This is a genomic window from Lysobacter ciconiae (assembly GCF_015209725.1).
Taxonomy (GTDB): domain Bacteria; phylum Pseudomonadota; class Gammaproteobacteria; order Xanthomonadales; family Xanthomonadaceae; genus Novilysobacter; species Novilysobacter ciconiae.
Genome location: NZ_CP063656.1, coordinates 57,672 through 171,722 on the forward strand (window position 1 = coordinate 57,672; position 114,051 = coordinate 171,722).

100 protein-coding genes and 3 pseudogenes (2 of these 103 running past the window's edge) are annotated in these 114,051 nt (G+C 68.4%); 63 read left to right on the forward strand and 40 right to left on the reverse strand.

From position 1 onward, the window contains the following. Both INQ41_RS00270 and INQ41_RS00275 read right to left on the reverse strand, forming a co-directional pair. Positions 1-605 carry the 5' portion of an N-acetylmuramoyl-L-alanine amidase gene (locus tag INQ41_RS00270; RefSeq protein ID WP_193985223.1) on the reverse strand. 1,363 nt of this gene lie to the left of the window's left edge, so only the first 605 of its 1,968 coding nucleotides appear in the window; it begins with the start codon at positions 603-605; its stop codon lies off the left edge, out of view. Between the two features lie 212 nt (positions 606-817). After that, the gene (locus INQ41_RS00275) at positions 818-1,444 is read right to left on the reverse strand and encodes a hypothetical protein (protein ID WP_193985225.1); all 627 of its coding nucleotides are present in this window, start codon (positions 1,442-1,444) and stop codon (positions 818-820) included. Between the two features lie 146 nt (positions 1,445-1,590). Between INQ41_RS00275 and INQ41_RS00280 the strand changes: the two genes are divergently transcribed. The 6 genes and pseudogenes from INQ41_RS00280 to INQ41_RS00305 all read left to right on the forward strand — a co-directional run bounded on the left by INQ41_RS00280 (position 1,591) and on the right by INQ41_RS00305 (position 7,781). Beyond that, entirely contained in the window at positions 1,591-2,826 is a 1,236-nt protein-coding gene (locus INQ41_RS00280; protein WP_193985227.1) for an MFS transporter, read from the forward strand. Positions 2,827-2,924: 98 nt separating this feature from the next. After that, positions 2,925-3,536 carry a DUF938 domain-containing protein gene (locus INQ41_RS00285; RefSeq protein ID WP_193985229.1) on the forward strand — a complete coding sequence of 204 codons (612 nt, stop codon included), beginning with the start codon at positions 2,925-2,927 and terminating at the stop codon, positions 3,534-3,536. After that, positions 3,533-4,627 carry a L,D-transpeptidase gene (locus INQ41_RS00290; protein ID WP_193985231.1) on the forward strand — a complete coding sequence of 365 codons (1,095 nt, stop codon included), beginning with the start codon at positions 3,533-3,535 and terminating at the stop codon, positions 4,625-4,627. The genes INQ41_RS00285 and INQ41_RS00290 overlap by 4 nt, the downstream gene beginning before the upstream one ends. A gap of 66 nt (positions 4,628-4,693) precedes the next feature. Continuing rightward, positions 4,694-5,482, forward strand: a pseudogene (locus INQ41_RS00295) (murein L,D-transpeptidase catalytic domain family protein); the annotation flags it as partial. 165 nt (positions 5,483-5,647) lie between these two features. Then, positions 5,648-6,181 (forward strand): riboflavin biosynthesis protein RibA, encoded by a 534-nt coding sequence (locus INQ41_RS00300; protein WP_193985235.1) that lies wholly within the window; start codon positions 5,648-5,650, stop codon positions 6,179-6,181. Positions 6,182-6,212: 31 nt separating this feature from the next. Beyond that, positions 6,213-7,781, forward strand: a complete 1,569-nt coding sequence (locus INQ41_RS00305) for a BCCT family transporter (protein WP_193985237.1) — start codon at positions 6,213-6,215, stop codon at positions 7,779-7,781. 92 nt (positions 7,782-7,873) lie between these two features. Here the strand turns inward: INQ41_RS00305 and INQ41_RS00310 are convergent, their stop codons facing one another. The 4 genes from INQ41_RS00310 to INQ41_RS00325 all read right to left on the reverse strand — a co-directional run bounded on the left by INQ41_RS00310 (position 7,874) and on the right by INQ41_RS00325 (position 17,220). Next, positions 7,874-8,539 carry an ankyrin repeat domain-containing protein gene (locus tag INQ41_RS00310; RefSeq protein ID WP_193985239.1) on the reverse strand — a complete coding sequence of 222 codons (666 nt, stop codon included), beginning with the start codon at positions 8,537-8,539 and terminating at the stop codon, positions 7,874-7,876. A gap of 102 nt (positions 8,540-8,641) precedes the next feature. Then, positions 8,642-10,432, reverse strand: a complete 1,791-nt coding sequence (locus INQ41_RS00315; RefSeq protein ID WP_193985240.1) for an Mbeg1-like protein — start codon at positions 10,430-10,432, stop codon at positions 8,642-8,644. 13 nt (positions 10,433-10,445) lie between these two features. Beyond that, entirely contained in the window at positions 10,446-13,325 is a 2,880-nt protein-coding gene (locus tag INQ41_RS00320; RefSeq protein ID WP_193985242.1) for a bifunctional diguanylate cyclase/phosphodiesterase, read from the reverse strand. 211 nt (positions 13,326-13,536) lie between these two features. Further along, positions 13,537-17,220: an indolepyruvate ferredoxin oxidoreductase family protein gene (locus tag INQ41_RS00325; protein WP_193985244.1), complete on the reverse strand. Its 3,684-nt coding sequence runs from the start codon at positions 17,218-17,220 to the stop codon at positions 13,537-13,539. A 220-nt stretch (positions 17,221-17,440) separates the two neighbouring features. On the opposite strand from INQ41_RS00325, the gene INQ41_RS00330 reads away from it, so the two are divergent. The 13 genes from INQ41_RS00330 to INQ41_RS00390 all read left to right on the forward strand — a co-directional run bounded on the left by INQ41_RS00330 (position 17,441) and on the right by INQ41_RS00390 (position 29,240). Further along, the gene (locus tag INQ41_RS00330) at positions 17,441-18,100 is read left to right on the forward strand and encodes a tetratricopeptide repeat protein (RefSeq protein WP_228076635.1); all 660 of its coding nucleotides are present in this window, start codon (positions 17,441-17,443) and stop codon (positions 18,098-18,100) included. 37 nt (positions 18,101-18,137) lie between these two features. Beyond that, a complete protein-coding gene (locus tag INQ41_RS00335) occupies positions 18,138-19,358 on the forward strand; it encodes a hypothetical protein (protein WP_193985245.1) in 1,221 nt (406 codons plus the stop codon). Between the two features lie 95 nt (positions 19,359-19,453). Beyond that, positions 19,454-20,083, forward strand: coding sequence for a ParA family protein (locus INQ41_RS00340; RefSeq protein WP_193985247.1), 630 nt, complete (start codon positions 19,454-19,456; stop codon positions 20,081-20,083). Positions 20,084-20,095: 12 nt separating this feature from the next. Next, positions 20,096-20,572 (forward strand): SixA phosphatase family protein, encoded by a 477-nt coding sequence (locus INQ41_RS00345; RefSeq protein WP_193985249.1) that lies wholly within the window; start codon positions 20,096-20,098, stop codon positions 20,570-20,572. Between the two features lie 38 nt (positions 20,573-20,610). After that, complete coding sequence (locus INQ41_RS00350; RefSeq protein ID WP_228076636.1) at positions 20,611-21,255, forward strand: YceI family protein; 645 nt, start codon at positions 20,611-20,613, stop codon at positions 21,253-21,255. After that, the gene (locus INQ41_RS00355) at positions 21,252-23,216 is read left to right on the forward strand and encodes a phospholipase D family protein (RefSeq protein ID WP_193985253.1); all 1,965 of its coding nucleotides are present in this window, start codon (positions 21,252-21,254) and stop codon (positions 23,214-23,216) included. The genes INQ41_RS00350 and INQ41_RS00355 overlap by 4 nt, the downstream gene beginning before the upstream one ends. A gap of 138 nt (positions 23,217-23,354) precedes the next feature. After that, entirely contained in the window at positions 23,355-23,600 is a 246-nt protein-coding gene (locus INQ41_RS00360; protein WP_193985255.1) for a hypothetical protein, read from the forward strand. A gap of 117 nt (positions 23,601-23,717) precedes the next feature. Further along, on the forward strand, positions 23,718-23,903 hold the full coding sequence (locus INQ41_RS00365) for a hypothetical protein (RefSeq protein WP_193985257.1): 186 nt from the start codon (positions 23,718-23,720) through the stop codon (positions 23,901-23,903). Positions 23,904-24,016: 113 nt separating this feature from the next. Next, on the forward strand, positions 24,017-24,502 hold the full coding sequence (locus INQ41_RS00370) for a hotdog fold thioesterase (protein ID WP_407074238.1): 486 nt from the start codon (positions 24,017-24,019) through the stop codon (positions 24,500-24,502). Positions 24,503-24,644: 142 nt separating this feature from the next. Then, complete coding sequence (locus tag INQ41_RS00375; protein ID WP_193985259.1) at positions 24,645-25,448, forward strand: lysophospholipid acyltransferase family protein; 804 nt, start codon at positions 24,645-24,647, stop codon at positions 25,446-25,448. A 13-nt stretch (positions 25,449-25,461) separates the two neighbouring features. Further along, complete coding sequence (locus INQ41_RS00380; protein WP_193987113.1) at positions 25,462-26,460, forward strand: YheT family hydrolase; 999 nt, start codon at positions 25,462-25,464, stop codon at positions 26,458-26,460. A gap of 21 nt (positions 26,461-26,481) precedes the next feature. Further along, positions 26,482-28,551, forward strand: a complete 2,070-nt coding sequence (locus INQ41_RS00385; protein WP_193985260.1) for a tetratricopeptide repeat protein — start codon at positions 26,482-26,484, stop codon at positions 28,549-28,551. A gap of 68 nt (positions 28,552-28,619) precedes the next feature. Further along, on the forward strand, positions 28,620-29,240 hold the full coding sequence (locus tag INQ41_RS00390; protein WP_193985262.1) for a YbhB/YbcL family Raf kinase inhibitor-like protein: 621 nt from the start codon (positions 28,620-28,622) through the stop codon (positions 29,238-29,240). A gap of 9 nt (positions 29,241-29,249) precedes the next feature. Here INQ41_RS00390 and INQ41_RS00395 read toward each other — a convergent pair whose 3' ends face one another. Further along, positions 29,250-30,053, reverse strand: coding sequence for an undecaprenyl-diphosphate phosphatase (locus INQ41_RS00395; RefSeq protein ID WP_193985264.1), 804 nt, complete (start codon positions 30,051-30,053; stop codon positions 29,250-29,252). Between the two features lie 176 nt (positions 30,054-30,229). Between INQ41_RS00395 and glnA the strand changes: the two genes are divergently transcribed. Next, on the forward strand, positions 30,230-31,639 hold the full coding sequence (gene glnA / locus INQ41_RS00400; protein ID WP_193985266.1) for a type I glutamate--ammonia ligase: 1,410 nt from the start codon (positions 30,230-30,232) through the stop codon (positions 31,637-31,639). Positions 31,640-31,735: 96 nt separating this feature from the next. Here glnA and INQ41_RS00405 read toward each other — a convergent pair whose 3' ends face one another. From INQ41_RS00405 to INQ41_RS00415, 3 genes are all read right to left on the reverse strand, one after another. After that, positions 31,736-33,496: a LysM peptidoglycan-binding domain-containing protein gene (locus tag INQ41_RS00405; RefSeq protein ID WP_193985268.1), complete on the reverse strand. Its 1,761-nt coding sequence runs from the start codon at positions 33,494-33,496 to the stop codon at positions 31,736-31,738. Positions 33,497-33,631: 135 nt separating this feature from the next. Continuing rightward, entirely contained in the window at positions 33,632-34,492 is an 861-nt protein-coding gene (pdxK, locus tag INQ41_RS00410; RefSeq protein ID WP_228076637.1) for a pyridoxine/pyridoxal/pyridoxamine kinase, read from the reverse strand. Further along, the gene (locus INQ41_RS00415; protein ID WP_193985270.1) at positions 34,489-35,274 is read right to left on the reverse strand and encodes a YggS family pyridoxal phosphate-dependent enzyme; all 786 of its coding nucleotides are present in this window, start codon (positions 35,272-35,274) and stop codon (positions 34,489-34,491) included. The genes pdxK and INQ41_RS00415 overlap by 4 nt, the downstream gene beginning before the upstream one ends. Positions 35,275-35,482: 208 nt before the next feature. On the opposite strand from INQ41_RS00415, the gene INQ41_RS00420 reads away from it, so the two are divergent. Further along, positions 35,483-36,067, forward strand: coding sequence for a superoxide dismutase family protein (locus INQ41_RS00420; protein ID WP_193985272.1), 585 nt, complete (start codon positions 35,483-35,485; stop codon positions 36,065-36,067). 38 nt (positions 36,068-36,105) lie between these two features. Then, a complete protein-coding gene (locus INQ41_RS00425) occupies positions 36,106-36,591 on the forward strand; it encodes a GNAT family N-acetyltransferase (protein ID WP_193985274.1) in 486 nt (161 codons plus the stop codon). Here INQ41_RS00425 and INQ41_RS00430 read toward each other — a convergent pair whose 3' ends face one another. Next, positions 36,592-37,524, reverse strand: a complete 933-nt coding sequence (locus INQ41_RS00430) for a hypothetical protein (protein ID WP_193985276.1) — start codon at positions 37,522-37,524, stop codon at positions 36,592-36,594. It abuts the gene before it with no gap. Between the two features lie 178 nt (positions 37,525-37,702). Here INQ41_RS00430 and INQ41_RS00435 point away from each other — a divergent pair, with 178 nt between their 5' ends. Further along, on the forward strand, positions 37,703-38,980 hold the full coding sequence (locus INQ41_RS00435) for an acetyl-CoA C-acetyltransferase (protein ID WP_193985278.1): 1,278 nt from the start codon (positions 37,703-37,705) through the stop codon (positions 38,978-38,980). 108 nt (positions 38,981-39,088) lie between these two features. Here the strand turns inward: INQ41_RS00435 and INQ41_RS00440 are convergent, their stop codons facing one another. From INQ41_RS00440 to INQ41_RS00450, 3 genes are read right to left on the reverse strand one after another with little or no spacing between them, the layout of a single operon-like run. Then, the gene (locus tag INQ41_RS00440) at positions 39,089-40,354 is read right to left on the reverse strand and encodes a heme biosynthesis protein HemY (protein ID WP_193985279.1); all 1,266 of its coding nucleotides are present in this window, start codon (positions 40,352-40,354) and stop codon (positions 39,089-39,091) included. Then, the gene (locus INQ41_RS00445) at positions 40,351-41,337 is read right to left on the reverse strand and encodes a uroporphyrinogen-III C-methyltransferase (RefSeq protein WP_193987115.1); all 987 of its coding nucleotides are present in this window, start codon (positions 41,335-41,337) and stop codon (positions 40,351-40,353) included. Before INQ41_RS00445 ends, INQ41_RS00440 begins: the two co-directional genes overlap by 4 nt. Positions 41,338-41,394: 57 nt before the next feature. Next, complete coding sequence (locus INQ41_RS00450; RefSeq protein WP_193985281.1) at positions 41,395-42,156, reverse strand: uroporphyrinogen-III synthase; 762 nt, start codon at positions 42,154-42,156, stop codon at positions 41,395-41,397. Positions 42,157-42,255: 99 nt separating this feature from the next. Between INQ41_RS00450 and INQ41_RS00455 the strand changes: the two genes are divergently transcribed. The 5 genes from INQ41_RS00455 (at position 42,256) to INQ41_RS00475 (ending at position 45,440) form a co-directional block, all read left to right on the forward strand. After that, positions 42,256-42,723, forward strand: a complete 468-nt coding sequence (locus INQ41_RS00455; protein ID WP_228076638.1) for a YiiD C-terminal domain-containing protein — start codon at positions 42,256-42,258, stop codon at positions 42,721-42,723. A 52-nt stretch (positions 42,724-42,775) separates the two neighbouring features. Then, positions 42,776-43,234 (forward strand): hypothetical protein, encoded by a 459-nt coding sequence (locus INQ41_RS00460; RefSeq protein WP_228076639.1) that lies wholly within the window; start codon positions 42,776-42,778, stop codon positions 43,232-43,234. A gap of 66 nt (positions 43,235-43,300) precedes the next feature. Then, a complete protein-coding gene (locus INQ41_RS00465; RefSeq protein WP_193985285.1) occupies positions 43,301-43,741 on the forward strand; it encodes a rhodanese-like domain-containing protein in 441 nt (146 codons plus the stop codon). 123 nt (positions 43,742-43,864) lie between these two features. After that, positions 43,865-44,392 (forward strand): protein-export chaperone SecB, encoded by a 528-nt coding sequence (gene secB, locus INQ41_RS00470; RefSeq protein ID WP_193985287.1) that lies wholly within the window; start codon positions 43,865-43,867, stop codon positions 44,390-44,392. Between the two features lie 10 nt (positions 44,393-44,402). After that, complete coding sequence (locus INQ41_RS00475; RefSeq protein ID WP_193985289.1) at positions 44,403-45,440, forward strand: NAD(P)H-dependent glycerol-3-phosphate dehydrogenase; 1,038 nt, start codon at positions 44,403-44,405, stop codon at positions 45,438-45,440. A gap of 86 nt (positions 45,441-45,526) precedes the next feature. Here INQ41_RS00475 and INQ41_RS00480 read toward each other — a convergent pair whose 3' ends face one another. Continuing rightward, on the reverse strand, positions 45,527-46,105 hold the full coding sequence (locus tag INQ41_RS00480; RefSeq protein ID WP_193985291.1) for an OmpO family porin: 579 nt from the start codon (positions 46,103-46,105) through the stop codon (positions 45,527-45,529). Between the two features lie 256 nt (positions 46,106-46,361). Between INQ41_RS00480 and INQ41_RS00485 the strand changes: the two genes are divergently transcribed. Together INQ41_RS00485 and pgl are read left to right on the forward strand one after the other, a co-directional pair. Continuing rightward, complete coding sequence (locus INQ41_RS00485) at positions 46,362-47,312, forward strand: PLP-dependent cysteine synthase family protein (protein WP_193985293.1); 951 nt, start codon at positions 46,362-46,364, stop codon at positions 47,310-47,312. 53 nt (positions 47,313-47,365) lie between these two features. Then, positions 47,366-48,064: a 6-phosphogluconolactonase gene (gene pgl / locus INQ41_RS00490; RefSeq protein WP_193985294.1), complete on the forward strand. Its 699-nt coding sequence runs from the start codon at positions 47,366-47,368 to the stop codon at positions 48,062-48,064. A gap of 56 nt (positions 48,065-48,120) precedes the next feature. Here pgl and INQ41_RS00495 read toward each other — a convergent pair whose 3' ends face one another. Next, positions 48,121-48,618 carry a tRNA (cytidine(34)-2'-O)-methyltransferase gene (locus tag INQ41_RS00495; protein WP_193985296.1) on the reverse strand — a complete coding sequence of 166 codons (498 nt, stop codon included), beginning with the start codon at positions 48,616-48,618 and terminating at the stop codon, positions 48,121-48,123. Positions 48,619-48,934: 316 nt separating this feature from the next. Here INQ41_RS00495 and INQ41_RS00500 point away from each other — a divergent pair, with 316 nt between their 5' ends. The 3 genes and pseudogenes from INQ41_RS00500 to INQ41_RS00510 all read left to right on the forward strand — a co-directional run bounded on the left by INQ41_RS00500 (position 48,935) and on the right by INQ41_RS00510 (position 53,441). Further along, the gene (locus INQ41_RS00500) at positions 48,935-51,757 is read left to right on the forward strand and encodes a M16 family metallopeptidase (RefSeq protein ID WP_228076827.1); all 2,823 of its coding nucleotides are present in this window, start codon (positions 48,935-48,937) and stop codon (positions 51,755-51,757) included. A 179-nt stretch (positions 51,758-51,936) separates the two neighbouring features. Further along, positions 51,937-52,260, forward strand: a pseudogene (locus tag INQ41_RS00505) (DUF4156 domain-containing protein); the annotation flags it as partial. Between the two features lie 164 nt (positions 52,261-52,424). After that, complete coding sequence (locus INQ41_RS00510) at positions 52,425-53,441, forward strand: 3-oxoacyl-ACP synthase III (protein WP_193985300.1); 1,017 nt, start codon at positions 52,425-52,427, stop codon at positions 53,439-53,441. Positions 53,442-53,486: 45 nt separating this feature from the next. Here INQ41_RS00510 and INQ41_RS00515 read toward each other — a convergent pair whose 3' ends face one another. After that, positions 53,487-54,323 (reverse strand): hypothetical protein, encoded by an 837-nt coding sequence (locus tag INQ41_RS00515; RefSeq protein WP_193985302.1) that lies wholly within the window; start codon positions 54,321-54,323, stop codon positions 53,487-53,489. Positions 54,324-54,470: 147 nt separating this feature from the next. Between INQ41_RS00515 and INQ41_RS00520 the strand changes: the two genes are divergently transcribed. The 6 genes from INQ41_RS00520 to INQ41_RS00545 all read left to right on the forward strand — a co-directional run bounded on the left by INQ41_RS00520 (position 54,471) and on the right by INQ41_RS00545 (position 63,281). Beyond that, entirely contained in the window at positions 54,471-55,352 is an 882-nt protein-coding gene (locus INQ41_RS00520; RefSeq protein WP_228076640.1) for a M15 family metallopeptidase, read from the forward strand. A 209-nt stretch (positions 55,353-55,561) separates the two neighbouring features. Then, a complete protein-coding gene (locus INQ41_RS00525) occupies positions 55,562-57,058 on the forward strand; it encodes a hypothetical protein (protein ID WP_193985304.1) in 1,497 nt (498 codons plus the stop codon). Between the two features lie 17 nt (positions 57,059-57,075). Then, complete coding sequence (tssM, locus tag INQ41_RS00530; RefSeq protein ID WP_193985305.1) at positions 57,076-60,861, forward strand: type VI secretion system membrane subunit TssM; 3,786 nt, start codon at positions 57,076-57,078, stop codon at positions 60,859-60,861. Beyond that, positions 60,861-61,862 carry a type VI secretion system-associated protein TagF gene (tagF, locus tag INQ41_RS00535; RefSeq protein ID WP_228076641.1) on the forward strand — a complete coding sequence of 334 codons (1,002 nt, stop codon included), beginning with the start codon at positions 60,861-60,863 and terminating at the stop codon, positions 61,860-61,862. Before tssM ends, tagF begins: the two co-directional genes overlap by 1 nt. A 1-nt stretch (position 61,863) precedes the next feature. Further along, a complete protein-coding gene (locus tag INQ41_RS00540) occupies positions 61,864-62,679 on the forward strand; it encodes an OmpA family protein (RefSeq protein WP_193985307.1) in 816 nt (271 codons plus the stop codon). Positions 62,680-62,735: 56 nt separating this feature from the next. After that, a complete protein-coding gene (locus INQ41_RS00545; protein ID WP_193985308.1) occupies positions 62,736-63,281 on the forward strand; it encodes a gamma carbonic anhydrase family protein in 546 nt (181 codons plus the stop codon). Here the strand turns inward: INQ41_RS00545 and INQ41_RS00550 are convergent. The 5 genes from INQ41_RS00550 to INQ41_RS00570 all read right to left on the reverse strand — a co-directional run bounded on the left by INQ41_RS00550 (position 63,278) and on the right by INQ41_RS00570 (position 66,844). Then, positions 63,278-63,448, reverse strand: a complete 171-nt coding sequence (locus INQ41_RS00550) for a hypothetical protein (protein WP_193985311.1) — start codon at positions 63,446-63,448, stop codon at positions 63,278-63,280. The genes INQ41_RS00545 and INQ41_RS00550 overlap by 4 nt on opposite strands. A gap of 15 nt (positions 63,449-63,463) precedes the next feature. Beyond that, entirely contained in the window at positions 63,464-64,312 is an 849-nt protein-coding gene (aroE, locus tag INQ41_RS00555; RefSeq protein ID WP_193985313.1) for a shikimate dehydrogenase, read from the reverse strand. A 119-nt stretch (positions 64,313-64,431) separates the two neighbouring features. Next, positions 64,432-65,427, reverse strand: coding sequence for a porphobilinogen synthase (gene hemB, locus INQ41_RS00560; protein WP_193985314.1), 996 nt, complete (start codon positions 65,425-65,427; stop codon positions 64,432-64,434). A 96-nt stretch (positions 65,428-65,523) separates the two neighbouring features. Next, complete coding sequence (locus INQ41_RS00565) at positions 65,524-65,772, reverse strand: hypothetical protein (RefSeq protein ID WP_193985316.1); 249 nt, start codon at positions 65,770-65,772, stop codon at positions 65,524-65,526. Positions 65,773-65,845: 73 nt separating this feature from the next. Then, positions 65,846-66,844, reverse strand: a complete 999-nt coding sequence (locus INQ41_RS00570; RefSeq protein WP_343224927.1) for a chorismate transformation enzyme, FkbO/Hyg5 family — start codon at positions 66,842-66,844, stop codon at positions 65,846-65,848. Positions 66,845-66,984: 140 nt separating this feature from the next. Here INQ41_RS00570 and INQ41_RS00575 point away from each other — a divergent pair, with 140 nt between their 5' ends. The 9 genes from INQ41_RS00575 to INQ41_RS00615 all read left to right on the forward strand — a co-directional run bounded on the left by INQ41_RS00575 (position 66,985) and on the right by INQ41_RS00615 (position 74,167). Continuing rightward, positions 66,985-67,254: a phosphopantetheine-binding protein gene (locus INQ41_RS00575; RefSeq protein WP_193985318.1), complete on the forward strand. Its 270-nt coding sequence runs from the start codon at positions 66,985-66,987 to the stop codon at positions 67,252-67,254. A gap of 21 nt (positions 67,255-67,275) precedes the next feature. Beyond that, positions 67,276-67,968, forward strand: coding sequence for a COG4648 family protein (locus INQ41_RS00580; protein WP_193985320.1), 693 nt, complete (start codon positions 67,276-67,278; stop codon positions 67,966-67,968). 68 nt (positions 67,969-68,036) lie between these two features. Then, a complete protein-coding gene (locus INQ41_RS00585) occupies positions 68,037-68,342 on the forward strand; it encodes a hypothetical protein (RefSeq protein ID WP_193987121.1) in 306 nt (101 codons plus the stop codon). Continuing rightward, positions 68,339-69,337 (forward strand): LpxL/LpxP family acyltransferase, encoded by a 999-nt coding sequence (locus INQ41_RS00590; protein ID WP_193985322.1) that lies wholly within the window; start codon positions 68,339-68,341, stop codon positions 69,335-69,337. The genes INQ41_RS00585 and INQ41_RS00590 overlap by 4 nt, the downstream gene beginning before the upstream one ends. Continuing rightward, positions 69,237-69,932 (forward strand): LolA-related protein, encoded by a 696-nt coding sequence (locus INQ41_RS00595; RefSeq protein ID WP_228076642.1) that lies wholly within the window; start codon positions 69,237-69,239, stop codon positions 69,930-69,932. Before INQ41_RS00590 ends, INQ41_RS00595 begins: the two co-directional genes overlap by 101 nt. Then, complete coding sequence (locus INQ41_RS00600; protein WP_193985323.1) at positions 69,929-72,325, forward strand: MMPL family transporter; 2,397 nt, start codon at positions 69,929-69,931, stop codon at positions 72,323-72,325. The genes INQ41_RS00595 and INQ41_RS00600 overlap by 4 nt, the downstream gene beginning before the upstream one ends. Continuing rightward, a complete protein-coding gene (locus INQ41_RS00605; RefSeq protein WP_193985325.1) occupies positions 72,322-72,783 on the forward strand; it encodes a phosphotransferase in 462 nt (153 codons plus the stop codon). Before INQ41_RS00600 ends, INQ41_RS00605 begins: the two co-directional genes overlap by 4 nt. Positions 72,784-72,849: 66 nt before the next feature. After that, positions 72,850-73,584 carry a 3-oxoacyl-ACP reductase FabG gene (fabG, locus tag INQ41_RS00610; RefSeq protein WP_193985327.1) on the forward strand — a complete coding sequence of 245 codons (735 nt, stop codon included), beginning with the start codon at positions 72,850-72,852 and terminating at the stop codon, positions 73,582-73,584. Positions 73,585-73,681: 97 nt separating this feature from the next. Further along, the gene (locus INQ41_RS00615) at positions 73,682-74,167 is read left to right on the forward strand and encodes a hypothetical protein (RefSeq protein ID WP_193985329.1); all 486 of its coding nucleotides are present in this window, start codon (positions 73,682-73,684) and stop codon (positions 74,165-74,167) included. On the opposite strand, the gene INQ41_RS00620 is transcribed toward INQ41_RS00615, so the two are convergent. From INQ41_RS00620 to INQ41_RS00635, 4 genes are read right to left on the reverse strand one after another with little or no spacing between them, the layout of a single operon-like run. Then, entirely contained in the window at positions 74,164-75,855 is a 1,692-nt protein-coding gene (locus INQ41_RS00620) for an NAD(P)/FAD-dependent oxidoreductase (protein WP_193985331.1), read from the reverse strand. The two genes, INQ41_RS00615 and INQ41_RS00620, sit on opposite strands and share 4 nt — an antisense overlap. Before the next feature lie 4 nt (positions 75,856-75,859). Further along, the gene (locus tag INQ41_RS00625; protein WP_228076643.1) at positions 75,860-76,705 is read right to left on the reverse strand and encodes a glycosyltransferase family 2 protein; all 846 of its coding nucleotides are present in this window, start codon (positions 76,703-76,705) and stop codon (positions 75,860-75,862) included. Beyond that, positions 76,698-77,531: a beta-ketoacyl synthase chain length factor gene (locus INQ41_RS00630; protein ID WP_228076644.1), complete on the reverse strand. Its 834-nt coding sequence runs from the start codon at positions 77,529-77,531 to the stop codon at positions 76,698-76,700. The genes INQ41_RS00625 and INQ41_RS00630 overlap by 8 nt, the downstream gene beginning before the upstream one ends. Continuing rightward, positions 77,528-78,739 (reverse strand): beta-ketoacyl-[acyl-carrier-protein] synthase family protein, encoded by a 1,212-nt coding sequence (locus INQ41_RS00635; protein ID WP_193985332.1) that lies wholly within the window; start codon positions 78,737-78,739, stop codon positions 77,528-77,530. The genes INQ41_RS00630 and INQ41_RS00635 overlap by 4 nt, the downstream gene beginning before the upstream one ends. Before the next feature lie 242 nt (positions 78,740-78,981). Here INQ41_RS00635 and cls point away from each other — a divergent pair, with 242 nt between their 5' ends. Then, positions 78,982-80,421: a cardiolipin synthase gene (cls, locus tag INQ41_RS00640; protein WP_193985334.1), complete on the forward strand. Its 1,440-nt coding sequence runs from the start codon at positions 78,982-78,984 to the stop codon at positions 80,419-80,421. Positions 80,422-80,442: 21 nt separating this feature from the next. Here cls and INQ41_RS00645 read toward each other — a convergent pair whose 3' ends face one another. From INQ41_RS00645 to INQ41_RS00675, 7 genes are all read right to left on the reverse strand, one after another. Beyond that, positions 80,443-80,997, reverse strand: coding sequence for a GFA family protein (locus INQ41_RS00645; RefSeq protein WP_193985336.1), 555 nt, complete (start codon positions 80,995-80,997; stop codon positions 80,443-80,445). Further along, entirely contained in the window at positions 80,990-81,436 is a 447-nt protein-coding gene (locus INQ41_RS00650) for a DUF1810 domain-containing protein (RefSeq protein WP_193985338.1), read from the reverse strand. Before INQ41_RS00650 ends, INQ41_RS00645 begins: the two co-directional genes overlap by 8 nt. A 79-nt stretch (positions 81,437-81,515) precedes the next feature. Further along, positions 81,516-81,752, reverse strand: a complete 237-nt coding sequence (locus tag INQ41_RS00655; RefSeq protein WP_193985340.1) for a hypothetical protein — start codon at positions 81,750-81,752, stop codon at positions 81,516-81,518. A gap of 102 nt (positions 81,753-81,854) precedes the next feature. Beyond that, positions 81,855-82,835 (reverse strand): caspase family protein, encoded by a 981-nt coding sequence (locus INQ41_RS00660; protein WP_228076645.1) that lies wholly within the window; start codon positions 82,833-82,835, stop codon positions 81,855-81,857. After that, positions 82,832-83,203, reverse strand: coding sequence for a TIR domain-containing protein (locus INQ41_RS00665; RefSeq protein ID WP_193985342.1), 372 nt, complete (start codon positions 83,201-83,203; stop codon positions 82,832-82,834). Before INQ41_RS00665 ends, INQ41_RS00660 begins: the two co-directional genes overlap by 4 nt. Positions 83,204-84,114: 911 nt before the next feature. After that, positions 84,115-84,498 carry a hypothetical protein gene (locus INQ41_RS00670; RefSeq protein ID WP_193985344.1) on the reverse strand — a complete coding sequence of 128 codons (384 nt, stop codon included), beginning with the start codon at positions 84,496-84,498 and terminating at the stop codon, positions 84,115-84,117. 132 nt (positions 84,499-84,630) lie between these two features. After that, positions 84,631-85,221, reverse strand: a complete 591-nt coding sequence (locus INQ41_RS00675) for a hypothetical protein (protein ID WP_193985346.1) — start codon at positions 85,219-85,221, stop codon at positions 84,631-84,633. 202 nt (positions 85,222-85,423) lie between these two features. Between INQ41_RS00675 and INQ41_RS00680 the strand changes: the two genes are divergently transcribed. Together INQ41_RS00680 and INQ41_RS13400 are read left to right on the forward strand one after the other, a co-directional pair. Then, entirely contained in the window at positions 85,424-86,515 is a 1,092-nt protein-coding gene (locus tag INQ41_RS00680) for an IS110 family RNA-guided transposase (RefSeq protein WP_193985347.1), read from the forward strand. A gap of 527 nt (positions 86,516-87,042) precedes the next feature. Beyond that, positions 87,043-87,168, forward strand: a pseudogene (locus INQ41_RS13400) (IS30 family transposase); the annotation flags it as partial. A gap of 58 nt (positions 87,169-87,226) precedes the next feature. Here the strand turns inward: INQ41_RS13400 and INQ41_RS13405 are convergent. Continuing rightward, positions 87,227-87,583 (reverse strand): HNH endonuclease, encoded by a 357-nt coding sequence (locus tag INQ41_RS13405; protein WP_407074283.1) that lies wholly within the window; start codon positions 87,581-87,583, stop codon positions 87,227-87,229. Between the two features lie 1,175 nt (positions 87,584-88,758). Here INQ41_RS13405 and INQ41_RS00690 point away from each other — a divergent pair. From INQ41_RS00690 to alkB, 8 genes are all read left to right on the forward strand, one after another. Next, complete coding sequence (locus tag INQ41_RS00690; protein WP_193985351.1) at positions 88,759-91,125, forward strand: S9 family peptidase; 2,367 nt, start codon at positions 88,759-88,761, stop codon at positions 91,123-91,125. Between the two features lie 100 nt (positions 91,126-91,225). After that, complete coding sequence (locus INQ41_RS00695; RefSeq protein WP_407074239.1) at positions 91,226-92,695, forward strand: SulP family inorganic anion transporter; 1,470 nt, start codon at positions 91,226-91,228, stop codon at positions 92,693-92,695. 27 nt (positions 92,696-92,722) lie between these two features. Continuing rightward, the gene (locus INQ41_RS00700; protein ID WP_193985352.1) at positions 92,723-93,595 is read left to right on the forward strand and encodes a universal stress protein; all 873 of its coding nucleotides are present in this window, start codon (positions 92,723-92,725) and stop codon (positions 93,593-93,595) included. Positions 93,596-93,668: 73 nt separating this feature from the next. Beyond that, positions 93,669-95,435 (forward strand): GAF domain-containing protein, encoded by a 1,767-nt coding sequence (locus INQ41_RS00705; protein WP_193985354.1) that lies wholly within the window; start codon positions 93,669-93,671, stop codon positions 95,433-95,435. Between the two features lie 9 nt (positions 95,436-95,444). After that, the gene (gene uvrD, locus INQ41_RS00710) at positions 95,445-97,649 is read left to right on the forward strand and encodes a DNA helicase II (protein ID WP_193985356.1); all 2,205 of its coding nucleotides are present in this window, start codon (positions 95,445-95,447) and stop codon (positions 97,647-97,649) included. After that, complete coding sequence (locus INQ41_RS00715) at positions 97,646-102,292, forward strand: CHASE domain-containing hybrid sensor histidine kinase/response regulator (protein WP_193985358.1); 4,647 nt, start codon at positions 97,646-97,648, stop codon at positions 102,290-102,292. Before uvrD ends, INQ41_RS00715 begins: the two co-directional genes overlap by 4 nt. Further along, positions 102,289-103,257 carry a diguanylate cyclase gene (locus INQ41_RS00720; RefSeq protein ID WP_193985360.1) on the forward strand — a complete coding sequence of 323 codons (969 nt, stop codon included), beginning with the start codon at positions 102,289-102,291 and terminating at the stop codon, positions 103,255-103,257. The genes INQ41_RS00715 and INQ41_RS00720 overlap by 4 nt, the downstream gene beginning before the upstream one ends. A 16-nt stretch (positions 103,258-103,273) precedes the next feature. Continuing rightward, a complete protein-coding gene (alkB, locus tag INQ41_RS00725) occupies positions 103,274-103,942 on the forward strand; it encodes a DNA oxidative demethylase AlkB (protein ID WP_193985362.1) in 669 nt (222 codons plus the stop codon). Here alkB and INQ41_RS00730 read toward each other — a convergent pair. Together INQ41_RS00730 and INQ41_RS00735 are read right to left on the reverse strand one after the other, a co-directional pair. Continuing rightward, entirely contained in the window at positions 103,939-104,370 is a 432-nt protein-coding gene (locus tag INQ41_RS00730) for a GNAT family N-acetyltransferase (protein WP_193985364.1), read from the reverse strand. The two genes, alkB and INQ41_RS00730, sit on opposite strands and share 4 nt — an antisense overlap. Positions 104,371-104,377: 7 nt before the next feature. After that, complete coding sequence (locus INQ41_RS00735; protein ID WP_193985366.1) at positions 104,378-104,680, reverse strand: DUF2782 domain-containing protein; 303 nt, start codon at positions 104,678-104,680, stop codon at positions 104,378-104,380. Between the two features lie 154 nt (positions 104,681-104,834). Between INQ41_RS00735 and polA the strand changes: the two genes are divergently transcribed. After that, positions 104,835-107,636: a DNA polymerase I gene (gene polA / locus INQ41_RS00740; protein WP_193985368.1), complete on the forward strand. Its 2,802-nt coding sequence runs from the start codon at positions 104,835-104,837 to the stop codon at positions 107,634-107,636. Positions 107,637-108,032: 396 nt separating this feature from the next. On the opposite strand, the gene hemF is transcribed toward polA, so the two are convergent. From hemF to tssJ, 4 genes are all read right to left on the reverse strand, one after another. Continuing rightward, positions 108,033-108,974, reverse strand: a complete 942-nt coding sequence (hemF, locus tag INQ41_RS00745; protein WP_193985369.1) for an oxygen-dependent coproporphyrinogen oxidase — start codon at positions 108,972-108,974, stop codon at positions 108,033-108,035. Positions 108,975-109,014: 40 nt separating this feature from the next. Continuing rightward, the gene (icmH, locus tag INQ41_RS00750) at positions 109,015-109,803 is read right to left on the reverse strand and encodes a type IVB secretion system protein IcmH/DotU (RefSeq protein ID WP_193985371.1); all 789 of its coding nucleotides are present in this window, start codon (positions 109,801-109,803) and stop codon (positions 109,015-109,017) included. A 43-nt stretch (positions 109,804-109,846) separates the two neighbouring features. After that, entirely contained in the window at positions 109,847-111,184 is a 1,338-nt protein-coding gene (gene tssK, locus INQ41_RS00755; protein WP_343224945.1) for a type VI secretion system baseplate subunit TssK, read from the reverse strand. 99 nt (positions 111,185-111,283) lie between these two features. Beyond that, positions 111,284-111,886 (reverse strand): type VI secretion system lipoprotein TssJ, encoded by a 603-nt coding sequence (gene tssJ, locus INQ41_RS00760; protein WP_228076646.1) that lies wholly within the window; start codon positions 111,884-111,886, stop codon positions 111,284-111,286. Positions 111,887-112,186: 300 nt separating this feature from the next. On the opposite strand from tssJ, the gene INQ41_RS00765 reads away from it, so the two are divergent. The 3 genes in view from INQ41_RS00765 to tssC are tightly spaced (at most 40 nt apart) and all read left to right on the forward strand, a layout consistent with a single transcriptional unit that may run on beyond the window. Further along, positions 112,187-112,807 carry a tetratricopeptide repeat protein gene (locus INQ41_RS00765; protein ID WP_193985381.1) on the forward strand — a complete coding sequence of 207 codons (621 nt, stop codon included), beginning with the start codon at positions 112,187-112,189 and terminating at the stop codon, positions 112,805-112,807. A gap of 40 nt (positions 112,808-112,847) precedes the next feature. Next, complete coding sequence (gene tssB, locus INQ41_RS00770; RefSeq protein ID WP_193985389.1) at positions 112,848-113,357, forward strand: type VI secretion system contractile sheath small subunit; 510 nt, start codon at positions 112,848-112,850, stop codon at positions 113,355-113,357. A gap of 4 nt (positions 113,358-113,361) precedes the next feature. Then, positions 113,362-114,051, forward strand: the beginning of a protein-coding gene (gene tssC / locus INQ41_RS00775; protein ID WP_193985391.1) for a type VI secretion system contractile sheath large subunit. Its footprint extends 801 nt past the window's final position; the window shows 690 of its 1,491 coding nt (coding positions 1-690); its start codon is at positions 113,362-113,364; its stop codon lies off the right edge, out of view.

A 114,051-nucleotide genomic window follows, 5' to 3' on the forward strand; every position in this document is an offset into this window, starting at 1 on the left:
TCGCCGACGGCGCTGGCACGCGCGGCTTCCACCGGCGATGCCGAGAAGCCGGCGTAGCGCATCAGGGCAGGGCGGATCGCTTCGGGCGATGGCGTATTGCCGCCGCGCTTGAGCGGCGAGCGCGAGTCAGCTCCGGGATGATCCTTGCGGATCTCCGCATCCAGCAGCGCGGCGGCCGCCAGTACGTTGGTGCGCGCGTCGGTGCGGACCAGGGCCGGCGAGACGCCGAGCAGCTGCGCGCCAGCGGTCACCTGGTCGGCGAAGCCCTGGCCCGCGTACAGGCCCATCACGCCGTAGGCGGCGGGCATGTGGTGGTGCGCTTCGGTCTGGGATTGATTGGCGTCGGGCTGGATGTTCAGCCAGCGGCTCTGCACGTAGGCGATCGACTCCAGGGTGCCCACCGGCACCGCCGGATACCGTGCATAGGCTTCCTTGAAGTAACGCTGAAAGGCCTGGCGCTGCGGTCGGAGCGCGGCTTCCTCGGCGTTCAACTGTTCGACCAGCGCAGCTTCCTCGGGCAGCGTGGCCGACTCGCCGGCGAACGCGGTCGAGGCAAGCAGGCCGCTGATCGCGACCGAAAGCAGAATTCGTGAATATCCCCTCATGATTCCCTGAGCTCCGTATGGTGTGCGTCCCCTGCCACGGCGTTATCGCGCGGGTCGCTAAGCCTGCGTTCAGCGATTTTCCGATTCGGGCAGTGCGTCGCGTTCAGGAGCGGGAAATCCGCTGAAACGCTAGGGCAAACCCTCGATTCGACCCCGGAACTTTGCCGCATCGCACCCATACTTCGCGCGGACGAAACGTATGGGAGCGCGTTTCAGGCCCGTGCCATCGAGTGCTGTTCGGCGCCCGGCAGGACTCCGGCAGGCAGCTCGCCGATGCGTCGAGTGCGCAACTGCGACGCACTGGCCACGCCGATTCCGCGCCGCCCGTGGGCGATGTACAGCGTCACGTGAGGTGGCGGCAGCGGCAACTGTCGACCCAGCAGGCGGCCGAGCGCCTGATGGAACGGACGCATCGCCGGCAACTGGATCAGCTCGATGATCGATTGGCGCGGAGCCACGACGGGAACCGGGCCCGCAGCCGGAGCGGGATCGGGGTCGGAATCGGGAGCGGGGTCGGATTCGGGATCTGGATCTGGATGAGCCCGGTCGTGGCCGCCCATGGTCACCGGCGGCGGCCGGATGCCCAGGACGATGAACCGTCCCGTACGTTGAAACTTCCAATCCTGCGCGGCCACCGCGCGGGCAATCCGCTTTGCCAGGAACTCCGTTGCCAACGCGGCGTGGAGCTCGTGCCCGAGTCGCGAACCGATCAGGGTGATGTGCAGTTCCTGTTTGGGCGCGTAGACGGTGCCATCGATCTCGATCGGGTGCTCCGGGGTCGGCCACACCCTGCAATCGATCGGCAGCACGAGCGTGTGGGCAGGCCGGTGCAGGTCCATGTCCAGATCATGCACCAGCCGTCGCAGGAGCGGGTGGCGCTTCCCGCGCCCCGTGCCCCGCAAACGCGCGTGCCGCAGCGCTGTTTGGCTGCCGTCAAGGCGGTCCGCGCTGCTGCGGCGCACAATAGACGGTTGTTTTCGGCTGGATGCACCGCGTGGCTTCTTCGATACCCCCGCCTCCCGATCGACCGCAAGGCCAGAGTCGCTACGCGGTGATCCTGTTTGCGCTGGCCCTGGGCGGCTTTGCGATCGGTACCAGCGAGTTCGCGATGATGGGGCTGATGCCCAACCTGGTGCAGGCCTTCGCCGTCAACGAACCGCAGGTGGGCCACATGATCAGTGCCTACGCGCTGGGCGTCGTGGTGGGCGCGCCGGTGCTGGCCATCCTCGGCGCGCGCCTGCCGCGGCGCACCCTGCTGCTGGCCCTGATGGCGTTCTATGCACTGGGCAATCTGGCGACCGCGCTGGCGCCCAGTTACGCCACGATGCTGGCGTTCCGCTTCATTGCCGGACTGCCGCACGGCGCCTATTTCGGCGTCGCCATGCTGGTGGCGGCCGACCTGGCAGGCCCCGAGCGCCGCGGCACCGCGGTCAGCCAGGTCATGTTGGGTCTGTCGATCGCGATCCTGGTGGGCAATCCGCTGGCCACGTGGATGGGCCAGGCGTTCAGCTGGCGCTACACCTTTGCCATGGTCGCGGCGGTGGCCGTGGTTACCGCGCTGATGATCGGCCGCCACCTGGCGTCGGTGCCGGCCGATCCGGAACAGTCGCCGCTGCGCGAACTGCGCGCGTTCAACACCTCGCAGGTATGGCTGACCCTGCTGATCGGCGCGATCGGGTTCGCCGGCATGTTCTGCGTCTTCAGCTACCTCACGGCCACCCTGACCCACGTCACCGGGCTCGGCGAGGGCTGGATTCCGATCGCGCTGGCCGTGTTCGGCGCCGGGTCGGTGGTCGGCAATCTGGCCGGCGGCTGGCTGGTGGACCGCATGCAGTTCCGCGCCACGGCGGTCATCCTGATCTGGTCCGCACTCGTGCTCGCGGTCTTCCCGCTCGCCGCGCATTCGTTGTGGACCATCCTGCCTGCGGTGCTGGCGATCGGGACCATGGGCGCGCTGGGTCCTGCGCTGCAGACCCGCCTGATGGACGTGGCCGGCGAGGCGCAGACCCTGGCCGCGGCGTCCAACCACGCCGCCTTCAACGCCGCCAACGCGCTGGGGCCGTGGCTGGGCGGACTGGCGATCACCGCCGGGCTCGGCTGGACGTCCACCGGCTACGTCGGCGCGGCGACGGCCGTGGCGGGCCTGCTGATCTACCTCTATGCGCGCCGGGGCGACCACCGCAGCGGCGAGGTGATGCTGGCGGAGCGGACGCCGCAGTGACCGCCGCGTCAGTGGATCCTTGCGGTCCGGCCCCGGGCGATGCGACGCGCCGGGATCGTCCATCATGGGCGGATTCCCACCGGTAGCCGATCGCAGCCATGTCCGACAAGCCCTTCTCGCCCGCCTCCGAGCGCAATCGTGACGCCATCCTGGCGGTGCTGCGTTCGGCGTTTGCGCACCGGCAGCGCGTCCTGGAGATCGGCAGCGGCACCGGCCAGCACGCGGTCCATTTCGCGGCCGCGCTGCCCGGGCTGAGCTGGCAGTGCACCGACCGTCCCGAGCACCTGCCCGGCATCCGCCAGTGGCTGGCGGAGGCGGCGCTGGCCAACACGCCGCCACCGCGCGCGCTGGATGTGGATGACGCGGTCTGGGACGTGGCCGGCGATGCGCGCGCGTTTGACGCGGCCTTCAGCGCCAACACCCTGCACATCATGGGCTGGGAGCAGGTCCTGGCGTTCTTTACCGGGCTCGATCGGGTGCTGGCGCCGGCCGCAACGCTGGTGGTGTACGGACCGTTCAATTACGCCGGGACTTTCACCAGCGACAGCAACCGCGAGTTCGATGGCTGGCTGAAGGCGCGCGACCCGGCATCAGGCATCCGCGATTTCGAGGCGGTCGACGCGCTGGCCGACGCGATCGGCATGCGCCTGGTGGAGGATGTGGCGATGCCGGCCAACAATCGCTGCATCGTGTGGGAGCGCGGACAATGACGCGCTCGCTGCGGATGCGAGGACGGATGGCCGCGCTCGCGCTCGGTTGCGCCGTCAGCGGTGGTGTCCTGGCGCAGGAGCCGATCCCCACAGACGCTGGTGCCGCCACGCCCCTGCCGACCTCGACCGTGCGGCTGGAGGCGGGCGAGTACCTGTGGATGCCGGAAATGGCGCCCGCCGGACCGGTGGTGCTGGTCATCAGCCTGCCCGAGCAGTTGCTGCACGTGTACCGCAATGGCGTGCGCATCGGCGTGTCCACCGTGAGCACCGGCAAGGCCGGCCACGAGACGCCCACCGGGGTGTTCTCGATCCTGCAAAAGCGCAAGGAGCACTATTCCAACCTCTACAACAACGCGCCCATGCCCTACATGCAGCGACTGACCTGGGACGGGATCGCGCTGCACGCCGGCAACCTGCCCGGCTACCCGGCCTCCCACGGCTGCGTGCGCATGCCGTTCGAGTTCTCGCAAAAGCTCTACGGCGTCACGGCCAACGGCATGACGGTGGTGGTGGCCAATGAATCCTCGCACTCGCCGTCCGTGTCCTACCCGGGCTGGTTCGCGCCGGTGGATCCGGTCAGCGGCGCCGATGCGCGCGGGCATCGGGTCGAGTTCGGTGACATCGGGCCGGGCGAGTACAGCTGGAATCCCGAGCGCGCGCCCCACGGGGCACTGACCCTGGTATTGAGCCTGGCCGACCAGCAGCTGGTGACGATGCGCAACGGCGTGGAAATCGGTCGCGCCAGCGTGACCACGCGCAGTGCGCAGCTGCCGGGCACCCACGTGTACGTGCTGCTGGAAGGCGAGGGCAGCGATACCGACGTCGCGGCCGCTACGCGTCCGGCGTTGCGCTGGTTGCAGGTGGCGAGCATCGGCGGCGGTGATTCGGCCGACGCCGCCGCGATCGAGGCGGCCCTCGGCCATGGCGGGGTGCAGCTTCCTCCGGGGTTTGCCGACGCCGTCCAGCCGGTGCTGCAGCCCGGGTCCACCGTCGTGGTCACCAGCGAGTCGATCCGCGGCACCGCGCCCGCCGACCTGACCGTGCTGCGTGCCGACGAGGATCCGGCCGCCCCGCCGCCCGACGGAGACTGAATTCGCCGGCAGGGTCATCACCCGCTGTTCAGGCGCGACCGGCTCCCGGCCCGTATCCTGCCAGCCATGCCACGCCTGCCCGCCTCCCTGCTTCTGACCTGCGCCGCTGCCATCGCCGTGTGCTCGGCCGGCTCGCGCCCCGTCGTCGCGGGTCCAGCGGCGGCCTACACACCGCCCTCCGTCCAGAGCCCCCTGGCCGAGTCGGCGCTTGACCGGTGGATTGCTGAACCGGAGGCGGCAGAAGAGTCGTCTGCGGCATCAATCCTGCTCACCAGCCTGCGTGCGGCCGCACCGGAGATCGATCCGGGCGTGTTGGCGCTCGCCCTGGAAGCGCGCGCCTGCGCACTCAACAGCGGGGCGGCCGGCGGCACCCGCCTGGCGGTGATCGACTACTCGCTGCCGTCCACGCGCAAGCGCATGTGGGTGTTCGACCTCCAGCAGCCCGGCCTGCTTTACGCCGAACACGTGGCCCACGGGCAGGGCAGCGGCGAAAACCTGTCCAACCGCTTCAGCAACGTGGACGGCAGCCACCAGACCAGCCTCGGCCTGTTCCGCACCGCGGAGACCTACGTCGGCGGCAACGGCTACTCCCTGCGCATGGACGGCCTGGAGCCGGGCGTGAACGACAATGCCCGCGACCGCCTGATCGTGATCCATGGCGCCCCGTACGTGAACCCGGACCAGGCACAGCGCCAGGGCCGGCTGGGGCGCAGCTACGGTTGCCCGGCGCTGCGGCCGCAGGTCGCGCGCGAGATCATCGACACCATCAAGAACGAGCAGCTGGTGTTCGCCTACTACCCCGATGATCCGTGGCTGACGGGTTCGCGCTTCTTTGGCTGTGGCGGCCGCACGGCCGGCCAGATCCTCGCCGATGCGCGCGGGCAGGCGGCAACCGGCGACGCATTGGCCAGCGCGGATCGCCCGGCGCGAGAGTCGGGCGCCACGCTCTAGGGCCGGGTTCACCGCCCTTCGACCGGCCTGTGGCCACCATGGACGCATTGAAGTTCATGGAGTGGCGCGATGAAGACCGATGGCCCCGTATTTGGTGAAAGCTCCCTGAGCAAGCTGGCGGCCGTCTTCGACACGCGCGAGCGCGCCGATGTCGTGGCCGCCCGGTTGCGCCAGCAGTTCAATCTGGGCGCCGCGCAACTCCAGGTGATCTCGCCCGAGGACCCGCATCCGGGCCGCAAGATGGAGCCTGAGAGCCGCGGCATCCGCCAGACCGCGATCAAGGCGCACATCACCTTCGCCATCCTGGGCGTCGTCGCCGGGCTGGTGATCTTCCTGATCCTGCGCGGCATGCAGATCGCCGCGGTGACGAGTTCACCGCTGGCCGTCGCCGGGGTGCTGGTGTTCTTCGGTGCGGTGTTCGGCCTGTTTGCCGGCGGCCTGATCACCCTGCGGCCGGACCAGGACCACGTGGTGCTCAAGGTGCGCGAGGCACTGGACAACGGCCGCTTTGTGATCGTCGCCAATCCGGTCGACCGCGAGCAGCGCACCCGCCTGGCCGAAGCGCTGCGGGGCGAATCCAGCGACGTCGCCGGCAGCCTGTGAGACAGTCCCGGTCTCTTCGGGAGTCGTTCTGATGGTGTTCCGGATATCGGTCGTGCTGCTGGCCCTGCTGTCGCTGGCCGGGGTGTTCATGCCTGAGGCGTTCGGCGAGGTCAGCGCCCGGGCCCAGGCGCTTACCCTGTCCGGCGCGGGCTGGATGTACCTGGTGATCGTGTTCGTGGCGCTGATCTTCCTGCTGTACCTGGCGGTCAGCCCGATGGGAGCGTTGCGCATCGGCGGGGACGACGCGGAGCCTGAATTCAGCCGAAGCTCGTGGTTCGCCATGCTGTTCTCCGCCGGCATGGGCATCGGGCTGGTCTTCTTCGGTGCCGCCGAGCCGCTGTCGCACTTCCAGCGGCCGCCCGAAGGCATCGAGCCGCAGAGTCTCGAAGCCGCGCGCGCGTCGCTGCGCTACGTCTTCTTCCACTGGGGCCTGCATCCGTGGGCGATCTACGCCCTGATGGGCCTGGCGATGGCGTGGTTCCAGTTCAACCGCAAGTCGCGGGGCCTGATCAGTGACCTGCTGGAACCCCTGATCGGCGAGCGCCACTCCCACGGGGCGGTCGGCAAGGCCATCGACGTGCTGGCGGTGGTGGCCACCGCGATCGGCGTGGCGACCACGCTGGGCTTCGGCGCCATGCAGATCAGCGCCGGCCTCAGCCACGTGACCACCGTGCCGGCCGGTTTCGCCACCCAGGCGGTGATCATCGCAGTGGCGTTCGTCTTGTACATGGCATCCAGCGCGACCGGCCTGTCGCGCGGCATCAAGTGGCTTTCCAACTTCAACATGGCGGTGGCGGCGCTGTTGCTGGCCCTGGTCATCGTGCTCGGGCCGACCGCGTTCATTTTTGAATCGCTCACCACCACCTTGGGCGCCTACCTCAACCAGCTGCCGGCGATGAGCCTGCACATGACGCCGTTTTCCCAGCGCGCCTGGGTCGGTGACTGGACCATCTTCTACTGGGCCTGGTGGATCGCCTGGGCGCCGTTCGTGGGGGCGTTCTTTGCGAAGATCTCCTACGGCCGCACGGTGCGCGAGTTCGTGTTCGGCGTGGTCTGCGGGCCGGCGCTGGTGAGCTTCGTCTGGTTCGCCGCATTCGGCGCGACCGTGCTCTACCAGCAGATGTTCCAGGGCGCCGACCAGCTGGCCGCGCTCAGCCTGGGGATCGAGCACGTGCTGTTCGCGATGGCCGACCTGCTGCCGCTGTCCTCGGTGATCTCGTGGGTGGCGATCGTGTTGCTGCTGAGCTTCTTCGTCACCTCGGCCGACTCCGCAACGTTGGTGCTGGCCAGCATGTCCAGCGAGTCCGCCGGCGATCCGCCGCTGGCAAAGAAGGTGGTCTGGGGCGTCCTGCAGTCGCTCATTGCTGTCGCGCTGCTGGCGGCAGGCGGGCTGGAAGCGCTGCAGTCGGTGATCATCGTCGCCGCGCTGCCGTTCGCCGTGCTGCTGGTGGCGATCATGGTCTCGTTGAACCGCACCCTGGGCGAGGAGAAGCGGCTGCGCGAGCGCCACGACCGCGAGGTCCGCCACGCCGAAGTGCGGTGGCTGCAAAAGGAGCGCGAGCGTGCGGAGAAACTCGAGCCTGGCGCGGGCGACCTGTGACAGCGTGAGCCGGGAGTGAGCCGTGAGCCACTGGCCGGGAGCCCTTGGCCTGGAGCCCCTGCCCGGGAGCCGGCGCCGCCGGGTCCGGCCGCTCAGTAATCGGAAGAGACGTTGGCTTCCAGCGGCACCTGGTGGGCCTTCAGCCAGGCCACGACCTCCCGCCGTTCGGCGACTGCACGCTCGTTGAGCGCGTTGCGCGGCGGGTAGGAGAAGTAATACGCCTGGAAGCTCGCACCGCCCGAGTTGGTCGCCGTCGGGTCCGCGCCCGCCTCCAGCAGCATCAGGATCGCCGCGCCGGCGTTGGTGCGGGCGGCAACGTGCAGGGGACGGTCGCCGTTGTGGTCGCCCAGGTCGGGATCGGCGCCCGCCTCCAGCAGGATGCGGACATTGTCCAGCTGCAGGCCGCGCAGGGCGCGGGACAGCGGCGTCGATCCGGTGGCGGCATTGCGCACGTTCGGATCACCCCCATGGGCAAGCACGGCTTTGAGGAACGCCGGATCGGCCAGGAACGCGGCGGCATGGACCGGTGTTTCGCCGCCGCCGCCGGGCTGGTTGGGGTCGGCGCCACCGTCGAGCAGCGCCTGGGTCGCGGCGAGGTTCTCCGCCCCGATTGCCGCTACCAGCAACGTCGCCCCGTCCACCCCGGGTGTATTGGGGTCGACGCTGGCGAGCTGGCGCTTGATCTCGGCGCTGTCACCGCTGGCAACCGCCTGGGCAAGCGGCTCGAGGCTGGAACTGGCGAAGGCATCGTTGCTCATGGACTGTGGATCACATCCGGTAGCGGAAAGGAGGAACGCGGCAAAAAGGGCGCCGGTGAGGCGCCCCCTGACAAGCGGGTCTATTGGCGATCCTGCACGCATTTACCAGTTCCAGGGCATGACCCGCGAGTTGGAGACGGCCTCGCCGATCGCGCGGCCGGTGTTGGTCACACCATCCTTGATCGCAGTGGCGCCTTCAACCACTTTGTTGCCGGTCCACTTTGCCCCCTCAACGACCTTCTCGCCGGTCCACCTGGCGGCATCGACCGTCTTGCCCGCCACCCAAGTAGTGCCCTGGATCGCTTTTTCGCCGGTCCACTGGATGCCTTCGAGCGCCTTGCCTCCCGCCCAGACGGCGCCGTCGACGGTGTTTTGCAGGGCCGCGCCATTGGCAGCGGCGATCTGCTCAATCCCGTCGCCGACCTTGTCGGCAGTGAACTGGGCCGTCTTGCCGCCAATCGAGATCGCGCCGGCCAACACGTCGCCCACCGGGCCGGCGACGCGCTCATCCACGCGCGCCGCAACGCTTTCCGCGGTGTGGTGGATGGTATCGCCGACCGAGTCGATCACCCCGTCAACCACATGCCCGGCGATCTTCACCGATCCCTGCAGGTGGTTGCCGTCGGCCATGTCGGACTTGAGCACGCCGTTGACTTCATCGGCGACCTCGTGGGTGTTGCGGGCGAAATCATCGCGCAGGCCCTCGGGCACCATGTCGTGGAGGGATTTGCCGAAATCCGAGGGGTTCTGGTAGCCGGCCTGCCACGGTTCACGCGCGATCATCGTGTCGGTGAGCAGGTTGGGGCTGTGGCTGAGCGCGTTGTAGGCCAGTTGGCCGACGCCGCTGATGACCGGGATGCCGCTGTTGCGCATCGCCTCCACCAGGCCATTGGCTCCCGCCTGCCCGAGCAGCGGCAGGTCGAACTCGTGTTTGGCCGCGCGCCCGGTCAGGGTGTGCTGGTCGATGCCCTTGGGCTCGACGACGATCCTGGTGCCAAGCGCGTCGGGCGCCGCCAGCGACAGCGGACCGGACTCCTGCACCCGCGTCAGCAGGTCGGTTTTCATCGAGTAGGCGCGGATCTGGCCACCCTCGGCGATGTCGCGCGCCTGCTGCGGGCTGGCCATGCCCAGACGGTCCAAGGTGTTGGGGTGGATGCCGGAGGCGTCGAAGGTGACCGCCGGGATGCCGGTGGCCAGCGAGGCCACCGAGGCCAGGCCGCCGCCCTGCGAATGGCCGGTGATGGCGAGGTTGGTCGCAGCGCCCGCCTCTCCGTCGCCGAACACGCGCGCAAACTCGATCGCGCTGTCGGCCGCCAGGCCGGTGAACTTGTCCGCCGCACCGGTCTCAAAGCCCAGGCCCTGCTGGAAGTTGTCGCCCCAATCGGCGGCGCCCTCGGCGGTGCCGCGATAGGCGAGCACGAAGTTGCCTTCACCGTCGGTGTAGACCTCGGCCTTGAACTGGTTGGCGGTGGTCTGCTCGACGCCGCCGAGGAACTCCTGGCGCCAGGTGGCCGGGTCGTCGATGCCGCGCGATTCCAGCATCGCGTCGCTGACCGCGCTCCAGCCATCGGGCGGCGCGCCGCGCGTCCCGTAGACCGAGGTCGCCAGCTGCGACATCGTCACGTCAAAGGGTTGCGCCCGGGTGCCGCTGGTGGCGTCCTTCAGCGTGCTGCCGGCGGGCAAAGCATAGGGACTCGGAGTTGACGGCGGGGCCTGCGGTGCCAGTCGTGCCGGCGCCAGCGACGCCAGCTGCGGGTGGTAGCTCGGTTCGCGCAGGCCACCGGGTCCCTGTGACAGCGGCGAAAACGGTGCTGGCCGCTGCAGGTTCTGCAACGGTGCCAACATCTGCAAGCGGTTGGTGAGTCCGCTGAGTCCACCCTGGCCGATCAACATGTCCCGCCTCCTTCTAGGCGCCTGTCCCGACCATAGAGGCAGTGCCGGGCGCGGCGGTAGCTGGGGCGGACCCTAGAGGCGCGAAGGAGGCCGGGCGCCCGAACAGGTAGCCCTGACCGAATCCGCAGCTGAGGTCGAGCAGCAGCTTCCGCTGCTCGGGACTTTCGATGCCCTCGGCGACCACCGTCATGTCCAGGGCCCGCGCGAGCGAGATGACCGCTGAAACGACCGCCGCGCAGTTGCCCGGCTCGCCCAGGGAGGCAAGGAAGGTGCGGTCGATCTTGATCATCCGCAGCGGGAAGGCATGCAGGTAGCTGAGCGAGGAATAGCCGGTGCCAAAATCGTCCAGAGCGATGCCGACGCCCTCGTCGCGGAGCTGGCCCAGCACCGAACGCACGCGCTCGGAATCGTCCAGCAACGAGCCTTCGGTCACCTCGATGACCAGTCGGCTCGGGGCAAGGCCGGTGCGCGCGAGCAGGTCGAGCAGGCGCCGTGCAAAGTCCTCGCGTTGCAGGTGGCGCGGCATCACGTTGATCGTCAGGTAGGTGTCGTCGTGGATGGTGGCGACGTGGGCCATGCTGCGCTTGAAGATGCGCCAGTCGATGGTCTCCATCAGGCCGCTGTCCTCGGCGACCTGCTGGAAGTCGCCTGGACACAGCACCCCGCGCTGCGGATGGTTCCAGCGCATCAGGGCCTCGCGCCCGACGATGGTGGCATCGTCCAGGCGCACGATGGGTTGCAGGTAGGGCTCCAGCTCGTCGCGTTCGATCGCCTGGCGCAGCTCGGCTTCCAGCGCCAGCAGGTCCACCGAATAGCCGTGCATCGACTGGTCGTACATCTGCCAACGGCAGCGCCCGAGGGCCTTGGCGCGGTACAGCGCGATATCCGCGTCGCGCAGGAGTTCGTCCGCATGCGTGTACCGGCCATCGCCGATGACGATGCCGATGCTCGCCGAGGGCTCCAGCATGCGGCCGCTGATCGGCATCGGCGCGGTGATCACCTCCAGGATCCGCTCGGCGATCGTCGCCGCCGGTGCGCGCGCGCCGTCGCGGTCACGGCCGACCTGCTCGAGCAGGACGACGAACTCGTCCCCGGCCAGTCTTGCCACCAGGTCGGGTTTTCGCACGCAGGACTGGAGGCGGCGGGCGATCTCGCGCAGGAACGCGTCGCCCGCCAGGTGCCCGAGGTTGTCGTTGATCAGCTTGAAGCGGTCGACGTCCAGATACAGCAACGCGCAGAACGAGCCCGGTTCGGCACGCCGGCGGGCCAGCACGGCGTCGACGCGTTCATGCAGTTGGCCGCGGTTGGGAAGCCCGGTCAGGGCATCGTGCATGACCTCGTGCTCGAGCCGTTGCTGCACCAGCTCGCGCTCGCGGATCTGGCTGCGCAGCTCCAGCGTGCGCTCCGCCACCCGCTCCTCCAGCTGCGCGAAGGCTTTCTGGCGGAACTGGGCATTGCGCCGGCGCAGCAGGCTGTTGGCGATCTGGGAGGCGACAAAGACAAGCAGCTCCTGGTCCGCTGACGTGTAGTGCACGTGGCAGTCATAACTCTGCACGGTGACCAGCCCGACCACCTCGTCGCCCGAGAAAAGCGGTACCCCCAGCCAGCACTCCGACGGTTTTCCCTGGCCGGGCCGGTCGATGACCTCGCCCTGGCGGATCAGGTCCAGCGCCTCATCGTGGGTGACCAGCAGCGCGCGCCGGGTCCGCAGCACGTATTCGCTGAGCCCGCGCGCCAGCGGCCGGTGCATCGGCAGGTCGTCGTGGTGGCGGTCGACCAGATAGGGAAACTCCAGACGCGTCCGATCGTCCGACAGCAGGGCGATGAAGAAGTTGTCGGCGTTGAGCAGCTGGCGCACCACGTCATGGATGCCGGCAAAGAAGGCGTGTTCGTCGGTGTCCTCGTTCGCCAGCTGGGCGATCTGGAACATCGCGCTCTGCAGCCGCTCGGCGCGCTGGCGCTCGGCGATCTCCAGCTGAAGGTCGCAGTTGACCTGGGCCAGCTCCTGGGTGCGCAGCTTGACGCTGCGTTCGAGCAATTCGCTGCTTCCCTTGCGCTCAACGGCGGTAAGGATGTGGCTGGCAACGAACTCCAGCAGGTCCTCGTCGGTCTCGCTGAACTCCACGCCGGGCTCGTAGCTCTGCACGACGATGGCGCCGTGGACCGCGCCGTCCCTCAGCATGGGCACGCCGAGCCAGTCCGAACTGTAGGTCCCCACCAGGCGCAGCGGGCCATCGACCTGCGTGCGGATGTATTCGCGGCTGCCTCGCAGCGGCCGACCGTCGCGCAGGACGTACCAGGTGGCGGAATGCTTCAGGTCCTCGCGGGGCAGCTCCTCAAACAGCGGCGAATCCTCGACGTCCACGAAGTACAGCATACGGATGGTGTCGTGGGTCGGATCGAGCAGGGCGATGAAGAAATTTTCCGCATACATCAGCGTGCCGACGATGTCGTGGATGCCGCGCAGGACTTCCGACATGTCCCGATCCGAGCCCGACAGCTGCGAGATCGCGAACAGGGCGCGCTGCATCTTCTCGGAGTTCTGCAGCTTGACCACCTCCTGCTCCAGTTCAGCCAGGCGGCGCAGGCGCTGGAGAAGCGGGTCCGCGGTCGCGACGCCCGGCGCCAGGGCAGTGGCAATCGCGGCGGGATGGCTTCCGTCGGCGGCGGTGACCGCGAGCACGGCGTTGCTGGCGGGCAGATCCAGTGACGCAGTCCTGTCGCTGTCGCCGCCGCCCTCGATCTCTGCGTCGCGCTCCCAGATCACCCTGGAGTCGTCGATCCCGGGCAGCGCTGCCGCGACGGTTTCAATGGCGCAGACGAGCTGGTCCACCGTCCGCGCTTCCAGCAGGGTTTCCCGCCAGGCCGCAAATGCGCCGTCGATGGCGTTCATGGCGGCCCGCCGTCGAGTAACCCGCCGTTGGCCAACCTGCCGTTGACCGACAGGGAGCGGACTTGACGCAAGCCCGCGCCGTCGCCGGCTGCGAATCGGAAAGCTTGCCTGCGGCGTTCAGTGGATCGGTAGGGCATGGGGCGCTCCAGCGGGCCAGACATTCCAGCCTGACCCCGCTATCGGCCGCCCCGCGCCAAGCTTTAACGCGAACTCATGCCACCTGCACCAGTCGCAGCGGGTTGGACCACTCCTGCAACAGCTCCGCCTCGCGCGCCTTGGCCTTGGCCAGATGCGCTTCCTTGACGTGGCCGTAGCCGCGGATCTGCTCGGGGATGGACGCGATCTCGGCCGCCAGGGCGACGTTGCCACGGTCCAGCCGGGGCAGGAGGGCATCGATGGTCTGGAAGTAGTCGACGATCAGCTGGCGCTCGCCGCGGCGCTCGGCGGTGTAGCCGAAGATGTCCAGCCTGCCGCCGCGCAGGGTGCGCAGCTTGGCCAGCCACTTGAACGCGGTGAACATCCTCGGGCCGAACTCGCGCTTGATCAGCTGGCCGTTGTCGTCGCGCTTGGCGAACAGCGGCGGAGCGAGGTGGAACTTGATTTTGTAGTCGCCGTCGAACTGCTGCTCAACTTGGCGCAGGAACTCGCCGCTGGTATACAGCCGAGCGACTTCGTATTCGTCCTTGTAGGCCATCAGCTTGAACGCATAGCGGGCGACCGCCTCGGTCAGGTCGGTGCTGCCGCCCGCCTTGCCGGCCTCCGCGTCGCGTACCCGGTTGACCAGGCTGGCGTAGTGGCGCGCGTAGTCCGCGTCCTGGTACTCGGTGAGGAACTGCACCCGGCGGCCGATCAGTTCGTCCAGCGAGCGTGACAGGCGCGAGTCGTCCATCGGCAGGAACGCGACCTTGTCACCCGGTTGGCTCTGCGGGACATGGCGGAGTTCGTCTTCCTTGCGGCCGGCCAGCGGCGCCGAGGGGCTCGCAAACTCGCTGCCTTCCCAGTCGCCGGCGCCGAGCATCGGCAGGTCGCGCGGAGTGGCTTCCGCCGCGGTCGGCTGGTTGCGCACCAGTCCGGCGGCATCGGCCACCGCGTTGGGGTCAATCACCGCCAGCCGGCCCCAGGCGAAGGCGGTCTTGTTCATCTCGATCGCCGCGCCGTTGAGCTCGACCGCGCGCATGATCGCGTCCAGCGAGATCGGCACCAGCCCGCGCTGCCACGCATAACCCAGCAGGAACAGGTTGCTGCCGATCGCGTTGCCCAGCAGGGCGGTGGCGATCTGGGTGGCGTCGACCACGAACGGCTTCTCGCCGCCCAGCGCGGTCTGCACCGCACTGATGATGTCGGCCGCGGGAAACTGGATGTCCGGGCGGGTGGTGAAGCTGCCCGGCATCGCCTCGTAGCTGTTGAGCACGACCTGGCTGCGGCCGCCGCGGATCTTCGACAGCGCCCAGTAGTCGTTGACCACGACCATGTCGCAGCCCAGCACCAGGTCGGCCTCGCCGGCGGCGATGCGCACCGCGTGGATTTCGGCCGGGCTGTTGGCGATGCGGATGTGGCTGGTGACTGCGCCGCCCTTCTGCGCCAGTCCGGTCTGGTCGAGCACGCTGGAACCCTTGCCCTCCAGATGCCCGGCCATGCCCAGCAGCGCACCGATGGTGACCACGCCGGTGCCGCCGACGCCGGTGATCAGGATGTTCCACGGCCGCTCCAGCGTCGGCAGTACCGGCATCGGCAGGTTGGCCAGGCGGTCAAGTGCGTTGCTGGCGGACTTCTTCTTCAGTCCGCCGCCCTCGATGATGACAAAGCTGGGGCAGAAGCCGGTGGTGCAGCTGTAGTCCTTGTTGCAGTTGGACTGGTCGATCTCGCGCTTGCGCCCGAATTCGGTTTCCTTGGGCAACACCGACACGCAGAACGATTTCTTGCCGCAGTCGCCGCAGCCCTCGCAGACCAGCGAGTTGACCATGACGCGTTTGGCCGGATCGACGATCCTGCCGCGCTTGCGGCGCCGACGCTTTTCGGTCGCGCAGGTCTGGTCGTAGATCAGCACCGAGGTGCCCTTCACGCCGCGCAGGCGCTTCTGCACCGCGTCCAGTTCGGCGCGGTCGAAGAACTCGACATCATTCGGGAACAGGTCGCGGCGCCGCCATTTGCCGATGTCATCGGAGACCACCACGATCGCGTGCACGCCTTCGCTGCGCACCTGGTGGGCGATCTGCGGCACGCTGAGCTGGCCGTCTACCGGCTGGCCGCCGGTCATTGCCACCGCGTCGTTGTAGAGGATCTTGTAGGTGATGTTGACCCCGGCCGCCACCGCCTGGCGGATCGCCAGCGTGCCGGAGTGGAAATAGGTGCCGTCGCCGAGGTTCTGGAACACGTGCCCGGTATCGGTGAACGCGGCCTGCCCGGCCCAGGTGACGCCTTCGCCGCCCATGTGCGTGTAGGTGTCGGTGCTGCGGTTCATCCAGGTCACCATGTAGTGGCAACCGATGCCGCCCAGCGCGCGCGAGCCTTGCGGCACCGCGGTGGAGAGGTTGTGCGGACAGCCGGAGCAGTAATGCGGCACGCGCGGGAACTGCGCCCGCGGCAGCGCCAGTTCGGCTTCCTTCTCGGCCATCCAGCGCATGACGTCGCGCATTCGCTCGTTGTCATGGAACTTCTGGATGCGCCGGCCGATCACGCCGGCGATCGTCGCCGGCGTCAGCTCGCCGGTGCTGGGCAGGATCCAGTGGCCCTGCTCGTCGTACTTGCCGACGATGGAGGGACGCGTGGCGCCGCCCCAGTTGTACATCGCCTCCTTCATCTGGCTCTCGATGAAGGCGTGCTTCTCCTCGACCACCACGATGTCGGCCAGGCCATCGGCGAAGCGCTGCAGGCCGACCGGCTCCAGCGGCCAGGTCATGCCGACCTTGTACACGCGGATGCCCAGATCCTGACACGCGCGCTCGTCCAAACCGAGGTATTCCAGCGCGGTCAGCACGTCCAGATAGGACTTGCCGGTGGTGATGATGCCCAGCCGCGGGTTGGGTGAATCGATCACGATGCGGTCGATCGCGTTGGCCCGGGCGAAGGCCTGCGCCGCCTTGACCGCGTAGCGGTGCAGGCGCATCTCCTGGTCCAGCGGCGGATCCGGCCAGCGGATATTGAGGCCGCCGGCCGGCATCTCGAAGTCGTCCGGGGTGACGATCTGCAGCGCCAGCGGATTGACGTCCACGGACGCGGAGGACTCCACCGTTTCGGCGATCGTCTTGAAGCCGACCCAGCGCCCGGTGTAGCGCGACATCGCCCAGCCGATCGCGCCCATGTCGAGGATGTCCTGCACCCCGGCCGGGTTGAGGATCGGCATCATCGCGCTGGTGAACTCGCCCTCCGAACCGTGCGGAAGCGTCGAGCTGCGGCAGGCGTGGTCGTCGGCGGCCAGCGCCAGCACGCCACCCAGCGGGCTGGTGCCGGCGGCATTGGCGTGCTTGAGCACATCGCCGCTGCGGTCCACGCCCGGCCCCTTGGCGTACCACATGCCGAACACGCCATCGACCTTGGCGCCTTCAAACAGGTTGGTCTGCTGGGTGCCCCAGACCATCGTCGCGCCGAGGTCCTCGTTGAGGCCCGGGATGAACTTCACCCCCGCCTTGGCCAGGTGCTGCTTCGCCCGCCACAGCTCCAGGTCGAAACCGCCCAGCGGCGAGCCGCGGTAGCCGGAAACAAAGCCGGCGGTGTTGAGGCCGGCAGCCTGGTCGCGCAGGCGCTGCATCAGCGGCAGCCGCACCAGCGCCTGCACGCCGGACAGGTAGATCCGGCCGGTCTCGCGGCTGTACTTGTGGTCCAGGCCGTAGTCGGGATCGGCGAGCGTGGCGCTGTGGGCCGAAGCCGGCGAGGAGAGCTGGGCGGTGCTGGTCATGCGGGGCTCCGACGCGGCGGCGGCCGCGCGATGGCTGCGGGGGTCGGGGTCGGATCGGGAAACGCTGCTGATGCACGGATCGGGTCCGGCGGAACCGGCGCGCGCGTCGTCGGCACAGCCGCGGGAGTCTAGCAGCCAATGCCTTTGTGCCGCGGCCGCACGGCTTTGTCCCGCGGTCTGCACGCGCTACCATGAGCGCGCAATCCAGGGGGGAATGTGCATGTTCAATTTCAAGCGGCCGCTCAGCGGCCGGGTTCTGGCTGCGACGCTGGCAGGTTGTCTGCTGGTGACCGGCGCAGCAGCGGCACAAAGCCGGCTGGTGCCTGCATCCGAGTTCTATTTCGCGGAAGAAGCGCGCACGACGCGTCCGGTGGTCGCCATCCAGGGCGAGGGCGATGCGTTGACCGAAGCACTGCTCAAGGCGGTCGCGCGCAAGCCGCGTGCCCAGGCCGAGACGGCCCAGCTGGCCCATGTGGCCATGACCGGCGGCCGGCCCGAGCTGGGCATCGAGCTGTACGACCGCGCGCTGCGCAACCTGGGCACGACCGACATCCTGTACCGGCCGGTCCTGTGGAACTACGGCTGGGACCTGCTGCGCAACGGCGACGCCGAAGCCGCGCTGGCGCGCTGGGAGACGCTGATGAGGGCGCGCAACGTCACCGCCGACTGGATGCCGCCCACGTTCGCGCTGGCTTTGTGGCAACTGGACCGCAAGGACGAGGCGGTGGAGTGGTATGCGGCCGCCGTGCGCACCCATCCGGACCGCTGGACCTATCCCGACCGTTTCGACGAGCTGCTGCCCGACTGGCTACCCGCCGAGCGTGAGGCGCTCGCGAAGGTGCAGCAGGCATGGCAGGCTGATCCACCGCAATGGCGCTGATCCGCGGCTGAGCACAAGCCACGACCGGAGCAACGGAATGCTGCAAAAACGACTGCTTGAGCGAACGCTTGCTGTAGCCCTGCTGTCGGCGCTGTCGCTCGCCGGCTCCGCGACTGCGACGGGGCAGGCTCCCGCGATCGATCGCGCCGCCGCCGCCGCCGAAGCCTGCATGGCGCTCGGTGACGACGCTCGCATCGCGCAATGCCTGCAGCAGGTGGCGCCACGTTCGCCGGAGCAGCAACGCGCGGATGCCGTGCTCGACGATCCCGCCACGCAGGCGGCGATGGAAGCCTGGAGCCGCGCTTACGAGCCGGCGATGGCGGCGCACGCGCAGGCTCTGGCGCAGCGCGGCGATGTGCGCAGCCTGCTGGGCGCGATGATGATCATGCCGGTGCAGGACGCAGCGGCCGGCGATGCCCCCGGCGTGTTGGGGTTGCAGGCGCGCGGCTGGTTCGCGCGCGCCCGCCAGCTCGGTCCCACCGATCCGGTGGTCGCCTGGGTGGAGGTCACCGATTGCCACGTGCTGGGCTGCGATCGCGACGCCGCGATCGCGCGGCTGCTGCAGGTGGACGGCGACAACGCCGCGGCGCACCTGTGGGCGAACGGCGTGGCGATGGAGTCCGGCGATCCGCGCGCGGCCCGCGAGGATCTGCATGCGGCCGCTGTCGCCCCGCGCTACCAACCGCACAGCGGCCCATTGCTCAGCCTTTTGCTGGACGCGCGCGCCGGAGCGCCCGTGCCGGCGATGGACGCGCGTACGTCCGCCGGCATGCAGGCCGCCACCGGTACCGGAACCGCGGCCGACTGGATGGCCATGCAGGCACTCGGGCAATGGGCCGCCATCGCCCTGGCACCGATGCAGGGCGTGAGCCGTTTCTGCGCGCCGGGCTCGGCGCAACTGGCGCGCGACCCCGGCCTGCGCGCCGACTGCAAGGCGGTGCTGTCCCGTCTGGCCGCGGATGATTCCACCCTCCCTTACGCCGAGATGGCAACTCGGCTGCTGATCGGACTGGACCCCGGGCTGACCGGCCAGTGGACACCAAGGCTGCGCCAGCTGGCCTGGTGGCGGGAGCAATCGCTGCCCTTGTTGGCGGATCTGGGCGGGGTCGCGCATCGCGGCGGGACACCGGGCGCGGGCGAGTATGCCCGCTGGGTCGCCAGCGATGGCGAGTTGGGCGCCATGGCCAGACTGTTGTCCCACGCCGGCATTGCGACGGCGCCGCCGACGGAGTGGCAGCTGCCGCGGCAACCACGTTGACCGCACGTCCCGTCCCACTTCGTGGGTGACGCGCGCTCCCGGTGTTGTACGCTGCAGCCTGACGCGCAGCGCAGCCTGCAAACCCGGGAGATGCGATGAAGACGGTGCTGGTGGCCACATCCAAGGGTGGGGCAGGCAAGACCACGATCGCCACCCACCTGGCCGCGAATGCCGCGCTGCAGGGTCACCGCACCGCGCTGGTGGACGCGGACCCGCAACGCTCGTCCCACGGCTGGGCGCAGCGCCGCGCGGCGCTCGACTCCGCAGTGCTGCCGGTGGATGGCACCAACCGCTGGAAATGGCAGCGCGGCGTGCCCTCCGATACCGAGCGGCTGATCATCGACGCCCCGGCCGGGGCCATGGCCGACGAGCTGCAGAGCTTCCTCGACGTCGCCGACGCGGTGGTCGTGCCGATCCAGCCATCATTGCTGGACATCGAGGCCAGCGTGCCGTTCCTGGATTCGCTGGCCCGCCATCCGCGCGTGCGCGGCGGCGAGTTGAAGGTGGGCCTGGTGGCCAACCGTCTTCGCCCGTGGACCAGCACCTCGCGCGAAACCCTGGCCATGCTCGAGCGCTGGCCGTATCCGGTCGTCGCCCGGTTGCGCGACAGCCAGGCCTATGTGGTCCTGGCCGGCCTGGGCAAAAGCCTGTTTGACTACCATTCCGCGAACGTCCGCGACCACCAGTCCGATTGGCAGCCGTTGCTGAAATGGCTGGCCAAATGAGGAGACTCCGCCATGCGTGAACTGATCCTGCTGCGCCATGCCCACGCCGAACACGCCACCGCCGGCCAGGCCGATATCGATCGCCCGCTGTCGGCCCAGGGTGTGGCCGAGGCGGAGGCCGCCGGTCGCTGGCTGGCAGAGCGCAACCTGGCCCCGGACCGCGTCCTGTGCTCGCCGGCGCGGCGCACCCGCGAGACGCTGGAAGGCGTGCTGGCGGTCATCGGCTACGTCGAGCAACGCATCCAGGAGGAGATCTACGACGCCGAACCCGGCGCCTTGATCGCCCTGGCCGACAACAGCGCCGGGGTCGAGCGACTGATGCTGGTCGGCCACAACCCCGGCCTGGAACTCCTGGCGGCACTGCTCTACAGCGGCCGCACCGGGGACTACCGCGGCATGCCCCCGGGCGGTGTCGCAGTGCTGTCGATCCCCGACGGCACCCGGCTCGAGCCGGGCGTGGCGCGGCTTGACGCGTTCTGGTGGCCGTGACCGCAGCGCGACTCCCCGCCCACTGCTTTTTGCTGCTGATGCTGACGCTGCCCCTGGCGGCGCCGGCGCGGCAGTCTGCGCCCGTGGCGACCCCGCCCGTGGCCCCCGCCTCCGCAAGCGTTCCCGCAACCGCCGGGCAGGCGTTCCGCGCCTTTGACCGGCGTGCGGCCCAGCCCGGCGTTCGCGCCTACCCGTTCGATCCGTCGCACACGCGATTCGGCTTCGAGCTGCGCACCCGCTGGGGCCAACGCGTGCAGGGCCAGTTTCCGGTGTACGACGGGGTGGCGCTGTTCCTCCCCGACGGCCGGCGCCAGGTGCGTATCCGGCTGGCGGCCGGTGCGATCGATGTGGCCGGCTCGGAGCGATACGCGGCCATCGCGCGTTCGGAGGCGTTCTTCGACGCCGAGCACTACCCCGATATCGAGTTCGTGTCCGAGCCGCACGACGATCTGCTGACCCGCGAGGGCGGTTTGTTGCAGGGCGTCCTGCGCATGCACGGCACCACCCGCGCGGAGACCTTCGTCGTCGCCCCGGCGCTGTGTGATCGCGCCGGACAGGATTGCGACGCGATTGCCAGCGGCAGCGTGGACCGCAGCCACTACGGCATTGCCGGCATGCGCCTGGTGCTGTCGGATCGCGTGCGTTTCACCATGCGCGTGCGCCTGGACGGCCCGGCGCGATGAGGACGGCGTCCTTGCTGCTGCGATGCGGTGATCGTTGCAGCACTGCGCTGGCACGCGTCGCCGTGGTGTTGTCAGTGCTGCTGCTCGCGGCCTGCGCCACGTTGAGCCCGCAACAGGCCGACCGCGCGTATGCGATTGCCGGCGCGGCCCGTTCGGATGCGTCCACGTGCGATACGAGCGATGCCTGCGCGCAGCCCTCGCCCCTGCACCAGCTGGCCGACCGGGCCTTGCTGGATTCGACGCCGCAGCAGCCCCGCCACTACACCGTGATCCTCGACCGCGGCACCGATGCGCTGCTGGCGCGCATCAACCTGATCCGCAGCGCCGCGCGCAGCATCGACCTGCAGACCTACATCTACGAGGACGACGATTCCGGGCGCCTGGTGCTGGACGAACTGCTCGCTGCCGCGCGGCGCGGCGTGCGCGTGCGCTTGCTGATGGACCAGCTATCCGCGATCCAGAGCGTGGAATCCCTGGCGGCGCTCAGCGGCGCCCACCGCAATTTCCACATCAAGCTGTACAACCCGGTGCTGGGGCGGGCTCGCGTCACCTACCCGCAGTACGCGATCGCCGCCGCCTGCTGCTGGCGGCAGCTCAACCAGCGCATGCACACCAAGCTGCTGTTGATCGACGATGCGCTGGCGATCACCGGCGGGCGCAACTACCAGGACGACTATTTCGACTGGGACGCGCAGTACAACTTCCGCGATCGCGACCTGCTGGTGGCCGGGCCGGTGACCGGCGCGATGGCAGAGGACTTCCGCCGTTTCTGGGAGGACCGCCGGGCGGTGCCTCCGTCGCGGCTGGTGGACGTCGGCCGCCTGTTGCTGGCGCGCGGCGTCCCGCCGCTGGCACCCAGCGAATTCCGCCTGCCCGAGCGGGCCGAAGCGATGCGCGAGGACGCTGCCGATGCGCTGTTGGTGTTCGAGCGCCTCGCCAGCCGTGCCCGGGAAGTCGGCAAGGTGGAGTACGTGTCCGACGGCCCCGGCAAGCACGAGGCGGACACCCCGGCGGAGTTTGCGCTGGCATCGCAGTCGCTGGGCGAGCTGATCGCCTCGGCCGACCGCGAGGTGCTGCTGCAGACGCCCTACCTGGTGCTTTCGCGCCCCGCCCAGGCCCTTTTCGAACGCCTGCACGACCGCCCCGACGCGCCGCGCGTGGTGGTATCGACCAACTCGCTGGCCGCCACCGATGCGTTCATCGCCTACGCGCTGTCCTACAAGTACAAGCGCCGCTACCTGCGCGATTTCGGTTTCAACATCTACGAGTACAAGCCGTTTCCCGAGGACGCGCCGATCGACCTGGCGACCACAGGCGCGTTCCTGCCCGAATTCGTCGACGCGCCCTTGCCGCCGCCTCCGAGCACCCGTCCCGACCGCAGCAGCGTGCTGCGCTCGGCGCGCTACCGCCGGCCGCTGGCGACCGAGTACGGCGCCACCCGCCACCTGCGCCGCCAGTCCAACGAGCCGGTCCCGCTGCGACGCGCCGGGGTGCGGATGGGCATGCACGCCAAGTCGCTGGTCATCGACCGCCGGATCGGTGTGGTGGGCACCCACAACTTCGATCCGCGCGGGGACAACTACAACACCGAAAGCGCCGTCGTGGTCCACGATGCCGCGTTTGCGCGCGAACTGGCGGCGAGCATCCACCGCGACATCAGTCCGGCCAACTCCTGGGTGATCGCCCCGCGCGACAAGCCGCCGGTGCTGTGGGGGCTGGAGTACTCGATCGGCAAGCTCTCCGAATGGCTGCCGGTGTTCGACCTGTGGCCGATGCGCTACGCGACCAGCTACGAGTTCATGCCGGGTCCGGAATGCCCGCGGCCGATCCCGCCTGATCATCCCGGCTTCCGCGCCTGCCATCGTCCGGTGGGCGATTTCCCGGAAGTGAATCTCGCCCTGAAGGGCCTGCCGACCCGGCTTTTCACCGCTTTCGGTGCCGGACTGGCGCCGATTCTCTGATCTGCGCCGCGCTCGATTCCCCGCGCTGAAACCTGCTGAAGCCTGAACGATAACCGGGCCATGACTTATGGCCTATGGCGCGTTCGAACCGGTGTTATACATTACCAGCACACCAATTCACTACATCAGGAGATCGCCATGTACATCCCCTCACGCGCCCAGTCCTTTGCCTCCGCCGCCGCGGAGCCGTCCTGCAACGACGCCGCCCGCGGGGCGGAGTGCGATCGCGCCCATGCGCTCGCCGCTGCCCATCGGCACGGTTACCCGCAGCGCCAGCCAGGCACGGGTTATCGCCACAGCAGCGGCTACGCCGGCCGCGAAAATTACAAGGGCCTGAACCGCTACGTCGAGAGCGCCGCGCCCGCCCTGTTCAGGTTCCACTGAGCCCCCTATTCATATTTCTCTGAACCTGTTACAATAGCGCTTGTAAATCATTGTAATCATTAAGAAAAGGAGTCAGAAGTGAATCGTCGTCCGAGTACCGTCCAAATCGCTCCCGTGATGAGCAACCCGGTCGGGCAGGTCACCCCCGTTGCCAGCGCCCGACCGTTCGTCCAGAGCACGCAGGCCGATGCCGCCGCGCCAGCGCGCAGCGATCTCTACCGCAGCAGCTACGTGGGCAAGAGCTATCTGCGCCGCTCGCGCCGCAGCACCTCCGCCAGCCAGTCGATGTTCCGCATCAGCTGAACCGGATCACGCACCACCCGCACCAGCACTGAAGGCGCAGCCGCCCGGGGCACCAGCCGACCCCGGGACTGCGCGTGATGGCAGTGCCCGCCGGGCTCCGCTATCGTGACGGCATGACCAACATGCCTGTCGATCCGCCGGCCGGGACCCCGGAGGCGGCGCATCCAGCTCCGCCCCTGTTCCGTCGCACCACGACCGTGAACCATCTCAACGCGCTCTCGCGGGGTACCGCGATCGAGGCGCTGGGCATCGTCTTCACCGAAATCGGCGACCGCCACCTGCGGGCGACCATGCCGGTCGACGCACGCACGCTGCAGCCCTACGGCCTGCTCCACGGCGGGTCCTCCGTACTGCTGGCGGAAACGCTGGGCAGCAGCGCGGGAAACCTGTGCGTCGAGGAGGACCGCGTCTGCGTCGGGCTGGAGATCAACGCCAACCACCTGCGCGCCGTGCGCGACGGGACGGTGACCGGTACCGCCACCGCGCTGCATGTGGGCGGTCGCACCCAGGTCTGGGAAATCCGCATCGAGGACGATCGCGGCCGTCTGGCCTGCATCTCCCGCCTTACCCTGGCCGTCGTCGCGCGCTCCAGCGACTAGCAGCCCAAGCGGCGGCTGCGTCTCGGAGGCGGCTGTCGTTGCGCCCGGCGCATGGCGCGCGCCGCCTTCCGGTGTGAACCACGCGCTCGCCACGCCTCTCGCGCCTGCCGCGCGGCCGGTCGGCGCTGTATCGTTCGCGGTCATGAATGCGCCACAGCCCACCATTCCCCTTCCGGCCCGCGCCTCGCCGCTGACGCGCACCTTCCGCTACCTGTACCGGGTGCCGATGCTGTTGTGGCACCTGCTGGTCAACCTGCCGGTGGTACTGGTGCTGATCAGCCCGCTGCTGGGTGGTATCCGGTTGGGCGATGAGCGCATGGACCACCGCATGATCCGGCTGTGGTCGGCCGGGCTGATGCGCGTGTTCCGGTTCCGCCTGCGCCGCATCGGTTCGCCGCTGTCCGGCGGCACCATGTTCGTCGCCAACCACGTCAGCTGGATCGACATCGCCGCGCTGCACAGCCAGCAGATGATGGGCATGGTGGCCAAGCGCGAGATCCGCAGCTGGCCGGTGGTGGGCTGGCTCGCCAGCCGGGCGCAGACGATCTTCCACTCCCGCGGCAGCACCGAATCGATGGGCGGCGTGCTGCAGGAAATGCTCGCGCGGCTGCGCGATGGCCGCTCGGTGGGCGTGTTTCCCGAGGGTGGCACGCGCGGCGGAGGCGAGGTCGGCCCCTTCCATGCGCGCATCTTCCTGGCCGCGGTGGAGGCCGGCGCGCAGATCCAGCCGGTGGCGCTGCGCTACGGCGAGGGCGGCAGCGCGCAGCGCATCGTGGCCTTCGCGCCGCGCGAGCGCTTCGTCGGCAACTTCTTCCGCCTGCTCGGCGAACCGCCGCGGGTGGCGGAGATCCACTTCCTCGAGCCGATCCTGCCCACCCAGGTCGAGGGTCGCCGTCGCATCGCCGACACGGCGCGCGGTCGTATCCTCGAGGCGATGAACAGCTGAGGGACGCGAGGTGCTGACCGCCGCCGATTTTCGCCCTCCGCGCTGGCTCCGCAACGCCCACCTGCAGACCGTGCTGGGCTCCAGCGGCATGCGCCAGTGGATGGGTGAGCACCAGCTGGAGGCGACCGGCGCGATCACCACCGCGCACCTGCTAGACGGCGGCGGCGGGGTGCGTCTGCAGGGCCTGCACAGCGCGATGCCGGGCGTGGAGGCGCGCGGTCTGGCGCTGCTGCTGCATGGCTGGGAAGGCAGCGCCGATTCGGGCTACATGCGCCTGACGGCGGCGTCGCTGCTGACCAGGGGCTTTGAGGTATTCCGGCTCAATTTCCGCGACCACGGCGGCACCCATCACCTCAATTCCGGTCTGTTCCATTCCAACCGCATCGACGAGGTGGTCCATGCGACCGCCGATCTCGCCCGCCGCTTCCCGCTGCGACCGCTGACGGTGGGTGGCTACTCGCTGGGCGGCAACTTCGCCCTGCGCCTGGCCCTGCGTGCGCCGGGCGCCGGCCTGTCGATCGCCCGCGTCGCGGTGATCTGCCCGCTGCTCGACCCGGCCCGGACCATGGACGCGATGGAGGCGGGCTTCCCGGCCTACATGCGCCATTTCGAGGGCAAGTGGCGGCGCTCGCTGCAGCGCAAGCGCGAGCTGTTCCCCCAGCAGTACGACTTCGACGACCGCGTGCTCGGCCTGCGCATGCGCCCGCTGACCCGGTGGATGGTCGAGCGCAGCACCGAATACGACTCGCTGGAAAGCTACTTCGATGGCTATTCGCTGGCCGGCGCGCGCCTCAGCCAGCTGCAGGTGCCCGCCAGCGTCCTCATGGCCGCCGATGATCCGGTGATCCCGGTCGAGGACTTCGCCAACGCCCGGCTCTCGCCCTGCGTGGACCTGCAGATATCGCCCTGGGGCGGCCACTGCGGATTCCTGGAGAACGGGCGCCTGCAGGGTTTCGGCGAGCAGTGGCTCGCCCAGCGGCTGGCCGCGTGCGCCGATACAATGGCCGATTGACCGAACCCCGAGCAGCAGTCCATGTACGAACCGATCATCGACGCCCTGCGTCGCGGCGCCGCCGACGAAGCCCTCACCGCTGCGCGTGGCGCCGTTGCCGAACACGCCGAGGATCCGGCCGCACACCGCTGGCTCGCCTACGCGCAGCGCCTGGCAGGTGATCGCGAGGCGGCCCTGGAGGCCATCGACGCGGCCATCCGCCTGGCGCCGGAAAACGCCGACCTGCATCTGGACCGCGCCGGCCTGCTGTTGCAGGAGCGCAAGCTCGACGAGGCCCAGGCGGCGCTGGCACACAGCACCGGCCTGGATCCCAACCAGTTCCCGGCATACGTGATCCAGGCGCAGCTCGCGCTGGGCCGCGGCGATCTGGAGGAGGCCCAGCGGCTGACCCGCACCGCCGCGCGCATCACCGACCAGCACCCGCAGATCGCGGCGCTGGAAGGCAACCTGGCGCTGCGCCGGGGCGACGCCGACCAGGCGCTCGCCGGGCTGTCGGCCGCCGCCAAACTGTGGCCGGAGGAGCCGACGCTGCGCCATGCACTGGGCTTTGCGTATCTGGCCAAGGGTCATCTGGCATTCGCCGAGCAGGCTTTCCGCAGCCTGCTGGAAGCCAGTCCGGGTTCGCTGCCGCTGCGCGCGCTGGTCGCCGACCTGCTGCGCCGTCAGGGACGCCCCGGCGATGCCGCTGATGAAATCGCACCCCTGCTGACCGGCGATGACGCCGCCCCGGCATTGCGCCGCATGGTCGCCGAACTGGAGCTGGAAGCCGGTCGTGACGAGTCCGCCCGCGATCGCCTGCTGGAACTGGTCAAGGAAAATCCCGACGACCGCCGCAGCATCGTGGCACTGGCGGAAGCCTGGCGCCGGCTGGGCGCGGCCGACGAGGCGCGCGCGACCCTGGATGCGTTGCTGGAAACTGCGCCGGGCAACATCGACCTGTGGCGCGCGCGCCTGCTGTTCGAAGAGTTCGCGTCCCCTGAAGCACTGGCGGTCGTCGAGCGCTGGCAGCAGCTCGACCCCGACAGCGTGCCGGCGCTGGAAGCGCGCATCACCCTGCATGACGTGGCCGGCGAGACCGGGCAGGGCGACGCCCTGGCCGCGCGCATCATCGAGCTGCAGCCGGGTCATGCCAAGGCCGAGACCCGGATCTTCGACCGGCTGCTGCAGAGCGATCCGGATGCGGCCATCAGCCACGTGGAAGGCCTGCTGGCACGCGCAACGGACGAGGCGGTTCGCAGCAACCTGCGCCAGCTGCTTGGGCGCTGCTTCGAGGCCGCCGGCCAGCCGGCCGCCGCGGTGGCCACCTGGGCCGAGCTGCACAGCGAAGTCGCGCCCCAGCGCCTGCCGCTGCTGGAGCCGAGCATCGCCCGCGATTGGCCGGCCGACGACAGTGACGAGGTCAGCCGTCACAGCGGGCTGCTGCTGTGGGGCGCGCCGGGTTCCCTGATCGAACGCGTCGCCGGCACCCTGCACGCCGCCGGTGCGCCGCTGTTCGCCGACCGCTTCGGGCCAATGCCGCCGAACGATCTGTTCCAGCGCTTTGCCACGGTGAACGCCTTGGCCAGCGGTGCCGCCGACCCCGCCGCACTGATCGCCGAATGGCGGGCCGCGTTCCCCTCGCGCGGAATCAAGCCCGACCGGATCTGCGACTGGCTGCTGTGGTGGGACAACACCCTGGCGACGGTGCTGCGCGAACACGCGCCCGAGGCGATGCTGCTGGTCGCGCTGCGCGATCCGCGCGACATGCTGCTGGACTGGATCGCCCACGGCGCGCCGGCGCCGTTCGCGCTGGAGTCGCCCGAGGCCGGCGCGCGCTGGCTGGCGAAGGTGCTGGACCAGGTCGCCGAGCTGCACGAGCACAATCTCATCGCCCATCGCCTGCTGCGCATGGACGGGGTGGAAAACGACATGGCCGCCCTTGCCCAGATGCTGGCCAACGCGCTGGATGTCAGCCTGCCGGCGGTGGCGCCGGGCCGCTTCGGCCCCGACCGGATGGCGGCCGGCCGCTGGCGCGATTTCGTCGAGCCGCTGGGCGATGCGTTCGCCCTGCTGACGCCAGTGGCGGTGCGCCTGGGTTACCCGCAGGACTGATCCGACCTGATCAGGCCCGCGCGGGCGTCGTCTGGCAGACTGGTCCGGTAGCCACACGGAGTCCACGCATGCGCATCCACAGCGACAGTTTCCAGCGTCACCAGTCCCTGCCGGCGGAGTTCGCCGCCGGCCAGCCCACCGCCGACGGCTTCGGGTTTGCGCCCAACCGCAACCCGCACCTGGCCTGGGACGAGGTCCCGGACGGCACGCGTTCGTTCGTCCTGATCTGCGTCGACCCCGACGTGCCGACGGTGGCCGAGATGGTCGGCAAGGAAGGCGTATCGATCCCGGTCGACCAGCCGCGCACCGACTTCATCCACTGGGTGATGGTCGATATCCCGGCCACGGTGACCGAAATCGCCGCCGGTGCCTGCAGCGACGGCGTGGTGCCGCACGGCAAGCAGAACCCCGGCGGGCCGGAAGGCTCACGCCAGGGCTTGAACGACTACACCGGCTGGTTTGCCGATGACCCGGCCATGGCCGGTGACTGGCGCGGCTACGACGGCCCGTTCCCGCCGCCCAATGACCTGCGCATGCACCGCTACTTCTTCCGCGTGTTCGCGCTGGATGTCGAGCGCCTGCCGCTGCCCGACCGCTTCACCGCCGCCGATGCACTGACCGCGATGCAAGGCCATGTGCTGGCCGAGGCGGACACCTACGCGACCTACAGCCTGCATCCGGACCTGTAACCAGTTGGCTCAGCCGCCGGCCGGGAGCCACAGCAGCAGGGCGGCGCCCAGCGCGATGCGGTAGAACGCGAACGGGGCGTAGCTGTGTTGCTTGATGTAGCCCATCAGCCAGCGCACCGCGATGAATCCGGTCGCGCTGGCGGCGACGAATGCCAGCCCCAGCTCGCCCCAGGCCTCGCCGCCGGCCGCACCGCCGCTGCCCTTGAGGAAGTACTCCAGCACCGCGTAGCCGCTGGCGGCGAACATGGTCGGGATGCCGACCAGGAACACGAACTCGGTCGCCGCCGAGCGCTGCCCGGTGCCGGCCAGCATGGCCATGAAGATCGCCGCGCCCGAGCGCGAAGTACCCGGAAAGATCCCGGCCAGCACCTGCGCCAGGCCGACCAGGATCGCCACCGTCCAGGTGACCCGCGTGGACGGCGGACGACCGGCGGCGATGCGCTCGGCGAAGAGGATCCAGACGCCGCCCAGGATCAGGGCGATGGCCACCGGCGAGACGGTTTCCGGCAACTCCCAGCCCAGCAGCCGTACCGGCAGGCCGACCAGCGCGGTGACCAGGAAGGCGGCACCGATCTTGGCCAGGTACAGCCGGTTCTCGCGCTCACGCAGGCCGGTCGCCAGCGACCACAGCCGCTCGCGGAAGACCAGCGTGATCGCCAGGATCGCACCGGCCTGGATGACGATGTTGAACAGGTCCGAGCGCGCACCCAGCCAGTGCTGGGCGATCAGCAGGTGACCGGTGCTGGACACCGGCAGGAATTCGGTCAGGCCTTCGAGGATGCCGAGCAGCAGCGCGGCGAGGGTATCGGACATGGAAACCACCGGAAACGGAGCGGGTGCACCGCCGGTGGCGCCCACGAGGGGGCACAGGATAGCGGCAACCGCCGCCTTTGGCCCCCGGGGGCGCAAAAAAATGCCATCCGCCGCCCGGTCATCGAATAAAATCTGCCCTTGCTACTGTAGTCGCCTCCCACCTCCAGGAACCCCGCATGTCCATCGAGAACGTCGAGAAACTGGTCCAGCAGCACAAGGTCGAGTTTGTCGATCTGCGTTTCACCGACATGCGTGGCGTGCAGCACCACGTCACCTTCCCCGGTTCGATCATCGACGAGGCGCTGTTCGAGGACGGCCGGATGTTCGACGGCTCCTCCATCGGCGGCTGGAAGGGCGTGCACGATTCGGACATGGTGCTGCTGCCCGATCCGTCCACCGCGTTCCTGGACCCGTTCACGGCCGACCCCACCCTGGTGCTGACCTGCGACATCCTCGATCCGGCGACCATGCAGGCCTACAACCGCGACCCGCGCGGCATTGCCAAGCGCGCCGAGGCGTTCCTGAAATCCAGCGGCATCGCCGACCAGGCGTTCTTCGGTCCGGAGCCGGAGTTCTTCATCTTCGACAGCGTCCGCTACGCGAATGACATGGGGCACACCTTCTTCCACGTTGACTCCGAAGAGGCGGCCTGGAACTCGGGCAAGGAGTACCCCGGCGGCAACAGCGGCTACCGGCCCGGCGTGAAGGGCGGCTATTTCCCGGTCGCGCCGCTGGACTCGCTGCACGACATCCGCGCGCAGATGTGCAAGACGCTGCAGGCGGTCGGCATCGAGGTCGAGGTCCACCACCGCGAGGTCGCCACCGCCGGCCAGTCGGAAATCGGCACCCGCTTCAACTCGCTGACCAAAAAGGCCGACGAGCTGCAGACGATGAAGTACGTCATCAAGAACGTCGCCCACCGCCACGGCAAGACCGCGACCTTCATGCCCAAGCCGCTGGTCGGCGACAACGGCAGCGGCATGCACGTGCACCAGAGCCTGGCCAAGGCCGGGGTCAACCTGTTCTCCGGTGAGGGCTACGGCGGCCTGAGCCAGATGGCGCTGTGGTACATCGGCGGCATCTTCAGGCACGCGCGCGCGGTCAATGCCTTCGCCAACGCCACCACCAACTCCTACAAGCGGCTGGTGCCCGGCTTCGAGGCGCCGGTGATGCTGGCCTACTCGGCCTCCAACCGCTCCGCCAGCTGCCGCATCCCCTACGTGGCCAACCCCAAGGCGCGCCGGGTCGAGATGCGCTTCCCCGATCCGATGAACTCGGGCTACCTGATCTTCGCCGCGCTGATGATGGCCGGGCTGGACGGGATCAAGCACCAGATCGACCCGGGCCCGCCCAGCGACAAGGACCTCTACGACCTGCCGCCGGAGGAGGAGAAGAACATCCCGACGGTGTGCCACAGCCTGGACCAGGCGCTGGAGGCGCTGGACGGGGACCGTGACTTCCTGAAAGCCGGCGGCGTGTTCAGCGACGACTTCATCGACGCCTACATCCGGCTGAAGATGAAGGAGGTCACCGCGTTCCGCGCCGCGACCCATCCGCTGGAATACCAGATGTATTACGCGATCTGATGGCGCCAGGCGCCGGCCGGGATTTCCGGCCGACGCGGCTGCGATAGATCACAGGTCCGCCGGCGCAATACCGGCGGTAGCGGGGCCGCAGGGCGGTCAGCCGGCGCATTGGGTGACCGTCAACGTACCTGGCAGGGCCACGCCCTTGCGGTCGCCGATGCTGCCGTCGGCCGCATCGGAGATGTTGAACAGCCGATAGGCGCTCTGGTAGTCGTCACCGCCCAGGTTGCGGGCCAGGGCGATCGCGAAATCCCAGGTCTTGATCGTGTTGCCGTCGTAGTCCTTGATCAGGGCATTGAGCTTGAAGTCCATACCATCGGAGGCTTCCAGCGCCTTCTCCGCGTGCCCCAGCAGCTGCGCCATCTCCGCTTCGGTGTAGCTCACGCTGACCGTGTCGCCATCCTTGACCGGGCCGGAATCCGCATGTTCGATGCCGCCGCCCTGGGCGACATTGAGGAAGGTGGCCACGCTGTCATCGGCCGTGTAGGTAAAGGTGTAGCGCCGGTCGGCCATGATCTCCGAGCCGTCGGCCCGGAAGCTCTGGGTGAGGGACAGGGGCACGTTGTCGCCGTAACGCAGATCCCAGGTCGCCGACGCGGAGCCGTCCGCGCGGGTGGTCAGCACGCTGTTGCCGGTGTTCCCGGCGCTGTTGAACGACGCCTTCAGCGGGCCCAGTTCCAGCTTGAGCTGGCTCTGCGAAGAGTAGTCGAGCTTCTGGATTGTCGCGACGTCCGACACCCCGTTGCGGGCGGCGGCCGGCATCGTGCCGGTGGCCACATAGTCGTTGAAGGCGGCGCGGCCGTCGGCGCTGGACAGGTTGAACTCGGCGGTTTTCAGCGTGGCGGTGTCGAGCTTGTCGTTGCGGCCGAGCATCGCGCTGGCCACCGAGAAGTCCACGCCCACCCCGTTGTAGGCTTCGATCGCCTCGGTCGGGCCACCGGTGACGCGGACCTGGTCGGTACCGATCTTCTCGACCAGCAGGCTGGCGCCTTCAAAGTTGGTGATCTTCGATTCGGTGGCGATATGGCGGAAGGCCGCCTTGAACTCGGTGCCGCTGTACTGCGAGCCGTCGAGCTTGATAACGGTGCCGGTGGGCATGGAATCGGGGTCAAATGGATTGACCTTTTTCAGGTCGGTCCTGGCCGCGATCTGCTCGGGCATCGACACCTCGAACGAGCCCTTGATGCCCTCGGTCCTGCCGACCTCCAGCCCGGCCTGCTTGGACTCCACCCCGGCGTTGAGCGTTACCGACAGGTCAGCCGAGCTGCGGTAGGTGGTCACGCCGTTGTCGGTTTTCTTGCCGGAAGTGACCGTTGTCTGGGCATCGATGCCGAACGACACGCCGTAACCCTTGGCGTTCTTCAGTCCCTGGCTGAAGCCGCCTCCGCCGTTGACGCTGACCGTGCCCTTCTCGCTGTCAAAGCCGATGCTGCCGTTGGCGGAGGTGTTGGTGGTGCTGGCGGTTCCGTTGCTGTCGGTGGTCGTGCTCTTGTCGCTCTTGCTGCCGCTGACCGTCGCACCGCTGTCGTCGACCTTGACGCCGGCCTTGCTGGTCGAGGTCGTGCCGTTCGCTGTGTCGCCGGTGCGAGCGGTGCTCTCGGGCTTGACCTCCAGCGATCCGCCACCGCCGGCGTCCTTGGCCGGAGCAGCTTCGGGCAGGTTGATGCGGGCGCCCGGATACAGCACGTCGGGGTTGAGGACCTGCGGGTTGGCGGCGAGCAGCTTCTGCGCGCTGATGCCCTCGGCCTTGGCGATGGTGGCGATCGAGTCGCCATGCTTGACCACGTGTTGCCGCGGCGGCGGCGGGGGTGGCGGCGCGAAACGCTCGCGGACACCGTCAATGCGGGGGATGCTCATGGCCAACTCCGTCAGTTTCCTGAGTCGAACATAGAGCGCGCGGCGAGTGCCGACAGCTGGGGTTGGCCCTAGAGGACAGTGAATCGACCGTGTGCGGTTCAGCCAGCCAGCCGGCGCCGACCGCGGCGGATCGCCTCAGCCAACGGTGGGAAGCAGCAGCTCGGCCGAGCCGGCACGGTGGGTCGCGCCGACCGCGTCGACCACCCCGGCGCAGGCGTGGCGGGTGGCGTCCAGCAGTGGGGCTCCGGCCAGAAGTTCCACGTTGAGCATCGCGCTGAACAGGTCGCCGGTGCCTTTGGGCGCGGCGTCGACGCGCTCGTGTTCGACGACCTGGGCGTCGTCGCGGCTCACCACCGCCACCCGCATGCGCCCGTCCGCCCACGACTCCGGCGCCGCGCTGGTCACCGCCACCCACTGCGTGTGGCCGACCAGCAGAGTGCGCGCGGCCTCGATCGCGCCCGCGATGGTGTCGGTGGGCCGGCCGCTGAGCCGCTCCAGCTCGAAGCCGTTGGGGGTCAGGCCGTGCGCCATCGGCAACAGCGCCTTCTGATACACCGGCAGCATTGCCGGGTCGACATACACGCCGGTGTCCTGGTCGCCGATCACCGGGTCGATCTGCACGTGCAGGCGGGGGTGGCGCTCATGCATGCGGCCGATCCAGTCCGCCAGTGCCTGCGCCTGCGCAGGCCCGCCGAGGTAGCCCACCAGGATCGAGCGCAGCGACGCCAATGCACCGCGCGCGTCGAGGTCCTCCAGATAGCCGCTGAACCAGTCGATCGGGACCGCACCGCCGTGCAGGCTCGGGTAATGCGGCGTGTTGCTCAGCAGCACGGTGGGCACCGCGGCGACACTCAGGCCGGCCGCCTGCAGCGTCGGCACCGCGACGTTGTTGCCGACCCGGCCGTAGACGACCTGCGACTGCACCGACACCACGTCGATCGCCAGCGGCGCCAGCAGGGTGGATGCCAGCACGTCCGGCGGCGCCGTTTCGCTCACGCGCCCAAATCCGCGGGCCAGTAGTGGCTGTCAGGCAGGGCACGCGCGCCGAAAATCGCCTGGCCGACGCGGACCACGGTCGCGCCTTCCTCGATCGCCATCTCGAAGTCGCCCGACATGCCCATCGACAGCTCGTCCATGCCGATGCCGTCGGGCGCGTCCTGGCGCAGGCGGTCGCGCAGTTCGCGCAGCAGGACAAAGCAGGCACGCACCCGCTCCGCATCCGGCGACAGCGCCGCCAGCGTCATCAGGCCGCGCACGCGCAGCGCGCTGAAGGCAGGCAATTCGCGCACGAACGCGGCCACGTCCTCCGGCGCCAAGCCGTACTTGCTCGCCTCGCCCGAGGAGTTCACCTGCACGAAGACGTCCAGCGAGCGACCCTCCTCCTGCAGGCGACGATCCAGCGTCCGCGCGAGGCGCAGGCTGTCGAGGGCCTGGAACTCGCTCGCGAAGCTGGCCACCAGCTTGGCCTTGTTGGTCTGCAGGTGGCCGATCACCGACCAGCGCAGGTCGCTCAGGTCAGCCATGGCCTGCCACTTGGCGTGCGCCTCCTGGACCTTGTTCTCGCCCAGGAACGTGCAGCCGGCCGCATGCACGATACGGATGCGCGCCTCATCGATGGTCTTGCTGACCGGCAACAGCCGCACCCCGGCCGGATCGCGGTCGGCGCGCTGGCAAGCCGCCTGGATGCGGGACTGGACGGCATCCAGGTTGTGCCGGAAATCGGCCAGGGTGGTGGCCGGCGGATAGCGGGCGGCGGCGGACGGGTCGGACGTATCCAATGGGCGATTCTCGAAAGGTCAGGACGCGACAGTGGCGCGGGGGCGGAGCTCCATCATTGCGGGTCTCCGGACCCGGAAACCGATGTCCCACGCATGGATTGTAGCCCCGGCCGCTTTGGGTACGTCCGCGCCCGGCTCGCCCTTTCACCGCGCTGCGACCGGCGGCACGGTAGATTCCGCGTGCGATTGCCCACCAAGGAGAGTTCCGATGAAGACCACTGTATTGGCAGGCGCGACTGTGTTGGCGCTCGGTCTGGCCGCCTGCAGCAGCTCGCCCGAACGGACCACCACGACGAGGGCGTCCGCCGCGCCCACCGCAAAACTGGCCACCACGTCCACCGTCCAGCGCGCGCACGTTAACCTGGCCGGCGCATCCGGCAGCCTGGTCAGCGGTCGCCTGAGCGTCAGCCCGATGGGCGATGGCATCCACTTCACCGGCGAGATCGGCGGCCTGACGCCCAACAGCACGCACGCCATCCACATCCACGAAAAGGGCGATTGCAGTGCGGCTGACGCCAGCAGCGCCGGCGGCCATTTCAATCCTGTCGGGGTCATGCACGGCCGCGTCAGCACGCCACCGCATCATGCCGGTGACATGGACAACATCGTGGCCGATGCAAAGGGCGTGGCGAAGGTGGATGCGCATGCCAGCGGCCCGGTCTTGGGCGGCGGTGCGGCCAACGATGCCATCGGACGGGCGGTGATCGTGCACGCGTCCGCGGATGACTACACCAGCCAGCCCGCCGGCAATGCCGGCGCGCGCGTGGCCTGCGGCGTCATTACCGCCGGCTGAGGCGTGACGACGGTATCGCTGGGTGCAATGCTGGCTGGATGCAAGTAGACATCCGTGACGCAATGCCGGGCGACGCCGAACTGCTGGCGCAGTGGGCGGCGGCGATGGCGTTGGAGACCGAGTCCAAGGTGCTCGCCCCCGCCACGATCCTCGCGGGGGTCAGCGCCGGGCTCCTGGATCCCGCACGCGCGCGCTACTTCGTCGCCATCGCCAGCGCAGGGATGGGTGGGGGAGAAGTCGTGCGCATGCCGGTCGGCACGCTGATGCTGACCCGGGAGTGGAGCGACTGGCGCAACGGCGACTGGTGGTGGATCCAGAGCGTGTACGTCGATCCGGGCTACCGGCGCCGCGGCGTGCTGTCCGCCCTGTACCGGCACGTCGAGGACCTGGCGCGGCAAACCGAAGGCGTGATCGGCCTGCGGCTGTATGTCGAGCGCGACAACTCCATTGCCCAGCGCACCTACGCAGCGCTGGGCATGGCCGACGCCGGCTATCGGATCTATGAAGCGGGTTTTGGCGACTGATCAGGCCAGCGCGGCGCGGCAGTCATCGTCCAGGTCGCAGTGGACGAATTGGACCGCAATGCCGTGCGCGCCCAGCACTGCCGCAATCTGGCGCTGGCGACCCTGGAAAAACTGGAACAGGCGCTGCTGGCGCTCGCGTTGGCCATCGTCGGTCGTCGCGATGCCGTGGTCGTAGTGCTGCTCCCAGCTCGCCGGTGACATCAGCGCGATCCGCGCCTCGCCATCGACGTAATGCACCAGCGGCTCGGGCGCTGCGTCCAGCCAGGCGGACTCGCCTGTGTGAAGCAAAGCCGTTTCCAGCAGCGGCCACAGCGGCGCCAGGCCGGCGTGTTCGTACTGGATCGAGGTCATCGCCGCCAGGTCGTGCACGGTCATGAAGCGCGCATGCTCGACCTGCAGCCCGAAAGCCGCCTGGGCGGCCAGCGCGGTGTCCGCGGCGGCCATGCCGACCTCGATCAGGTCGCGCTCGAACGCATCGCCCACACGCGCCACCACGTCCTCGGCACCCTTCAGCACGAACGGCACCAGCCGCAACGGACCGCCCAGGTAATCCGGTGACGGCGCCAGCGTGCCCGGCAGGACCGAACCGCTGGCACCGAAGGCAATGATCCGGCCGTTGTCGCGCTCCAGCCCGCCGCGGGGCGCGCGGGCGGCCAGCTCGTCCAGTTCCCGGTGCAGCGGCCAGCCCGGCCGCAACAACTCGACCGGATCGTAGTGGGCGCCGACGATAATCAGCTCCAGCCGCGCCGCCTCCGGCGCAAAATCCGCCAGGTCGCGGGCGATCAAATGGGCCAGCGCACCGACTTCGGCCTGCGCCAGGCGGTCGCGATCGACCGGGGCGTCGCCGACCACTTCGATGGCGAATGCGCCCAGCACGCTCAGCGGAGCAGCGTCGCGGGGGGAGACGGGGTCGGAATTGCTGGCTGGGCTCATCGGGTGTCCGGGCGGGGATCTGCGTTTGGGCCGGTCGTCGCATCGGCGTGGATACGCCGGCGTTTGGTCGCGCGCGAGGGCGGCGTTACACTGCGGACATTATGCCCGCAAGTGACCGCGGGCCCTGCAATCCCCGCGCTGGCTGGACCGCGGCGGGGCTCCAACGAGGTGACCACCGATGCGCCAAACCCGTCCCGTTGCCGTGCTCGGCGGCGTCCGGATTCCCTTCTGCCGCCAGAACACCGCCTATGCGGATGTCGGCAACCTGGGCATGTCGGTGCGCACCCTCGGCGCGCTGGTCGAGAAGTACGGGCTGCACGGCCAGCAACTGGGCGAGGTGGCGATGGGTGCGGTGATCAAGCACTCCAGCGACTGGAACCTGGGGCGCGAGGCCGCGCTGTCCTCCGGCCTGTCGCCGTTGACCCCGGGACTCACCTTGCAGCGCGCCTGCGGCACCTCGCTGGACACGATTGTCGCCGTGGCCAACAAGATCGCGGTGGGCCAGATCGAGGCCGGCATCGGCGGTGGATCCGACACCACCTCGGACGTGCCGATCGTGTATGGCAGCCAGCTCCGCCGGCGCCTGCTCGCGGCCGCCGCGGCGCGCGACACCAAGGGCAAGCTGGCCGCGTTCAAGGGCTTCTCGCTGCGCGAGCTCAAGCCCGACTTTCCCGGCGTCGCCGAGCCGCGCACCGGCAAGTCGATGGGCGAGCACTGCGAGGAGATGGCCAAGGAGTGGAACATCTCGCGCGATTCGCAGGACGAGTGGGCGCTGTCCTCGCACCAGAAGCTGGCCGCCGCCTACGAGCGCGGGTTCTTCGATGACCTGGTGGTGAGCTTCCGCGGCGTCTCGCGCGACAACAACCTGCGCGCCGACAGTTCGCTGGAAAAGCTGGCGACGCTGAAGCCCGCGTTTGACCGCACCTCCGGCCGCGGCACGCTGACCGCCGGCAATTCCACTCCGCTCACCGATGGCGCCGCCGCCTGCCTGCTGGCCTCGCCGGAGTGGGCTGCCGCGCACGGTCACGAGCCGCTGTGCCACCTGATCGACTCGCAGGTCGCGGCGGTCGATTTCACCCACGGCGAGGGGCTGCTGATGGCGCCGACCATCGCCGTGCCGGAGATGCTTGCCCGCCAGGGCCTGAGCCTGCAGGACTTCGACTTCTACGAGATCCACGAGGCGTTCGCCGCCCAGGTGCTGTGCACGCTGCGCGCCTGGGAAAGCGAGGAGTATTGCAGGAACCGCCTCGGCCTGGACGCGCCGTTGGGGCGGATCGACCCGGCGAAGATCAACCCCAACGGTTCCTCGCTGGCGACCGGTCATCCGTTTGCGGCGACCGGCGCGCGGATCGTCGCCACCGCGGCCAAGGAGCTGGCGCAACGCGGCGGCGGACGCTGCCTGGTGTCGATCTGCACCGCGGGCGGCATGGGCGTGGTGGCGATCCTGGAGCGCTGAGGCGCCACGCCTGGCGGGGGCATCACCCCCGGACTGACGCTGGACGCCTCAACCCGAAGCGTCCGGCGTCGCGCGGCACCTTTTTACTCGCGCAGACGCGTCACCTGCTTACTCGCGCAGGCGCGGCATGCCGTGTTCGTCGCGCTCTTCCACCACCGCCATGTCGTGAAGCTGCTGGCGCATGTCGCGTCCGGGCAGCTCGGTGACCGCCTCGCCGCGGCTGGCGCGCAAGGCGTTGGCGTAGGCCAGGCGGCCCCGGGCCTCGTCGCCGGACTCGGCAAAACCGTGGCCAAGCTCCTCCCACGCATCGCCGCCCGCGCCCTGGGCGATCCCACGGTGCAGGTAGCCCTCCGCCGACGCCCAGTGGCCCTGAGCGCGGTTGAGCCGTGCCAGCGCCAGCAGCAGCGCGGGGCTGCCCGGATGCGCCTGCAGCCAGCGCTCGGCGTTTTCCCGACGCCGTTCAAGCTGGCCGATGGGCAAGCGGCCGTAGACCGCGGCCAGCGATTCGTCCCAGCGTTCGTCCAGCGCCTTTTCCACGCTCTTCGCCGCGGCGTCGTCCCAGCGCAGGGCGGCGGCGCGCTCGGCATACGCCGTTACCGCATCGGGGTCGGTCCGGAACGCCTTGGGCAATGACTCCCAGCGGTCGGCGAGGATGTTCGCATCGCCCGCTTCGCGCAGGGCCTCGCTGGCCCATTGCGCTTCCAGCCGGTCCAGTTGTTGCACCGGCAGTACCTTCTGCTGGCGCATGGCGCCGAGCAGGCCATACGCCTCTCCCACCTCGCCGGTGGCGGCCAGCGCATGCGCGCGCAGCAGCAATCCCCGCGGCGGCAGCGGTTGCACATCCGGGCTCTCCAGCAGCATCAGCGCCTCGGCGGGACGGCCGTCGGCAAGCGCGAGCTCGGCGCCGATCACCGCGCGGGTAACGGGGTGCGAGCCGGTCAACGCGTCCAGGTGCTGGCGCGCCAGCGCTGCATCGCCGGCCGCCGCGGCGGCGCGCGCCGCACCGGCATGGGCCAGCGGGGACACCCCCTGGCGCAGGGCCAGTGGCTGACGCGCGGCCTCGTTGAGCAACTTCTCCGAGCGGGCCCAATGGCCCAGCTCCAGCGCGCCCAGGCCTTCCACCAGCTTCATCCGGGCGGCGCGGCTGCGGCGCCGGCGCAGGGTGATGAACGGCAGGGTGAGCATCTTCCAGATCAGCCACAGCGCGACCCAGATGCCCAGGCCCACCAGGATGGCCGCGGCCAGCGTGGTCACGTAGCGGGTGCCGCGGAAGTCCAGCGTCAGCACGCCGGGGTCCTGGACCAGCAACTGGGCGGCGAGCGCGCCGACCAGCGCCAGCACGATCCAGAACAGCAGGTTGCGAAACAGGTTCATGGCAGAGGCTCCCGATGGTTGGCGCGCAACTGGCGCAACTGGATCAATGTGGTGCCCAGGGTCGGAAGCCGGGGTGAAAGCGGCAGCGCGGCGATCTCGCGCAACTGCGCGCGGGCACCGTTGGCCGCACCAACCGGCGTCCCCAGTCGGGTCAGCCACGCGTCGGCGCGGCCCAGCGCGGCGCGGTAGGCCGTTGTGTCACGGCGCTCGGCGGCGGCCCGGGCCAGGGTGATTTCCAGCTGCAGGCCCGCCTGCGCATCCGCCCGCTGGGGCGCATCCAGCGCATGCGGCGTCTCCAGGTCCTGCACCTGGACAATGCCGATGAAGGCGCGTTTCCACCACGGTTCCAGCGATGTCGGGGCGGGTGGCGAAGCGGGCTGCGGGGCATCGATCGTCGCGGCCCAGGCATCCAGCCGCGCCAGCGCGCGGGCCCGGGGTTCCCCATCCAGTGCGTCCAGGGCGGCGCGCTCCTGGCCCAGGGTCTGGCGCAGGTTGAGATACGCCGGGTCCTCGATCGCTTCCAGCACCCCGGCGGCGAGCGCATAGCTTCGCCGGGCGCCGTCCACGTCGCCGGCAATCTGCAGGCGCTGCTGGCCCAGACTGAGCAGAACCTCCGCCTCGTCCAGGCGCAGGGCGTGCGCACCCAGCCGGGCCGGATCGCTGTAGCGCGCCAGACTGTCCTCGATCAGCGCGGCGCGCTCGGACAGTCCGAGCAGCTCGTCACGCAGGATGCGATTGGTCGCGATGGCCTGTTGCAGGCGCTTGGCCTGGACGCCCTGGTCGCCCCGCAGGCTGTCCAGGCGCTGGCCCAGCGTCTCCAGCCGCGTCTGGACGACGCCCGCCTGGGCAAGGTCCTGCGCCTGGTGCCCCTGCCAGCGGTAGCCGCCATAGGCCAGCGCGGCGATCGCCGCGAGCAGCAGGACCAGCAACCAGGGCCAGGTTGACCGGCGGCGAGGCGGTGGGGTGGACGGGGAACTGGACACGTCGATGAACACGCTGGCGGGAGCTCCAATGCTACCGGAGCGCCGTCTGCGTGGGCGTCACGCCATCAGTTGCGCTGCGGCCTCGGCCATGTCCGCCGGGCGGGCGCTGCGGGCCGGCCGGCAGTCGGAGAAACCCGACGCGCGGGCCAACTGCACCAGCCGCTCGCTGGCGGCCACGACCGGCAACCCGAGCAGGCGCTCGAGCACCGGCGCAGGCAGGCTCTGCAGGGCCAGTTGCAGCGCCTCGCCGCTGGACACGGCCAGCACGGCGGGCGCGTCGAGATCGCGCACCGCGGCCAGCGCGCGCGGCGGCGGCAGTACCGGTACGCGCCGGTAGACGTTGGCGCGGATCACCTCGGCGCCGCGCGCTGCCAGGGCGGGCGGCAGGGTCCCGCGCCCGCCCGGTGCTGTCACCAGGCCGATGGTGCTGCCTTGCAGCTGTTGCAGGCCGGTCAGCGCGAGCAGTCCTTCGCTGTCCATGCGGGCCGGGGAGGCCACGACCGGGATGCCGGCGCGGCGCAGCGCTGCAGCCGTGCCTGCGCCGACGGCAAACCAGTCCTGGCCCGCTCTGGCGCGAAGCGCGCAAAGCGTCGCGGCCGAGCGTGCGGCCTGCGGGCTGGTGAACATCAGCCGGTCGGCGGCCAACGCGCGATCCAGCGCAACGCGGCTTTCCGCGCTGTCAATGGTCTCCAGCTTCCACGGTGCCAGCGCCAGCAGGCCGGCGCCGTGGCGGGCGGCGGCGCGGCGCAGCGAGGCGTTGCCGCCGCGTGGACGCAGCGAGATCACGTACCATGCGGGAGCCGGGTTGCGCGCGGTCATCGCCACAGCTTGGCACGCGCAACCGACGACTGCATGCCCGTCCTGCCGTCCGCGCATTCCCCTTCTCTTCCGGTCGATCCGGCTCCAGCCAGGGTTTACATGCCGCAATCCGCGTCCCACATCCAGGCCCTGCAGCGTCTCGAGCAGCGCTTCCAATCGATGCCGCCGGTCGCGGCCATGGCGCCGATAATCGAGGGTTTCGACGGCCAGAGGCTGTGCGTCAACGCGCCGCTGGACCTGCATGTCAACGACAAGGGCTGCGCGTTTGGCGGCAGCATGGTGTCATTGATGACGCTGGCGTCCTGGGGCCTGGTGACGATGCAGGTCGAGGCCGCCGGGCTCGACGCGGGAATCTACGTCGCCGACAGCCAGGTGCGTTATCTGCACCCGGTGTACGAGGACCTGCGGATCACCGCCGAGCTGGCGCCTTCGGGCGGCTGGGACGCTTTCATCGCGACCTTGCGCCAGCGCCGGCGCGCACGCATCAGCCTGGTCGCCCGCCTGATGCTGGCCGACGGCCGCCTTGCGACCGACTTCAGCGCCCGCTACGTCGCCATCGCCCGCTGAAACGATCGGGCACCCGCTACGATCGGCGCCTGCCACCGGAGAATCCCCCAACATGCATCGCTCACCCTGTCACCGTCCGAACCGCCGCTGGCAAGGCCTGCGCGCGATCCTGCTGGTCCTGGCCGCGCTATGGGTGCTTGCCGGCTGCAGCAGTGCCAGTCCCGCCGCCAGCGCGCTGGACTCGGCGCAGTACGCCTGGTCGGGAGCGATCCGCTGGGGCGATTTCGGCGGCGCGCGGAATCTGGTCGACCCGGCGGTCCGCGAGGCGAACCCCCTAAGCCCGCTGCAGATGGAACGCTACGAACAGGTCCAGGTCTCGTCCTACCGCGATGTCGGCGGCGCCGTGGATACCGCCAACGGCCGCGCGGTGCGCAACATCGAGATCGGCGTGATCAACCGCCACACCATGGCCGAGCGCACCGTCCGCTACCTCGAGCAGTGGCGCTGGGACGCCGGCGCCAAGGCCTGGTGGCTGGTCAGCGACCTGCCGGATCTGTGGGCCGGGCAATGAGCGCGTTTTTGCACCCGTCCCGCCGCTGGGCGACAATCGCCGGCCCCCAGTCGTGCGCGTGATTCCGTGACCTTTGAAGAACTGCTGGCCTTCGCCCAGCGTCACCCCCTGCTGTCGCTGGCGCTGGTCGGCATCACCGTGGCCCTGGTGTTCACCGAAATCGCCCAGCTGTTCCGGGGCTACGCCGGCCTGCGCCCCGCCGAGCTGGTGGCGCTGATGAACCGCGACAACGCGCTGGTGATAGACCTCTCGCCCAGCAGCGACTTCGAGAAGGGCCATATCGCCGGAAGCAAGTCGGTCCAGCCCAGCCAGTTCGATCCGGAAAGCAAGCAGCTGGCGGCCGCCAAGGCGCTGCCGGTGATCGTCGTGTGCCGCACCGGCATGACCGCCGGCGCGTCGGCCAAGCGGCTGAAGAAGGCCGGCTTTGAGAAGGTCTACGTGCTCGAGGGCGGCATCCAGGCCTGGCGCCAGGCCGACCTGCCACTGGTCAAGGGCCGCCGCGGCTGAACGCGGGGCGGCTCGCTGCGGGCTCTTGCTTCGCCGCCCGTCGTCCCCAGCCTTGAGCCCATGGCGCGCCATGGCTGCGTGCCATAATCGCCACTTTTCCGTCCTTACGCTGGAGTAATCCCGATGTCCGAAGAAACCCTCAACGGTGCCGCCGCGCCGGCCGAAGCCGCCACCGGTGCCTCTTTCACGGTCGAGAAGATCTACGCCAAGGACGTCTCTTTCGAAGTGCCCGGCGGCCCGGGCGTGTTCAACGAGCAGGCCCAGCCGGAGCTGCAGATGAACCTCAGCCAGAGCGTGCAGCAGGTGAATGAAGGCCTGTACGAGGTGGTCCTGGGCATCACCCTGACCTGCAACGCCGACGACAAGCCGCTGTACCTGGCCGAGGTCAAGCAGGCCGGCGTGTTCAGCATGAGCGGCTTTGAACCGGCGCAGCTGGACGCCATGCTCGGCATTCATTGCCCGAACGTGCTCTACCCGTATTCGCGTGCGCTGATCAGCAGCCTGATCCAGTCGGGTGGTTTCCCGCCGTTCTTCCTGCAGCCGATCAATTTCGAAGCCCTCTACAGCGAAAGCCTGCGCCAGCGCGCGGCGAAGGACGCCGGCGACCAGACCCCCGGCCTCGACGGCGTCGAGACCGCCGGCAACGCCTGATCTCGGCGGCATGAGTCACTTGGTGGAATCCGGCGCCCAGCGCGTGGCGGTGCTGGGCGCGGGCTCCTGGGGCACCGCACTGGCGGCGCTTGTTGCGCGGCACGGGCACGACACGGTGCTGTGGGGCCGGGACGTCGATGCGATTGCCGGTATCGAGCATGACCGCCAGAACGCGCGCTACCTGCCCGGCATCACGCTGCCGGAGAACCTGCGCGCCACCGGTGATCTGGCCGGGGCGATGAAGGATGCCGAGCTGGTGCTCGTCGTGGTGCCCTCGCACGCGTTCGCCGACACCCTGCGCCTGCTGGCACCGCACCGCCCGGCAACTGCCGGCGTGGCCTGGGCCAGCAAGGGCTTCGAGCCCGGCAGCGGCCGCTTCCTGCACGAGGTTGCCGCCGAAGTGCTCGGCGCCGAGGTGCCCTTGGCCGTGGTCACCGGCCCCTCGTTTGCGAAGGAAGTCGCCATCGGGCTTCCCACCGCGCTGACCGTGCACTCGGCCAGCGACCGGTTTGCCAAATGCGTCGCCGACGTTCTGCACGGGCCGAGCTTTCGCGCCTATACCGGCGACGACATGCTCGGCGCCGAGCTGGGCGGGGCAATGAAGAACGTGCTGGCGGTGGCGACAGGCGTGGCCGACGGCATGGAGCTGGGCCTGAACGCCCGCGCCGGCCTCATCACGCGTGGCCTGAACGAGATGCTGCGCCTGAACCGCGCGCTCGGCGGCCGTCCGGAGACGGTGATGGGCTTGGCCGGACTGGGTGACCTGGTGTTGACCTGCACCGGCGATCTGTCGCGCAACCGCCGCCTGGGACTGGCATTGGGCCGGGGCCAATCGATCGAGGACGCGATCCGCGACATCGGCCAGGTGGTCGAGTCGGTGCAGACGGCGGACGAAGTGATGCGCCTGGCCCGTCGCCACGAGGTCGAACTGCCGATCGCCGAAGCCGTGTTCGCGGTGCTGCATGGCGATCTCACGCCTGCCCAGGGGCTGCGCCAGTTGATGGCGCGCGAGCAGAAAGCCGAGTATCCCGGTCCGTTGTTCGGCTGAGGCATCCCCGGAACGTAAATGCTGCGGAGGACGCCCATAAAAAAAGCCCGGCCGAAGCCGGGCTTTTTTCGTGCATGACGATCGGATCAGAACGTGATGCGCGGACCGATGAACCACTGGGTGTCGCCGTCGACGAACTTGACGTCGCCGCTCAGGCCCCACATCGGGTTGAACTTCACCTGCGCGCCGAGGCGACCGTAGAAGTCACCGTCGTAGTCGCTGCCGTCCTCATAGCCGGCCATCGCGTAGCCTTCGAAGTTCGGTGCCAGCGCGCCACGCACGCCCACTTCAACGCTGTAGCCGTTCAGGCTGTTGTTGAACTCGTCCTCGGAACGCTCGTAGGCGACGCGGGTCACCAGGTCGGCGGCCGGGGAGATCTCGTGGTTGTAGCCCACGCCCAGGCGCCACTGATCGATCTTGACGCCGCGGTAGCGCAGCGGACCAACGAAGAAATCGTCGGTCTTCTGGTTGGAGTAGTCGCCGAACACGTGGAAGTTCGGCGCGATGGCGCCGGAACCGCGGACGGCAAACCCGTCGGCGTCGCTGTAGTCGGTGTCGGTGGCGATGTAGCCGGCTTCGACGTAGTTGTAGGAGATGCCATCGGCGGCCGAAGCAGCAAACGGAAGCGCGGCGATCAGGCTCAGGGCAAGCAGTGACTTCTTCATGATTTTTCGGCCTCTTGAAAGGGATAGCTCATTCCGGCTGCGGCCGCCTCAAACCAAGGTGGCATCCCAGCTGGACCCCGGCAGTATCCCCGCGGGGGTGTAATCCCAACTGAATTGTGTACTTGACCGTTCAATAACTACAGGTGCTGTTCAGGATGGAATATTGGAAGCCCGGTTGACCGGTGTCATGAAGCCGCAACGCCTCCTTCTGCAGACTGGGCACCCGACGATGTGGTCGATTCCAGAGGAGTCCAACATGGCAATCCGTTTTCCATCCATCTCAAGCAGCATCCTGGATGCCGTTGGCGACACGCCGCTGGTGGAAGTCGAGGGGATTCTGGCCAAGCTGGAGTTCCTGAATCCTTCCGGATCGATCAAGGCCCGCATCGCCAAGTACATGATCGAGAAGGCCGAGGAGGCGGGCCTGTTGCAACCCGGCGACACCATCGTGGAAGCCACCAGCGGCAACACCGGCAACGCGCTGGCAATGGTCGCGGCGGTGAAGGGATACCGGATGCTGGTGGTGATGCCCGAAGGCCTGTCCGGCGAACGGGTCGCGATATCGCGCGCCTACGGGGCTGAGGTGCTGTTCTGCGGGGATTTCCACGTGAACTCGGCGCTGGAGAAGGCGCGCGAACTGGGTGCGCAGCCCCACCATTTCTGTCCCAGCCAGTTCGAGTCCGAGTGGAATGTGGAAGAAAACCGCCTCGTCCTCGGTCCGGAGATCCTGGCCCAATTGCCGGAAGGCGTGGTTCCCGACGCGCTGGTGGCCGGCGTGGGCACCGGCGGCACCCTGATCGGCGTCGGCCAGGCATTCCGCAAGGTCAATCCGGACGTGCGGCTGTTCGCGATGGAGCCGTCCGAATCCAAAACGCTGCTGTGCGGCGAGGTCGCCCTGCACAAGATCGAAGGCATCTCCGATGGCTTCGTGCCGGGGATCTTCCAGCGCCACGGCGCGCTGGTCGATGAGGTCACCAGCGTCGCCAGCGCCGACGCGGTCGAGGCGATGCGGCACCTGGCGCGGGCGCACGGCCTGTTCTGCGGGCCCAGCTCGGGTGCGCACCTGCTGGCCGCCAAGCGCGTGTGCGAACTGCATCCGGAACTGAAAACCGTGGTCACGCTGTTCTGCGACAAGGGCGAGAAGTACCTGCAGGAGTATTTCGTCCGCGCCGGCAGCGAGCCCGAGGAGCCGACGCCCTTCATCTGACAGGCCGCCGGGTGCCGATAGCATGGCTGACCCACCCTCACCGGAATCCACTCATGGGCTGGACCCTGCACACCCACGCCGATGCGCGGCAGCTGGCCGCTCATCTCGTTGATTCGCTGCAGGCCTCGTTGCAGGCCGGCCTGGACGAACACGGCGCCGCCATGCTGGCCCTCGCCGGAGGCAGCACACCCTGGCCGGTATACGAGCGGCTCGCGCAGGCACCGTTGGCGTGGCAGAACGTCACGCTGCTACCCACCGATGACCGCTGCGTGCCGGTGGAGTCGCCGGCCTCCAACCTGCGCGGCCTGGCCGAGGCGTTCGCGCCGGCCAGCGGCGTGCACCTGGCGGCGCTGACCGTGCCGGACGGCGATCCGGACGCCTCGCTCATCCAGGCACGTGCGTGGCTGGCGCGGCACCGGCAGGACTTCGACGCCGTGGTGCTGGGGATGGGCACCGACGGCCATACCGCCTCGCTGTTTCCTCAAGCCCCGGAACTGGCCTGCGGATTCGATCCGGCCCTGGAAGCATGCCGGTTCGACCCTGATCCGCTGCCTCCCGAGGCGCCGTACCCCCGGATCAGCCTGACGGTCGGCCGCTTGCTGCGCGCCGGAGCGGTGCATCTGCTGATCACCGGCGCAGCCAAGCGTGCGGTGCTGGAAGAGGCGATCGCGCTGAACGATCCGCAGCGTCATCCGGTGATGGCGGTGCTGGGCGCGCCCGCCGTGGATGTGCAGATCCACTGGAGTCCGTGATCGGCTGGCGGGGCGTTCTCGCGTTACTGTGATCGGCCGCGGTTGATCCGCGCGCGTTACCCGCCCTGGGGAGCAGCCGCGTCGCCGGCAAAACCTTGCTGCCGCCACGCCTCGAAGACCACCACGGCAACCGCGTTGGACAGGTTCAGGCTGCGATTGCCAGGCTGCATCGGCAGGCGCAGGCGCTGATCGGCGGGCAGCTTCCCCAGCACGTCTTCCGGCAGGCCCCGGGTCTCGCAACCGAACAGGAAGGCATCGCCGCTGCGGTAGGCCGGCGTATCGTGGCGGACGCTGCCCCGCGTGCTGAGCGCAAACACGCGCGGTCGTGTCCCGCGCGAGCCGGCGATGAACGCCAGCGCAGCGTCCAGATCGTCATGCACCTGCATGCTCGCGTACTCGTGGTAATCCAGCCCGGCGCGGCGCAGCTGGCGGTCCTCCAGGCTGAAGCCCAGCGGCCGCACCAGATGCAGGCGCGCGCCGGTATTGGCGCACAGGCGGATGGCGTTGCCGGTGTTGGGCGGAATCTCGGGCTGGTAGAGGATGACGTCGAACATGCAGCGGATTATGCGGGCGGCTCCAGCGTCGGGATGGTGCAAGTGTGATGACTGCGCGTCGGCGCGACTGGCAACGGGCGCAGCGGCGTGACTTGTGACCCGGTCCCCATAACGCGCGCTGCCGTTACGATTGCCTATCCGTCCACACCGGGCGCGACCGTACAAGGAGTGTCGAATGTCCGCATCGTCCCGCGCAGCCGCGTTGCTTCCTGCCGTTCCTGCTGGTTCTTCCCGCGCGTCGCGCCGCAGCTTCGTTGCTGACGCCCGGCCTCGCACGCTGCGCCACGGCGCGCTCGCCCTCGGGGTCGCTTTTGCCATGGGCAGCCTGACCTTCCTGCCGCAGCCCGCCCAGGCGCGCACGGCCGTCACTGCGGCGCCGGTGGACATCGCCTACGAGCAGTTCACGCTGCCCAACGGACTGCGGGTCATCGTCCACAGCGACCGCAAGGCGCCGATCGTCGCGGTCAACGTCTGGTACCACGTCGGCAGCAAGGACGAGCCCAGGGGCCGCACCGGTTTCGCCCACCTGTTCGAGCACCTGATGTTCAACGGCTCGGAGAACCACCGCGGCGAGTACTTCGACCCGTTCGAGATGGTGGGTGCGACCGACATGAACGGCACCACCAATACCGACCGCACCAACTACTTCCAGAACGTGCCCACCACCGCGCTGGATACCGCGCTGTGGATGGAGTCCGACCGCATGGGCCACCTGCTGGGGGCGATCGACCAGGCCACCCTGGACGAGCAGCGCGGCGTGGTCCAGAACGAGAAGCGCCAGGGCGAGAACCAGCCCTACGGCCAGGTCTGGACCAAGCTGAACCAGGCGCTGTATCCGGTCGAGCATCCCTACCACCACAGCGTGATCGGCTCGATGGCCGACCTGGACGCGGCCTCGCTGGAGGACGTCAAGAACTGGTTCCGCGCGTGGTACGGCCCCAACAACGCGGTGCTGGTGCTGGCCGGCGACATCGACGTGGCGACGGCGAAGGAAAAGGTTGCCCGGTATTTCGGCGACATCCCGGCCGGCCCGGACATGGCGCAGCCGCCGGTCGATGTCGCCCGGCGACCGGCCTCGACCCGCGAAGTGCTCGAGGACCGGGTGCCGCAGGCGCGCATCTACCGGGCCTGGAACGTCCCGCCGACCGCGACGGTGGAAGCCGACCAGCTCGGCGTGCTGGCCCAGGTCCTTGGCGGCAGCAGCACCTCTCGCCTGGCCAGGCGCCTGGTGCACGCCGACAAGCTGGTCGACAACGTGACCGCCGGCCTCAGCGAGTCGCAGTTGGGCTCCAATTTCCTCGTCTTCGCGACCGTCAAGGAAGGCGTGGACCCGAAGAAGGTCGAGGCGATCATCGACGAGGAGCTGCAGCGGCTGCTGGCCGAAGGTCCCAATGCCGCCGAGCTGGCGCAGGCGAAGACCGTGGTGCGGGCGGGCTTCATCCGCGGTGTCGAGCGAATCGGCGGCTTCGGCGGCAAAGCCGACGCGCTGGCCAGTTGCGCGATCTACACCGAAGACCCGGGCTGCTTCCGCCAGAGCATGGCCACGGTGGCCGCCGTGCAGCCGGCCACGTTGCAGGCGCTGGGGCGCCAGTGGCTGGGCAAAGGCGACCACACCCTGGTGGTGATGCCCGGCGAGCGCACCCCGTTGGCCGAGGATCCGGCGGTGGAACCGGCGCCGCTGACCCTGCCGCCGGTGGATTCGCGCTACAGCGTGTTGCCGTCCAGCGTGGACCGCAGCACGGGCGTGCCGCTGCCCGACGAGTTCCCCGAGCTGAAGTTCCCCGAACTGCAGCGCGCCACACTCAAGAACGGCACCCGGGTGATCCTCGCCCAGCGCCACGACATCCCGGTGGTGCAGTTCTCATTGCTGTTTGACGGCGGCTTCAAGGCCGATCCGGCGGACAAGCTGGGCAGCTCCAGCTTCACCATGGGCATGCTCGACGAAGGCGCCGGCACTTACGACGCGCTGGGCTTTGCCGCGCGCGCCGAAGCCCTGGGCGCCGACCTGGGCGCCGGCGCCGCGCTGGACGGCGCAAGCGCCTCGCTGTCGGCGTTGAAGGAAAACCTCGACCCGTCGCTGGAGCTCTTCAGCCAGATGCTGCGCACGCCGCGCTTCGAGCAGAGCGAGATCGACCGTGTGCGGGCCACATGGATCGCCGGCATCAAGCAGGAGAAGGCACGGCCCAATTCGGCCGCGCTGCGCGTGCTACCACCGCTGCTGTACGGCGAAGGCCACCCGTATGCCATCCCGTTCAGTGGCTCGGGGACCGAGGACACGATCGCCGCGCTGACCCGTGACGACCTGCTCGCGTACCACCAGGACTGGGTGCGGCCGGAGGCGGCCACGATGGTGGTGGTCGGTGACACCACTTTGAAGGAGATCGTGCCGATGTTGAACCGGCACCTGGGCGACTGGAAGGGCAAGGGCGCCGCGCCCGCGCCGGTCAGCGTCCCGGACGTCGCGCTGCCAAGTGCGCCGCGCGTGTTCCTGATCGACCAGCCCGGCGCGGTGCAGGCGAACATCTACGTCGGCGAACTGGTGCCCTCGACCAAATCCGAGGACGCCACCGAGTTCGGCTTTGCCAACACGGTGCTGGGCGGCCAGTTCAGTTCCCGGCTCAACATGAACCTGCGCGAGGACAAGCACTGGGCCTACGGGTCCTACAGCTTCGCCAGCAACGCGATCGGCCAGCGGCCGTGGCTGGCGTACGCGCCGGTGCAGATCGACAAGACCGCCGAGTCGGTGGCCGAACTGAAGCGCGAGATCAACGACTTCGCCAGTGGCAAGGCGCCGGCGACCGCCGAGGAGGTTTCCAAGGTCAAGGCCAATGAAATCCGCAGCCTGCCCGGCGCCTACGAGACCGGCAGCGCGGTGATGGGCACGATCACCGGCATCGTCCGCTACGACCGCCCGGATGACTACGTGTTCCAGCACAAGGCCGAGATCGACGCGATGACCCCGGCCGTGGTGGCCAAGGCCGCCTCGACGATCGACCCGGCGGCGTTGACCTGGGTCGTGGTCGGTGACCTGGGCCAGATCAAGGCGCCGGTGCGCGCCCTGGATCTCGGCCCGGTGCAGGTGCTGGACGAAGACGGCAAGCCGGTCGTGCGGGCCGCCAGCGCCGCCAGCAAAGAGTAGAGCGCGGTATCTTGGCAAGCGCCCGCCGGCCCTCGCGCGGCGGGCGGTTGCCAAGCGCGTGGGATGTCCGCTACGCGGTTATGCCTGATTCACGCCGGGCGGCCGATAACATCGGCTGCCCGCACCACTCGCCGCGGACTCCCGCCCCCGGCGGCCCCATCCCTCCAGGAGCTTCCATGATCCGCTCGTCGACCCTCGCCATCCCGCTTGCCGTTGCCACCGCAGTCCTCCTCGCCGGCGGGTGCACGTGGGTGAAAATGGCGCCGGGGGCCAGCGCCGTCCGGGTGATCGGCGCAGGTGGTCCGCCGGCGGGATGCACCCGCCAGGGTGAGATCGCCGTCTCGGTCAAGGACAGCGTCGCCTTCTACGAGCGCAACAACCTGCGCGTGCGCGAAGAGCTGGAAACCCTGGCCCGCAACGAGGCGCCGGGCCTGCAAGCCGACACCATCCAGCCGATGGGCCCGCCGGCCGCCGGCGAGCAGCGGTTTTCGGCCTACCGCTGCGGCAGCGTGACCGCCGTGCCCGGACCGGCCGCGGCGGAGACTCCGAAAGGTGGCGTGCAGACGTATCCGGTCGGCAACTGACCGGCTTCGCGGCGAGCGTTAATGCAGGCGGGACGGTAACGCGTTAACCTGTCGTGATACCTGTCTTTCCTGGTTTGCCGCCCATGCAGTTCCAACATGTCGCCATCGCCGGTCTGGCCCATATCGACGCGCCACGCCGGTTGAGCTCGGAAGAGATTAATCTCCGGCTCAAGCCGACCCTGGACCGCCTGGGCATCCGGACCGACGTGCTCGGCGATATCGCCGGCATCCACGCGCGCCGACTGTGGGACGGCGATGTGCTCGCCTCCGACGCAGCGACGCTGGCGGCGGTGAAAGCGCTCGCCGATTCCGGGATCGATCCCGACCGCGTCGGCCTGCTGGTCAATACCTCGGTCAGCCGCGACTACCTGGAGCCTTCGACGGCCTCGATCGTCAGCGGCAACCTCGGCTTGCCCGACACCTGCCAGAACTTCGACGTCGCCAATGCCTGCCTGGCCTTCATCAATGGCATGGACATCGCCAGCCGCATGATCGAATGCGGCGAGATCGACTACGCGCTGGTGGTGGACGGGGAGACGGCGGACCTGGCTTACGAGAAGACCCTGGAGCGCCTGAGCAGTGCCACCTGCACCGAGGCGGACTTCCGCAACGAGCTGGCGACGCTGACCCTGGGTTCGGGTGCGGCGGCGATGGTCATGGCCCGGGCCGAGCTGGCGCCGGGAGCGCCCCGCTACAAGGGCGGCGTGACCCGGGCCGCGACGGAATGGAACAAGCTGTGCCGCGGAAACCTTGATGGCATGGTCACCGACACGCGGATGCTGCTGATCGAGGGCATCAAGCTGGCGCAGAAGACCTTCGCCGTTGCCCGCCACAAGCTGGGTTGGGTGGCCGAGGAACTGGACGAGTTCGTCATCCATCAGGTCAGCAAGGTGCACACCGCCGCCTTCACCAAGGCCATGGGCATCGATCCGAAGAAGGTCCTGACCATCTTTGGCGAGCACGGCAACATCGGCCCCGCGTCGGTGCCGATCGTGCTCAGCAAGCTGCGCGAGATGGGCCGGCTGAAAAAGGGCGACCGCGTCGCCCTGCTCGGTATCGGCTCGGGGCTGAACTGCTCCATGGCCGAGGTGGTCTGGTAACCGGAGCGCAACGCGCCGCCGCGTGATCGATCCGGCGGCGACGACTCAATTGGCCGGACAGGCCGGGTCGCGCCCGGCGTAGACAGCGCAGATGGCCTGCCGGCACTTCAGGCCCTTGGTGGTGTTGGCCGGCGGGCACTCGCGCAGGTTGGACTGGATCTGCTGCGAGCGCGTCGGCGGGACGCCGGTAGACGCGGTCTGCTTGCCGGCCACCGCGCTCGCCCCCTCACTCTCCATTTTCTGGATCAGGGTATCCAGCCCGCTGGCCGGTGGTGCGTCCGCCGCCTTGATGTTGCCCAGCAAGGTCGCCATCAGGTCCGGCTCGTCGTTGCGCATGCCCGGTTGAGACGTACGAGCCCGCGCGGCTGGCGAGGCCGATGTGGCCGCGGTCCTGGCTCGGGCCGGCTGGCCGGGCGTAAACGGATTGGCCCGCTCCGACCGCGCTATTGCCAGTGCGGGCGCGGAGGCCGCAAACGGGGAGGCGAGTGGATCGTCTTCGCCCGCACCGGTATCTGCACCGTCCGCACCACCCAAGAGGGCCGAGGCGCCGCTGGCAGGCGAGGTCTCCTCGATGATCGTGGCCGCCCCGCGTCCGTCGGCCGCCATCCCGGCGGTTCCGGATCCGGTGTGCACCGTCGCATCGGCCGGCGAAAAACCTGTCCGGCGGCTTCCCAATTGCCACCACCACAGCAGCGCGAGCACACTGACGGCCGCGGCCGCAAGAATCAGCAGTTTCCTTCGCGGAGCCGGGCGTGTGCTGACCGCGGCGGTCTTGCCACCGTCCATGTCTGCTAGGATCCGCGCCGGCGACGGGCCAGTCGCAGGGCTTGGGACGCCGGCCATCAGGCTCGGGCGACGGGGTTTGGCATCTTGCCGATCCACGTGGACTCCTTTCCAGACCGCCAATCCGGCTGGTTACGGTCCGGGCGAGGCCGGACGATGTGCCCGGGCATTCTGCGTTGGGGTCGCAGTGGCGTCAATTGGATGGCCCGGTGCTTCGCCGGGCGGGGCAACAGGGACGGTGGCAACATGCTCGCGCTCGGTATGGCGGTGTTTTTCCTGGTGACGGTACTGCTGGCCTGGCTGGCGGTCTTTCCGGCTGCGCGCGACGGTGTGCTGGCCGGGGTCGGTCGCTGGCGCGCGCGAATGACAGCCGCGGCGGGACGCTGGCAAGAGGGCGCGGGCACGCGCGCCGGCACCTCCTCGCGCGCGCTGCGTGGAGGCAGCGCGCGACTGGGGCAGTTGCTGCACCGCCGACGCTGGCTGCTGGTCGCGACCGTCGCGGCCCTGGCGCTTCCACCGTTGCTGATCCTGCAATTCGGTCGCCAGGTGCTGTGGGACGACTTCGGCGGCGGCGCCGGCTTCAGCGCGGACAGCCATGTGGTCGAGCTGCTGCGCGGTGAGCGCCTGGCGCCTCCGCCGGACCTTCCGCCCGCCGTGTTTATCGCCGCGGAGGCCGCGCAGATGCGGGGTGCAGCGGTGGTGGCCCCGCAAGAGATCTCCAGCGCCGATCGCAAGTGGGCGCGCATCGCGCCGGACTTCCAGCAGCGGGTGCTCGCGATCTACCGCGTCATGCGCGAAGTGCACGGTTACGAGATGGTGCTGGTGGAGGGCTATCGCAGCCCCGAACGGCAGGCGTCCCTGGCCGCCAAGGGCGGCGCAGTCACCCGTGCCGGCGCCGGCCAGAGCTGCCACCAGTACGGTCTGGCGGTCGACAGCGCGCTGTACCGCGACGGCAGGCTGCAGTGGGACATGGAGGATCCGTGGACCCGTCGCGGCTACTTCCTCTACGGCGAATTGGCGGTCGAAGCGGGTCTGGAATGGGGTGGCAACTGGCGCAGCATCAAGGACTACGTCCACCTGGAATTGAAGTCCGATTGCCGCCAGGCGCGTCGCGCGGCGGGTCGATGAGGGGCTCATCGGCTGGCGCGGCAGGTGAAAACCGGGGGCTGCACCTGCTATCTTGACCCGCGGCGCAGGAAAGCCGGATGCCCGATGGGCAAAGCCAGGGAGCAGGGCGATGTGGAAACCCGTTGATGTTGCCTACGCGTGGATCACCCGCGGCGTCGCCGTGGCCGGTCGTTAGCGGGAGGCGGGACAGTGCGTCCGGATACGCGGCAATGAGGGTGGGTGCGCTCATCCGGGGACTGCTGGGAATCGCGCTGGTGTTCGGTGCGGTTTGGCTGGTCGCGATCCTCTATTGGCGGGCCAGCGGCGCGACGCCGGGCACGCCGCAGATCGTTGGCACGTTGTTGCTTCTGCCCTTGTTGCTGGTCGCTGGCGTTCTGCTGCTGCGGGCGCTAATGCGCCGGCGCAGCGCGGGCCGCGAACGGACGGCGACGGATCCGATTGCGGGCAGCACTATGGCTCAGGACGCAGCCGAGCAGGTCGAAGCCGACCGCATCTTCTACCTGCTGGGCAGCGCCGCCCTGACTCGGGCCGGTAGCGGCGGCGAAGTCCTGGCCGGAGCGCTGCTGCAGCCCCAGCGGCCCTCGCTGCATCCATCCCTGCGCGACCAGATGGGCCTGCCGGTGTTTGCCGCCCAGGTCGATGATCTGGATGTGGAGTCTGTGCGCGCTGCGGTTGACGGTCTGCTGCCGGAATCCGGACCGCGTTCCCAGGGTTTTGCGGAAGACCAGCTGCGCGCGCTGGCGCTGCTGGAACCGGTCGCCGAAGACCTGCTGTACGCCGCGCTGCCGTTCGCGGACGTGGACCCCGTGGCTGCGCCGTCCGCAGACACGGCGATGCACCCGCACGCGATGCAGCACTCGCGTTCCTCGCGCGCGCTGGCGCCCGCGCCGCAGGCGCCGGTCCTGCACATCCGGCTGCTGCTGCCGGCCCACTGGCCCGAGCCGGTGCGTCGCGCCTGCCTGGGCTGGATCGCCGACAAGGCCACCGCGATCGGATTTGCCAGCGGCACGTTCCGCATCGGCGTCGAGCCGGTCGCCGGCGTCGCCGATGCATGGCGGGTGATCGACCGCCTGGCCCAGCCCGACGCGCATGCCGACGCGGCGCCATCCGACACCCACCTGCTGCTGGCGGCGCACAGTCTGATGGACGAGCTTGCGGTCAGCCGGCTGGATGCGACCCGCAGCCTGCTGGTCAGCGGGCATCCGGAGGGACTGATTCCCGGCGAGGGCGCGGCGGGCGTATGGCTGTCGACGCAGACCCCCGGTGACGGGCGGGAAGCGCCGCCGCTGCGGCTGCATCGCGTCGTGCACGGACCGGCGGGACACGGGCGTACGGCCGGGCGCGAGCTGGCGTCGCTGCTGCAGCGCGCGCTGGCGGTCGCCTCGCTGCCCGCCGACGACGTCGCCGCCGTCTTCAGCGACGCCGATCACCGCCCCAGCCGCGCGATCGAGATCGCCGGCGCGATGACCGCCTGCCTGCCCGAGCTGGACCCGGTCGAGCAGGGTCGCCACCTGGGCCTGGTCTGTGGCGAGACCGGCGCGGTGGCGGTCCTCGCGTTGCTCGCCGCTGCGGCGGCGCAGGCCACGGCCGAAGACGCGCCGGTCGTGCTCGCGTCGGTCGCCGACGACACGCTGCGTTTTGCCGCCGCGCTGTCGCCCATGCCCAGCCCTGAGCCTCCAGCCGCGCCCGCGGCGGAAACCGTTTGACGATCATGGATGCGTAGATGAGCAGCTTCTGGACCAACCTTCGTTTCTGGCTGAGGGACTACCGCGTGCTCGCCGCGCTGGGCATCGCCATCGCCGCCGCCGTTGCGTACTTCGGCAGGGACTCGCTGATGGCGGCGGGCGGCTGGCTGGTCGCGCTGCTCATCCTGGCCGTCGTGGCCTGGCTGGCGTTCCTGCTCGTGCGCAAGCTCCGCACGGCGCGCGCCGCCAGGCGGCTTGACACCATGGTGGCCGAGCACGCCGACAACGCGGTTACCGCCGCCAAGCCCGCCGTACGCGCGGATGCCGAGGTCCTGCGCGAGCGCATGGCCGAGGCCGTCAAGGCGATCAAGACCTCGCGCCTGGGCCAGATGAAGGGCAACGCCGCCCTCTACGAGCTGCCGTGGTACGTGATCATCGGCAACCCCGCCGCCGGCAAGAGCACCGCGATCCTCAACTCGGGCCTGCGCTTTCCCTTCGAGGACAACCGCAGCAACGTGATCCATGGACTGGGTGGCACCCGCAACTGCGACTGGTACTTCACCACCGAAGGCATCGTGCTGGACACCGCGGGCCGCTACACGGTCAGCGCCGAGGACCGGCTGGAATGGCTGACGTTCCTGGACCTGCTCAAGAAGCACCGGCCGCGCGCGCCGATCAACGGCATCATCATTGCCGCCTCGATCGCCGAGCTGTCGGGCAGCAAGCCCGAGTTCGCGATCGACCTGGCCAAGAACCTGCGCCAGCGCGTGCAGGAGCTGACCGAGCGGCTGGAGGTCCACGCCCCGGTCTACGTCGTATTCACCAAGGCCGACCTGATCAGCGGCTTCAGCGACTTCTTCCGCGGCCTGGATCCGGCCGAGCGCGAAAACGCCTGGGGCGCGACGCTGCCCTACGAGCTCGACAGGCAGGGCGCCGGCAGTGGTGAAGGCGACGCGCTGGAATCGTTTGACCGGCACTTCGACGTGCTCGCCGACGGACTGCGCGAGATGGGCCTGGCGCAGATGGCGATGGCCCGCGGACGCGATGTCAGTCCCGGCCTGCTGGCGATGCCAATGGAGTTTGCCGGGATCAAGCCGGCACTGCGGACCTTCATCGCGACCTTGTTCGAGGAGAACCCGTACCAGTTCAAGCCGGTGTTCCGCGGCTTCTATTTCACCAGCGCTCTGCAGGAAGGCATCACCGTGCAGCCCGCGTCGGAGCGCGTGGCCCGCCAGTTCGAACTGCACGGCGGCAGCCCCACCGGGGAGACCGTGGCCCCCGCCGACAGCAGCCACTTCCTGCTCGGCCTGTTCCGCAAGGTGATCTTCGCCGACCGCCAGCTGGTCCGGCAGTACTCCAACCCGGGCCGGACGCGGGTGCGTTACGCGGCCTTTGCCGGTGCCGTTGCCGCGCTGGCGCTCGTGCTGGCGGGCTGGACCTGGTCCTACAGTGGCAACCAGCAGCTGGTCGCCGACGCCACCGCGGACCTGGACAAGGCGATCGCGGTGCAGGCGGAAAAGGTCGACCTGCAGTCGCGCATCGAAGCCCTGCTCGTGCTGCAGGACCGGCTGGAGCAGCTGCAGCGGCATCGCAATGACCATCCGCTCGGCCTGGGCCTGGGTCTCTACCAGGGCGCCGCCGTGGAAGCGAAGCTGCGCGAGGAGTACTTCCACGGCATGCGCCAGCTGATGCTGGTGCCGGTATCGGGCAAGCTGGAAAGCTACCTGGGCCAGGTCGTGGCCCGGCGCGGCGAGCTGAAGCCGCCGTCGCTGACCGGCGCACCGTCCGCCAGCGATGACGGCACGGACGATCCCGCCGCGACCAACGACACGCGCCTGTACGAGGACGCGGTCGCGACCGACTCGCAGGACGCCTACAACGCGCTCAAGACCTACCTGATGCTGGGCAACCACGAGCGCGTGGAGGCGACTCACCTGAGCGACCAGCTGACCCGGTTCTGGCGCGGCTGGCTGGAGGCCAACCGCGGCGCGATGACCCGCGAGGAACTGCTGCGCGCCGCCGGCCGCCTGATGACCTTCCACGTCCAGCAGTCCGCCGACCCAGGCTGGCCGCAACTGGAGCTCAAGTACAGCCTGGTGGACGACAGCCGCGAGGCGCTGCGCCAGGTGATGAAGGGGACGCCCGCGCGCGATCGCGTGTACGCCCAGATCAAGGCCCGGGCAGCAACGCGCTTCAGCCCGGTCACCGTGGCCAGCCTGCTCGGCGACAAGCAGGCCGGCGGCGCGGTCACCGGCAGCCACCAGATTCCCGGGACCTTCAGCCGCAAGGCGTGGGAGGACTACGTCCAGGGCGCGATCAAGGAAGCGTCCAGCACCGAGTTGAGCAGCACCGACTGGGTGCTGGAGGCGACGGTGCAGAACGATCTGACCCTGGCGGGCAGCCCGCAGCACATCGCCCGCGAACTGGCGGCGATGTACAAGGCCGAGTACGCGCGCGAGTGGAGCAGGTTCCTGCAGGGCATCAGCGTCACCCGCTTCGACAATTTCGAAGAAGCGGTGAGCCGGATGAACCGTCTGGGCGATCCGGTCAACTCGCCGCTGCGGCTGCTGCTGGAAGCCGTCAACCGGGAAACCGTGTGGGATAACCCGGCGGCCGCCAACGCCACCGCCGGCGCGGTCAAGGGCGGTATCGCCGGCTGGTTCAACCGGGTGGTCATGCGCCGCAACCCGACCTCGATCCCGGTGTCGGTGGATCCGCAAAGCGGCGAGAAGGGTCCGGTGGAGGCCGGACCGCTGGGGCAGAAGTTCGCCGGACTGGCGCGGCTGCTGGTCGAGCACGACGGTGGGCCGGCCCTGCTGCCGCAGTACTTCGAGGCGCTGGGCAAGGTCCGCAGCCGCTTCAACCAGATCAAGACCCAGGGCGATCCTGGCCCGGGCGCACGCAAGCTGATGCAGGACACCCTTGATGGCGGCTCCGAACTGGACCTTGCGCTGAAGCTGGTGGACGAGCAGATGCTCAACGGTCTGGCCGAGGACCAGCGCAACACCCTGCGCCCGCTGCTGCTGCGTCCGCTGGTGCAGGCCTTCGCCGCGCTGGTTCGGCCGACCGAGGGCGAGATCAACCAGACCTGGACGGCGCAGGTGCTGCGCCCGTTCGAGGACGGCATCGGCCAGCGCTACCCGTACGCGCCGGACGCAACCGTGGAAGCCGCGCGCGCGGACATCGAGCAGATTTTCGGCCCGCAGGGCGCGATCGCGAAATTCGGCGAATCCGCGCTCGGGTCGCTGGTGATCCGCCGCGGCACGATGCTGACCCCGCGCCAGTGGGCCGACATCGGCATCAACTTGCGCCCCGAGCTGGTCGCCGGCTACGGGCGCTGGGTCGGCGCCACCGCCGCCGGCGAGGGGCCGACGATGGTGTTCCAGGTGCTGCCGTTGGCCGCGCAGGGACGCGAATACACGATGACCGTCGATGGCCAGCAGATGCGCTATCGCAACACGCCGCCGCAATGGCACACCTTCCAGTTGCCCGGCGAGGGCGTGCCGGGGGTGCAGATCCACGCCGTCACCGGCGACGGACGCACCGTGGAGGTGTTCAACGCGCCCGGTGACAACGCGACCTCGGCGATGTTCGACGCCGCCGAGAAGACCAGCCTCGGCCGCCAGCATTACCGGCTGGGCTGGAATCGCGACGGCGCCCGGGTCGAGGTGGAACTGCGCATCGTCAGCACGGTGGAATCCAACGCCGGTGCCAATGATGCCCTGGGCCTGAAGCTGCCGGCGGTGGTGGCCGGCGCGGCGGTGGCGGCGCAACCCGCGGCAGCCGCGACCACTGCGGCGGCATCGCCCGGCGGTGCGCAGTAATGGTGGCGGTGGAGACGGCGCACCCGGTCAGCTACTTCGGCAAGCTGCCCAGTCGCGGGGACTTCGTGCGCACCCCGGAAAGCCACCAGCTGATGATGCTGCTGGACCGCTGGGCCGGCCAGGGACTGGAGTTGCTCGCCAGCGACCCGGGCTGGAAGCAGCTCTACGATCAGGCATCCCCGCTGCATTTTGCGTTCGTCGGCTCGCGCAGCCGGCTCGCGATCGGTGGCCATTACCTGCCCAGTCGGGACAGTTCGCAGCGCCGGTTTCCGTTCCTCGCCGCGACCCGCTTCGAGGTCGCCCAGCCGCTGGCGTTCATCGGCCGCAGTCCGCTGGCGCTGTCGCGGCTGTGGTCCAGCCTGGCGCGCAGCGGACAGCAGATCGTCGCCGCCGAGGATCCGGCCGAGCCGCTGCGCCAACTGGCTGACGGGCGGGTCGCGATCAACACCGATCCGCGCGTCTACGACGCCGCCTTCGACGATTTCATCGAGTTGCAGGACATCGGCTCGCTGCAGGCACTGCTGCGCCAGTCCGGCTACCCGCAGCTGCAACTGCGCTGGTTGCTGCCCGCGCTGGGGATGCTGCTGCAGCCGGTCATCGCCGGCGGCGCGGCCCAGGTCGACAAGGGCCTGTCGCTGCCCTTGCCGGTGGACGCGCTGTACCGGCCGCTGGTGGCCGCGTTCTGGCTCGACCTGTTGGCCGGTTTCCTGGGCCGGGCGGACTTCGAACTCACCGTGCTGGTATGTGATGCAGCGACGGCGTCGGCCGCCGGTCCGCGCCTGCTGATCGGCTTCAACGGCGCCGACGGCCGCCTGCTGCAGGCGACGCTCGACGGCCGCGTCGGCCAGGAGCAGTTGATCGCGGTCGATGATGCCGAATGGGTCGAGGACCACATCGCCGGCGACTACGCCCTCAACCGGCTGGTCAGTTATCTGGATCGCGACCAGCTCTCGCTGCGGGCCGCCCGCAAGACGTTCAACGAGACCTTTCTTGGAATCTGACATGCGTACACACCCTGTTCTGGCGGCGACCGGCCCGCTCACCTCGTGGCTGCTGGCGATCGGACTGCTGCTGTCACCGGCAGCAGCGCTCGCGCAGTCCGGCGGCGCGGGCGGCACGGCGGCGGAGAAACCGGTAGTGGCCACCGGCACCGTGCCCGACGAGGCAACCCGGGCGGCGATCCTGCAGCGGCTGCGCGAGCTCTACGGCGCCAACCGGGTGGTCGACCGGATCGAGGTGGACGCGGTGATCGCCCCGCCCAACTGGAGCGACCGCGTGCTGGGCATGCTCGGTCCGGACCTCAAGCAAGTGTCCGGCGGCGAGCTGGCCATCGACGGCAACAGCGTGCGCATCAGCGGCCAGGTCGGCAACGAGGCCGCCCGGCAACAGGTGGCCAGCGCGATCGCGACGGGCGCGGGTCCAAGCTACGTGCTCAAGAACTCGCTGGTCGGCGGCGGTGGCAGCAAGCAGGACCTGCTCGACCAGACCCTGGCTGACCGCATCATCGAGTTCAAGAGCGGAAGCGCGACGCTGACCGACGGCGGTCGCGAGATCCTGGACGAGATGGCGGTGGCGCTGGAGAGCGTCGGCCAGCAGCAGGTCCAGGTGATCGGCCACACCGACAGCGTCGGCTCGCGCGAGTCCAACGTGGCCCTGAGCCTGCAGCGGGCGATCGCGGTGAAGGCCTACCTGGAGCAGCGTGGCGTCAGCGCCGACAACCTCAGCGTGCAGGGCTTCGGTCCCGACCGGCCGGTGGCCGACAACGACAGCGATGACGGCCGCGCCCGCAACCGCCGGATCGAATTCCGGGTGATGTAGCCGGACGCCAGCGCCAAACGGCTGGCCATTGTCCGCCGGCGCACTAGACTGGTGCGATGAGCATTCGACCCTTTCTGGAACACACCCCCCGGCTCGGCGCGCGCGTCTACGTCGACCCGGCCGCCACGGTGATCGGCAACGTCGTCCTGGAAGACGACGTCTCCATCTGGCCCGGCTGCGTGGTCCGCGGCGACGTCAACTCGATCCACATCGGCGCGCGCACCAACATCCAGGACGGCGCGATCATCCACGTCACCCACGAAGGGCCGTTTACGCGACCGGGCGGGTTTCCCACCGTGATCGCCAACGACGTGACCGTTGGCCACTCTGCCGTGATCCACGCGTGCCGGCTGGAGGAGTTCTGCCTGGTCGGCATGGGTGCGGTGGTGCTGGACGGGGCGACGGTGTCGCGCTTCGGCTTTGTCGGTGCCGGCGCGGTGGTCGCGCCGGGCAAGACCGTGGGCGAGGGCGAGCTGTGGCTCGGCAGTCCGGCGCGCTTCGTGCGCAAACTGTCGGAGCGCGAGCTGGAACAGCTGCGCCACAGCGCGCAGCACTACGTGCAGCTGAAGGATGCCTACCTGCAGATGGCCGCCAGCGCCTAGATTTCCAGGTTACGCAGGATATAGAACACCACCACGCCGATCATTGTGGTCACGCCTGCCCACATCATCACCGGTCCGGAGCGCGATTCGCGCCGGGTGAAACCGACGATCAGCATCACCAGACCGACCACGGTGATGAGCAAACCGCTTTTCAGGATCGGGTCCACGGTTCGTGCAGCCTCTTATGCCACGGTCGTCAAGCCGCTCTCGGCGCGCAGCTCGGCGTAGATCTCGTCGGTGCTCGGGCGAACGCCGTGCCAGACGTTGAAGCTCTCGGCGGCCTGTTCCACCAGCATGCCCAGGCCGTCCATCATCTGGTCGGCGCCACCGGCGCGCGCCCAGGCCAGGAAGCCGATCGACGCTTCGCCGTAGCCCAGGTCAACCACGTCGCCGCGCGGCGCGATCAGCGACTGCGGCAGCGGCAGCTCGCCGCCGTCGGCCGCGTGGCCGATCGAGGTGGCGTTGATGATCAGGTCGAACACGCCCTGGGTGTGCAGGTCGGCGAAGTTGCGCGGATGCACCCGCGCCGGATCGCCCAGCAGGTCGGCCAGCGCGTCGGTCCGGCTGTCGGTGCGGTTGACGATCATCAGGCCGGAGATGCCCGCATCCAGCAACGCCGGGGCGACGCCGTGGGCGACCCCGCCGGCACCGATCAGCAGCACCCGGCGGCCGCGCAGGTCCTGGCCATGGCGATCGGTGAGGTCACGCACCAGGCCGAGGCCGTCGGTGTTGTCGCCGGCCCAACCGGTGGCGGTGCGGGTCAGGGTATTGACCACGCCGCAGCGGCGCGCGCGGTCGCTGAGGCTCTCGCAGGCCGCGGCGGCACGCGCCTTGTGCGGCAGGGTCACGTTGGCGCCCTTGCCGCCGGCGGCCGCGAATTTAGCCAGCGCGTCGTCGAATTCCTCGGCGGTCGCGTCGATCAGGCCGTAGTCCATCGCGATCCCGGTCTGGCGCGCGAACGCGGCGTGGATCCGCGGCGACAGCGAATGCGCGACAGGGTGGCCGATCAGGGCGAATCGGGGAGTGGGCATGGGGACCTCGCTTGGACAATGGGTGGGGTGCCGGGGCAGGCGAAACCGTGTTGCGTAACTCCGCCTCCCCTTCTGCCGACCAGTCTACGGCCAGTCAGCGCCGCCCCGGGTGACCGCGCTCAGTCCTGCTCGCGCAGCCAGCGCGCGGCATCCAGCGCGAAGTAGGTCAGCACGCCATCGGCGCCGGCGCGCTTGATGCTGGTCAGCGCTTCCAGCACGCAGGCCCGCTCGTCCAGCCAGCCGTTGAGGATCGCCGCCTTCAGCATCGAGTACTCGCCGCTGACCTGATAGGCGAAGGTCGGCACGCCGAACTCCTCCTTCACCCGCCGCACGATGTCCACGTACGGCATGCCGGGCTTGACCATCACCATGTCGGCGCCTTCGGCCAGGTCCAGGCTGACCTCGTGCAGGGCCTCGTCGGTGTTGGCCGGGTCCATCTGGTAGGTTTTCTTGTCGGCCTTGCCCAGCGCGCTGGCGCTGCCGACCGCGTCGCGGAAGGGGCCATAGAACGCGCTGGCGTACTTGGCGCTGTAGGCCAGTATGCGGGTGTGGATGTAGCCCTCGACCTCCAGCGCGCCGCGGATCTCGCCGATGCGGCCGTCCATCATGTCGCTGGGGGCGACGATGTCCACGCCGGCGGCGGCGTGCGACAGCGCCTGCTTGACCAGCGCCTCCACGGTGAGGTCGTTGATGACGTAGCCGTAGTCATCCAGCAGGCCGTCCTGGCCGTGGCTGGTGTAGGGGTCAAGCGCCACGTCGGTGATCACACCGAGGTCCGGGAAGCGCCGCTTGAGCGCACGCACCGCGCGCTGGCACAGACCGTCCTCGTCCCAGGCGGCGGCCGCGTCCAGCGACTTGGCCTCCGGCGCGGTGACCGGGAACAGCGCCAGCGCGGGAATCCGCAACTCGCTGGCCTGCTCGGCGACACGCAGCAGTTCATCGATCGACAAACGCTCCACGCCGGGCATGGACGGGATCGCCTCGCGGCCCTCCAGCTCGTGGACGAAGACCGGATAGATCAGGTCGTTGCTGGTGAGGACCGTCTCGCGCATCAGGCGACGGGAGAATTCATCGCGGCGCATCCGCCGCGGACGCACGTAGGGATAGCTGCTCATGCCGCCCATTCTACGACGGCCGGTCGCGCCGGGCTGTTCCGGAAGAGCGCTCCTGAACGCGCGCTCAGGAACGTGCCGGTCGGCGCGGGCCGCGGATCAGATGATGCCGCCGCCGATGCTGAGCCGGAACACCGCCACCGCGATCACGATGCCGTTGAGGATCAGCCCGGCCTTGGCCCGGCCACGGCTTTCCGCGCGCGTGAGCATGATGCCGATGGCCGCGACGATCGCGCCCACGGCGGCGAACGGGATCAGGAACCAGTTGCCCCAACCCAGCAACGGAATCAGCGCGATCACCATCCAGATCATCGCCACGATGCCCCACAGCAGGCTGATCAGTCCCATCTTCGTGTCTCCTTCGGGCGGCCGGTGGCCGCGATGCCGCCAATATCACCCGGCCGCGCGTTCCGGTCGAGCCTCATAGGTCATGCGAGCCGTCGATCTCCAGGGCCAGCTCGCCGCGGCAGACCTGCGCGTGCAGGATGATCCGCGCCACCGCCGGGTCCAGGCGCCGGTCCAGCAACCGGCTGACGTGGTCGAGCTCGGCGGTGTCGCGCACGTACACCTTCAGCCGCGAACCGGCACCGAAGCCCGCCGGCAAGCCGGGCCGGTGCTCGCGCGCGGCACCGATCAGGCTGGCGAAGTTGGCCAGGGTCTCATCAAGCTGGGTGGCGACCGAGTCGGCGTGCAGGGAGCGATGGCCGACGATCGCCGCCGTGCCCGACAGCAGCAGCGGCATCGCCGGGCTGGAGGGAAGCATCGCGCGGGCAAAACTCGGAGGTTGCGGGCCGTACTGGCGTGGGTAGCGCCAGGCGCTGATCTGGCGCGGATTCTCCAGCGGCCGCCCCGGCGTCTTGGACGCGAGCCAATAGACCTGCAACTGGCGGCAGCCGTCCAGGCGTCCGATGGCGGTCGCGGCCGGCAACCGGCCCGGCTCGTAGTCGCCCAGGCCGGCGGCGCGGCCGATGCAGAAACGCCGGTAGCGCTCCTCGTCGCCGTCGCCATCGGTGATCGCGTCCAGGTAGTTCCAGATCCGCAGCAGGTGCGGGTAGCCGCGCCCGGCGGTGAACGCGAGCAGGCGCTGGTAGGCGTCGCTCGCGGCCGCGCCGATGTCCTCGCCGTCCGGCTCGTCCAGTTGCAAGGCGCCGAACTGGAGATGACCGTCTTCGGCCCAGGCCACGCCGTCGGTGCGGCCATGGCTCACGGGGCCGTCGCTGCGCCAGACCTCCAGCGGGGCCGGTCCGTGCGGCTGCAGATTGACCCGCAGGTAGCGCGGATCGTCACTTGACGGTGTGGCGTCGCCGAAGCCGAATACCGCCAATACATGGGCATCGGCCAGCACGGAATCCAGCGTGTCGTCGCTGTAGCTGATGTCCAGTCCGGCGGCGGCAGGGGCGGTCAGGGCGATGCCCGTCATGCCGCGGTATCCCGAACGCAGAGGAATGCAAAAAAGTTCATGCCGGCCATGATAACCGGAGCCCTTGCGAGGGCTGCGTGGTTGCGCCCGGCGGCGGCATGCCGGATCGTTGCGCGATCCCATCCAATGGAAGTCCTTCGATGTCCGCACAAAGCCCCGCCGAGGCCGCCCTGGCCCAACTGCTGGTCGACAGTCTCAACCTGGAAGACGTGGTGCCCGCCGAGATCGATCCCGAAGCGCCCCTGTTCGGCGAGGGCCTGGGCCTGGATTCGATCGATGCGCTCGAACTGGCCCTGGCGATCAGCAAGGAGCACGGCTTCCAGCTGCGCTCCGACAACGAGGACAACCGCCGGGTGTTCGCGTCCCTGCGCTCGCTGTCGGCGCACGTCGAGCAGAACAAGGCCAGCTGACGCCCTGCCGCGCCAGCGCAGATGATGGGCATCGTGCTGCTGCGGGTCGTCCTCGCGGCGGCCTACCCGCTGCTGGCCCATCGCGCCAGCGTGGATGCCAACAACGCCCTGGCGATTGTGGCGTTGCTCGATCTGGTCCTGGTCGTGCTGCTGGAGCCGCTGCTGCGCGCCCGCACTTGGGCCTGGTTGCTGCTTGCGGTGGCCTGCGCCGGCCTGTGGGCGATGCGCGGCAGCGATGTGCCGGTGGTGCTGCTGCTGGGTCCGCCGGCGTTGTTCGCCGCGCTGATCTCCTGGTTCTTCGGCCGCAGCCTGCGCGCTGGGCGCGTGCCGGTGATCACGCGGATCGCGGCGGCGATGGAAGGCTGCCCGCCCGATGCACTGGAGCCGCGCCTGCTGCGTTACACCACGCGGCTGACCCTGGCCTGGGCGGCGCTGCTGGCCGTGCTGGCGCTGGCGGACAGCGCACTGGCGGTGATCGCGGTGCCCGATGGCGTGCTGGCCCGGCTGGGCTACCCGCCGCTCATCAGCGTGAGCCAGCAGGCCTGGTCGTGGTTCGCCAACCTGCTCGATTACGGGATCCTCGCGGTGTTCTTCGTCGGCGAGTACCTGCTGCGCAAGCGCTGGTTCCCGGATCCGCCGTATCGCAATTTCATCGACTTCCTGCGCCGCATGGGCCAGCTGGGACCGGGTTTCTGGCGGGACATGTTCCGCTGACGCGGTTCATCGCGCTGGCTTATCCTTGCCGGTCCGCAAGCCGCAGCGTGAAAACCTCCGTGGTCCCCGTGCCGTTCGTGATCGCCGCCGACCATCCCAGCCTGCCGGGCCATTTTCCCGGCCGCCCGGTGGTGCCCGGCGTGGTGATCCTGGACCGCGTGCTGGAGCTGATCGAGTCCCTGCACCCGGAAGTGGCCGGCGCGCCGCTGCGCCTGCCGCAGGTCAAGTTCCTGCAGCCGCTGCTGCCGGAGAAGACCGCGTTGATCGAGCTCGAGCTGCTGGGCGAAGCGGCACCGCTGCGCTGGCGCTTCCGCATCCTTCGCGACGACAGTCTGCTGGCCAGCGGCGAAGTGGCCGCGGGGTCGCCTTCGTGAGCGACAGCTGGGTGGAACGGCCCGAGGGCGGCAGCCGGCTTGCGTTCGGATTGATACGCACGATCGCCGAAGTGGTCGGGCGCGAGCCGACCCGGTTGCTGCTGTGGCCGATCACCGCGTACTACGTGCTCGCCCGCGGTCCGGAACGCCGGGCCTCGCGCGCTTACCTCAGCCGCGTACTGGGGCGGCCGGCGCGGTGGCGCGACGTGTTCCGCCACGTGCACGTGTTTTCCGCCACGATCCTGGACCGGGTGTTCCTGCTGGGCGGTCAGCTCGGCCAGTTCGACCTGCGCGTGGAAGGCGTGGAGCAGCTGCTGGAGCAGGTCGACCGCGGCCAGGGCGTGCTGATGTTCGGCTCCCACCTGGGCAGTTTCGAGGTGCTGAGGATGCTCGCCACCGAGCGCCCGCAGGTGCAGCTGCGGGTGGTGCTGGACGTCGGCCACAATCCGGCGTTAACCCAGTTGCTGGATGCGCTGAATCCGGGCGTCGCAAAGACCGTGATCGACGCCGGCCAGGACGGCCCTTCGCTGTTGCTGGCGATCAAGGACGCGACCGACGCCGGCGCGCTGGTGGCGATGCTGGTCGACCGGATCCAGCCCGGTAAACCGTCGTGCCCGGCGAACTTCCTGGGCGGGACCGCACACTTCCCCACCGCGCCCTGGCTGGTGGCCAGCGTGCTGAAAGTGCCGGTGCTGCTGGGTTTTGGCCTGTACCGCGGCGGTCGCCGTTACGATCTGCTGTTCGAGACGTTCGACCCGTGCATCCGCATCGAGCGCCGGCAGCGCCAGCAGGCCCTGCAGGGAGTCATTCAGCGTTACGCGGACCGCTTGCAGCACCATGCCCGCAACGCCCCTTACAACTGGTTCAATTTCTATGACTTCTGGCAACCCGAAGATGAAGCGATCGACCTGGCTCGCGCGCCTGACCCGGCTGGACCTGCGTTGGCTGGCGGCACCGTTGTTGCTGGCGAGCGCGCTGGCGGCGAGCGCGGCTGAGCCGGCGTCTGGCGAGGCGGCCAGCCCGGGCTGGATCCTCGGCAAGCTGGCCCAGCCGGCGCCGATGGCCACGCCGTTCGTGGAAGTGCGCGAGTCGCGGATGCTGAAAAACGCGCTGCGCCTGAGCGGCGAGTACCGTCGCCCGCAGGACGGCGTGCTGGTGCGCGCGGTGCGCGACCCCTACGTGGAGACCACCACCATCCACGCCGGGCAGGCGACCATCGAGCGCGCCGGCCGTGCGCCGCGGACGTTCTCGCTGGCGCGGGCCCCTGAGCTCGCCGGCCTGCAGGACAGCTTCGGAGCCCTGCTGTCGGGCGATCGCGCGGCGCTGGAAGCGCTGTACCGCCTGCGCAGTGAAGGCACCCGCCAGCAGTGGAGCCTGGAACTGACGCCGACCGCGGCGGAGCTCGCGCGCCGGCTGCAGACCATCACCCTGTACGGCCAGGACGCCGAGCTGCGCTGCATCGAGACCCGCATGGTCGATGAGCCCAAGCCGCAGCGCACCCTGCTGGCCAGCGCCGCGGAGGCCGCGCCGGCCGTGGTCGATGCCGACGGCCTGGCCCGCCTTTGCCATCAGGGCGTCGCCCCCCGATGAGTCCGCGTCGGCGCCTCTCGCTGGCCCTGGTGTGGCTGGCGCTGTTGCTGGTGGGCGGCTGGTGGATCAGCCAACAGCTGCAGCTCAGCGGCGACCTGCGCAAGTTCATGCCCGAGGCGCGCACGCCGGCGCAGAAGTTGCTGATCGACGAGCTCGGCGAGGGCCCCGGCTCACGCCTGCTGCTGCTGGCGGTCTCCGGCGACCGGCCCGAGGTGCTGGCCCGGCAGTCGGCCGCGATGGTCACTGCGCTGGCCGGCGATCCGGCCTTCAGCCTGGCCGCCAACGGCGGGGTGGCCGGCCTGGAGTCGATCCCCGAAGCGCTGCGTCCGTACCGCTACCTGCTCTCCACCACGCTGGATCACCAGCCGCTGGACGCCGCCTACCTGTCGGATCAGCTGGAAGCGCGGCTGCAGGACCTGGGCTCGCCCATGGCCGCGCTGGTCGAGCCGCTGCTGCCGGCCGATCCGACCCTGGAGGTGCTGGCACTGGCCGACACCTGGCAGCCCGCCACGGCGCCGCAGCAACTGCACGGGGTGTGGTTCGACCGCGAGGGCAGGCGCGCCCTGCTCGCGGTGCAGACCACCGCGGCCGGCTTCGATCCCGGCGGCCAGGAGGCGGCGCTGGCGAAGCTGCATGCGGCGTTCGACGCGGTCCGCGGCGACAGCAGCTCGCAATTGCTGGTCAGCGGCCCGGGCGCGTTCGCGGTCGAGGTCGGCGGACGCACCCAGCGGGAGGCCAGTTTCATCGGCAGCCTGGACGGCGTCATTTTCTCCCTGCTGCTGCTGATCGCCTACCGCAGCTGGCGGGTTCCGCTGTTGGCGGCGCTGCCGCTGGCCAGTGGCGGTTTGGCCGGCATGGCCGCCGTCGCGCTGGGCTTTGACGGCATCCACGGCATCACCGTGGCCTTCGGCTTCACCCTGATCGGGGTGGCGCAGGACTACCCGATCCACCTGATCAGCCACCAGCGCCCGGGGCTGTCGCCGTGGGACAACGCGCGCGCGCTGTGGCCGACGCTGGGTACCGGCGTGGTCGCGACCTGCATCGCCTACCTGACCTTCCTGATCTCCGGCGTGGACGGTTTGAAGCAGCTCGCGGTGTTCACCATCGCCGGCCTGGGCGTCGCCGCGCTGACCACGCGCTACCTGTTGCCGGGCCTGATCGACACCACCGAGAACGGCGGCAAGCCCTACGACGCGGCGTCCTCCTCGGCGATGGCCAAGGTGTGGGGCCATTTTTCGCGCTGGCCGCGGATGGGCGTGACCACTGGCGTCCTGCTGGGCGCGGCCGGCCTGGCGGTGATCTGGTTCGTGCCCGGGCCGTTCTGGCAGAACGACCTGTCGCGGCTGACCCCGGTGCCGGAGCACCTGCTGGTGCAGGACGGCCAGTTGCGCGCCGAGCTGGGCGCGCCGGACGTGCGCTACCTCATGGTCGTCCAGGGCGCCGACGCCGAGGCAGCGCTGCAGGCGTCCGAAGCGCTGCAGCCGGTGCTTGTGCAGATGCAATCGGAGGGGCTGCTGCAGGCGTTCGACCTTGCCTCGCGCTACCTGCCCAGCGCGGCCACCCAGCGCGCGCGCCAGGCACGGCTGCCGGATGCGCCGACCTTGCAGGCGGCGCTGGACGCGGCGGTGGCCGACAGTCCGTTCCGCAGCGATGTGTTCGCCCCGTTCCTGAGCGATGTCGCGGCCGCGCGCGCTGCGCCGCCGTTGACTGCGGCAGACCTTGCGGGCACGCCGCTGGCGGCGCGTGTTGACGGCCTGCTGTTGCGCAGCGACTCGCACGCCACCGCGCTGGTGGCGCTCACCGGGCTGGAGGATCCGGTCGCCGTGGCGTCATTGCTGGCGCCGCACGGAGCGCAGTTGCTCGACCTCAAGGACGCCTCCGAGTCGCTGGTGGCCGAGTACCGCACGCGCCTGCTGTGGGCACTCGCGCTGGCGGCGGTGCTGCTGGTGGCGACGATCTGGGTGGCCCTGCGCGACGTGCGCCGCACCTTGCGGGTGCTCGCGCCGATGGCGCTGGCGATCATCGTGCTGCTGGCGGTGCTGCGCGGCTTCGGCGTCGAGTTGAACCTGTTCCATCTGGTCGCGCTGATCCTGGCCTGCGGTCTGGGGCTGGACTACGGCCTGTTTTTCGACCACGCCGGCGACAGCCGCGAGGGCCAGTTGCGCGCCCTGCACGCGATCATCGTCTGCAGCCTGGCGACGCTGCTGGTGTTCGCGTTGCTGGCCACTTCCAGCATCCCGGTGCTGCAGGCGATCGGAAGCACCGTGGCGCTGGGGGTTATCTTCAACTTCGTGCTGGCGCTGCTGATCGTGCGTCAGCCGGCCGCGGAGTCCGGCGAAGGCGCGACGCCGGAGCCGATTGCCGAACACGGTGGCGCGGAGCTGCTCCAATGAGCGCGGACCTGCAGGCCATCGATGCCCAAGCCATTGCCAGCCTGATCCCGCACGCCGGCTCCATGAGCCTGTGGGACCGGGTGCTCGAGTGGGACGATGCCAGCATCCGCCTGAGCGCCGGGCGCCACCGCGACCCCGCGCACCCGCTGCGCAGCGGTGACCGGCTGCGCGCGGTGCACCTGTGCGAATACGGGGCGCAGGCGATGGCGGTGCACGGCGGCCTGCGCGCCAGCCGTGCCGGAGGCGTGGCCCGACCGGGGCTGCTGGTGGCCCTGCGCGGGGTGGCGTTGCATGTGGCCCGCATCGACGACCTGCCCGGCGCCCTGGAAGGCGAGGCACGCCTGCTGATCGACGGCGACAATGGCTGGCAGTACGAATTCCGCCTCCTGCACGCCGGCGCACTGCTGGCCGAGGGTCGCGCGGCGGTGATGCCCGCGCCGGCCACGCAGGCCGACTAGCCCGACCCCGCGACCGCGCCCGCGCCGGCGCGATGGGCGACAATCGCCCGTTACAGGAGGTACGCCATGAGTTCATCCATTCCCCGGCGCGCGCTGGTGACCGGCGGCAGCGGCGACATCGGTGGCGCGATCTGCGCCCGCCTCGCCACCGACGGCATGCACGTGATCGTCCACGCCAACGCCAACCTGGCCCGCGCCGAGCAGGTGGTGGACGCGATCCATCACGAAGGCGGCAGCGCGCAGGCGGTCGCGTTCGACGTCGCCGATGGCGTGGCGACGCGCGCGGCGCTGGACGGTCTGCTCGCGGACGGCCCGATCGCGGTGCTCGTAAACAACGCCGGCATCCACGAGGACGGCCCGATGGCCGGGATGAGCGAGGAGCAGTGGCGGCGCGTGATCGATGTCTCCGTACACGGCTTCTTCAACGTCACCCAGCCGCTGCTGCTGCCGATGGCGCGCGGACGCTGGGGACGCATCGTCAGTGTGTCCTCGGTTGCCGCGGTGCTGGGCAACCGCGGCCAGGTCAACTATGCGGCGGCGAAGTCGGCCCTGCACGGCGCCAGCAAGTCGCTGGCCCGGGAGATGGCCAGTCGCGGCATCAGCGTCAACGTGGTCGCGCCGGGCGTGATCGAGGGACGCATGGCCGCCGACGCCTTCCCCGCCGACATGCTCAAGCAGATGGTGCCGGCGGGCCGTGCGGGGCGTCCGGACGAGGTCGCCGCGCTGGTGGGATTCCTGTGCTCGGACGCGGCGGGCTACATCAACGGCCAGGTGATCGGCATCAACGGCGGCATGGGCTGAGCCGGCTTCACCCCGCGTGCCGGCTGCCGGCCACATAATCGCAGCGCTGAACACCGGTTCCGGACGGTCCGGGCCGTATCGCAGGAGGAATGCCATCGTGCACGTCAAGACCGCATTGATCGTCTGTCTGGCCGTTGCGGCCAGTGGTTGCGCGACCACGTCGCGAACGATGCTCGGTCCCGCCCGGCCGGCCGTGGCGCCCGAGCAGGTACGCATCTATTACACCCCGCCGCCGGGCCGCTACGAGGAAATCGCGATGCTGAGCACGGCCAGCGGCGCACTGACCTACGGCGAGCAGAACAAGACCAACGAGGTCATGGGCAAGCTGCGCGCGTCCGCCGCCCAGGTCGGTGCCAACGGCGTGCTGTTCCAGGGCGCCGCGCAGGGCTACGGCGGCAGCAACGTCGGCATCGGCGTGGGCAGCAGCAGCTACGGCCGGCGCAGTTCGGTCGGCGGCGGTATCGGCGTCAACGTCAGCCCGTCGCCGACTCATGCCGCGGGTATCGCGATCTACGTCTTCGATCCACCGCCGATGGATTATCGGCCGACGGTGACGCCCGGCAGCCAGCCGCCGCGCAACTAGGTCGCAAGCGCCACGCCGGGAGTCGGTGACGCCATCTGGCCGGCGACCGCCAGGTCGTCGTCCAGGCCGTACCAGACCGGCGGCAGCAGGCCGATCGTGCGGTCGGCGACCGTGAAATCCGCGGGGCCGATCGCGGCCAACGTCGGGTGCTGGCGGTTGGCCTGCCGCGCCATTTCAGCGGCGAGCACTTCCATGCGCACAACGTTGGCGCCGATGCGGTCGTACAGTTCCGCGTCATCCGGGCTGTCCAGCAACGCCCCGTTGAGATCGCGGAACCAGCCGATCGCCGACTGGTCCAGCTCGCGACCGTCCGGCGGGACATAGCCGGCGGCGGCATTGGCCTCACCCCAGCTACGCAGCAGCGACTGCATCGTCTTGTTGAGCGCGGTCGCACGCTCCAGCGGCTTGCGCAGCCGGCCCAGCAGGGACAGGTCGGTGATCCTGCCCGCGGTATACAGCGGCGCCAGCACCGACCAGTAATACGTGTAGTCCCAGACCACCTTGAGCGGCATCACCAGCGCATCGCCAAACAGCGGGTACTGGTCCTGGTACAGGCTCATGGTGTTGTCGAAGAAGGAGAACAGCAGCTGCTGGTAGAGCTCGGCATGGGCGCCGATGCGCGCGCCGGCGCGGTCCTTTTCGATCAGCTCGCAGATGTAGCCGTTGCTGATCGCGATGAAGTCACTGCCCGGCGAGTAGAACGGGTCCAGGAAGAGCCCGGCCTCGCCGGTGATCGCCCAGCGATCGGCCGAGAACACCTGCTCGCAGTCGTGGCTGAAATGGCGCAGAAAGCGGAAGTCGCGCACCGCGTGCTCTGGCGCGTCGAGCGCCTGGGCGACGCGGGGCTGGTGCTTGTGCAGCCAGGCCATCGCCTTGTCGTGGCTATTGATGGTTTCCAGCGGGTGCATCTGCGCGTCGCAGACGATGCCCAGCGAGTGCACGTCCGACGCCAGCGGAATCATCCAGAACCAGTAGCCGGGGCCGCACAGGTGGTTGGTCGAGCGCCAGCGCTCGGGCGGCTGGCAGCGCTGCATCCAGTCGCTATCGGACGACCAGCTGCCCGGATCCAGGCGCCCCTCCACCCGCCACCACGCCGCGTTGGCATCGTGCGGATGGGTCTTGGCCAGACCGAGCTTGCGCTTGAGCAGGGCGGCGCGGCCGCTGGCATCAACCACCCAGCGCGCCGTCGACACCGACTCCACGCCGTCCTGCACGTGGCGGACCTCATGCGCGGCGTCGCTGCCGGGTGCCGCCAGCTCGACGCCCAGGACCTTGCAGCCGTGGCGGAAGTCGACCCCCAGCGAGGCCGCGTGCTCGCCGAGGAAATTCTCGAAGCGCCCGCGATCGAGTTGCCAGGACATCATCGGCAGCGCCTCGCGCACGCCGACCTCGGTCGTGGCGTCCAGATCGTCGCGCCCGTCGCTGAAGAAGAAGCGGAAACCGAACTTGCGGATCTGGCGGCTGTCGAGGTGCTCGCGCAGCCCGAGTACGGTGCTGAAGTAGTGCGCGCCGATCTCGACCGTCGACTCGCCGACCTTGAACGCTGCCTCCGGCGCCGGGTGCGTGTTGCGCTCCAGCACGGTGACGGCGATCGCCGGGTCGCGCCGCTTCAGTTCGATCGCCAGGCTCAGTCCTGCCAGTCCGCCGCCGAGGATCAGTACATCGATGTTCGCGTGCGGGTCTGGCATGGGCTCAGCTCTTGGAGGCGTGGGGTCGGGCGACGCGCAGGGAGTCGAAGTCCCCGGCCGGATCGTGGATCAGCGCCGGGTTGGCGCGGATCTGGCGGAGGATCGCCGGCATGCGCCGGGTGTCCCAGCACTGGCCGACGACGTGGCTGGTGATGCGGGTGAAGTCGCGCAGCGGGCGGAAGTGGCTGCGCCGGAACTGCACGGCGGTGTCATCCGCCGCGCCGGGCGCGGATGCAGCGGCCGCGTAGCGCGACTCGATCGGCACCGACACGCATCGGGTGCCCAGCATGCGGGCCGCGGAGATCAGGATCTGCGCCTCGAACACGAAATCCTCGCCGGGCACGTCGTCCAGCGCGGCGACCTCGGCCGGGTACAGGCGCTGCCCGCTCTGGGTATCGGCGATCTGGTAGCCGGTGCCCCAGGCGATGCCCCAGTCGGCGAAGGCGTTGGCGGCGCGCCGGTAGCGCGGCTGTTGCGAGCGCCGGCGCAGGCGCGCGCCGATGACGATGTGGCCGGGGTAGAGGTTGCCGGCCTCGAGCAGGCGCGGGATGTCGTCGGCCAGGTGCTGGCCGTCGCCGTCCATGGTCAGCACCGCGCTGGCACCGGCGGAAAGCGCGGCCTGGAACCCGCGGCGCAGGCTGGCGCCCTTGCCCAGCCGTTGCCGGTTGCGCAGCACGGTCACCGGCAGCGCGGCAATCCGTTCCACGGTGTCGTCGTCGGAACCGTCGTCGACCACGATCACGTTGCTGCATTGGCGCAGCGCGCCCGCCACGACGTCGCGGATGCGCAGCGCCTCGTTGAGCGCCGGAATCACGACCACGATGTTGTCCCGATGGAGGCGATCAGCCACGGCGTTGCGCTCCGGTTTCCTGCAGCGACGGCTCATGCAGCGACGGCTCATGCAGCGACAGCTGGAGTATCCGCCCGGCGCCGGCGGAAAGGGTGGTGTGCCGGTCACCGGACGCGAGCGCGTCGAACAGCCCCAGCATCGGTGCCATCGCGTTGCCCGGATCACGCGCCGCCAGCGGTCCGGCGGCGGCCGGCGCCTCGCCGTCGGCCAGCGTGGCCGCCAGCCGCATAGCGCCGGCGCGCTCGCTGCGTGACAGCACCAGCGCGCCGCCGAGCAGGCCCGCGCTGGGGGAGATTTTCGCCAGCGGGCCGACCGACGATCCGTCGTAGGCGACCAGCAATACCGCCGGCACGCCGGTCGCCAGCTGCACCAGTGCCTCCAGCAGCCCTTGCGCAAACGTCGCCTGGTAGGCGCTGATCGCGGTGGTGGCCGCGGTCGCGCCGGTACCGATACTCCAGTAGCCGGCGGCGGCGTTGTGGACCGAATTGTGGAAGCGGGTCGGCGAGATCGTTTCCGGCTGGTCGGCCAGGGTCGCGCACATGTAGTCGGTGATCGCCAGCTCGCCGTGGGTGGAGGCGAACACCGACGGCAGCGAGGCCGGGTCGCGACCGGCGGCCTCGCACGCGGCCAGCGCCACCTCCAGCGCGACGGCGACGGTGCCCGGCGCGCGGCGGCGCTCGTTGGGCGCCAGCAACTGCGGCGAGGGACGCGCCGGTGGCGCTTCGGGCAAGCGGCCATCGCGGACAAAGTCGCGCGCACTGTCCCAGCCCGGCAGTCCCGTGGCCCAGAAACCCACGCCTTCGATGGTGGCGACCAGCGCGCTCACGCAGACACCCCGAACACCAGCGAGGCGTTGTTGCCACCGAAACCGAAGGAGTTGGTCATCGCCACCTGGATCGACGCCTGCGCGTTGTCGAAACGGATCTGCGGTCCGCAGGCGGGATCCGGCGTGGCGCTGTTGAGGATGCCGGGAAGCGTGCCGTGCTGGAGCGCGATCAGGCAGAACACCGCCTCCACGATGCCCGCCGCGCCCAGGGTGTGTCCGGTCCAGCCCTTGGTCGAGCTGGCGTGCAACCGGGCCGGGAACAGGCTGGCCACCGCGGCTGCCTCGATGCGGTCGTTGGCGGGGGTCGAGGTGCCGTGCAGGTTGAGGTAATCGACGTCTTCCGGGGCGATCCCTGCGCGCGCCAGTGCCTCGTTCATGGCCTGCAACGCGCCCAGCCCTTGCGGGTGGGGCGAGGACATGTGGTGGGCGTCGCTGGATTCGCCGTAGCCGAGCAGGCGCAGCGACCGGTTATCCGCCGGCACACGCTCCAGCAGGGCGAATCCGCCGGCCTCGCCCAGCGACAGACCGTCGCGGTCGGCATCGAAGGGTCGACACGGCTGCGCGGAGACCAGTTGCAGCGAGTTGAAGCCGTACAGGACGCTGCCGCACAGGGTGTCCACGCCGCCGACCAGGGCCGCATCGACCACGCCGGCCTCGATCAGCCGCGCCGCCTGGGCGAACACCTTGGCGCTGGAGGAGCAGGCCGTGGCCACGGTGATGCACGGCCCGCGCGCGCCGCTGACCTGCTGCACGAAGTCGCCCAGCGAATGCACGGTGTGCACGATCGGACGCGCCAGTTCGGGCGGAAACGCGGGCGTGCCGTCCGCGTCGGGCTGCAGGTCGCGATAGGCCTCCTCGCTGGCACCGATGCTGGAGGTCGAGGTGCCGATCACCAGCGCGACGCGTTCCGCGCCGAGCCGGTCGACCGCATCGCGGACGGCGTCGAGCATGCCGTCCTGCTGCAGGGCCAGCCAGGCCAGGCGGTTGTTGCGGCACTCCCAGCGCGCGAACTGCGCCGGCAGCGGCGCGTCCTCGAGCCCGTCGACGCGGCCGATCCAGCACGGCAGCGGCACCCCATCGGCGTTGTCGGGGCCGAAATCGTTGGGTCGCAGGCCGCTGCGGCGCTCCAGCAGCGCCGCGTGCTGGGCCTGCACGCCACGACCGAGCGCCGTGGTCGCGCTCCACGCGCGCACGGCAAACGGCGGCATGGGCGGGGGATCGGGAATGGGGCGCGCGTCTGGCAAGCGGCTGTCCTGTTGGGCGAGGGACTTGGAAGCGGATCAGGCGGAGTATAGCCAGCGCAATGTGCAGCCAACGGCGGCCGCGATGCGACCGGACTAGACTGGCCCTCCTCCCGCTGTGCAGCCCGTGCGCCATGATCCGCCGCGTTTCCGCCGCTCCCGACGAACGTACCCGTCTTCCCTCGCGCTCACGGGCAGGGTGATCCGGGTTGGACTGGGGCACCATCCTTCTAGCGTTCCATTCGCTGCTGGTGCTGGCCTTCGTGGTCCGCATCCTGCTGCGCGACGACCTGTCGCCGCCGGCGCGGCTGGCGTGGTTCATCGTGCTCAACCTGGTGCCGTACTTCGGCAGCGCGATCTATTTCCTGTTTGGCGAGATCGACATCGGGCGCCGGCTGAAGAAGCGCCACGAGGAGGTGTTTGGCGAGATCCGCGCCCGGGCCTCCGCCTTCATGGGCGTCCCGGCCGATACCGACCGCCTGATCGAGCCGCTCTACCGACCGGCGTTCCGCTACGCGGCGTCCATCAACGGCTTCCACGCGGTGCCCGGCAACGCCGCGGAACTGATGGCCGACGGCGACGAGACGCGCGCGCGGCTGGTGGCCGATATCGATGCCGCGACCGAGCAGGTCCACGTGTTGTATTACATCTGGCTGCGCGACAACACCGGCACCGACATTGCCGAAGCGCTGATCCGCGCCGCCCGCCGCGGCGTGACCTGCCGGGCCATGGCGGACGGGCTGGGGTCACGCGCGATGATCCGGTCGGCGCTGTGGAAGCGGATGGGCGAGGCCGGCGTCCAGCTCGCCGTCGCGCTCTCGTTCCGCAACGTGCTGCGGGTGTTCCTGACCAGCCGCATCGACCTGCGCAACCATCGCAAGATCACCGTCATCGACGGCCGCATCACCTACTGCGGAAGCCGCAACTCGGCCGATCCGGAGTTCCTCGTCAAGGCCAAGTACGCCCCGTGGGTGGACATCATGCTGCGGTTCACCGGGCCGGTGGTGGCGCAGAACCAGCTGCTGTTCGCCAGCGACTGGATGCAGGCCACCGGCGAATCGCTGGACGGGATCATGCTGCGCGCCGAGCCGGTTACGGGTGGATTCCCGGCCCAGGTGATGGGGGTCGGCCCGACCGAGCGCCGGGGCGCCACGCCGCAACTGTTCTCCAACCTGATCGCCTGCGCCGACCGCAGCCTGACCATCTCCACCCCGTACTTCGTCCCCGACGCCACCCTGATGGACGCGCTGTGCGCCGCCGCCTACCGTGGCGTGGCCGTCACGCTGATCTTTCCGGAGAAGAACGACAGCTGGATCGTCGCCGCCGTCAGCCACAGCTACTACCACCGCCTGCTCGATGCCGGCTGCAGGATCCACGAATTCAAGGACGGACTGCTGCACGCCAAGACCCTGACCATCGACGGCAGGATCACCGTGGTCGGGTCCTCCAACCTGGACCTGCGCAGCTTCGACCTCAACTACGAGAACAACATCCTGTTGCAGGACGAGACCGTGACGCGCGCCGTCATCGAACGGCAGCAGGACTACATCGCCCGTTCCGTACCCGTGCGCCTGCCCGACGTGCTGACCTGGCCGTGGCACCGGAGGATCTGGAACAACGTGGTCGCCACGATCGGGCCGCTGCTGTAGCGCGGCGATGGGGAGCAGGGGTCAGCGGGCGGACGAAGCGTCGAGTGCCCCAGTGACGAAATCGACCTTCGGCGCCCGAAAACCCATCGCCACCCACGCGCGCAATAGTCTGGCGACGAAGGACCAGGTGTGGGTGCGTGGGTTGGGCACGTCGTCAGGCAACTCGACACCGGGAGGGCGGTCACGGGTCATCGTCCGTGTCTCCAGAGTGGGCAAGGTCGCCGGGTCCCAAAGTCCGCCGTAGAGGCTCAGCCAATGGCCGTTGGTGAACTCCAGGAAGACCGGCGTGTTGCAGCAGGTTGCGACGACGCGCCGCGTCTTGGAGGTGGACGACAAACGGTGCTCACGCAACCAGGACTGCCCTTGCGTGCGCCGCACCCGGTCCTTCCGATAAAGGATGAAGCGGGTCGCCGCGTTCGCATCCAGCACCTGCGGTGCATCCGGGAGCGCCTGGAACACTGCGCCTGCCTTTTGACAATCCGCGCAGAGACACTCGACGCTGATGATGGGTTTGCCAATGACCTCGAGCTGCACCTTCCCGCACCGGCAGGTCAGTTCCACGAATGCATCAGTCATCCGTCCTCTCCTCAAGCATCTGTTGCGTCACCGGATCCGGCTGGCCTCCAAAGTAGTGCGCCAATGCCGCGTCGAACAGCGACTCTGTCGGAACGGCCGCACTGAACAGCGTAAGGCACGACCGGAACTTCATCGCGTCCAGCTCCCCAAGGATCTCGGCCGCCGGGAGGGGACCGTTGGCGAGCATCGCGCGCACCGCGTCAACCAGGCGACGGCCCAGGACAGGGTGCTCGAGGTAGGCCGACGCTTCCGCAACGCCGGAAAGCCCGAACCGCCGCGACGTGGCGCTGTGACCAAGACCCGCCAGCTGCGGAAACACGTACCAGATCCAGTGCGATTGCTTCCGTCCCACGCGCAGCTCTGCGAGCGCACCATCATAGGTGTCGCGTTGGGCCTCGATGAAGCGCGATAACTCGAATGGATCGGGTTGCGTGGGCATGGGTGGACGGTATCACCAGTGGTTTCGCGGCGACCTTCTGCACACACCCAAATAAGGCAGGTTAGACAATGACAACTGCCTAGATAAACGGACCAAGTCTGGCCAGCCACGACTGCCTGGATCGAATGGCTGACCAGATCGTCTCAGCACCCAGAGCCGCAATGAGCAGCCCCAGGCAAACCCGAATCAGCGGCTCCACCACACCGAAGAAGACAACGTAGATACCGACTGCCGTCAGGAACACCCCGAACAGACCAGATAGAATCCGGTAGATCGTTCCGCTGAAGTATCGATTGATGTCTTGCTCATCCGTCATGGCGTTGACCAACGCCTGAATTAAGCCGGCCAGCCCGAGGCGAACCGGGTGGCGTCGAGACTGAGAAGCGGGCTTGGCTTGAACGAATTGTTAGGCTGCAGCCTAGATCCTGCCTTTGGCTGCGAGCCTTCTGTAGTGCTCGCCTAGCGCAGTTAGTTTGCATGATTTGCTCTCCATCGCGGCGTGCCACATATGAGGAGCATCTACGGGCACAAGCAAGTTAAGCCGGTTATAGCGTTGCAAAAGGGCAAACGTCTCGCAGTTCTGCCGGTTCGGCGGAGCTGAGTCCGCTGGGCGGCCCGCCAGCTCCGGCTCGAAACTCGGGTCTAAGCGAAACTCAAATCCAGGCACAGGAAACAGCTCAGATAACTTTCTCAGATTCTCTAAGGAAATCGGCGCCTGAACCTTTCTCAGTGAAACAAACTGTTTAACATTCGTCTTAAAGACAGGTCGCTGCTCCCAAGCTCCCAGTGATTCGTCGATGTGCGCGTAGATGCCACCTGGTGTGATGTCTCCGGAGAGAGTCGCTGCGCTACCGGACAATGCATCAACGAACAGCGTGGTAAACGTGCCGCGCCCATTTTCCTCGGTCGCGTACTGATCTTCCGTTGAGGCTGTGAGAATGGTGCTGCCATTCGCCAAGGCCGTAAGATTTGAAGCTCCGGGCGGTGTCCCTGCAATGCCAGAATGACAGCTATCTAAGACAATGATCTTGTTAGAGGCTGGTGAGGCATTTGCAAAAGTGAGGATGTCATTCAGTGGAATGCCATCAGTTCCACGCGCGCTATCTGTTGCGAGTATGTAGCCACCACTCGAATCTATGTGTCCGTGACCTGCGAAGTAGAAAAGCGCAACAGAGCACTCAGTGTTGAAGAGATTCTCAACATGATCTCGTAGATCGTGTCTCTCAACGATATCTGTTGGACCTGTTCCGGTCAGTAGTTTGCAGTCAAAGTTGACCGAGCCGTCTCCGTGCCTCTCAAGGACTGCTTTGACAGCGTGCGCGTCATCAACGCAGCCATAAAGACTCGGGCCATTGGCGTAATAGTTGACTCCAACAATGAGGGCTTTCCGCATGATCATCGGTCTCGCATTGAGTCGATAAATTTCTCAATTGCTGGCCAAGTCCACGCAACTGGCGTGACGCCAGCGAGGCGTGTGTAATCTTCTTTGTATCCCCATAACGCGAGGATTGGAACACCTTCTTCCTTGGCGCAGGCGATCTCCCACTTTTGGCCGGTAGATGTGGGCGAGTTCTTCGTTACCAGCACAATTACTCCGTCCGACCTTCGAATACGAGTGCGTACTTTGGCCTGCCAATTTGCGTCATATGCCTCTTTGACAGACATGTCTATGTATTCGAACGGGCTGCGCGTGTGAAGGGATTGGCCCTTCAAGAAATCTCTCAAGCGCTCGTCTTCTATCGCAAATGCTACGAAGATGGTTTTCATAACGCTCCAAATTGCGGTGATGTTTGTGTGCAGCCTAACGCTGCAGTTAAGCCGACCTCCGACGCCTAGGTCGGAGCTTTGCGGAAATGGAGCTACGACTCTGGCCGGAAATGGGACTTCGGAGGTTCGCCTTGAACGACCTGTTAGGCGCGTGTCGCACTTTTAGCGTGAATTCAGCTTAACGTTTAACGCATACACGAACTGAAAGTTTGCAAATTTCCGCCCTTGTCATTTAGGTGGCCAGAAACCAAAAATATGTCGTGTTTTGCCATAATAGACTTCAACCGTGGCGTGCAAAATGTGCTATCCCAGGCTTCGGTAAGAACAGTATTTAGCGCGTAGGAGAGCTTGCTGGTGTCAGCGTCGTGCGCGGACATTAGTGCGGGATCTGCTGTGTGAAATCTGAGGACGTAAGAAAGCATTGGGACGTCACCAGTGCGCTCAATTGGCGTTACGTTGTAAATATTTTGTTCTGTACCCGACGCAACTGATCGAGCATAGCTGTCGAGATCTTGAACGATGGCTACGCTCTCGGGTAGTGGGAGTTCTTGTGCGCTCTCGTGCGCCGAGCACCCGAAGAGCGCAAGAGGGATTAGCGCCGCCGACAACAGAGCCTTTCTGGAGATCATTCGCGCCTTCCAAAGTGGATCTAACACCGTAGTTAAGCCTCCGTAGTTAAGCCCACCCCCGACGCGTAAGTCGGAAGTTAGCGGAAATTGAGCAACTACTACCTGAAAATGGGACTTCGGGGGTTCGGGTTGAACGACCAGTTAGGTTGCAACCGTAGCCGAGCAAGCTCAGCTGTGAAAGATCTTGCTGGGAGCATCGCGAAAGCGCTGCACGCGCCCGGCGAACTGTACTGTCGCCAACATTCATCCTGAGCAGCAACGCTTATTTCGACCTAACACCTCTTAGTCTTCACTTCCCTCAGCCACACAAATTCGTGTCTTCTCTAAAAAGTCTAGTTGCTCCTGCAGCGCCTCGATGCGTGTCTCAGTTGAGCCTGACTCGGTATTTCCGGTAGGAGCGAACGTAACGCTTCCGTTTTTTCCGACAACGAACGCTGTCTGGCCGGCATAGCCGCCCATGCGGTTTTTGGCGTTCACGCTGCCGCACGTTGCGCCGGTGCGAGTAACGTAGTGAACCTGCTCAAATACCGCCGAATCCGGGTCATTGAGCGACTGTTTTACGAGCGCGATTGCCCGAGCTTTTGGTGAGAGGTAGGAATTCCAAGCAAAATATCCAGCGCAAGCAGCAAGCGTGACCACAAGCACGATCCAAAGCGTCTTTTTCACATAGCCCCCTAATTTTTTGTCGAGAACCCTAACGCCTGAGTTAAGCCGACTTGCGTAGTGGAGCCAAAGCCATGGCAAGCTTTTTCTGCCATGGATTTGGTGTAACGAAGCAAGTTCGGCTTGAACGAATTGTTAGGCGCTCAGCGACATACATGCATGCCAAGCGCCAAAGCCAAAGAGTACGTATGCGGTGACTACTAGAGCAATAGCGAGCCCGCGACCCCACTTGCCGATGCGGTTGCTGAACTTGCCAAGCTCGTCGCCGAAGCCCGCCTGCGACAAGTAGGTGGCGCCAGCTGCCGCTGCCGCGGCTAACACGCCCCAGACAAACAACGAAAGCCCGTAAGCAGCTTGTGACATGACGGTGCGAGGAACATCCGTAGCCCAAGCATTGCCGAGGAATGCGAGCAATGCGACCGCGGCGCCTCCATTTATAAGCAACGAACTTTTGAGTGCGGACTGGCCGGTCATGACCGTAGCCCGCAGCATCTCAAGATTGAATTCGTGGACGCTGCGATGCTGCTCGGCGTTGGCGGCGAGTTGCGCTTTGTAGTGCTCAAGCGCCGCCTCACCGACCTCGACATTGTCGGGCGACTCTGCCGCCATCCTGCGAATCTCAGCATGAACTCTTTGCAATTCGGATAGCGGGACCGAATCTGCACCCTGTTCCGCTGCGTCTTCGATCGCGGCGGTATAAATCTCGATGAGTTCAGAAACTTTCATGAGCGCCTAACACCGTAGTTAAGCCGAAACGCGTAGTGGAGCCAAACATAGGGCAAGCTCTTTCTGCCCTATGTTTGGTGGAACGAAGCGGTTTCGGCTTGAACGAGTAAAAAGGAGACTCCCCACTTCAGCGGCGAGCCGCTCGGCATCGAGTGCCATGATTGTGTTTCGACACAACAATCAAACGAAGGGGGAGTCTCCAATGAGCACTATAACGATGGGTGTGGATCTGGCAAAGGACGTGTTCTCGGTGAGCGCGCTCGACGGTGCCGGTCGGGTGCGTCAGCGGAAGGATTTGAAGCGCGATTCCTTTGTCATATGGCTGGTCCAGCTTCCGCCTGGCACCGTGGTGGCGATGGAAGCATGCAGCGGCGCGCACCACTGGGCCCGCCGCTGCATCGAACACGGGTTGGTACCGCGACTGATGGCGGCGCAGTTCGTCAAACCGTTCCGCAAATCGCAACGCAACAAGAACGACCGCAACGATGCCGAAGCGATCGCCACAGCGGCGCGTCAAGGCAACATGCGCTTTGTAGCAGTGAAGACGGTGGATCAGCAGCCGCGGCTGAGTTGGCATCGGGTACGCGAGGGGTACAAGGCCGAGGGTTTGGCGATCAGTAATCGCCTGCGGGGTTTAATGGCCGAGTTCGGGGTGGTAGTGGCACGCAGTGACCACGCGCTGCGGCACGCGCTGAGTGACCAGGAGGTGCGCCAGCAACTGCCGGCGATGCTGCAGCAGCTGCTTGATGATCTTCAGGACCATTGGCAACAGGTTCGCGAAAGGGTTGCCGCTTGCGATACCACCATTGCCGCCCATGCCAAGTCGGACACACGAAGCGTTCGTGCCCAGCGACTGATCGGCGTGGGTCCGCTGACCGCCGATGCGCTGGTAGCCACCATCGGTGATGGCCGTGAATTCACGCACGGCCGGCAGCTGTCGGCGTGGCTGGGACTGACCCCGACCCAGCATTCCAGCGGCGGAAAGCAGCGACTGGGTGAGATCAGCCGCCGCGGCGACAGTTACCTGCGTACCCTGCTGATCCAGGGTGCAAGAAGCAGTTTGCAGCGCGCCAATGCGGTTGCCCAGGAGAAAGCTACCGCCGAGCAGATATGGATCCGCGGCCTGACGCAGCGTTTGCCGTTCGGAAAGGTGCTGGTGGCGATTGCCAACAAACATGCACGACAGCTGTGGGCGATGTTGGCTCGCGATGAGGATTACGACGCTGAGGCCTGGCTCAAACATCCGATGGTGCAGCGGCCGGCCACTTCCAGAAAACAGACCGTCGCTGCCTGACCGGAGCACGGCCGACGATGTTCAACGCCAGAGCGAACAGGTAGCAAGCGGTCAGACCGCCCCGGAGAGAGCCTGACTAACAAGGTGGCGCCATCGCATGACACGGTTGATCCCCGTGCATGGGCGAATCCGATGAATGAGAGAGGCCTTCGGGTGCGGCTTTTACCCTGGTCCGGATCAGCACTGCCGATCCAACAAGACCGATTACGGAAATGCAGTCTGGCAACGCTTTGATCACCCAATCACTCTGGCCAGTGGCACTGCAAGGCGCACAACAAGAGCACAGCAACCACCTGAAGCTCAAGGTCAGGACATCATGCACTCGGGGTTGACGGGAAGCTCCTTACGGAATTGTTAGGCACCAGCCACCAGAACCCCAATGGCAAGTGCAAAGCCAAGAACTGAGCTAAGCATGCCAATGAGTGGAGCGTGATAGCTGCGTAAGGAATGGAAAATGATAAACGCGCCAATGAACGCGAATGCGACAACTCCGATAAGTGGCAGCCACCACGAAAATGGAAAGAAGCCTGCCGAAGGGCCAGAGCATGGCGAATCTGACCCAGAAGCAATGCGACGCTATTGCCCGCAAACTCAATACAAGGCCGAGGAAACGCTATGGGTATGAAACACCACTGCAAAAGTTATTAGGATAATGAGCGTTGTCGCACTTGGTGGTTGAATTCGCCAGGGTGTCGCAACTAATGGGCAAATTCACCCTCCACGACCCAAAACATCGCACCATGCTTGATATATTGGAGTGCGGTCGGCCTCGCGACTGGCGATGTAATTTAAACGATCTTCAAACGTTAGTAGGTGTCCCGCACGACAAAGCGCCTCATTACAAGCTTTACAGCTGATAACGACGTTGTCCAAGATATCTCTACCGCCAACGGATTTTGCAACAATGTGGTCAGCGGTGTAGGACCAAAAAGCCGAAAGCGAATGCAGGAAGTCTAGGCCGCAATATCTACATCTGCCCTCGTCACGCAAAAATGCTTGCTTTTTGTAGTCTCTACTGATCTCTAGAGCTAGATCAAGACTCATGACTATTCCTAACGCGACCGGCATAGTATTCAATCGACGTTTGCATCTTCTTGTCGCTCTACTGCAAATTGCCTTGGATGCAGCTCAGATGAACATCTAGAGCGGCGTCCAGTGCGTCTATTCTTGCGTCGATCATAGAAACGTTGCCCGGGCCAGAGTTGCCATGCGAAAAACTACCGCGGGCCCTCGCCGCAAGTACTAAATCTTCATGAATGGCAGCGCGAACCGTGGTGGAATGTTCCGCATGTTGAACGGCCTGTTCAAACAAGTTCGCGTCTTCCTTGGCTAAGTGCCGCGTCGCTGCCCAGTAGGAAACAGCCGCAAGATCTCCACATTTCGCCCCATGGCTAAAGGCACGCGGATTGACTCCGAGTAAGCGTTAGATGAAAGCAGAATGGACATCGTGAACAAAGTGGCAGCGCTTATATTTTTCATGACTTTCCCTAGAAGATTTAAGTGTGAGAAGTGAACAGCGAATAGCTAACACCGGAATTAAGCCGACCCGCGAAGCGGGTTCGGCTTGAATGAACTGTTAGGGCCTGGCCGGCCAACTTTTACCTGCCCCTCTAAGACAAGTCCCCGAAGTGTTGCTGTCTGGTGCGGACGAGAGAAAAGTATGCGGACCTCCCGGTACTCCCGCTCATCTGTGAGCCTGGCCGCGTCTAGTGCTACAGCATCCTTCTGTCCGGGAGTGCGATAAACGAGCTCTCGATGAATGTACTCGACTGGGAAGATGACACCGCCACCAGATGGCACGTGCTCAAGCAGCAGCAGTGAAAGTCCGTGGCCAGTTCCGAGGTCAGCGACCGTCTCCGCTGTAAGCGGAGGAAGTTGATGGAAGTGCTCGCTGTCAGGAGTTGCCATGTGTTTCCCCTGCGCCCTAACGCCTATTCGGCACCAAAGTGGTGCCTATTCCCTGTGTGTAATCCGGATAGTCCGGTCCGAGTTTTCAGCGTAAGTCCTGTAGAAATCAACGACTTCTGCTGAGCGAAGGTGCCTGATCCCCGTATCTAATCTTGAATGTCGTCCGGCGGTGTTCCCCAAGTCCCGGATCGTCCCACTCCGCCCCGACGCGCGCAACTCGTGTTCCCAATCGCCGCTATTTTGAATTCCAGCCCCTTCCCCCCGTTGCTGCATGACCCACCAATGCATCCGTGTTCCAATCACTGCGTTTGGGATCACTGGCAGGAGTCAGGTCGATGGGTGTGGGCAAAGGCAGTTCTCGGGTTCTGGGCGCCGTGATGGGCGGGGTATTGGCAGCGACGGCTCCGACGGCGGGGGCGCAGGACGCGATGCCGTCCGTCACGGCGGCGGACTACGCCCGCGCGGAATCGTTCATGGGCTACAGCACCACGCCGCTGCTGGACCACGCGGTCAACACGGTGATCTGGCAGGACGACGGCCACTTCTGGTTCCGCGACCACGATGCCGACGGCGACCACTTCCGCCGCGTCGATGCCGCCACCGGGACCATCAGCGATGCCTTCGACCGCGAGTTGCTGGCCAAGGCGCTGGCGGACGCGACCGGCAAGCCGGCGGACGCGACCAAGCTGGCCGTCACTGCGTTCAAGGTCGCCGAGGACGGGCGCTTCGACCTCACTGTCGCCAAGCAGCGCTACCTGTGCGACCTGCAGGACAAGAGCGTCTGCGTCGCCGTCGATGCCGACACCCGCAAGCCGTCCGCCCAGGGCGCGGACGCCGATGCCAAGCCACCGATGGTGCTGTCGCCCGATGAGAAGCTCGGCGCCTTCATCCGCGACTGGAACCTGTGGGTGCGCGATATCGACACGGGCGCGGAGACCCGGCTGACCACGGACGGCCGCACCGACTACGGCTACGCCACCGACAACGCCGGCTGGACCCACAGCGACCGCGCGATCCTGGTCTGGTCGCCGGACTCCAGCAAAATCGCGACCTTCCAGCAGGACCAGCGCGAGGTCGGCGAGATGGTCCTGGTCGGCACCAACGTCGGCCTGCCGAAGGTCGAGCGCTGGAAGTACCCGTTGGCCGGGGCAGACAAGGTGACCATGATCGAGCGCGTGATCATCGACGTGCCCGCCCGCAAGGTCGTGCGGCTGGCCATGCCGCCCGATCAGCACCGCTCGACCCTGTGCGACGACGTCAGTTGCGATGGCGGCTGGGAGGATGTGCGCTGGTCGCCCGATGGCGCGACGCTGGCGTTCGCGTCCACCTCGCGCGACCACAAGGACACCTGGCTGCGGGTCGCCGACGCCGCCACCGGCAAGGTCCGCGAGGTGTACCACGAGCACGCCCCGACCTACTTCGAGAGCGGTAACGGCAAGGTCAACTGGCAGTACCTGCCCGAAAGTGGCGAGTTCATCTGGTTCAGCGAGAAGAGCGACTGGGGCCACCTGTACCTGCACGACCTGGCAACCGGCAAGCGCAAGCACGCGATCACCAGCGGCGAGGGCAACGTCACCCAGGTGCTGCGGGTGGACCCCGACAGCCGCACGATCTGGTTCCGCGGTGTGGGCATGGAGCCCGGGCGCGACCCGTACTACCAGCATTTCTACAAGGTCGGTTTCGATGGCGGCCAGCCGCAGTTGCTGACCCCGGAAGATGCCGACCACACCATTACCCTGTCGCCCGACGGCACCTACTTCGTCGATGCGTATTCCACCCCGCAGACGCCGCCGGTCACCCGCCTGCGCCGCAGCGGGGATGGCAGCGACATCGCGGTGATCGCCCGCGCCGACGACCGCCGCCTGCGTGCCACCGGTTGGGTGCCGCCCACTTCCATCACCGTCAAGGCCCGTGACGGCAAGACGGCCCTGTACGGAATGCTGTTCACCCCGACCGGCCTGGACGAGTCGCGCAAGTACCCGGTGGTGAACTACATCTACCCCGGCCCGCAGACCGGCTCGGTGCGCGGCCGCAGCTTCAACGTGGCCCGCGCCGACCACCAGGCGCTGGCCGAGCTGGGTTTCATCGTGGTCGCCATCGACGGCATGGGCACGCCGTGGCGCTCCAAGTCCTTCCACGACGCCTTCGATGGCGACATCGGCGACAACACGCTGCCCGACCAGGTCGCCGGCCTGCGCGAACTGGGCAAGCGCTTCCCGTGGATGGACCTGGAGCGGGTCGGCGTCTGGGGCCATTCCGGCGGCGGCTACGCCACGGTCGATGCGATGTTCACCTACCCGGAGTTCTACAAGGTCGGCGTCGCCCAGGCCGGCAACCACGACAACCGCAACTACGAGGACGACTGGGCGGAGAAGTGGATGGGGCTGGAGGTCACCGACAAGGACGGCAGCAGCAACTACGACGCCCAGGCCAACCAGAACCGCGCCGCCAACCTGCGCGGCAAGCTGCTGCTGGCGCACGGGATGATGGACAACAACGTCCACCCCTCCAACACGCTGCTGGTGGTGGACGCGCTGATCAAGGCCAACAAGGATTTCGACCTGCTGCTGTTCCCGAATGCGCGCCACAGCTTCGGCAAGGACACCGGCTACATGACGCGGCGGCGCTGGGACTATTTCGTCCGCCACCTGATGGGCGCGCAGCCGCCAGTGGAATACAAGATGCAGGCCGACAAATCCTGACCCGACCGGCTCCGCCTCCGGTGCCGTGCCCGCCGGCCGCTACACTGCGTCGCCCGCCGGCTGGCCCAGCCGTCGGTCCCGACGCCAGAGTTGACGGTCCTTGAGCGCTATCTCCCCTTTTCGCCGCGAATGGTTCGGCAATATCCGCGGCGATGTGCTCGCGGGACTGGTCGTCGCGCTGGCCCTGATTCCCGAGGCGATTGCGTTCTCGATCATTGCCGGGGTCGATCCCAAGGTCGGCCTGTACGCGTCGTTCTCGATCGCGGTGGTGATCGCGTTCACCGGCGGCCGGCCGGGGATGATCTCCGCGGCCACCGGGGCGATGGCGCTGGTGATGGTCACCCTGGTCAAGGATCACGGGCTGCAGTACCTGCTCGCCGCCACGGTGCTGACCGGGGTGCTGCAGATGCTGGCCGGTGTGTTCAAGCTCGGCGGCCTGATGCGGTTCGTCTCGCGCTCGGTGATCACCGGTTTCGTGAATGCGCTGGCGATCCTGATCTTCATGGCCCAGCTGCCCGAGCTGACCAACGTGCCCTCGACGGTGTACGTAATGACGGCCGCCGGTCTGGGCATCATCTATCTGTTCCCGTACCTGACCCGCGCGGTGCCCTCGCCGCTGGTGGCGATCGTGGTGCTGACCATCGTCGCGGTGGTGCTCAAGCTCGATATCCGCAGCGTTGGCGACATGGGCGAGTTGCCCGACAGCCTGCCGGTGTTCCTGCTGCCCGACGTGCCGCTGAACCTGGACACGCTGCGGATCATCCTGCCTGTCTCGCTGACCCTGGCCGTGGTCGGCCTGCTGGAATCACTGCTGACCGCGCAGATCGTCGATGAGCTGACCGATACGCCCAGCAACAAGAACCGCGAATGCGTCGGCCAGGGCGTGGCCAACGTCGCCACCGGCTTCATCGGCGGCATGGCCGGCTGCGCGATGATCGGGCAGTCGGTAATCAACGTGAAGTCGGGCGGGCGCGGGCGGCTGTCGACCTTCGTCGCCGGCGCGGTGCTGCTGGTGATGGTCGTGTTCGCCGGGCCCTGGGTGAAGCAGATCCCGATGGCGGTGCTGGTGGCGGTGATGATCATGGTCTCCATCGGCACCTTCAACTGGTCCTCGATCCGGAACCTGCGCCATTACCCGGCCACCTCCAGCATCGTGATGCTGGGCACCGTGATCGTGACCGTGCTGACCAGCGACCTGGCCCGCGGCGTGCTCACCGGCGTGCTGCTGTCGGCGCTGTTCTTCGCCCGCAAGGTCGGCCAGGTGCTGCGGATCGATTCGCAGCTGGACGCCAGCGGCAACGCGCGCCGGTATACGGTGACCGGGCAGGTATTCTTTGCCTCCAGCAGCGCCTTCGCCGCCGGCTTTGATTTCCGCGAGGTCCTGCAGCACGTCACCATCGATGTCTCGGAGGCGCGCTTCTGGGACCTCAGCGCGGTCGGCGCGCTGGACAAGGCGGTGATGCGCTTCCGCCGCGAAGGCGCCACAGTGGAGGTGGTCGGCCTGGACGAGGCGAGCACCGCGCTGGTCGCGCAGCTGGGCGTGTACGACAAGCCCGGCGCCGCCGGCTGATCGATGGCCATCAAGGAGAACGTCGTGATGAGCGCTGACGCCACTTTTCCCGAACGCTGCGTGCTGGCCGCGATCGACGTGTCCGGCTATGCGGCCAGTGTCGCCGCGCATGCGGGCTGGGCGGCGGCGCGCCTGTCCGCGCCGCTGGAACTGATGCACGCGATCGACCGTGAGGCCGGGCCGGTGCCCATCGACCTGACCGGCAACCTCAATCTGGGCGCCCAGGAAGGCCTGCTGGAGCAGATGGCCCTGCTCGACGAGCAGCGCGGCAAGCTGGCCCAGCAGCGCGGGCGTGCCCTGCTCGAAGAAGCCGGAAACGTGGCCGCCGCCCATGGCGCCAAGGCGAGCATCCGCCAGCGCCAGGGCCGTCTGGTGGAAACCCTGCTGGACCTGCAGGACGACGTGCGCCTGTTCGTGCTCGGCAAACGCGGCGAGCACGCGGACTTCGCGCGCGGGCATCTGGGCAGCAACCTGGAACGGGTGATCCGCGCCGTCGAGCGACCGGTGCTCGTTGCACCGCGCGCCTGGCGGCCGGTGCAGCGCTTCATGATCGCCTTCGACGGCAGCGCGACCACCCGACGGTGCGTCGAGCTGGTCGCTGCCAGCCCGCTGCTGAAGGGGCTGCACTGCGAGGTGCTGATGGTGGCCGACGCCGACAAGGTGGACGCCGAACCGATGCAGTGGGCGCAGGCGGAGCTGCAAGCGGCCGGCTTCGCGTCGGTGATGCGCGCCGTCCCCGGCGCCGCGGAGGACGTCATCGCCGCGCAGGTCGCCGCGCAATCCATCGACCTGCTGGTGATGGGCGCCTACGGCCATTCCCGCATTCGCAACCTCGTCGTTGGCAGTACCACCAGCCACATCGTGCGCACCTGCCCGATCGCCGTGCTGCTGCTGCGCTGAGCGGCCTGCGGAACCCGTGTCGTATGGTGACCCCATCAACGCAAACCCCATCGGCCAGTGAGACGACCCCGCGATGAGTGAAACCCTCCCGCCCGTGACCGATCCCGCGCAGGATTGCCTGACCGCGCCGATCCACACCACCGGGGCGATCCAGCCGCACGGCTACCTGGTCAGCTGCGGCCTGGTCGATGAGCGGATCCGTCACGTGTCGGCCAACATCGCCGAGCTGCTCGGCCTGGAGCCGGCCGAGATGCTGGGCCTGGAAATGACCCACTTCCTCGAGGAGGACATGCTGCTGCAGGTCCGCGATGCGGTGGCCGCGGCAGGTCCGGAGGACGGCACCGTGCAGCGCGTGGGAACCGGCAACGTGGGCGCATTGATGATGCCCTGCGACATCAGCGCGCACGTAAGCGACGGTTTGCTGCACATCGAGTTCGAACCGCACTCATCGCGGCAGGAAACGCGCGCCCCCACGCGGGTCGCCCAGCGCATGGTCAGCCGCCTGGGCAGCGATGCGGTGGGTGCGGCGTTCTTCCAGCACGTGGCGGCGGAGATCCACGGGCTGACCGGCTACGACCGGGTCATGGTGTACCGATTCCGTGCCGACGATACCGGCGAGGTCGTGGCCGAGGTGGCCGCCGAGGGCATGCAGCCCTACCTGGGCCTGCGCTATCCGGCCAGCGACATCCCGCCGCCGGCGCGCCAGCTGTACCTGCGCAACCGGGTCCGGGTCATCCCCGACGCGCGGTATGAGCCGATCAGCATCGTGCCGCCCACCGGTCCGTCCGGTGACCCGGTGGACCTGAGCCAGCACGTCCTGCGCAGCGTCTCCCCGGTGCACCTGGAGTACCTGCGCAACATGGGCGTCGCCGCGTCGATGTCGATCTCCCTCATCAGCGAGGGCCGCCTGTGGGGCCTGATCGCCTGCCACCACCGCGAGGCGAGGCGCCTGAGTGCGAGCGCCCGCTCGGCGGCCGACCTGTTTGGCATGTTCGTCTCGGTACGCATCGCCGCGCGCGAGCAGGAGTTGGCGATGGAGCGCTTTGAGGCCACCCAGCACTTGCGCGATGCAGTGGTGATGCGCCTGGCGTCCGCCGGCGATTTCGATGCCGCGCTGCTGGCCGAACTGGACGGCCTGCGCCAGGTCCTTGACGGGGACGGCGCCGGGCTTGCAATCAACGGGCAGTGGAACGTGGTCGGTCGCGCGCCCGGCGGCGCCGACCCGGCCTCACTGGTCAGATGGGCGAACGCCGAAGAGCACGGCGGGGTCGCCCTGAGCGATGCGGCGGCGGACTGGAACGTTCCTGAATTGCAGGCGGCGGGCCTGGCGGGGCTTCTGGCGGTCAATCTGGGATCGCCGCAGGACTGGGTATTCCTGTTCCGAGTTGAGCAGGTCGAGGAGGTCGATTGGGCCGGTGACCCGCACGCGGGCAGGGTGGCCACCGACGACGGGATCCGCATTGCGCCGCGGCGAAGCTTTGCCACCTGGCGGCAGCTGGTGAAAGGGCGCAGTCGCGAGTGGTCAAGCCCGGACCGGCGCGGTGCCGAGCGGTTGCACCGGATGCTGCGCGAGCAACGCCGCCGTTCCAGGCGTGCCGATGCCAGCGTGGACGCGGGGGAGAGTCCGTTCCGCGGGCTCTATCTGCAGGATCAGAAAGCCCGCCTGAACGGGTTGGCGCAGTTGCTCGATGGCCTCGGTCACCTCGACAGTGAGGTCACCGCCGGCATCGGTCTGCGCATTGAAGCGTTGGAGGCCGAATTGCGCCGGCTGATGCTCGACCCGCCGCAGGGTCCCGGCACGGCGAACGCGTCCACGGGCGAGGACGGGGCCCACCGGTAGAATGGGCGCATGGATGTCTCCCACCTGCTTGACGCGCTCAACCCCGCCCAGCGCGACGCGGTCAGCGCGCCGCCCGGCCACTACCTGATCCTCGCCGGCGCCGGTTCCGGCAAAACCCGCGTGTTGACCCACCGCATTGCCTGGCTCAACGAAGTCTTCGGCGTGCCGACCCACGGCATCCTCGCCGTCACCTTCACCAACAAGGCCGCCGCCGAGATGCGCCACCGCGTCGACGCGCAGCTGCCCAGTGGCGTGCGCGGCATGTGGATCGGCACCTTCCACGGCATCGCCCATCGCCTGCTGCGCCTGCACTGGCAGGAAGCCAGGTTGCCCGAGGCCTTCCAGGTCATCGATTCGGACGACCAGCTGCGGCTGGTCAAGCGCGTGGTGCAGGCGCTGGAGCTGGACGACACCCGTTTCCCGCCGCGCCAGATCGTCTGGTGGATCAACGCGCAAAAGGACGAGGGCCGGCGGCCACAGCATCTGCAACCAGACCCGGGCGATCAGTGGACCGACGTGATGCGGCGCTGCTACGAGGCCTACCAGGAGCGCTGCGACCGCGCCGGCCTGGTGGATTTCGCCGAGCTGCTGCTGCGCGCCCACGAGCTGCTGCGCGACAACCCGGCTTTGCTCGCGCATTACCGGCACCGCTTCGGCGAGATTCTGGTCGACGAGTTCCAGGACACCAACGCCATCCAGTACGGCTTCATCCGCCTGCTGGCCGGTGACACCGGAAAGGTTTTCGCCGTCGGCGACGATGACCAGTCGATCTACGGCTGGCGCGGCGCCAAGGTCGAGAACATGCAGAAGTTCCTCAACGACTTCGGCGTCGATGGCAAGGCCGGGAGCGCGGGCGCGCAGACCATCCGGCTGGAGCAGAACTACCGCTCCAGCGCGAACATCCTGGATGCGGCGAACGCGGTGATCGCCCACAACCCCGACCGCCTGGGCAAGAAGCTGTGGACCGACAGCGGCGGCGGCGATCCGATCGACGTCTACCAGGCCTACAACGAGATCGACGAGGCGCGCTTCGTGGTCGAGCGGCTGGCGCAGTGGGTGCGCGACGGTGGCAGCCACGGCGACGTGGCGATCCTGTACCGCAGCAACGCCCAGTCGCGCGCGTTTGAAGAGCAGCTGCTGGCGGAAAAGGTGCCCTACCGGGTGTACGGCGGCCAGCGCTTTTTCGAGCGCGCCGAGATCAAGGACACCCTGGCCTACCTGCGCCTGGTCGCCAACCGCAACGACGATGCCGCCTTCGAGCGCGCGGTCAATACGCCCACCCGCGGCATCGGCGAGCGCACCCTGGACGAAGTCCGCCGGCGCGCACGCGACCAGGCGATCCCGCTGTGGGACGCGGCGCGCACACTGACCGGCGACACGGTGCTGGCCGCGCGTGCGCGCAATGCGCTGGCCGGCTTCATCACCCTGATCGAGGCGACCGAGGCAGACATCGCGGAGATGCCGCTGCAGGAGAAGATCGACCACGTCCTGCTGCGCTCCGGTTTGCGCGAGCACTACGCGCGCGAATCCAAGGGCACGCTGGACTCGCGCACCGACAACCTGGATGAGCTGGTGTCGGTCGCCTCGCGCTTCGTCCACGCCGACGAGGAGGACGCGCAGGCGATGCCCGAGCTGGTGGCCTTCCTCGCGTATGCGTCGCTGGAATCGGGCGAGGGCCAGGCCCAGGCGGGCGAGGACGGCGTGCAGCTGATGACCCTGCACAGCGCCAAGGGGCTGGAGTTCCCGCTGGTATTCCTGGCCGGGCTGGAGGAAGGCCTGTTCCCGAACCAACGCTCCATCGAGGAGGCCGGCCGGCTGGAGGAAGAGCGCCGGCTGGCTTACGTCGGCATCACCCGCGCGCGCGAGAAGCTCGTGCTCAGCCACGCCGAGGCGCGGCGCATCCACGGCCAGGAGATGTACGGCATCCCGTCGCGCTTCCTGCGCGAGATCCCACCGGCGCTGCTGCATGAGGTGCGGCCCAAGCTGCAGGTCTCGCGCCCGATGTACAACAGCGCCCCGCGGCGCGACCTCGAGCACGCCGCCATCGAAGCTCCGCCGCTGCCGCTGGGCGCCAACGTCAGCCATCCCAAGTTCGGCACCGGCGTGGTGACCGACTTCGAGGGCGCCGGCGCCCACGCGCGGGTGCAGGTCAATTTCGCCGACGTGGGCAGCAAGTGGCTGGTTCTCTCCTACGCCAATCTGAGCCCGGCATGACGACGCCACCCTCGGCCCCGCGCCATCTCCCCACCCCGGCCGGCAAGTCCGGCCAGCGGGTGCGCCTGTCGGTGCTGGTGCCGACCACCGTTTTCCTGCTGGGGCTGGTCGCCGCCGGCACGCTGGGCATCCGCCAGCACGATGCCAAGATCGAGGCGATGGGAGCGGCGGTGGATGCGGCGGCCGACAGCGCCGCCGACGACCTGCAGCGGCGCATGAAACTGTACGAGTACGGCCTGCGCGGGGCCCGCGGCGCCGTGCCGGTGGACGGTCGGGCTACGCCGGAGGCGCGCGAGCGTTACCGCGACTACGTCATGTCGCGCGACCTCGAGGCCGAGTTCCCTGGTGCCCGAGGTTTCGCGTATGTGCAGCGCGTAGCACCCGGGCGTGAAGCGGCGTTTCTTGCCGGGCAGCGCGAAGGCGGCACCCGCGATTTCACGCTTCAATCGCTGAGCCCAAATACGGGTGAGCGCTTTGTCGTCACTTATATCGAGCCGCTGGAGCGCAACCATCCCGCGTTGGGACTGGACATCGCCTCCGAGCCCGCGCGGCGGGACGCGGCGCGGGCCGCAATGGCCAGCGGCCAGGCGATGCTTACCGGCCCGATCAACCTGATCCAGTCGCGCGGCGAGCCCGGCTACAGCATGTTGCTGCTGTTGCCGGTGTACCGCGGCGGAGTAACGCCGCCGCCGGAGCAGCGCGCCGCCCTGGGCACCGGCTGGGTGTTTGCGCCACTGGTGACGGCGGAGTTCCTCGGCGAGAGCGCCGATCGCAGCTACTCGGTGGAACTGCGTGATGTGACCGACCCCGGGGCCCCGGTCGTCTTGAACGAGTTGCCGGCGCAGGGCGCGCCAGCAGCGGCCGCCTTCGACCGCCAGCGCCAGTTTCCGATGTACGGCCGACGCTGGGAGCTGGTCATCCACCCCAGCCGGGCCCTGCTGGCACGCCAGAACATCACCTCGCCGCTCACCGTCGCCTCCACGACGCTGGGCGGCGCGTCGTTGCTCGCCCTGATCCTGCTGCTGGGCCTTTCCGCGCGCGAACGGCGCCTGCGGGTGTTCAACCGCCGTGCGCGCATGGCCGCGATTGCCGAGAGCTCGCACGACGCGATCATCGCCACCGACGCCGACGGGAGGGTAACCGAGTGGAACGCCGCGGCGACCGGATTGTTCGGCTACGAGTCCGGGCAGGCGCTGGACGTCTCCCTGGTCGAGCTGATCGTGCCCTTCGAGCAGGTGCGCGAGGATGCCCGGGTAATGGCATCGGCGCTGGCCGGGGAGGCGATCGTCGCGCTGGAAACGGTTCGCCGCCACCAGGACGGGCACCTGATCGAGGTGGAGCTGACGACCGCCCCGATCCGGCGCGCCAAACGCGGCGTCGCCGGCGTGGCGATGACGATCCGCGACATCCGCGAGCGCAACCGCACCGCGCGCAAGCTGCAGGAGCTGAACACCGACCTGGAGCGCCTGGTGCGGGTGCGCACGGCGCAGCTGGAAGAGTCGTCGGTGCTGCGCGAGACCGTGCTCAACAATGCCGGCTACTGCATCATCGCGACCGATCCCGCCGGCGCCATCACCCTATTCAACCCCGCCGCCGAACAGATGCTCGGCGTGGCGGCCGCCGACGCGCTCGGCGACAGCATTGAGCGCTTCCACGATCCGCACGAGATGGCGATCCGCGCCATGCACAGCGAAGCCGAGCTGGGCCGCCCGGTCGCGGTCGGGTTCGACGCCCTCATCGCCCGCGCCCACGAGGCCCCGGAAGCGAGCGAGTGGACCTACGTCGCCGCCAGCGGCCGCCGCATCCCGGCGCTGGTCACCATCAGTGCGCTGCGCCGCGATGACGGCGGCCTGCTCGGCTATCTGGGCATCGCCGTCGACCTGACTGCCCGCAAGGCCCGCGAAGCCGCGCTCAAGCTCAGCGAAAGCAAGCTGCGCGGCCTGTTCGAACTCTCGCCGCTGGGCATCGTGCTGACCGGCCGCGACGGCGCGTTTGTCGAATCCAACCCGGCGTTCCAGTCGCTGGTGGGCTACTCGCCAGACGAACTGCACAGCATGCGCCACAGCGAGATCACGCCGGCCGAATACGAGCCGCATGACCGCGCCGTGCTGGGGACGCTGGAGCGGACCGGCAGCTACGGGCCGCACGAGAAGCACTACGTGCGCAAGAACGGCACCCGGGTGCCGGTACGTCTCAATGGCATGAAGCTGGAGATCCAGGACCAGCGTTACGTGTGGTCGATCGTGGAAGACATCACCGTGCAGCGCACCGCCGAGAGCGCGATGGTCGGCGCCGTCGCCGACGCCGAGGCGGCCAGCCGGGCCAAGAGCGACTTCCTGGCCAACATGAGCCATGAGATCCGCACCCCGATGCACGCCATCCTGGGCATGCTGAAGCTGTTGCAGCGCACTCCGCTGGACCCCCGCCAGCGCGACTACGCCGCCAACACCGAACAGGCCGCAAGCACCCTGCTGGCGATCCTCAACGACATCCTCGACTTCTCCAAGATCGAGGCCGGCCATCTCTCGGTGGAGGCGCAGGATTTCTCGCTGGACTCGCTGCTGCGCAACCTGGCAACCATCCTGGGCAGCAATGTCGGCGACAAGGACATGGAGCTCGTCTACTCGCTGGACCCGGCGATCCCGCCGCAGCTGACCGGCGATTCGCTGCGCCTGCAGCAGGTGCTGATCAACCTGGCCGGCAACGCGGTCAAGTTCACCCACTACGGCGAGGTCGTGGTCAGCGCCCGCGTCGTGTCCCGCGACGAGGAACAGGTGAGCATCCGCTTCGAGGTCCGCGATACCGGCATCGGCATCGCCGCCGACAAGCTGGAGACGATTTTCGAGGGCTTCACCCAGGCCGAGGCTTCCACCACGCGCCGGTTCGGCGGCACCGGGCTGGGCCTGGCGATCAGCCGCAACCTGGTCGGCCTGATGGGCGGGGAGCTGGCGGTGGAAAGCGAGCGCGGCATGGGCAGCCGCTTCCACTTCACCCTCGATTTCCAGATTGCGGCCGACCCGGCGCTCGACACCGACGCAGCGGCCATTCCGGTCCGCGCCGGCGTGACCGGGCCGATGAAGGCGCTGGTGGTGGACGACAACCACAGCGCGCGCGAATCGATCCGCGAAATGCTGGCATCGCTGGGCTGGGATGTGGATGTCGCCAGCGGCGGCCAGGAGGGCCTGGACAGCATCGAGGCCGCGCGCGCGGCCGGGCAGGCCTACGGCGTGGTGTTCCTGGACTGGCGGATGCCGGGCATGGATGGCTGGGAGACCAGCCAGCGCATCCGCGCCGGTCGCGCGGGCGGTGCCGAGCCGCTGATCGTGATGGTCACCGCGCACGGCCGCGAGCTGCTGAGCGAGCGCAGCGCGGCGGAGACCTCCGCGCTGGACGGGTTCCTGATGAAGCCGGTGACGGTATCGATGCTGCTGGACGCGGTGGCGGGCGTGCACGGGCTGGACCGGGACGCGGACGCCGAGGCCCCATCCCTGCCAGAGGCGCGGCGCCTGGCCGGCATGCGCATCCTGGTGGTCGAGGACAATCCGGCCAACCAGCAGGTGGTGGACGAATTGCTCACCGCCGAAGGCGCCGAGGTCACCATCGCCAGTGGCGGCGCGATCGCGCTGCAGTTGCTGGCCGGCGAACCGACCCGCTACGACGTCGTGCTGATGGACATCCAGATGCCCGACATGGACGGCTACACGGCCACCCGGCGCATCCGGGCGATGGCCGGCTTCGACGCCCTGCCGATCGTGGCGATGACCGCCAACGTGCAGGCCAGCGACCGCGAAGCCAGTTTCGCCGCCGGCATGAACGATCACATCGGCAAGCCGTTCGAACTCGACGACGTGATCACGCGGCTGCGCCACTGGACCAACGCGCCGGCGGCGGCAGACGGGGGCAAAACGGCAGGATCGCCTGCGCCCGTCGCTCCGCCGCAGCCCGCCTCGAGTCGCGGCCCGGGTACCCAGGCCGCGCCTGCCCCGAGTGCCGCAGCAGGCAATGCGCCCGAAGTGCTCAACGTCGCCGCCACGCTGCGCCGCTTCGCCGGCAACCGTGCCGCCCTGGACGGCAACCTGGACCGGTTCTCCGGAGCGGCGCGCGCGGTGCACGCCTCGCTGGTGGAGGCCCACGCCGCCGCCGACCGCGAGGCGGCCCTGCGCCATCTGCACACCCTCTACGGGCTGGCCGGCATTGCCGGGGCGGAGCAACTGGCGGCACTGGCGCGCCACGCATCCGGCCTTGCCGCCGCCGTGGAGGGGGAACCGCAACGCCTGCCGGACGCGGCGGTCCTGGCCCGGATTGCCACCGCGATCGCCGAGGTGGAGGCCGAGATCGCCCGCATCCGCCCGCCGGTGGTGACCCCCGCGCCGTCGGACGCGGCCACCGCCAGCGCCCATGGCCCCGCCCATGGCCCCGCCCGTGGTCCGATGTCGGCCGCCCTGGCCGCCGGGCTGCACGAACTGCGCGACCTGCTGGCAGCATCGAGCCTGGCGGCCCTGGACGTCTTCACCGGCCTTCGGCAGGCGCTTGCGCATCATGACGCCCCCGCCGCTGCCGCAATCGAGGACGCGCTCGCCAACCTGGCGTTCGCGCCCGCGCGGGAGCGGGTTGACACCGTCCTGCAAGAGAGTCGCCGATGAGCTCCGCCGAGCACGTTCCCGTTCCGCCCCAGCTGCTGGCTGGCCGGCGCGCCCGCATCCTGGTCGTGGACGACCAGCCGACCAACATCCTTACCCTGCACCGGCTGTTCGAGGACGAGCACGACATGTTCATGGCCACCGGCGGCGAGCAGGCCCTGGCGTTCTGCCGAAGCACCCCGCCCGACCTCGTGCTGCTGGACGTGGTGATGCCCGAGCCGGGCGGTCTGGCGGTCTGCCGTGCGCTGGCGGCCGACCCGGTGACCCGCGACATCCCGGTGATCTTCGTCACCGGCGTGGACGATCCGGACGGCGAGGCCGCCTGTTGGGACGCCGGTGGCGTGGACTTCATCACCAAGCCGTTCAACGCGCGCACCGTCAGCCACCGCGTGCGCGCCCATCTCATGCTCAAGCAGCAGGCCGACCTGCTGCGCCGGCTGGCCTGGGTCGATGGCCTGACCGGCATCGCCAATCGGCGCCACTTCGATGACTGCCTGCGGGACGAGTGGAACCGCTGCGCGCGCCTGGGCTCGCCGCTATCGCTGGTCAGCTTCGACATCGATCACTTCAAGCGTTTCAACGACAGCCTAGGCCACCTGGCCGGCGACGATGCGCTGCGTGCTGTGGCTGCGGCGGCGGCCGGTTGCGTCTCCCGCCCGGGCGACCTGGTGGCGCGCACCGGCGGGGAGGAGTTCGCCGCCCTGCTGTCGCACGTCGATGCGGCCGGCGCGGCCACCGTCGCCGAGCACATCCGCCAGGCGGTGGCCGACCTGGCGATCGGGCATCCGGCGACCGAGCGCGGCCGCGTGAGTGTCAGTGTCGGCGTGGCGACCGTTGTGCCGACGCGCGACGGCGATCCTATCGAGCTGCTCGCAGCGGCCGACAGGGCCCTGTACGCGGCCAAGGCCGACGGCCGCGACCGCGTGCGGGTCGCCCCGGCGCTCGCCGAGCCCGCACTGAGCCGGTGATCCGGGAGCGGTCGGCGTGAGCGGCGACCTGTTTGCCGGCATCGCCGCCGGCAGCCGCCTGCAACTGGGGGATCAGGCCTGGCTGCTGCACGGTTTCGCACTGGCCGCCGCGGACGCGCTGCTGCCGGCCCTGAAGGACGTCATCCAGGCCGCGCCGTTTCGCCACATGTGTACCCCGGGCGGCCGCGCGATGTCGGTGGCGACGACCAGTTGCGGCACGCTGGGCTGGGTCAGCGACCGCGGCGGCTACCGCTACGCCAGGCATGATCCTGCCAGTGGCCGCGACTGGCCGACCATGCCAGCGCCCATGCGAGAGCTGGCCACCGCAGCGGCCGCGGCGGCCGGTTTTCCCGATTTCCGGCCCGACGCCTGCCTGATCAACCGCTACCGTCCCGGCACCCGGCTCAGCCTGCACCAGGACCGCGACGAGCCCGACCTGGGCCAGCCGATCGTGTCGGTGTCGCTCGGACTGCCGGCGACGTTCCTTTTCGGTGGTATGGCGCGTAGCGATCGCGCCGTGCGCGTCCCCTTGGATCACGGGGATGTCGTCGTGTGGGGCGGGGTGGACCGGCTGCGCTTCCACGGCGTGCTGCCGGTCGCGCCGGGCGTGCATCCGCAACTGGGCGCGCAGCGGATCAATCTGACGTTCCGCCGCGCCGGTCCCGCCGGCGGCACGACGGCCTAATCCAGCGCGATGCCGAAATGCAGCGCCTCGATCCGCAGGCGCTCGCGCAGGTAGAACGCGTGCGCGTCTTGCCGCTGGGTGCCCGAATCCAGCTGCAGGCGCACGCAGCCCAGCCGCCTGGCCTCGGCCTTGAGCCAGTCCAGCATCGCCTTGCCATAGCCGCGGCTGCGCGAGTTGGCGTCCGTGATCAGGTCATCCACGTACACGTGCCTGCCGACCGCGAGCATCTCCATCACCCGCCACGCGGCAAACGCGCGCGGCACGCCGTCCTCGTCATACAGAACGCTCGCGCGGCAGCCATCGTTGGCGATCTGCCGCTGCATCTGGGCGATGAAGCGCGCCTCATCGAACTCCGGACGCAGCTGGGCGACCACCGGCCACGCGGCGCGCAGCTCGTCGCTGGCACTGACGGTGCGGATGACCGGCATCGGCGACTCAGTTCCAGTCAAACAGTTTCCAGTACACCTTGGCGTCCTTGGATGCCTCGTCCGGGAACCCGTCGCCATCGTCGTCCATCAGGTAGTACGTCGGTCCCCGCCGCGGGGTGACCTTGACCACCTTCAGCTGGCCGTTGACCCGGTATTCCTGGATCACGTCGCCGTTGTCCTGCACGCGCTCGATCACCTCCGCATTGCGCAGGTTGGCAGTCGGGTCGTTCGGATCGGGCTGGGCGCCGGTCGTGCTGCAACCGGCCAGCGCGAGCGAAAGTGCGATCAACAGGGTCGGGACGATACGCATGGCGCACTCTCCGTTGCAGGGGAAGGGTCGGCGCGAGGCCGCGGCACGGCTCAGGATAGCGCGATGCGCGCGGACACGGCCGCGCGGCCGGCCCGTGCATCGCCTGCCGTGCACCGGTGTCCGCCCGCGCCGGCGCGACAAGTAGAATCAGGCCATGAAACGACTCGTACTGATCGACGGCTCCAGCTACCTCTACCGCGCCTTCCACGCGCTGCCCCCGCTGACCAACGCCGACGGCGAACCGACCGGCGCTCTGTTCGGCGTGGTCAACATGCTGCGCGCCACGCTGAAGGAGAATCCCGACTACATCGCCTTCGTGGTCGATGCGCCCGGCAGGACCTTCCGCGACGACCTGGATCCCGAGTACAAGGCCAACCGCCCGCCCATGCCCGACGACCTCCGCCCGCAGGTGCAGCCGATGTGCGACATCGTGCACGCGCTGGGCATCGACATCATCCGCATCGACGGCGTCGAGGCCGACGACGTCATCGGCACCCTGGCCGTGCAGGCGGCCGACGCCGGCATCGACGTGACCATCTCCACCAGCGACAAGGATTTCGCCCAGCTGGTGCGCAGCCCCCGCGACGGCGATGGCGCCGCGCGCGGCGGCATCGCCCTGGTCAACACCATGAGCGGCAGCCGCCTGGACAGCGATGAGGCGGTGCTCGACCGGCACGGCGTTCGCGCCGACCAGATCGTCGATTACCTGGCCCTGATGGGCGACAAGGTCGACAACATCCCCGGCGTCGACAAGTGCGGCCCGAAGACGGCGGCCAAGTGGTTGGCCGAGCACGGCACCCTGGATGGCGTGATCGCCAACGCTGACCGCATCACCGGCAAGATCGGCGAGAACCTGCGCGCCGCGCTGCACCGCCTGCCGCTCAACCGCACCCTGACCACCATCAAGCTGGACGTCGACGTGGGCCGCAGCCCGACCGAGCTGGTCCTGCGCGAGCAGCACGTGGAGGACCTGCGCGGCCTGTACGCGCGCTACGGCTTCAAGCAGGCCCTGCGCGAGCTCGGCGGCGAGCCCGGCGATGGCCCGCGCGATGCGGCGACCGACGCCGGCAGCGTGCGCAACACCGCCGCCGGCTACGCGCGCAACAACACGGCCGCGACCGAGGCGCCGGATCCCGCGCTGTCCGCTCCCGGCGAGTACGAGTGCGTGGACACCCGCGACAAGCTAGACGCCTGGATTGCCCGCCTGCAGGGCGCCGAGGAGTTCGCCTTCGACACCGAGACCGACTCGCTCGACGCGATGCGCGCCAACCTGGTCGGCCTGAGCTTCGCGGTGGAAACCGGGCGCGCCTGCTACATCCCGCTGGGACATGACTACCCGGGCGCACCGGCGCAGCTGGATCGCGCCGAGGTGCTTGAGGCGCTGCGTCCGCTGCTGACCGACCCGGCCCGGCGCAAGATCGGCCAGCACGGCAAATACGAGATGCACGTCATGCGTCGGCACGGCGTACCGATCCGCGGCTACGCCGACGACACGATGCTGCAGAGCTTCGTCCTCAACGCGACTGCCACCCGCCACGACATGGACTCGCTTGCCCTGCGTTACCTGGGCTACGCGACCACCAAGTACACCGACATCGCCGGCAAGGGCGCCAAGCAGATCACCTTCAACCAGGTGGCGGTCGACGATGCCGTGAACTACGGCGCCGAGGACGCCGACATCACCCTGCGCCTGCACCGCGTGTTGTCGGCCAGGCTGGCCGAAGAGCCCGCGCTGGAGAAGGTCTACCGCGAAATCGAGATGCCGCTGGTGCCGGTGCTGGAGCGGATCGAGGCCAACGGCGTGCTGGTCGACGCCGACGAGCTGCGCAAACAGTCGGCCGACCTGGGCAAGCGCATGCTGGAGGCGCAGCAGAAGGCGACCGAACTGGCCGGACGCAGCTTCAACCTGGACTCGCCCAAGCAGGTGTGCGCGCTGCTGTTCGAGGAGCTCAAGCTGCCGGCGCTGGTGAAGACGCCCAAGGGCCAGCCCTCGGCCAACGAGGAGGCGCTGGAGGCCATCGCCGACCAGCACGAGCTGCCGCGGATCATCCTGGACTACCGCAGCCTGGCCAAGCTGCGCGGCACCTATACCGACAAGCTGCCGCAGATGATCAACCCCGACACCGGCCGGCTCCATACCAGCTACCACCAGGCCGGCGCCGCGACCGGCCGGCTCGCCTCCAGCGATCCCAACCTGCAGAACATCCCGATCCGCACCGTCGATGGCCGCCACATCCGCACCGCCTTCGTCGCCCCGCCGGGCCGGCGCATCGTCGCCTGCGACTATTCGCAGATCGAGCTGCGGATCATGGCCCACCTGTCGGGCGACGAGGGCCTGCTGCGTGCATTCGCGGCCGGCGCCGACATCCACAAGGCGACCGCCGCCGAGGTGTTCGGCAAGACGCTGGACACCGTCGGCGGCGACGACCGCCGCGCCGCCAAGGCGATCAACTTCGGCCTGATGTACGGCATGAGCGCGTTCGGCCTGGCCAAGCAGCTGGGCGTGTCACGCGGCGATGCGCAGGACTACATCGGCCTGTACTTCGCCCGCTACCCGGGCGTGCGCGAGTTCATGGACCGCACCCGCGAGCAGGCCCGCGAGCGCGGCTACGTGGAGACGGTGTTCGGCCGCCGCTTGTACCTGGACAACATCCACGCCCGCAACCAGGGCCTGCGCGCCGGGGCCGAGCGCGCGGCGATCAACGCGCCCATGCAGGGCACCGCGGCGGACATCATCAAGCGCGCCATGATCGGGATCCACCACTGGCTCGCCGATCACGCGGGGCGGGCGCTGATGATCCTGCAGGTGCACGATGAGCTGGTGTTCGAGGTCGATGCCGGTTTCGTCGACACGCTGCTCGAGGAGGTGGTCGCGCGCATGGTCGGTGCCGCGCAGTTGCGGGTGCCCCTGCTGGTGGAAAGCGGTGTGGGCGACAACTGGGATGAAGCGCACTGAAGATCGCCGGTCTGCGGCGGCCGGCAGCTGCATTGACCGGACCGGCTGGCAGGCCCATCGCGGAAGTCCAAATGCGGGTTTTGCGCCCGCGCGGGGACGGGGCCTCGCCCGGTTGCGCAAAGTTTGCGCGTATTCAGCGGTATAACGCTATTTTAACGACACGTTCGAAGACATTTTTGCAATGAATCGCCCCTGAACCTTGGCGGTTCCCTTATGCGATCTTCACGAACTGTCAATGTGGAAAGTGGTCATATGCTCGCGACAGGTGCAACGCCTGTCGCAGATCTCTCCCTCCCCTGGAGTGATCCCGGAGCCAAAGCCCCTCCCCAGGCCTGGCTCCACCAGCCCCGCCGGCCCCCCCTGCCTGCGGGGCTTTTTATTGCCCGCGGTTCCGGCTCAAGCCAACTCGTTCAACCAGTCGCGCGGCCGCAGATAGTCGGCCAGCTTCGCTTCTGCGCTGCCGGCTTCCGGCGTGTAGCCGTATTCCCAGCGCACCAAGGGCGGCAGGCTCATCAGGATCGATTCGCTGCGCCCGCCCGACTGCAGGCCGAACAGGGTGCCGCGGTCCAGGACCAGGTTGAACTCGACGTAGCGGCCGCGCCGGTAGAGCTGGAACTGCCGCTCCTTGTCGCCGTGAGGGACATCCTTGCGCCGCTCCACGATCGGCAGGTAGGCATCCAGGAAACCGTCGCCGACCGCGCGCATGTAGCCGAACTCGCGCTCGAAGTCCTCGCTCAGGTCATCGAAGAACAGCCCGCCGACGCCGCGGGTCTCGTTGCGGTGCTTGACGAAAAAGTACTCGTCGCACCAGCGCTTGTGCGCCTCGTAGCGGGCGTCACCGCCGAAAGGCGCGCACAGCTCGCGCGCGGTCCGGTGCCAGTGCAGCACGTCTTCGTCGAAGGGATAGAACGGGGTCAGGTCGAAGCCACCGCCGAACCACGAAGCGACGGTCTCGCCGTCACGCATCGCGCGGAAATGGCGCACGTTGGCATGGGTGGTCGGCAGGAACGGGTTGCGCGGGTGGAACACCAGCGATACGCCGATTGCGCGCCACGCCGCTCCGGCCAGCTCCGGACGATTGGCGCTCGCCGACGGCGGCAGCGTGCTGCCGGAGACATCCGAGAAGCCGATGCCGGCCTGCTCGAACACCGCGCCGTCGCGCAGGATGCGGGTACGACCGCCGCCGCCTTCGGCGCGGATCCAGTTGTCCTCGCCGAAGCGGGAGCTGCCGTCGGCCTGCTCGATCGCCGCGCAGATGCGATCCTGCAGGTAGGTGAGGTAGCTGCGGACACGCGCGAAGTCGTGGTCGGATTCTTTGGAGGATGCGGAAAGATTCATCCGCCCATTCTAGTGGAGACCCGCCACCGCATCGGTCCGCTCAGGGCAGGGTGATGGTCACGTGCGCGGTCTTGCCCGGCATCTGCACGACCTGCTGATACCCGGCCAGCTGTTTGCCGGTGTCCCGCGCCAGCATCGTGTGCAGGGTGAAAAACGCGCCCAGCCCAAGCACCGCGAACAACGCCAGCGGCGCCCACAGCGGCATGACCCGGCGCAGCGCGTGGGTGACCCGGTCCGGTGGCGCCCAGTGCGGCGCGAAGCCGGTGCGCTTGCCTTTCAGATAGACGATCTCGTCGCCCAGGCGGGCCACCAGATAGCCGAGCTTCTCCGGGCCTTCCAGACGGTATTTGCCCTCGAAACCGAGCAGCAGGCAGTAGTGGTAGACCTCCAGCGAGGGCAGCCGCGCGGCACCCTGCGCACGCAACTCCTCCAGACGGTCGAAGAAGTGCTCGCCGGCGAGATGCTCGCCGAACAGGCGCAACTGCAAGGGGTTGCGTTCCCATTCCTCGCGCAACGCGGAGGGCTGGCCGAGCATCGCCTCGTCAACCGCGGCGCAGAAGGCGTATTTCGCCGCATAGATGTCCTCGGCGGCGATGTCGAGCTTGGCCGCGCCGCGTTCCACGCCTTCCAGAAAGCGCTGGATCGAGGCCACGAAGCCGCTCTCACTGGACGGCAGCTGGCCGCGCTTGAGCAGCATCAACAGGTAGAAGCCGTCGGCCATCAGCTCCAGCAGGCTGCGCGGAGTGGCGGCGCCGGACTGCGGCAGCCCGGCATGGGCCGGGCCCAGCGAGGGCATGCGGTGGGGAACCGGCGGGTTGGGGTAGTTCATGGCGTCCTGCCTGACATGGGTGCTGTTGTGGTGGGTAGCTGCGTTACGGCGCCACGGCGATCAGCTCGAGCTTCAGCTCGCGCACGCCCGAGGGCACGTAGATCATCAGCGATTGGGCCTTGAGCATGCGCTCGTACAACGGGCCGCGTGCCTCGATGGCGAAGTACTGCGCGCCGGTACGCACCGGGATGGCGCCCGGAACCTGCGCGGCGTGGACAAGCTTCACGCCCGGCAACGCCGACAGCACGCACTTGTCGACATCGTCCGGCGCGCCGACCTTGAAGCGCACCGGCACGGTCTGGACCAGTTCGTTGGCCGGCATGTCCGCGCTGACCCCAAGGTAGAAAGCGGAATCCCCGTCGATGCGCTGGGAATCCAGACGCCCGAGGTGGAAAGACGGTTTGACCTCGCTGAGGGCGATCTTGAAGTAGCGCGCGGAAATCACGGTATCCAGCAGGGCGCGGATGATCTCGAACAGGCGCTCGAACCCGGCCTCGGGCTGGGCGTGCTGGTAGTTGGGCAGGTCGGCCAGCGTGTGACTGCGCGAAAACGTCAGCAGGCCGCCGGCCAGGCGCAGCAGCTCCTGGTGCAGCCGCTCCGGGTGCAGCCCGGGATGCCGGAACAGGTGCGACAGCGCGGCAAACGCGCCATTGACGGTGTGCAGCAACCAGAACGAGGCGATGTCGCCGGAGCGGAACTCGACCACCGACTGCGAGGCCTCGCGGTGCAGGCCGTGCAGGGCATCCGCCTTGGCCTGCAGGCTGTCCAGCAGGCGCCGCAACTGCAGCTGCAGCTGTGGCGCCGATCCCAGACTGAGGCTGGGCGCGACAAAGCCCTGGTCGATCTCGAAGCCGCCGGTCGCGCTGCGGCGGATGCGCGCGACCGGCACGCTGACATAGGGATCGCGTGGCTCGTCATCGCGCAGCAGGCGCACGTTCTTGCCCAGGTAGGCCAGATCGGCCTCGCCCGCATCCGTGTACAGATCGGTCGTCGCCCGGTTGGCCTGCATGTAGCGGCTGTTGCCGCCGCTGTCGGGCGCACCGGCGCAGTTGCCGCCGTGCTCTTTGAGCAGCGGCAGCGCGAGGTGCACCGTCGTGGATTGCACGCCATCGGGCAGGCCCTCCAGCGACATCGCCTCGGGCAGCAGGTCATCGCCGGGCGCGCTGTAGAACTCGCCGTCCGGAAACACGACCGACAATTGCTGCGCGCGCAGGGTCCCGGCGGCCAGGGCCTGGGTGTCGAATTCGGCCTGGCGCAGACCCCAGGAATAGGGCGCGATGGTGGTGGCCATGCGCTGCACGCGCGCCTCGTGGTACGCGTCCTGCCGCTGGAAGTGCTGCGGGCGCAGGAACAGTCCTTCGCCCCAGAAAACCTTTGACATCCCGGTCATGCGTCACTCGATCCTTTGATAAATCCCGGCGTTCCATGCATTCGCCGGGAGGTTACACCATGGGTTGCAGAACTTTCCCGGCCGTCCGGCTCACCTTCCGAGCGGCCCACAGCGGCTGGACGACAGGCTGTGCGCGGGTGTCGAGAGTTTCGTGATGAGTCCTGCGGAGGCGGTGGTCATCGCGCAGCCGTGCAGGCCGACGGTAATGCCTTCGGCACTGGTCTGGCCGGTGTCGAAGGTGAAGCGCCAGCGGGTGGGCGCCGGCGCACGGAACAGCGCGACGACGCCAACGTGGGTCCCGCCGTCGGGCAGTGATTCCAGCACCTCGTGCCGCTTGCCCGGCGTGAGCAGAAATTCGGTGACCGATACCAGGTCATCGCCGAGCACGTCGTGCTCGCGCCGTTCGTCCAGGAACACGTCGAAGGCGGCTTCATTGAAGCGCTTTGCCTCGCGCAGCTGGTACACGCGGACGACCAGTGCGGCGGCCCGGCCATCGTCGCCGGTGTTGAGGTTGTCGCCTGCATACAGGCGGATGGGCAGCTCGGCGGACTGCGCTTCGCCCTGCTTGAGGCCGACCGCCTGCAGCGTCTTGCCGAATGCCTGCTTGACGCCAGCGCCATGGCTCGCGCATCCGGAGATCGCCAGACAGGCGGCGAAAATCAACAGCCACCGCGCGCGGCGGCTCCCCTGCACCGGCGAACCCCTCGCATGCACGCGGGCGGAAGACGACTCGTTGCAATCCCTGGCGGAACAGCGATCACCAGCATCCATTGCTTGCCACTCCATTGGTAACGTCAGCTTCCGATATCGCAACGCGGTATTGCGCCCCGGCGAACCGCGGCGTGCACCGACATCGAGCCACCCCGTCAACGGACCGCTTGACGGCCGGTGGCGTAGGCTACTATATCTACTCGGGGGCGCATCAGCCGCCCCCGATCTGTTCAAGGAATGACAGGCCCTGGTCCGTTGTACGGGGCTCACAAGGAGAGTGACATGCAGGGTTCCCCGTGTTCGGTCATTTGTCGTGCGCTGGCCATGGCCGCGCTGATCCCGGTGCTGGGCGCGTGCAGCAGCATGCCAGCCAAGCCCGGCGGATACGCCGCGGTGCTGGAGAACGCCGAGTCCGCGGCCAGGGCCGGCCGTGTGGAATCCGCGCTGGTCGGTTTTGACGAGGCCGCTCAGGCCGATCCGACCAACAAGCAGCCGTGGGTCCGCATCGCGCAATTGCAGTTCGATGCCGGCAATTACGGCCGCGCCATCGTCGCCGCAGAGGAAGTCCTGCAGCGGGATCCGGCCGACCAGGTCGCCGACAGCGTCCTTACCGTGTCGGGCCTGCGCATCGCATCGCAGTCGTTGCAGCGGCTGCAGGGCAGTGGCGCGCTGGCCACCGAGACCGCCCGCATCGAAGCCGAGCGCCTAGCCGCGACCATGCGCGCGACCATGGGCGAGACCATCCTCGACACCGGCGAGCCGCCGGCCGCGAAGGCGCGCAGTCGTGCGCCGTCACGTCGGGCCGGCACGCCACCGCCCAAGCCGGCCACGCCAGCGACGCCTGCCGAAAAGCCCAAGAGCGCGTCGGATATCGCCAACCCCTTCGGTGGCATCGGCAACTGAGCCTCCGAATTCGCACGTGATCGTCAGGGAGACGATGAAGATGTCCAAGAAGGAAAGCACCCAGAAGCGCCTGCAGAAGGTGCGTCCGCCGCGCGTCCAGCTCACCTACGACGTGGAGAAGGGCGATGCGATCGAGCAGAAGGAAATCCCTTTCGTCGTTGGCGTGCTGGGTGACTTCAGCGGCCAACCCGAGGCGCCGTTGCCGAAGCTGAAGGACCGCAAGTTCGTCAACGTGGACCTGGACAACTTCGACGAGGTGATCTCCGGCATGGCGCCGCGTGCCGCCTTCCGGGTGCCCAACAAACTCTCCGACAACGGCGGCGAGTTCGCCGTCGAGCTGACCTTCAACTCCATCGACGACTTCCGTCCCGAGGCGGTAGTCCAGCAGGTTGAACCGCTGCGCAAGCTGCTGGAAGCGCGCTCCAAGCTCGCCGACCTGCGCAACAAGGTGGCCGGCAACGAGAAGCTCGAAGACCTGCTCAACGATGTCCTGGCCAATACCGAGCAGCTGCGGCAGCTCGGCCAGAACGACCCGGCTGACGAGGAGTAACGCGATGAACACCCAGGCAAGCGCGGCGCCCGCCCAGGCCGCGACCACCACGTCCGAGCCGGGCCTGCTCGATCAGATCGTCGAGCAGAGCAAGGTCGCGCGCTCCGACGCCGAGCACCAGCGTGCCCGCGACATCATCTCCGAGCTCGCCCGCGAGGTGCTCAAGGGCACCGTAGTGGTCTCGGAAAACCTCAACCTGACCCTGGATGCGCGCGTCGCCGAGCTGGATCGGATGATCTCCGAGCAGCTGACCGCGGTGATGCACGCTCCGCAGTTCCAGCAACTGGAGTCCACCTGGCGCGGCCTGCATTATCTGTGCAGCCAGACTTCGACCGGGACGCAGCTGAAGATCAAGGTGCTCAACGCACCGAAGAAGGATGTGGTCAAGGACTTCAAATCGGCGATCGACTTCGACCAGAGCGCGCTGTTCAAGAAGGTGTACGAGGAGGAGTTCGGCACCTTCGGTGGCTCGCCGTTCGGCGCCCTGCTGGGCGATTACAACATCGGCCGCCAGCCCGAGGACATGTACTTCATCGAGCAGATGTCGCATGTCGCCGCCGCGGCCCACGCGCCGTTCGTGGCCGCCGCCAGCGAGGACATGTTCGGCCTGGAAAGCTTCACCGAGATGGGCAAGCCGCGCGACCTGGCCAAGGTGTTCGACACCATCGAATACGCCAAGTGGAAGTCGTTCCGC

Excerpts from the sequence above, each read along its gene's own strand:
- INQ41_RS00675 (WP_193985346.1), bottom strand. The coding sequence starts at position 85,221 with ATGAAAGTTTCTGAACTCATCGAGATTTATACCGCCGCGATCGAAGAC.
- INQ41_RS00735 (WP_193985366.1), bottom strand. The coding sequence starts at position 104,680 with ATGCGTATCGTCCCGACCCTGTTGATCGCACTTTCGCTCGCGCTGGCC.
- INQ41_RS00600 (WP_193985323.1), top strand. The coding sequence starts at position 69,929 with ATGAGTCCGCGTCGGCGCCTCTCGCTGGCCCTGGTGTGGCTGGCGCTG.
- INQ41_RS00575 (WP_193985318.1), top strand. The coding sequence starts at position 66,985 with ATGTCCGCACAAAGCCCCGCCGAGGCCGCCCTGGCCCAACTGCTGGTC.
- INQ41_RS00730 (WP_193985364.1), bottom strand. The coding sequence starts at position 104,370 with ATGCCGGTCATCCGCACCGTCAGTGCCAGCGACGAGCTGCGCGCCGCG.
- INQ41_RS00650 (WP_193985338.1), bottom strand. The coding sequence starts at position 81,436 with ATGCCCACGCAACCCGATCCATTCGAGTTATCGCGCTTCATCGAGGCC.
- hemB (WP_193985314.1), bottom strand. The coding sequence starts at position 65,427 with ATGAGCAGCTATCCCTACGTGCGTCCGCGGCGGATGCGCCGCGATGAA.
- hemF (WP_193985369.1), bottom strand. The coding sequence starts at position 108,974 with ATGAATCTTTCCGCATCCTCCAAAGAATCCGACCACGACTTCGCGCGT.
- icmH (WP_193985371.1), bottom strand. The coding sequence starts at position 109,803 with ATGAACTACCCCAACCCGCCGGTTCCCCACCGCATGCCCTCGCTGGGC.
- INQ41_RS00645 (WP_193985336.1), bottom strand. The coding sequence starts at position 80,997 with ATGACTGATGCATTCGTGGAACTGACCTGCCGGTGCGGGAAGGTGCAG.
- INQ41_RS00335 (WP_193985245.1), top strand. The coding sequence starts at position 18,138 with ATGCTGCAAAAACGACTGCTTGAGCGAACGCTTGCTGTAGCCCTGCTG.
- secB (WP_193985287.1), top strand. The coding sequence starts at position 43,865 with ATGTCCGAAGAAACCCTCAACGGTGCCGCCGCGCCGGCCGAAGCCGCC.
- INQ41_RS00365 (WP_193985257.1), top strand. The coding sequence starts at position 23,718 with ATGAGCAACCCGGTCGGGCAGGTCACCCCCGTTGCCAGCGCCCGACCG.
- INQ41_RS00430 (WP_193985276.1), bottom strand. The coding sequence starts at position 37,524 with ATGAGCCCAGCCAGCAATTCCGACCCCGTCTCCCCCCGCGACGCTGCT.
- INQ41_RS00765 (WP_193985381.1), top strand. The coding sequence starts at position 112,187 with ATGCAGGGTTCCCCGTGTTCGGTCATTTGTCGTGCGCTGGCCATGGCC.
- INQ41_RS00435 (WP_193985278.1), top strand. The coding sequence starts at position 37,703 with ATGCGCCAAACCCGTCCCGTTGCCGTGCTCGGCGGCGTCCGGATTCCC.
- aroE (WP_193985313.1), bottom strand. The coding sequence starts at position 64,312 with ATGCCCACTCCCCGATTCGCCCTGATCGGCCACCCTGTCGCGCATTCG.
- INQ41_RS00680 (WP_193985347.1), top strand. The coding sequence starts at position 85,424 with ATGAGCACTATAACGATGGGTGTGGATCTGGCAAAGGACGTGTTCTCG.
- INQ41_RS00705 (WP_193985354.1), top strand. The coding sequence starts at position 93,669 with ATGAGTGAAACCCTCCCGCCCGTGACCGATCCCGCGCAGGATTGCCTG.
- fabG (WP_193985327.1), top strand. The coding sequence starts at position 72,850 with ATGAGTTCATCCATTCCCCGGCGCGCGCTGGTGACCGGCGGCAGCGGC.
- INQ41_RS00300 (WP_193985235.1), top strand. The coding sequence starts at position 5,648 with ATGAAGACCGATGGCCCCGTATTTGGTGAAAGCTCCCTGAGCAAGCTG.
- INQ41_RS00495 (WP_193985296.1), bottom strand. The coding sequence starts at position 48,618 with ATGTTCGACGTCATCCTCTACCAGCCCGAGATTCCGCCCAACACCGGC.
- INQ41_RS00390 (WP_193985262.1), top strand. The coding sequence starts at position 28,620 with ATGCGCATCCACAGCGACAGTTTCCAGCGTCACCAGTCCCTGCCGGCG.
- INQ41_RS00660 (WP_228076645.1), bottom strand. The coding sequence starts at position 82,835 with ATGATCATGCGGAAAGCCCTCATTGTTGGAGTCAACTATTACGCCAAT.
- INQ41_RS00580 (WP_193985320.1), top strand. The coding sequence starts at position 67,276 with ATGATGGGCATCGTGCTGCTGCGGGTCGTCCTCGCGGCGGCCTACCCG.
- INQ41_RS00565 (WP_193985316.1), bottom strand. The coding sequence starts at position 65,772 with ATGGGACTGATCAGCCTGCTGTGGGGCATCGTGGCGATGATCTGGATG.
- INQ41_RS00310 (WP_193985239.1), bottom strand. The coding sequence starts at position 8,539 with ATGAGCAACGATGCCTTCGCCAGTTCCAGCCTCGAGCCGCTTGCCCAG.
- INQ41_RS00345 (WP_193985249.1), top strand. The coding sequence starts at position 20,096 with ATGCGTGAACTGATCCTGCTGCGCCATGCCCACGCCGAACACGCCACC.
- INQ41_RS00485 (WP_193985293.1), top strand. The coding sequence starts at position 46,362 with ATGGCAATCCGTTTTCCATCCATCTCAAGCAGCATCCTGGATGCCGTT.
- INQ41_RS00325 (WP_193985244.1), bottom strand. The coding sequence starts at position 17,220 with ATGACCAGCACCGCCCAGCTCTCCTCGCCGGCTTCGGCCCACAGCGCC.
- INQ41_RS00455 (WP_228076638.1), top strand. The coding sequence starts at position 42,256 with ATGCCGCAATCCGCGTCCCACATCCAGGCCCTGCAGCGTCTCGAGCAG.
- INQ41_RS00715 (WP_193985358.1), top strand. The coding sequence starts at position 97,646 with ATGACGACGCCACCCTCGGCCCCGCGCCATCTCCCCACCCCGGCCGGC.
- INQ41_RS00700 (WP_193985352.1), top strand. The coding sequence starts at position 92,723 with ATGAGCGCTGACGCCACTTTTCCCGAACGCTGCGTGCTGGCCGCGATC.
- INQ41_RS00420 (WP_193985272.1), top strand. The coding sequence starts at position 35,483 with ATGAAGACCACTGTATTGGCAGGCGCGACTGTGTTGGCGCTCGGTCTG.
- INQ41_RS00605 (WP_193985325.1), top strand. The coding sequence starts at position 72,322 with ATGAGCGCGGACCTGCAGGCCATCGATGCCCAAGCCATTGCCAGCCTG.
- tagF (WP_228076641.1), top strand. The coding sequence starts at position 60,861 with ATGGTGGCGGTGGAGACGGCGCACCCGGTCAGCTACTTCGGCAAGCTG.
- INQ41_RS00525 (WP_193985304.1), top strand. The coding sequence starts at position 55,562 with ATGAGGGTGGGTGCGCTCATCCGGGGACTGCTGGGAATCGCGCTGGTG.
- tssK (WP_343224945.1), bottom strand. The coding sequence starts at position 111,184 with ATGTCAAAGGTTTTCTGGGGCGAAGGACTGTTCCTGCGCCCGCAGCAC.
- INQ41_RS00510 (WP_193985300.1), top strand. The coding sequence starts at position 52,425 with ATGCAGTTCCAACATGTCGCCATCGCCGGTCTGGCCCATATCGACGCG.
- INQ41_RS00520 (WP_228076640.1), top strand. The coding sequence starts at position 54,471 with ATGCTCGCGCTCGGTATGGCGGTGTTTTTCCTGGTGACGGTACTGCTG.
- pgl (WP_193985294.1), top strand. The coding sequence starts at position 47,366 with ATGGGCTGGACCCTGCACACCCACGCCGATGCGCGGCAGCTGGCCGCT.
- INQ41_RS00340 (WP_193985247.1), top strand. The coding sequence starts at position 19,454 with ATGAAGACGGTGCTGGTGGCCACATCCAAGGGTGGGGCAGGCAAGACC.
- INQ41_RS00720 (WP_193985360.1), top strand. The coding sequence starts at position 102,289 with ATGAGCTCCGCCGAGCACGTTCCCGTTCCGCCCCAGCTGCTGGCTGGC.
- polA (WP_193985368.1), top strand. The coding sequence starts at position 104,835 with ATGAAACGACTCGTACTGATCGACGGCTCCAGCTACCTCTACCGCGCC.
- INQ41_RS00375 (WP_193985259.1), top strand. The coding sequence starts at position 24,645 with ATGAATGCGCCACAGCCCACCATTCCCCTTCCGGCCCGCGCCTCGCCG.
- INQ41_RS00540 (WP_193985307.1), top strand. The coding sequence starts at position 61,864 with ATGCGTACACACCCTGTTCTGGCGGCGACCGGCCCGCTCACCTCGTGG.
- INQ41_RS00460 (WP_228076639.1), top strand. The coding sequence starts at position 42,776 with ATGCATCGCTCACCCTGTCACCGTCCGAACCGCCGCTGGCAAGGCCTG.
- INQ41_RS00475 (WP_193985289.1), top strand. The coding sequence starts at position 44,403 with ATGAGTCACTTGGTGGAATCCGGCGCCCAGCGCGTGGCGGTGCTGGGC.
- INQ41_RS00370 (WP_407074238.1), top strand. The coding sequence starts at position 24,017 with ATGACCAACATGCCTGTCGATCCGCCGGCCGGGACCCCGGAGGCGGCG.
- INQ41_RS00545 (WP_193985308.1), top strand. The coding sequence starts at position 62,736 with ATGAGCATTCGACCCTTTCTGGAACACACCCCCCGGCTCGGCGCGCGC.
- INQ41_RS00350 (WP_228076636.1), top strand. The coding sequence starts at position 20,611 with ATGCTGACGCTGCCCCTGGCGGCGCCGGCGCGGCAGTCTGCGCCCGTG.
- tssM (WP_193985305.1), top strand. The coding sequence starts at position 57,076 with ATGAGCAGCTTCTGGACCAACCTTCGTTTCTGGCTGAGGGACTACCGC.
- INQ41_RS00570 (WP_343224927.1), bottom strand. The coding sequence starts at position 66,844 with ATGACGGGCATCGCCCTGACCGCCCCTGCCGCCGCCGGACTGGACATC.
- INQ41_RS00315 (WP_193985240.1), bottom strand. The coding sequence starts at position 10,432 with ATGTTGATCGGCCAGGGTGGACTCAGCGGACTCACCAACCGCTTGCAG.
- INQ41_RS00635 (WP_193985332.1), bottom strand. The coding sequence starts at position 78,739 with ATGCCGCCGTTTGCCGTGCGCGCGTGGAGCGCGACCACGGCGCTCGGT.
- tssB (WP_193985389.1), top strand. The coding sequence starts at position 112,848 with ATGTCCAAGAAGGAAAGCACCCAGAAGCGCCTGCAGAAGGTGCGTCCG.
- INQ41_RS00395 (WP_193985264.1), bottom strand. The coding sequence starts at position 30,053 with ATGTCCGATACCCTCGCCGCGCTGCTGCTCGGCATCCTCGAAGGCCTG.
- INQ41_RS00595 (WP_228076642.1), top strand. The coding sequence starts at position 69,237 with ATGAAGCGATCGACCTGGCTCGCGCGCCTGACCCGGCTGGACCTGCGT.
- INQ41_RS00665 (WP_193985342.1), bottom strand. The coding sequence starts at position 83,203 with ATGAAAACCATCTTCGTAGCATTTGCGATAGAAGACGAGCGCTTGAGA.
- INQ41_RS00330 (WP_228076635.1), top strand. The coding sequence starts at position 17,441 with ATGTTCAATTTCAAGCGGCCGCTCAGCGGCCGGGTTCTGGCTGCGACG.
- INQ41_RS00290 (WP_193985231.1), top strand. The coding sequence starts at position 3,533 with ATGACGCGCTCGCTGCGGATGCGAGGACGGATGGCCGCGCTCGCGCTC.
- INQ41_RS00360 (WP_193985255.1), top strand. The coding sequence starts at position 23,355 with ATGTACATCCCCTCACGCGCCCAGTCCTTTGCCTCCGCCGCCGCGGAG.
- INQ41_RS00280 (WP_193985227.1), top strand. The coding sequence starts at position 1,591 with ATGCACCGCGTGGCTTCTTCGATACCCCCGCCTCCCGATCGACCGCAA.
- INQ41_RS13405 (WP_407074283.1), bottom strand. The coding sequence starts at position 87,583 with ATGCCGGTCGCGTTAGGAATAGTCATGAGTCTTGATCTAGCTCTAGAG.
- INQ41_RS00355 (WP_193985253.1), top strand. The coding sequence starts at position 21,252 with ATGAGGACGGCGTCCTTGCTGCTGCGATGCGGTGATCGTTGCAGCACT.
- INQ41_RS00320 (WP_193985242.1), bottom strand. The coding sequence starts at position 13,325 with ATGAACGCCATCGACGGCGCATTTGCGGCCTGGCGGGAAACCCTGCTG.
- INQ41_RS00690 (WP_193985351.1), top strand. The coding sequence starts at position 88,759 with ATGGGTGTGGGCAAAGGCAGTTCTCGGGTTCTGGGCGCCGTGATGGGC.
- INQ41_RS00405 (WP_193985268.1), bottom strand. The coding sequence starts at position 33,496 with ATGAGCATCCCCCGCATTGACGGTGTCCGCGAGCGTTTCGCGCCGCCA.
- INQ41_RS00425 (WP_193985274.1), top strand. The coding sequence starts at position 36,106 with ATGCAAGTAGACATCCGTGACGCAATGCCGGGCGACGCCGAACTGCTG.
- INQ41_RS00450 (WP_193985281.1), bottom strand. The coding sequence starts at position 42,156 with ATGACCGCGCGCAACCCGGCTCCCGCATGGTACGTGATCTCGCTGCGT.
- INQ41_RS00305 (WP_193985237.1), top strand. The coding sequence starts at position 6,213 with ATGGTGTTCCGGATATCGGTCGTGCTGCTGGCCCTGCTGTCGCTGGCC.
- glnA (WP_193985266.1), top strand. The coding sequence starts at position 30,230 with ATGTCCATCGAGAACGTCGAGAAACTGGTCCAGCAGCACAAGGTCGAG.
- INQ41_RS00620 (WP_193985331.1), bottom strand. The coding sequence starts at position 75,855 with ATGCCAGACCCGCACGCGAACATCGATGTACTGATCCTCGGCGGCGGA.
- INQ41_RS00440 (WP_193985279.1), bottom strand. The coding sequence starts at position 40,354 with ATGAACCTGTTTCGCAACCTGCTGTTCTGGATCGTGCTGGCGCTGGTC.
- INQ41_RS00285 (WP_193985229.1), top strand. The coding sequence starts at position 2,925 with ATGTCCGACAAGCCCTTCTCGCCCGCCTCCGAGCGCAATCGTGACGCC.
- INQ41_RS00655 (WP_193985340.1), bottom strand. The coding sequence starts at position 81,752 with ATGACGGATGAGCAAGACATCAATCGATACTTCAGCGGAACGATCTAC.
- INQ41_RS00480 (WP_193985291.1), bottom strand. The coding sequence starts at position 46,105 with ATGAAGAAGTCACTGCTTGCCCTGAGCCTGATCGCCGCGCTTCCGTTT.
- INQ41_RS00500 (WP_228076827.1), top strand. The coding sequence starts at position 48,935 with ATGGGCAGCCTGACCTTCCTGCCGCAGCCCGCCCAGGCGCGCACGGCC.
- uvrD (WP_193985356.1), top strand. The coding sequence starts at position 95,445 with ATGGATGTCTCCCACCTGCTTGACGCGCTCAACCCCGCCCAGCGCGAC.
- INQ41_RS00385 (WP_193985260.1), top strand. The coding sequence starts at position 26,482 with ATGTACGAACCGATCATCGACGCCCTGCGTCGCGGCGCCGCCGACGAA.
- INQ41_RS00275 (WP_193985225.1), bottom strand. The coding sequence starts at position 1,444 with ATGGACCTGCACCGGCCTGCCCACACGCTCGTGCTGCCGATCGATTGC.